A 115,343-nucleotide genomic window follows, 5' to 3' on the forward strand; every position below is an offset into this window, starting at 1 on the left:
GCTGGTTCTTGCGAACGGCACCCTTGGCAACAAGATCCTCGACCGTGATCTGTCCACCCTCGGGGAACAAGCGGGCGATGTCACCTACGTTGACGACCTGGTACTCGGTGCGGAACGGGTTGGTGAACCCCTTGAGCTTGGGCAGACGCATGTGCAGCGGCATCTGTCCACCCTCGAAGCCGGCCGGCACGTTCTTGCGGGCCTTGGTGCCCTTTGTGCCGCGACCCGCGGTCTTACCCTTGGAACCTTCACCACGGCCGACACGAGTCTTCTCGGTCTTGGCTCCCGGCGCGGGGCGCAGGTGATGCAGTTTGATGGTCATGGTTAGACCTCCTCAACTGTGACGAGGTGGCGCACCACGTTGATCAGACCACGGTTCTGCGAATTGTCCTCACGGACAACCGTCTGACGGATGCCCTTCAAGCCGAGGGTGCGCAGAGAATTCCGCTGGTTCTGCTTGGTACCGATGGTGCTCTTGATCTGAGTGACCTTGAGTTCGGCCATTACTTCACGCTCCCAGCCTGTGCGCGCGCACGCAGCATGCCTGCGGGAGCAACGTCCTCGAGCGCGAGGCCGCGACGAGCCGCGACCTCCTCTGGGCGCTGCAGGCCCTTGAGCGCAGCGACGGTCGCATGCACGACGTTGATGGCGTTGTCGCTACCGAGCGACTTCGACAGAATGTCGTTGATGCCGGCGCACTCCAACACAGCGCGCACCGCGCCACCGGCGATTACACCGGTACCGGGGCTTGCCGGGCGCAGCATGACAACGCCGGCCGCGGCCTCACCCTGAATCGGGTGCGTGATGGTGCTACCGATCATCGGAACTCGGAAAAAGCTCTTGCGAGCCTCCTCGACGCCCTTCTGGATCGCCGCAGGAACTTCCTTGGCCTTGCCGTAGCCGACGCCGACCAATCCGTTGCCGTCCCCTACTATCACCAGTGCGGTGAAGCTGAAGCGACGACCACCCTTGACGACCTTTGACACACGGTTGATCGTGACGACACGTTCGATGTGGTTCGACTTCTCGGCCGACTGTCCGCCGCGACGATCGTCGCGACCGCCACCACGACGGTCGCCGCCGCCACGGTTGTCCCCGGTGTTGGGGCCATTCTGTCCGGCGGGTCCGCTTCCGCCGTCACGCCTTTGACGTCCCGGCATCAGGCTGTCCTTCCGTTCACGCAGGCCGAGCCTGCCATGTACTCAGTGATGGTCATCAGAACTTCAACCCGCCTTCGCGAGCCGCGTCCGCCAGGGCCGCGATGCGACCGTGGTAGCCGTGTCCGCCGTGGTCGAAGACTATGCTCTCGACGCCGGCAGCCTTCGCACGCTCGGCGATCAATTGACCGACCTTCGCGCTGAGGGCCTTCTTGTCGCCGTCCGCAGCCCGCACGTCGGCTTCTGTGGTCGACGCCGCAGCCAAGGTGTGGCCTGCGACGTCGTCCACCAGCTGGACGTGGATGTGACGCGAAGACCGGTTGACGACCAAGCGGGGACGCTCGGGCGTACCGGAAACCTTCTTGCGGAGACGGAAGTGACGACGCACCTTCGACAGGCGACGCTTGGTGGACGCATCCTTGCCCAGCGGAACTCGCTTGGCTTTCTGGTTTGCAGTCTGGCTCATATCACTTACCCGTCTTTCCGACCTTGCGGCGGATCTGCTCACCCTCGTAACGCACGCCCTTGCCCTTGTACGGGTCGGGACGACGGAGACGACGGATGTTGGCCGAGATCTGCCCGACCTTCTGCTTGTCGATGCCCGACACCGAGAACTTGGTGGGCGACTCGACCGCGAAGGTGATGCCCTCCGGGGCCTCGATCGGAACCGAGTGGCTGTAGCCGAGCGAGAACTCGAGGTCTTTGCCCTTGAGAGCGACGCGATAACCGACGCCGTGAATCTCCATCTTGGTGGTGTAGCCGTCGGTGACACCGGTGACGAGGTTCTGCACGAGCGTGCGAGACAGACCGTGCAACGCGCGGCTGCGACGTTCGTCGTCGGGACGGGTCACGCTGAGCGCGCCGTCCTCGTTCTTCGCAACCGCAATCGGCTCGGCGATCGAAAGGGCGAGCGTGCCCTTGGGTCCCTTGACCGTGACATCCTGGCCGTCGATCGAGACGTCGACGCCACCGGGGACAGGGACGGGAATCTTTCCAATACGCGACATTGTGGTGGCCTCCCTTACCAGACGTAGGCGAGGACTTCCCCGCCCACTCCTTGATTGGCCGCCTGGCGATCGGTGAGCAGGCCGGTTGACGTGGAAATGATCGCCACGCCGAGGCCGCCCAGAACCTTGGGCAGGTTGGTGGACTTCGCGTACACACGCAGACCGGGCTTTGAGACACGACGCACGCCGGCAAGGCTGCGCTCACGGCTCGGTCCGTACTTCAGATCGACGATGAGGGTCTTGCCCACCTCGGCGTCTTCGGTGCGGTAGGCGGCGATGTAACCCTCACGCTTGAGGATCTCAGCGATGTTCGCCTTGATCTTCGAATGGGGCAACTTCACCTCATCGTGGTACGCCGTGTTGGCGTTGCGCAGACGGGTCAAGAAGTCTGCGATGGGGTCAGTCATGGTCATGAGGTTGACCTCTACCTTTCTCACAACGGTTCCCTCTGCCGTTTCGGGCGCAGGCCTATCGCGAAGTAGGTCTTACGTTTCCCGGCCCGAGGTTACGAACCGGAAGTCTGTGGTGGGCGACGTCGTCACCGGAGGGGCGGCGACGTCACCGGGTCACCAGGAGCTCTTGTGCACGCCGGGCAGCTCGCCGGCGTGAGCCATCTCGCGAACGCAGATCCGGCACAGGCCGAACTTGCGGAACACCGAGTGTGGACGGCCGCAGCGCTGGCAGCGAGTGTAGGCACGCACCGCGAACTTGGGCTTCTTGTTGGCCTTGTTGACCAATGCCTTCTTAGCCATTAGCTCAGTTCTCCTTGAACGGGAAGCCGAGCTGCTTGAGCAGGGCACGGCCTTCTTCGTTGTTGGTCGCGGTGGTCACCACGGTGATGTCCATGCCGCGCGGGCGGTCGATCTTGTCCACGTCGATCTCGTGGAACATCGACTGCTCGTTCAGGCCGAACGTGTAGTTGCCGTTACCGTCGAACTGGTTGCCCGACAGACCACGGAAGTCCCTGATGCGGGGAAGAGCGACGGACACGAGACGGTCCAGGAACTCCCACATGCGGTCGCCACGCAGCGTGACGCGGGCACCGATGGGCATCCCCTCACGCAGCTTGAACTGCGCGATGGACTTGCGCGCCTTGCGGATCTCGGGCTTCTGACCGGTGATCAGAGCGAGGTCGTTGACGGCACCATTGATCAGCTTGGCGTCGCGGGCAGCGTCACCGACGCCCATGTTGACGACAACCTTGACGACGCCGGGGATCTGCATCACGTTGGCGTAGTCGAACTCGGTGTTCAGTGCAGCCTTGACCTCTTCGCGGTAGCGGGTCTTCAGGCGCGGCTGGATCTTGTTCTCGGTGGAGGTCATGTCAGATGTCCTTCCCGTTCTTCCGGGAAACCCGAACGCGCTTGCCGGACTCTTCATCGGTCCGGTAGCCCACGCGAGTGGGATTGCCGTCCGAGTCGACGACTGCGACGTTGGATACGTGGATCGGGGCTTCCTGCGTCACGATGCCGCCGGAGGAAGCTCCGCGCTCGTTCGCGGAGACCGCGGTGTGCTTCTTGATACGGTTCACGCCTTCGACGAGGATCTTGCTGGTCGCGGGGTAGGCCTGAATGACCTTGCCCTTCGCGCCCTTGTCCTTGCCGGCGATGACCAACACGGTGTCACCCTTGTGCACCTTCATCACAGCACCTCCGGGGCGAGCGAGACGATCTTCATGAACCTCTTGTCGCGCAACTCACGGCCGACGGGGCCGAAGATGCGAGTGCCACGGGGATCGTTGTCCGGCTTGATGAGGACGGCGGCGTTCTCGTCGAACTTGATGTACGACCCGTCTGGACGGCGACGTTCCTTGGTGGTGCGGACGATGACGGCCTTGACGACCTCGCCCTTCTTGATGTTTCCACCCGGGATGGCGTCCTTGACGGTGGCGACGATGATGTCACCGATCCCGGCGTAGCGGCGAGACGAACCACCGAGAACGCGGATACAGAGAATCTCCTTGGCACCCGTGTTGTCGGCGACGCGCAGCCGCGACTCCTGCTGAATCACTTACTTCTCCTTGACCTGGCTGTTTCCGACTCGAGCGATTGCCAAGCAATCACTCCGTCATGCACGGCAGATTTCCGACCCGACGTGCGCGGTCTGCATCCCTACCCTCGATGGGCCACCCTGGCGGGCGGCACAAAGCGTGAGGGCCACCCTGGCGGGCGGCACAATGGTGGGGTCACCACGCGTCTACCGCAAGGCAACCCCACCATCATACTGGACACATTGTTCGGTTTCTTACTTGGCCTTCTCGAGAACTTCGACGAGACGCCAGTGCTTCGTGGCGGACAGCGGACGGGTCTCCATCAGCTGTACACGGTCACCGATGCCGGCGACGCCGTTCTCGTCGTGCGCGTTGACCTTGCTGGTGCGCCGGATGATCTTGCCGTAGAGCGGGTGCCTGACCCGGTCCTCGAGCTCGACCACGATCGTCTTCTCCATCTTGTCGGAGACGACATACCCGACGCGGACCTTCCGGCTGTTGCGCTCTTCAGTGCTCACTGCTTTTTCCTCACTCATGCCGCGTCACCTGCGTCCGGACCGACGGCCAGCCCGAGCTCGCGCTCACGCAGAACGGTGTAAACACGCGCGATCTCGTGACGAACGGTGCGAAGTCGGCGGTTGTTGTCCATCTGGCCGGTGGCCATCTGGAAACGAAGGTTGAACAGCTCTTCCTTCGACTCACGAAGCCGGGTGACCAGCTCTTCTTCGGTGAGCTCGCGGAGCTCTGCGGCTGGGGTTCCAGTAGCCATCAGAACTGCTCCTCCCTTGTCACGATCCGGCACTTGCACGGGAGCTTGTGCATCGCGCGGCGCAGGGCCTCACGAGCAGTCTCCTCATTGGGGTAGCTCATCTCGAACATCACGCGACCAGGCTTGACGTTCGCGACCCACCACTCGGGCGAACCCTTACCGGAACCCATGCGGGTTTCGGCCGGCTTCTTGGTGAGGGGGCGATCCGGGAAGATGTTGATCCAGATCTTGCCGCCACGCTTGATGTGCCGGGTCATGGCAATACGAGCGGACTCGATCTGCCGGTTGGTGATGTAGGCGGGCTCGAGAGCCTGAATGCCGTAGTCGCCGAAGGTCACCTGGGTTCCACCCTTGGCGGCACCCGAACGGCTCGGATGGTGCTGCTTGCGGTGCTTGACCCGCCGTGGGATCAACATGCGTCAGCCCTCCTTCTGTTCAGTCGTAGCGGGTGCATCGGCGGTGGCGGTCGCTGCACGGCCTGCCTCGGTGCTGGTCGCGGTGGTGCCGGTGGCACCGGAACGACGCGGGCGGCTCGGACGCTCACGACGCGGGCGGTCGCCTGCAGGAGCAGCCACGTTGGCGGCCAGCTCACGCCTGCCACCCACGATGTCACCCTTGTAGATCCAGACCTTCACGCCGATGCGGCCAAAGGTTGTCTTGGCTTCGTAGAGGCCGTAGTCGATGTCCGCACGAAGCGTGTGCAGCGGCACACGACCTTCGCGGTAGAACTCCGACCGGGACATCTCGGCGCCGCCGAGACGACCGGAACACTGAACGCGGATTCCCTTGACGTTGGGCTGACGCATGGCCGACTGGATGGCCTTGCGCATGGCGCGACGGAAGGCGACACGGTTCGAGAGTTGCTCGGCCACACCCTGTGCGACGAGCTGGGCCTCGGACTCGGCGTTCTTGACCTCGAGGATGTTCAGCTGGACCTGCTTGCCGGTCATCTTCTCGAGCTCGGAACGGATGCGGTCAGCCTCGGCGCCGCGGCGACCGATGACGATGCCCGGGCGAGCGGTGTGGATGTCCACACGCACACGGTCACGGGTGCGCTCGATCTCGACCTTCGCGATGCCCGCGCGCTCCATGCCGGTGGCGAGGAGCTTACGGATCGCGACGTCTTCCTTGACGTACTCCGCGTACTGCTTGTCTGCGTACCAGCGAGACTTCCAGTCGGTAGTGATACCCAAGCGAAAGCCGTGCGGGTTGATTTTCTGGCCCACTACTGAGCCCCTCCCTTGGAGTTGGCCGAGCCCTTCCGGCGATTACGGGTCGATGTTCCGCTCTTCGGCAGGCTCTCCACGATCACGGTGATGTGACTGCTGCGCTTGCGAATACGGAACGCACGTCCCTGTGCACGCGGCTGGAACCGCTTGAGGGTCGCGCCCTCGTCCACGAACGCCGTGGCAACGACAAGCGTGCTCGGGTCGAGGTCGAGGTTGTTTTCGGCGTTGGCTGCTGCGGAGGCGATCACCTTGGCGACCGGCTCGCTCGCTGCCTGCGGTGCGAACTTCAGAATGTTCAGGGCGTCTTCAACCGAACGCCCGCGGACCAAGTCCACAACACGACGCGCCTTCATCGGCGTGACGCGAACGTGGCGCGCTACCGCCTTGGCGGTCGGGTTGGCGGTATCGGTGTTGCTCATCGCCTCTTCGCCTTCCGATCGTCCTTGATGTGACCCTTGAACGTGCGGGTCGGTGCAAACTCTCCGAGCTTGTGTCCGACCATCGAGTCGGAAACGAAGACGGGGACGTGCTTGCGGCCGTCGTGAACCGCAAACGTGTGGCCGATGAAGTCCGGGATGATCGTGGAACGACGGGACCAGGTCTTGATGACCTGCTTGGTTCCCTTCTCGTTCTGCACATCCACCTTCGCAAGGAGGTGGTCATCGACGAACGGGCCCTTCTTGAGGCTGCGTGGCATCCTTCACTCCCTCCTAGCGCTTGTTCTTGCCGGTACGGCGACGACGGACAATGAGCTTGTCACTCGCCTTGTTCTTGCGGGTGCGGCCCTCGGGCTTACCCCACGGGCTGACCGGGTGGCGACCACCGGAGGTCTTACCCTCACCACCACCGTGCGGGTGGTCGACCGGGTTCATCACGACGCCACGGACGGTCGGGCGCCTGCCCTTCCAACGCATGCGGCCGGCCTTGCCCCAGTTGATGTTCGACTGCTCGGCGTTGCCGACCTCACCGATCGAGGCTCGGCAGCGAACGTCGACACGACGAATCTCGCCGGACGGCATACGCAGCGTGGCGTAGGGGCCTTCCTTACCGAGCAACTGAATGCTGGATCCAGCCGAGCGGGCCATCTTCGCGCCGCCACCCGGTCGGAGTTCCACCGCGTGGATGGTGGTACCCGTCGGAATGTTGCGCAGGGGCAGGTTGTTGCCGGGCTTGATATCGGCTCCAGCACCGGACTCGACCGGTGCACCCTGGACCAGACCCTTGGGGGCGATGATGTAGCGCTTCTCACCGTCTGCGTAGTGCAGCAGTGCGATGCGCGCAGTGCGGTTGGGGTCGTACTCGATGTGAGCGACCTTGGCCGGCACACCGTCCTTGTCGTTGCGACGGAAATCGATCAGCCGGTAGGCACGCTTGTGTCCGCCACCCTTGTGCCGGGTGGTGATACGACCGTGCGCGTTACGTCCACCGCGACCGTGGAGCGGGCGAACCAGCGACTTCTCAGGGGTCGACCGAGTGATCTCGGCGAAGTCCGAGACACTCGAGCCACGACGGCCCGGGGTAGTCGGCTTGTACTTACGGATTGCCATGAGTCTTCTCGTCCTCTATGTCTCGTCAAGTCCCGGCGCTTACGCGACCGGTCCTCCGAAGATCTCGATGGGCTTGCTGCCGGCCGAGAGGGTCACGAGCGCGCGCTTGGTGTCCTTACGCTTGCCGTAGCCGAATCGGGTCCGCTTGCGCTTGCCCTGACGGTTGGCGGTGTTGACGCTGGTCACGGTTACGCCGAAAATCTTCTCGACGGCAATCTTGATCTGCGTTTTATTCGAGTCCGGGTGCACCAGGAAGGTGTAGGTGCCTTCCTCGATCAGTCCGTAGGACTTCTCGGAGATGACCGGAGCGAGCAGGATGTCGCGGGGATCGGCGATGGTGCTCACTTGCCCTCCTCCTTGTTCTCGTCCTGAGCTGATTTGTCGCTGCGCAGGCTCTGCTCCTGGGCTGCCTCGGCGGGTCCGTGGATGAACGCGCCCAGCGCTTCGACGCTGAACACGACGTCATCGCTGTTGAGCACGTCGTAGGTGTTGAGCTGGTCGGGTGCAATGGGATGCACGCCGTCCAGGTTCTGCACGCTCTTCCAGGCGGCGATGTCCTCACGCCCGACGACGAGCAGGACCTTCTTGCGGTCCGAGATCTCACCGAGGAAGGTGCGTGCAGACTTCGTGGACGGAGTCTGACCGGCAACCAGTTCGGTGATCACGTGGATGCGCTCGTTGCGGGCCCGGTCAGAGAGGGCTCCGCGCAGGGCGGCTGCCTTCATCTTCTTGGGGGTTCGCTGGCTGTAGTCGCGCGGCTGCGGGCCGTGGACGATGCCACCGCCGGCGAACTGCGGTGCACGGGTCGAGCCCTGACGAGCACGGCCAGTGCCCTTCTGGCGGTACGGCTTCTTGCCACCGCCGCGAACCTCGCCGCGGGTCTTGGTGGAATGGGTTCCCTGACGTGCAGCAGCGAGCTGCGCAACGACAACCTGGTGGAGAAGCGCGATATTGGCAGGCGCGTCGAAGATCTCCGCGGGGAGGTCGACGGTGCCGTTGGTCTTGCCGCCGCCGACCTTGACGTCCAACGTCAGCTTGGTCGTCGATGTCTCGGTGCTGGTCATGCTCGTGCACCACCCTTCACTGCGCTCTTGACGATCACAAGGCCACCCTTGCGGCCGGGGATCGCACCCTTGATCAGCAGCAGGCCGTTCTCGGCGTCCACCTTGTGGACGGAGAGGTTCTGCGTCGTGATGCGGTCGCTACCCATGCGGCCGGACATGCGCATGCCCTTGAACACGCGGCCCGGAGTGGCGCAACCACCGATGGAACCGGGGCGACGGTGAACAGCCTGTGCACCGTGCGAGGCACCCTGGCCGGCGAAGCCGTGGCGCTTCATGGTTCCGGCGAAGCCCTTACCCTTGCTGGTTCCGGTGACGTCGACGTAAGCGCCGTCTGCGAAGACCTCGGCGGTAAGTTCCTGGCCGACCTCGTACTCCGAGGTGTCGGCGACGCGGAGCTCCACAACGTGGCGGCGCGGGGTGACGCCGGCCTTGGCGAACTGGCCCGACGTCGGCTTGTTCACCTTGCGCGGGTCGATGGCGCCGAACGCGAGCTGCACGGCGCTGTAGCCGTCACGCTCTTCGGTACGGATCTGGGTCACGACGTTCGGTCCGGCCTTCACGACGGTGACCGGAACGACCCGGTTGTTCTCGTCGAAGACCTGGGTCATGCCGAGCTTGGTGCCCAGGATTCCCTTGATCTTGGTATCAGTCATTGTTTTTGTCTCCGCCGCGCTCACTGAATGTTGACGTCGACGCTGGCCGGAAGGTCGATACGCATGAGCGCGTCAACCGTCTTGGGCGTCGGGTCGAGGATGTCGATAAGCCGCTTGTGAGTACGCATCTCGAAGTGCTCGCGCGAGTCCTTGTACTTGTGCGGCGAGCGGATGACGCAGTACACGTTCTTTTCGGTCGGCAACGGCACGGGTCCAACGACGCGGGCCCCGGTACGGGTCACCGTCTCGACGATCTTGCGCGCTGACGCGTCAATCGCCTCATGGTCGTAGGCCTTGAGCCTGATGCGGATCTTCTGTCCCGCCACGCTTAGTGTCCTTTTCTTGCCGCGTTTCGTAGTACCACCCGAGTCGGGCCGAACTACCTCGTTTGCACAGTCCGTTACCTGGGCCGCAACTGTCCGAACGCTAGGCGACCGGGACGCACCCGATCCGCTGCCGCTGTTCATCTGTCATGGTTCTCCGGTACACGCGGTCGGGCGTGTCGCCCTCCCGCTAACCTTCCGACCCAAAACTTCTCAGCTACTTGGGCCGGAATGCGCACCGGACGCACTCGAATTCGAGTGCCAGTAAGATACTGCTTCCGTCTTGCATGCGCCGCGAGCAGGTCGGTTCGATCCACATCGCGGCTTCTCACCTCATCTGTTTCTGGGACGCAAACAATCGCGTCCCAGACAAGGCAACCCGACCAGTATGCCGTACCGATCCGGAGACCACAAACCAAGGCCCGGTTCGCCGCGAAATTGCCCTAGTAGTCGACAACCACATGGCGACGTAGTCGACAACGACATGGCGGCGTGGGTCACACACCGATAGGTGCACCGGACTGTGGGCCGAGCGAACCTGCGAAGGTCGGCCAAGACCGCTGGAACGGTCCCGTCGGTACCCCCGAACGACTCCCCACAGGCTCCAGATCGATGCCCGGATTCATCGTGCGGTTCAGGCGGACCCGAATTACCCTGTGACACTTCTGCGGAACCGGACCGTCCTGGCGCCTCGCGGACTCCGAGACCGGCCGGATTCATTCCTTCGTGGTCGCCGCGGACGCCGTGGTGCAGGCATCCTGCGTTTGTTATCCCCCGGTCTCGCGGGTTTCGGACGTAGTATCTCATCCCGCGCATCAGGGGTGAGGGTGTCCCTCAGTCGGCCTTGACCACACTCCTCGCATGCCATACTCGAGGACATGCCTGTAACTGACACCGCCGTTCTCGTCGAGGGGATCGAGAAGTCCTTCGGTGACGTAGCAGCGCTGAGGGGCGTGAGCTTCGAGGTACCGCGCGGCACTGTCCTGGGCATTCTAGGCCCAAACGGCGCGGGGAAGACCACCACCGTCAATGTTCTGTCAACTCTGCTCCGACCCGATGCAGGTCGCGCCTATGTTGCCGGCCACGATGTGGTCGAAGATCCGGCGAGCGTCCGTCGCAGCATCATGATGACGGGTCAGTACGCAGCCCTCGATGAGTCGTTGACCGGACGAGAGAACATGGTGTTGTTCGGCCGACTGATGGGCCTGTCGAAAAGGTCCGCGAAATCGCGGGCCCAGGAATTGTTGACACAGTTCGATCTGTTGAACGCCAGCGACCGCAGAGTGTCCGGTTATTCCGGCGGCATGCGGAGGCGCGTCGACATTGCTTGCGGACTGGTGATCCGCCCCCAGGTCGTGTTCCTCGACGAGCCGACCACGGGCCTCGACCCCCGCAGTCGCCAGGGCGTGTGGACGCTCGTGTCCGCGTTGAAGGAGCAGGGCATCACGGTCCTGCTCACGACGCAGTACCTCGAGGAGGCCGACCTCCTCAGCGACAACATCGTAGTGATCGACAAGGGCACCGTGATCGCCGACGGCACGGCCGACGAACTGAAAGCCCGCACCGGCGGCAGTTATTGCGAGGTCGTCCCGGTCAGCCTCGACGACCTCCCGCGCATCCGGGAGATCCTCACGAGCTTGTGCCCATCGGGACGCGTCATCGAGGAAGGTACCGACAGAGTGTCGATTCCTGCAGAATTCGGCGCCCAAACCCTCACCGAGGTGCTGCGCCGCCTCGACATCGCCGGGATCACCCTCGCAGACATCGCCCTGCGGCGTCCTTCGCTCGACGACGTGTTCCTCTCACTGACCGGTCAAGTCAGCGTCGACGAGAGCGTGCTCTCGTGACAGCACCCACACTGGTCGAATTCAATCGCGCATCTGAAGGAAGACATCGGCGACCTCAACCGATGCGCAGCCAACAGTGGATCGCCCTGTCCAAGCGGAACCTGCACACGATGTGGGAGACGGGTCAATTCTTCATTGCGGTACTCGCCCCACTGGTCTTCACCGTCGGCTTCTATCTCCCATTGCGCCTGGTCATGCAGTTTCAGGGCATCAACTACGCTCAGTTCGTCATGCCGATCATCGTCCTACAGGCCATGGCATTCACCGCGATCTCAGCGGCCCACCGCGCGGCCACCGAGGCATCCAACGGCATGAACGCCCGGTTCCAGACGATGCCGGTCGGGGCCGCGGTCCCGCTGACCGCACGAATGACCGCGTGCTTGGTGCACTCGTCGATCTCACTCATCGCAGCGATCGGCTTCGGATATGTGATCGGCTTCCGTTTCGACGGCGGATTCGGGATGACCGCCGCGTTCTGCGCGCTGGCGATGCTGATCGGATTCACCCTTACGACCGGTGCCGACGCCCTCGGCACACTGACCAGGAGCCCTGAGGTCACGAGCCAGGCGCTGACACTCCCGCAGTTGATCCTCGGCATGTTCTCCACCGGATTCGTTCCGGCATCGCAGTTTCCCGAATGGGCACAGGGCTTCGTGCGAAATCAGCCGATCTCGCAGTTCGCCACGTCCATGCGCGCCATGACGGACGGCACGATCACCCTCCACCTACTGACACCCACTTTGTTGTGGTGCGGCGGACTGGCACTGATCTTCGTTCCGTTGTCGATCTGGTCGAATGTGAGGCGCGGATGACCACCGAATATCGATCCGACACACCGACGAGTGTGACATTTCCCGAGGTGGTCGAACCGCACCCGGAAAATTCCCTCGCCGCCCTCTACTCACACAGCTTGCTACAGACCAGACGACTGCTGCTGCGCTGGATCCGGGATCCATTCACCATGATTCAAGCGATCGTGTACCCATCGTTGATGTTGGTGATGTTCTGGGCCGTGCTCGGAATCTCCATCACCAGCGCGACCGGGGTCAACAGCATATTCGGGACCGTTCCGATGATCACGCTCGTCGGCGCGATGTTCGGGTCCATCGCGGGTGGATTGTCTTTGAAGAAGGAATGGAAGGACGGACTCCTGAGCCGGTTCTGGGTTCTGCCGGTCCACCGAGCATCAGGTCTCCTCAGCCGCCTGATGGCCGAGTCCGTGCGGATTGCGCTCACTACAGTGCTCATCATCACCGTCGGTTTCGCGCTCGGGTTCCGGTTCGACCAGGGCATCCTCGCCGGCGTCGCCCTGATGCTAATTCCTCTGCTGTTCGGGGTCAGTTTTGCGACGATGGTGACCGCACTCGCCGTCAATTCCGCCAAGGCCCCCCTCGTCGAACTCCTCTCGATACTGTCCACCCTTCTGTTGTTCTTCAACTCTGGGTTCGTCCCGACCGGGGCCTACCCCACATGGCTGCAGCCGTTCGTGGAGAATCAGCCGATGTCCTGTGCCATCGACGCGATGAAGGGCCTGTCGATGGGCGGGCCCGTCGCGGAACCCCTACTCAAGACCTTCGCATGGTCAGCCGCCGGATTCTTGATCTTCGCCTATCCGGCAATTCGCGGGTATCGCCGAGCCGCCGGTACCCCGGCGTAGCAGCTGGCCCTCACCGTCGCAGTCTTGTGAACAAACGGGTTCAGCACGCGAACCAGCTGTGGAAGTTCCGGGGGGCGCTTCGCCAGCATCGCGGAGACTCCCACGATGAAGTCCAGCGCCCGCACCAATTCGGTCTGCCCGACGCTGAGAACGTCGACCGCTACCTCAGTCGATTTCGGCCGCCCGTCAGGTTCACCGCACCCCAGCCACTGCCCTCATGTTCCAGCTACCTCCGATAGTTCGAGAGCTGATCTTCGAGGGACGCGACACGAATGTGACTCCGACGTAGCGAATTTCGATTTACTTAATTCGGTTTGTTTCAGCGGTGTCAATACCTCACGGCTGACATTTCGCAGTTCACGCCGCCCTACCGGCCTCTTCCGAAACCTCTGGATGTGCGCCGAGAACATGTTCAGGACGGACCGGATCCCATGGCTCGGTTAAGATGGGCGGCAAATGAATCGGCAGGCGACAGCCGACCACCGGAGGTGACCATGGCCCTGACCGGCGCGGCGGCTGAGAGACCGATCCGTCGTCGTCCGAAGAATCGCAAGGCGCAGATTGCGCGCGTCGCGGCCGAAGCCTTCAGCGAACGTGGCTATCACGCCGTCGGTGTCGACGAGATCGCCGCAACCATAGGGATTTCGGGTCCCGCCCTCTACAGGCACTACCCCAGCAAGTACGCGCTGCTGGTGCATGCGGCCAACACCGCGGCGGACGCGCTGCAGGCTTCCGCCGATGGTGCGCTGACGGGCGTGACGGGCAACGCCCCTCAGGATCGACTCGATCATCTGATCGCCGCACTCGTCGCGAACTCCATCGAGAACCGCAAGGTCGCCGGACTCTACCGGTGGGAGAGCCGGTACCTCGAGGCCAAGGATCGCACGCGCATCCGCGACATCTTCGCACACGTAACCCAGTCTGTGGCCGCTCCGTTGCGTGAACTCCGCCCGGAGCTCCCTACCGTCGATGCGACGACGCTGAGTGCTTCGGCGCTGAGCGTGATGGGCAGCATCAGCGCCCATCACACGACCCTCTCGATGCGTCGACTCGACACCCTACTGAAAGCGGCGTCCGAATCGATCCTGCGCACGATCCTTCCTCCTGCGGTCCCAAACGACCCCGAGAACGCCGCAGTCGGAGCACCCGACGCGCACAGATTCGCAGTGACGTCCAAACGAGAGTTGCTGATCAACGCGGCCGAGAAGATCTTCGACCGGCGCGGGTACCACGACTCGAGCATCGAAGAAATCGGTGCTGCCGCCTGCATCAACGCCTCCAGCGTGTATCGATATTTCCCCAGTAAGGCAGACCTTCTGGCGGCAGTGTTCTACCGCGCAGGCGACCGACTGGCAGTCGCGACCGCGGCCGCACTTGCCGCTACCGGACCCGAGCATGCTCTCCGCACCCTTGCGGAGTCCTATCTCGAACTGTCGTTCCGGAACCCGGAAGTGCTGACGGTCTATTTCGCCGAGATCGGAAACCTCGCGAAGAACGAACGCGCCAATCTGCGGCACGTCCAGCGTCGGCATATCGAGGAGTGGGTGAACCTCCTGACCGCGGTACGGCCTGAACTTTCGGCACCGGAAGCACGGTTCCTCGTTCATGCGGCGATGGGTCTGGTCTTGGACATCGGTCGCCTGATGCGCTTCGACACCCGCGCGGAGTCTCGCGCCCGCCTCCACACCCTGATGATGGCGGTGCTGCTGGGTAACTGACCTCGGCCGGCGACACCGAGTCCCACCTCGGACAACCATTACCGAAGGGAGTGAAACAGTGCCCCACCAGCCAAAGGCAGCCGAAGACCAGACCTGAAATCAGGACTATCGGATGATAACCATCAGGTTAGTATCCGGCAGATTCGCAACAGACCACCCTGCCATCCGGAATAATCGTGGAACGAACCATGAACAACACACGTTGGTCGGTATGGGAAAGCTACTGCCAATCGAGTGAGCGAGGCGACCATGCACTTCTCCCTTGGAGAGCGGAACGGCAACGATTCCGGAGAGGGTCCCGAATCTTCGCCGCAACACGCGCTCGACTCTCTGCGGACAGAACTCGACACCGTCGACGCGGCTCTACTCGAAGCGGTTCGCCAACGCCTGGAAGTGTGCCTGCGCATCGGCAAACTGAAGCGCCGCGAACAGATCCCGATGATTCAGCCCGGCCGCATGCACGTCGTCCACGAGCGGGCGCGTGAATACGCCGACCTCCACTCTCTGTCCCGGGAGTTCTTCGATTCTCTCTATGATGTCCTCATCGCCGAGACGTGCCGACTCGAGGATTTGGTGATCAATGCCGAGTCATCGAATCCGGACGCGAGCGCCGGGCCAGTCCATGACGACAACACCCCCCGCAGTCACAGCGCGGAGTCTTCCGCGAATGCCGAGTCGTGATGAGTACGCGGACGCTACTGGTCGACAACTACGACTCCTTCACCTATAACCTGTTCACCTTGCTGGCAGAGGTGAACGGCGAGCCACCTATAGTCGTGCACAATGACGTGGAGTGGGATTCGATCCCCTGGTCCGAATTCGACAATATTGTCATCTCGCCCGGGCCGGGGCGCCCGGAGCGCCAGCGCGATTTCGGCATCAGTGCACGCATCATCGCTGAGACCGAACTCCCTATACTCGGGGTGTGTCTCGGCCACCAGGGGCTCTGCCAGCTATTCGGGGGCAGGGTCCTTCTTGCGCCCGAACCGATGCACGGCCGGGTGTCACTCGTCGACCATGACGGTTCCGAACTCTTCGCCGGAATTCCGTCACCATTTCCCGCCGTCCGTTATCACTCGCTGATCGTCCGGGATCTCCCGGAGGACCTCGACGCCACAGCCTGGACCACCGACGGACTATTGATGAGCATCCGCCATCGCACCCGACCTCTGTTCGGCGTGCAGTTCCACCCCGAATCGATCAGTACCGCCTTCGGGCATGAATTGCTCGCAAACTTCCGCGACCTGACACCGACGCATTCCGGCACGCCTCAGCGCAGCACGATGCGCAAGATCCCGATTCCGCGCGCACCGTATATGATTCAGGAAGTCAGGGTCGACCACGAGGTCGACCCCCGCACCACCTTCGAGGATCTCTTCGCGGACGGGCCCAACGCGTTCTGGCTCGACGGGACGTCGGCGACCGAACCAGCCTCCCGATTCACCATCATGGGTAACTGCGCAGGCCCCCGCGCCGAGTACATCACCTACGACGTCAGCGAGTCGATCGTCCGGATCGCGCGGGAGGGGTTGCCGGTCGAACAGGTGCACGCACCCTTCTTCGACTATCTCGAGCGGCAATTGCAGGCCCGCTCGGTGCCCGGCCTTCCGGGCGTGCCGTTCGGCCTCGGCTATGTGGGATACCTCGGATATGAACTCAAGGCCGAAACTGGCGGAGTAGCAGCACACAAGTCGTCCACCCCCGACGCCGCCCTGGTATTCGCCGACCGCGCCGTCGTCATCGACCATTCGGCCCAGCGCACTTTCGCACTGTGTCTGAGCGATCACCAGGACGACCCCGAATTGCGCCGATGGCTCGACGAAATGGAGACGGCGCTGCACAGATTGGCCGAGCCGAGCCATTCGACGAGCACAGTGTCACCGATCAGGAAACCCGAGTCCGCCGAGCTTTCGCTGCGCCACGAACACGACGATTACCTCGAACACATCGCCACTTCGCTCGACGAGATCATGGCTGGCGAGTCCTACGAGGTCTGCCTGACCAACATGGCCACAGTGGACCAATCGATCGATCCTCTGCACACGTTCGAATTGCTGCGGTCCATCAGCCCCACTCCATACAGCGCGTATCTCCAGTTCGCCGGACTGTCAGTGCTCAGTGCCTCTCCTGAGCGGTTCCTCAGAGTCGGTGCGGACCGATCGGTGGAGTCCAAACCCATCAAGGGGACGCGGCCGCGCGGCGTCACCCCCGCGAAAGACGCAGCGCTGCGGCAGGATCTGCTCGACAGCGAGAAGGATCGCGCCGAGAACCTGATGATCGTCGACCTGACGCGCAACGATCTTGCCCGGGTCTGCATTCCCGGTTCTGTGCACGTGCCCAAACTCTTCGACGTCGAAACGTACGCGGCTGTTCATCAACTCGTGTCGACCGTTCGCGGAACTCTCAGTGCAGACGCGTCCGTCGTCGAGTGCGTCCGCGCCGCCTTTCCCGGGGGCTCGATGATCGGCGCCCCGAAGATCCGAACCATGGAGATCATCGACCGACTCGAGTTAGGGTCACGAGGTGTGTATTCGGGTTCGATCGGCTATTTCTCACTGACCGGTACCGCCGATCTGTCGATCGTGATCCGCACGATCGTTGCCACTGACTCGGAGGTGACTTTCGGCATTGGCGGCGCGATCACGGCATTATCCGATCCGGAATCGGAATTCGACGAGACGATGGTCAAGGCCGCCACGATGCTGCGAGCATTGACCGTAACCGCGGACAGGCCGAACGAGATCGGGCAGTGAACGTTCCGGCCGGACCTACTCGAACCGTCGCACTGATCGGCGGCTCCGGGGACGTCGGCCGAATGCTGGCGACCCGGCTGCGCGGCGATCGGCACACGGTCCGCACCGTCGACCTCCGGTTCACCGACCCGTCGGACGCAGACCAGGTGAAGGGTGATGTCACAGACCCTTCGCCGGAGGTTCGATCGGTCGTGGCGCGGGCGGACGCCGTGATCCTGGCGATTCCCGAAGGCGTGGCCCTGGAAGCAATCCCGACCCTCGTCGGCCTGCTGGCGGAAGGCGCTCTGCTGGTCGACACGCTGTCGGTGAAATCGCGGTTCGATGCGGCGCTGCGCGCGAGCGCACTGCCCAACAGCGCGGTCGGCATCAACCCGATGTTCGCGCCCTCGCTCGATCCCTCGGGTCGCCCGATCGCGGCGGTGACCTATCGTGACCAGGGCGACGTCGACTGGTTCCTTTCGATACTGTCCGGCTGGGGGTCGTCGGTCGTGCGTCTGGACGCCGAACACCACGACCGGCTCACATCCGTCACGCAAGCGTTGACCCATGCCGGGGTTCTCGCATTCGGCCTCGCCCTCGCGGAACTCGGCGTCGACGGTGCCGAACTCACCGCCGTGGGTACCCCGCCCCATCTCGTGTCTCTCGCACTCCTCGCACGCGTTGGCGGAGGGGTGCCGGAGGTGTACCGAGACATCCAGGTGGGCAATCCCTTCGCTGGCGAGGCCCGGCGCGCACTCGTCGCCGCACTGACAGCCCTCATCGACACCGTGGAGTACGGCTCGGAGGAGGACTTCGCCTCGCTTATGTCGCGGTCGACGTCGACCCTCGGCGACCAGGGCGAACCCCTTGCCGGACTGTGCGCCGATCTCTTCACCGATCAACTTCTACGCCGCGGAGCGCCTCGACCGTGGGACAGGAAAGGAGACTCGCCATGACTCCCCAGCACTCACTTCCAGAGCACGACCCGACCGACCGGGTCGAGAGCGCCGTCGTCGCCCGGCTCGCCCGAAACTGGGGGCAGCGGGCCACGGTAAAAAACCCGGAACCCGACCTCGACGAACTGTTCGATCGCGACAAGCTGGACTACCCGAACGAGTTGCTGCCGTTTGCAGATCACGACCGATTCCTCGGACTGACCGACGACCAGCAGAACCAGCTACGGGCGTGGGCGTGGATCGCCTTCAACAAGAACGTCATGGATATCGAGCAGTACGTGGTGAATCCTGGATTCGATCTCGTCGCCCACGACGCCCTGGACACCGGACTCGGCGAAACGTTCGCCCTCGCCGTGCATCAGGCAATGGTGGATGAGCAGTACCACACGCTCATGCATCTGAATGCGAGTGCGGTCACCCGCAGGCAGCGAGGGTGGGCCATGCCGAATAGTGCCCTACCCGATGTCCTGACTTTGCGCCGTCAACGCACGGTTGCAGCGGACGCCCCCGATCCCAGGCGGCGAGCGATCTCCATCTTCGCCTTCATGACGGTGGCCGAGGTCTCGATCAGCTCGTACCTCGACTTGATCTCGGAGAACGACGTCATACAACCGGTCAACCGGGCGACGGTACGGCTACACAATCGAGACGAGTACTGCCATGCGTCGATCGCCGACGACATCGCCGGCGTCGTCTACGACACCCTGGGACCCGGTGACCGCCGCCATTTCCTGGACGGACTTGTCGACGCAATGAATGCATTCAGCAGCAACGACTACTCCACATGGCACACGATCGTCGAACTCTTGGAACTCGAGGGCGGCCAGGCGATGATCGACGACGCCGAGCACGACACGCGCCGTTCCACGCTGGTGCAGGATTTCGGCGGTATTCACAAGCTGTGCAGGAACCTCGGAGTGGCAGAAAAGATGTCGTTCGAGTGGACCTGACCGCACCGCGGCCGATACGGCACGGGTGATTCGCCAGCCTCGCCTTAGTGGTCCTCGTCGGAAGTTCGTCGGGGGTTGTGCCGCCTGCGACACGGTTGGTGGGTCGGTGTCGACGAAGCAGTCGAGGCGTGCCAGGTGGTCGACGAAGGTCGGCGGTGGTGTATCTCCAGTTGAAGGGTGTGGCGGTGGCGCTGTGGCGCTCCGCGAATCGAGCCAAGCGGTCCTTGACGGCTTCGATGTCTGGGAAATCGTTGGGGGCAGCACTTTCCGGTGAGCGATGGAAAAGAAGATCTCGGCCTGGTTCAGCCAGGACGCGTGCACCGGGGTGTGAACCATCACCGCGTTCGGGGTACCGCTGCGCCAGTCTGTCGATTGCGGCCTGGCCGCGGTGGGAGGATCCGTTGTCGACGATCCAGAACACGCGTGTCGCCGAGGCGTACGGTTCGACGCTCATGACCTGAGCTACGAGCCTAATGAACGGTCCGATGCCGGTAGAGGCTTCGCAGCGGCCGAACACCTTCGCGTGGTGCACATCGTAGGCCGCCAGGTACGCCACCGCGCCACCACGACGGTAGTCGTGATTGACCCGGACCGGCTGTCGGGGACCGGGTGGGGTGGGAGCGGTGGCGGGCCTGGATCGATGGCTTTTCGTCGGCGGTGTCGAAGACACCACCGGACTCGACGAAGGACTCACTGAGACTGCGGTTGTTCGACCATGCCCGAGCCCGATGGCCCCAGGTGTGTGACCTCGACACCCGGTTCCGGGGCGGGTTCGCCTACATCGATGTCACCCTCACCGACGGGACCGTGCTACCACTGGTGCGGCTACGCTACCCGGGTTCAGCCGCACCTGGGGATTCGCGATCACCTCGCCAGCAGCGGCAAGTACCAGGAATCGGTCCTACCGAGCGGTGTCCCCAGCGGAAGCCCCGAAGAGGCCCTCGACTGCGCATGCGGCCTCTACCTCGCCGACCCCACTGCCTGGCAACGACCCCCGACGAACTTCTGACGAGGACCACTTAGCCTCGGGCTTTCATGCCGGTGATTAGTCGCGGCGTTCAAGTTAGAAAAATGGTGCTCTGACCTGGGAGAATTCGACTTACCACAGTTGAAAAACGACCCATATCGAGGAGCACCATTCCGGTGAGGAAGTCTACGTCGCCCTACCCGACTCTGTCTGTCGATGCCACGGAACCGGTGTCGTGTCGCACGCCGGAGCAGTCACATTGCTGCGGACCGCGGAGGTCACCGGACTGACCACAGCCGTACCGGTGCAGCTGGCGCCGTGGCGGAAACCGTTGGCGCGCTTCGATCTCGGCAAGATCGTTGTGGACCTGGCGGTGTCGTTGACACTCGGTGGGGACTGCCTTGCCGACATCGCCACCCTGCGAGAACACGCCTCCGTCTTCGGGGCGGTGCCCTCGGACCCGACCGTCTCCCGCATGGTCGCAGCGCTGGCCGCCGATGCACCTACGGTTCTGTCCGCGATCGACACCGCCCGCGCTACCGCGCGCAACAGCCTGGGCGCACGCCGGTGAGCACGCCCCGACCACGGCATCACCGCCGAGAATCCGATCGTCATCGACCTCGACGCGACACTGGTCACCGCCCACTCAGAGAAGGATATTTCTGCTCCGACGCACAAACGCGGGTTTGGATTTCACCCGTTGCTGGCGTTCGTCGACCACGGACAATCAGGGACCGGCGAACCGCTCGCGGCACTGCCCCGACCGGGAAACGCAGGCTCCAACATCGCCGCCGATCACATCGAGGTGACCAGGAAAGCGTTGGCGCAGTTACCGTTCACCACCGGGACTCGGCCCGGGAGGAAGGTGCTGGTGCGCACCGATGGCGCCGGCGCCAGCCATGCGTACCTGACCTGGCTGCACAAGCAACGCGTGTCCTATTCGATCGGGTTCGGTCTCACCGACGCCATGGTCACCGCCCTCCCCGATGTTTCGGTATCAGCGTGGTCCATTGCCGTCGACGCCGAGGAAGAAGTCCGCGACGGTGCGTGGGTCATCGACGCCACCGGCATCCTCGACCTCACCACGTGGCCACCCGGGATGCGGGTGATCATCAGGAAAGAGCGACCGCACCCCCGAACGTAGCTACGGTTCACCGACGCCGACGGTTTGCGGTTGACCGCCTTCGCCACCAATACCGTCCGAGGGCAGGTCCAAGACCTGGGACTTCGGCATCGCCGGCGTGCCCGCTACGAAGACCGTATTCGCAACTCGAAAGATTTGGGCCTCAAGAACTTCCCGCTGTACGGGTTCGATAAGAACCGCATCCGGCTCGCGATCGTCGAACTCACCACATGGACAGAAGATGCTCGGCTTCACCGATCACGATGCGCGACGGTGGGAACCGAAACGGATACGTCTACGGATCTTTTCGGTTGCAGGGCGTATCGCCACCCATGCCCGCCGCACCTACCTACGCCTGTCGAAGAACGCCTCGTGGTCGACGCTCATCGTCACCACTCTGACCCGGTTGGCGGCGCTACCCGCACCCGCCTGAACACCGATCTCCGCCCAACCGGCACGAAAGACACGTTCTCGGATAGTGGACCCGAGCGAGTAGCCGAGCGACATCGGCGGACCACGCACGCTCATCGACCACGAGGATGGTCGAAAACCGCAATCTCGAACCGATCAGGCCGACACATCAGCCCCGTGCAAGATCGAGGTTAGCGCCTACACTGAACGGACCAGTCCCCCGATCTGTGATCGTGATCCAGTCGCCGTGGCGCCTCACACCGGGGATGAAGTCGAAAGCGGCTTCGCGGTAACGCTTTCCGTCCGGATCATTCCGAGGCGACACCGGCATGGACGGAATCGGTGCAGCGATGACGAGTTCGCCGACCTCGCCTCGAACGGACTTCCCCGACTCGTCGAATGCGTCGACCGCGACTCCGAGGCATGGCACCGACAACTCGCCCGGCCAGACCGGGACATTCCCCGCACCTCCGATGAAAGCCGATACCACGTCGGTCCCGCCCGTGATGCACATGACCGGGACCGAGCGACCGACATTCTCGGGCAGCCACAGTCTTGGCGTATGCGTACGCCGGACTGGTCCCGACGACCGTCACGCGAAGTCGTGACACCAAGGACCACAACGCATCCGGGCGCGGATACGATGGACTTCCGTCGTAGCGGCACCCGCGCGACCAGCAGAGGTCTACCGCAAAGCAACGATCCTCAGAGCAATAACCCTCTGGCTTGACCGGCTATGAGACACCCTAGCTGCGACGACTCGTGCCTGGGCACAGACGGGAGGCCGGCGAAGATGCCAGTTGGTCGCACTCTGGAAGGCCCGTCCGGCCCTGGCAAGGAGTGGCTCGTCGAGGTGGCGCGCCACGAGTTGAAGCCCGATCGGCACGCCGGACCCGTCGAAGCCGCCCGGCAGGGTGATCATCGGGTTGCCAGAGAAGTTGAACGGGGCGGTGAACCGGAACGTGTTCGGCAGTTCGTCGGAATCGTACAGCAGCCGTGTGAAGCGATCGAGTGTCGCGTCAGCCACGGGCAAGACAGAAAGAACAACTAGGTCAAGGTCCTCGAAGTGTGCCGCGAGCATCCCGACGAAGACTCGCCTCTCGTTTTCGATACGGGAGATATCTATACCCGACACCGCGTACCCAGAGCCCAGGAGCTGCCGCATGAACAGACCGTACTCCGCGAATCGGGACGGAAACGTCTCGGCGTACACAACTGCCGCCTCAGCCCCCGCGTAGGCGCCCCACGCGGCTGCCAGCCCCATCGTCGACGGCAGCGACACCTCGCGAATGTCCGCGCCTAGGCCCTCGAACGCGCCCAGAGCGTCGCGAACAACCTGCGCCACCTCGGGCTCGACCGCGTCGAGCGTGCCCTCGGGATCGAACCCGATCCGCGTTCCTTTCACTTCCGGCGGACCCACGGCGTAGTCGGGCACCGCGGCCCTGACAGCGGTCGGATCGTTCACATCGGGACCGGCGATGGCTTGCATCACGTGGTAGGCATCCTCGCCGCTTCGCGCCATCGGTCCGATAGAGTCCAGCGACGGCGCCATGACGAACGCACCGTGGACACTGACCCGTCCCCATGTCGGCTTTAGGCCGGTGACTGCGTTCACCGTGCACGGGGTGCGGATCGAGCCGCCGGTGTCGGTACCGAGACTGGCCGTGCTCAGCCCGGCCGCGGTGGCGACGGCCGAGCCGGTGGAGGACGCTCCGGCCCAGTGATTCGGGCTCCACGGGTTCACAACCACCGGAAGGTCGGGGTGCTACTCGCCGCCCGCAGCCTCGCACAGATTCAGCCTCCCAGCAGCACCGCTCCGGCGCGACGCAAGCGAGAAGCCACCGTTGCGTCGAAGGTGGGTACGAAGTTCCGGTAGATCGCCATACCTGCGGTGGCCGGAATGCCCTCGGTGTAGAACAGGTTCTTCACGGCAATCGGAACGCCGTGAAGGGGCCCGCGGTGCTCGCCACGGGAGATCTCCTCCTTGGCTCGCCTCGCGTCCGCGAGCGCACTCTCCGCCAAGACCGTCGCATGGGCCTTGAGAATGGGGTTGAGCCGGTCGATGCGATCCACGTGTGCTCGGGTCACCTCCACCGGCGACAGCGCCCCGCTGCCAAAGTCCCGGGACATCGGAGAGCGAGGCATAGCAGAGATCCACTTCCCCCATTGTCTTCCCCCATTCCCCCACTGTCTTTCCTCCTTTCCCACTATCACGCATCGCCACGATCCAAGCAATACCCCGACAAGCTCGCGGGGTGTTAGGGGCGATCTCGACTAGTGCTCGCGGCCGGCCCAGGACAAACAAGGAGATATTGTCAGAGATTTCAGGTAAAGCGGCTTTGTTGGGGTGACTTGCGTCGTCCGATTGGGCTAGCCTTGGTGCGTGACAGTTGTTGTCCTGCAGTAAATCGTAGCGAGTCGCTGATGTGCGGAGATTGTCGTCGTCAAACACGGCAGGATCAGCCGTGAAGTCCTGCAAGACTTGCACCGAAAGTGCCTTCCCGAACTGCGCCGACGGTCGTCCGGAAACTCCAACTATCCAGGCTCAGGAGGCACTTCCGCACGTTTACACGCCCCCATCACCAATCGATCGGCGGATCGAGGCTTAGTTTGACTCGGCGGAAGAAGGTCTGCTTGTGGCTGGCAGAGCGCGTGACACCGCTCCACCTTGACGACGAAATTGGGGTGAACTGCACGAAACTCAGCCCTCCTTACTGCCCGAACTCACGCGTTGGGAACGCAGCCATACATTTCCATGATTTGTCCGCGCGCCTCATGGGCACGTCTCGAGTGGACGTGACCGCCCCGCGGCTGACGCGACACGGGTGATTCGACGACCTCCACCCTCAGCGCCTACACCGAACGAACCAGTCGAGCAGATCCGGATTGTCGACGGCGGCGCGATCCACCGTGCGATGCGCGTCGGCGCCCTGAAGAATCCTCTTGAGGGGCACCTCCAGCTTCTTGCCGGTCCGAGTATGCGGTATGCCGGGCGCAACGATGATGTCGTCGGGCACGTGCCGGGGAGACACTTGCTCGCGAATCGTTAGACGAATCCGGCCTCTCAGATCTTCGTCGACTTCTGCGCCGATCACGGGGACCACGAAGAGGGGCATCCAGTATCTGCCGTCCGCGAGATCCACGCCGACGACCAACGCCTCAGCGATCTCCGGAATCTTCTCCACGACTTGGTAGATATCGGCGCTTCCCATTCGAATTCCATTGCGGTTCAAGGTGGAATCAGACCTCCCATGCATCAAGACGGTACCCCTGTCGGTGATCGTGATCCAGTCGCCGTGGCGCCAGACACCGGGTATCAAGTCAAAATAGGCTTCGCGGTAACGCTTTCCGTCCGGGTCATTCCAGAACGACACCGGCATGGACGAGGTCGGCGCAGTGATGACGAGTTCGCCGACCTCGTCTCGAACGGACTTCCCCGACTCGTCGAATGCGTCGACCGCGACTCCGAGGCATGGCGCGGACAACTCGCCCGGCCAGACCGGGACGTTCCGCGCACCTCCGATGAATGCCGACACCACGTCAGTCCCACCCGTGATACACATGACCGGGACGGAGCGACCGACATTCTCGGACAACCACAGTGACGATTCCGCCGGAAGTGTCGACCCAGTGATGCCGACGGCGCGGAGCGAACTGAGATCATGTTCTCCCACGGGCACCACTCCGGCCTTAGTGCATGCGAGGACGTAGGCCGGGCTGGTCCCGACCACCGTCACGCGAAGTCGTGACACCAAGGACCACAACGTATCCGGGCGCGGATACGAGGGACTTCCGTCGTAGCAGACAATGGTGGAACCCACCAGCAGACCCGCCGTCTGGAAGTTCCACATCATCCAACTAGGACTGGTGTACCAGAACAGGGTGTCCTCACGCCCGATGTCCAACTGCAGCGCCATTGACTTCACGTGCTCGAGAAGCACGCCGCCGTGACCGTGCACGATGCCTTTGGGCGGGCCGGTGGTCCCCGAGGAGAACACCACCCACAGGGGATGTTCGAACGGGACGGCGACGGACTCGAGAGCCTCGTCGCGGTCGGTCGCCTGCGCCCAGGAGACGACGTTGTCGACCGTTGCCACACTGTCGACGACGCTGTCGACCGTTGCCACGCTGTCGACGACGCTGTCGACCGCTGCCACACTGTCGACGGCGACGCCGGCCGCTGTCGGCTTCCCGAGATTCGGTACGACCACGGTGAGAGCGAGGCAGGGCAACCCATCACGCAGGTGTGACACGGCTTCGAGCCGATCGTGCTCCTTGCCGCCGAACCGATAGCCGTCCGCGGCGATCAGCGCCTTGGGTTCGAGTTGACCGAGCCGATCGAGGGCGGCGGGCGCGGAGTAGTCCTGTCCGCATGCCGCCCACACCGCCCCGAGCGAGGCTGTTGCAAGGAACGCGATGACCGCCTCGGGAATGTTGGGAAGATATCCGACGACGCGATCGCCGACCCCGATACCGTTCTCACGCAATGTTGCCGCGAGGGCGGAGACCCGTGTCCGCAACTCGTCCCAGCCGATAATCCTGTCGGGCACTCCCTCACCCGCGTACACAATGGCCGGCCTGTCAGCGCGGGCATTGCGGAAGACCTGGTCGACGTAGTTGAGGGTGGCTCCGGGAAACCAGACGGCGCCCGGCATGGAGTCGTCCGCAAGGGCGGGCCCCGGCTCCGTCGCCGACTGGAAGCCGAAGTAGTCCCAAATGTCCTGCCAGAACGCTGACGGATCGGACACCGACCAGCGCCATAGCGTCCGGTAGTCGTCGACCGGGAGGCCGTGGCGCTGTGCGACGAACGCGGAGAAATCAGTGATCGTCGCGGCACGCACGTCGGCTTCAGTGGGCATCCATTGCGGATCGGTCGCCATGTGCATCGTCCTTCCCGAGAGCGCCTGCTACTCCGCGCTCAATTGTCCACTATCTCTTGGGAACCCGCACGATCAAGGCGTCGCCCTGACCGCCACCACCACACAGCGCCGCCACTCCGACGCCCCCACCTCGACGCTGCAACTCCAACGCCGCATGCAATGTGATCCGCGCCCCCGACATCCCCAACGGATGCCCAACCGCGATCGCCCCACCATTGACGTTCACCCGCGCCGGATCCACACCCAACTCCCGCGTCGACGCAATCCCCACCGCCGCGAACGCCTCGTTGATCTCTACCAAATCCAAGTCCCGCGGATCAATCCCCTCCCTAGCGCACGCTCTCTCGATCGCCCGCGCGGGCTGCAACTGCAACGACGAATCAGGACCCGCCACCACGCCGTGCGGCCCAATCTCCGCCAACCACTCCAACCCCAACTCCTCAGCCTTCGCCCGGCTCATTACCACCACCGCTGCCGCGCCATCGGAAATCTGCGACGCACTGCCCGCCGTCACCGTCCCATCCTTCGAGAATGCCGGACGCAACTTCGCCAACGACTCCACCGACGTATCCGGCCGCACTCCCTCATCGGAAGACACGATCACCGGCTCGCCCCGACGCTGCGGAACCGACACCGACACCACCTCACCGGCGAACAAACCGTCCTTCCACGCCCGCGCCGCATTCCGATGCGACGCCGCCGCGAACGCATCCTGCTCTTCCCTGGAAATCCCCTGCCCCGACCCCTGATTCTTCGACTCGGTCAAAGCCCCCATCGCCTGATCGGTGAATATGTCATACAGCCCGTCGAAGGCCATATGGTCCCGCAAAGTCACATCCCCGTACTTGAAGCCTTCCCGCGACCTCTCCAGCATGTGCGGCGCCTGCGACATCGACTCCTGGCCTCCGGCGACGACCACTTCGAACTCCCCCGCCCGGATCATCTGATCCGCCAATGCGATCGCTGAGATGCCCGACAGACACACCTTGTTGATCGTCAACGCCGGCACTCCCATCGGGATCCCCGCGGCCACCGCCGCCTGGCGCGACGGAATCTGACCCGCCCCTGCGGTGAGCACCTGACCCATGATCACGTAGTCCACCTGATCCGGGCCGACCCCCGACTTCTCCAACGCGCCACGGATCGCGACCCCACCCAGATCCGACCCAGACAGATCCTTCAACGAACCCAGCAAACGCCCCATCGGGGTACGGGCTCCAGCAACAATCACAGACGTCGTCTTGTCAGACATGTTTTCTCCCGATCGAATCGACTCTTGATGTAATTCTCTAATGCAGACGGTCGACGACTGCCCGCAGGGGGTGAACGCCTAGACCCGGCTCATCTGTTTCTGCCCGTCTTGCGGCGCAGAATCGCCTCGGCGTGACGGAGCACCGGGGCATCTACCATCTTTCCCTCGAACGCGAAGACTCCCCGATGATCGGCGACCGCGGCAAGAACCCGGTTCGCCCAATCAACGTCCTTCTCGGAGGGCGCGTACGCCCCGCGGATCACCTCGACCTGGCTGGGATGGATGCCCACCTTGACGTCGAAACCAACCGCGACGGCGTCGAGTGCCTCGCTGCGAAGCCCGTCCAGATCCTTGATGTCGAGGTAGACCGAGTCCAGAGCGAGTCGGTGATACGCCTTGGCTGCCAGCAACATCGACGACCGCACCTCAGTCGCAGCGTCCCGGTAGCTGCCGTCTTCGCGGCGGCTGGAATTGCCGCCCATTGCGGCCACAAGATCTTCCGCACCCCACATCACTCCGATGGTGCCGGCCGCCAGAGCAATCTCACCGACCGAGAGCGCCCCGAGGGGCGACTCGACGAGGGCAATCACCTCCCGCGGCGCAAGCGAGAGCACCTGATCAGCCGACTCGCACTTGGCCAACATCAACCGGGTGTACTGGGTGCGGTCGAGGGCCAGCAGGTCGAGATCGTGCTCGCCGGTGCCGACCGGATTGACCCGCACGACCGTGCGGTCGGGGTCCAGCGGTGTGTCGATGAGCGCCACCCGCGCCGCTTCCTTGTCAGCGGGGGCCACTCCGTCCTCGAGGTCGATGATGACGACGTCCGCGGCCGCGGCCGCCTTCGCGTATCGCTCGGGCCGGTCGGCCGGGCAGAACAGCCACGCCGGCCCCGGCAGTTCCCAGCTCACGACGGCCTCTTCTGGACGAGGGTCTTGCGCGTTGCGGTGGCGACAACCTCGCCGTTCTGGTTGCGGCCCGTGTGCTCAAGCGTGACGATGCCCTCTCCCTGCCGACTCTTCGACTCCCGCTTGTCCGCGATCCGCGTCTCCGCGTACAACGTGTCGCCATGGAACAGCGGCTTCGGGAAGCTGATCTCCGAGAACCCCAGGTTCGCGACGATCGTGCCCTGCGTCAACTGCGCCACCGACAAACCCACGAGCGTCGACAATGTGAACATCGAATTGACAAGGCGCTCACCGAATTGGGTGCCCGCGCTGTATGCGGCGTCGAGGTGCAGCGCCTGAGTGTTCATCGTCTGGGTCGTGAACAGGACGTTGTCGGCCTCGGTGATCGTGCGCCCGGGGCGGTGCTCGTATACCGTGCCCAGCTCGAACTCCTCGAACCACAATCCGCGCTGCACGATCCGATTGGGCTCGGTGTTCGTCGTGGACGTCACAGGCCGACCTCCCGCGCGATGAGCATGAGCTGTACCTCGGTGGTCCCCTCGCCGATCTCGAGGATCTTGCTGTCGCGGTAGTGCCGGGCGACGGTGTACTCGTTCATGAACCCGTAGCCGCCGTGGATCTGCGTCGCGTCACGGGCGTTGTCCATCGCGGCCTCGGACGCGACGAGCTTCGCGATCGCGGCGTGCTTCTTGAACGGCTTACCCGACAGCATCAGTGCGGCGGCGTCGTAGTAAGCGGTGCGGGCCGTGTGGGCGCGAGCTTCCATGCGCGCGATCTTGAAGGCGATGGCCTGGTTCTGCCCGATCGGGCGGCCGAACGCCTCGCGCTCCTTGGCGTACTTGACCGACTCGTCGACACAACCCTGCGCGGCACCGACGCTCAGCGCCGCGATGGCAATGCGCCCCTCGTCGAGTATGCGCAGGAAATTCGCGTACCCGCGTCCACGCTCGCCGAGCAGGTTCTCCTCAGGGACCCGGACATCGGTGAACGTGAGCGGATGCGTGTCTGAGGCGTTCCAGCCCACCTTGTTGTACGCGGGCTCGGCGGTGAAGCCCGGCGTCGACGCCGGGACCAGGATGGTGGAGATCTCCTTCTTGCCACCGTCCGTCACTCCGGTCACCGCGGTGACGGTGACGAGCTTGGTGATGTCGGTGCCGGAGTTGGTGATGAATTGCTTGTTGCCGTTGATGATCCACTCACCGCCCGATCCACCCCCCGTCGCTTCGCTCGCCCCGGTCACATCCCCCGTCGCTTCGCTCGCCCCGGTCACATCCCCCGTCGCTTCGCTCGCCCCGACTAGCTTGGCGGTGGTCCTGGTGCCGCCGGCATCGCTTCCCGCGCCGGGTTCGGTGAGGCCGAACGCCGCGAGCGCCCTACCGCTGGTCAGCTGCGGCAACCACTCCTGCTTCTGCAGCTCGTTGCCGAAGCGGTAGATCGGCATCGCACCCAGCGACACGCCGGCCTCGAGCGTGATGGCCACGCTCTGGTCCACCTTGCCGAGTTCCTCGAGCGCGAGGCAGAGGGCGAAGTAGTCACCGCCCATTCCGCCGTACTCCTCGGGGAATGGCAGACCGAACAGGCCCATCTCCGCCATGCCTGCCACCACCTCGTACGGGAAGGTGTGGTTCGCGTCGTGCTCGGCGGCGACGGGGGCCACCACGTTCTTCGCGAAGTCCGCGACAGTCTTCGCCAGCTGCTGGTACTCGTCGGGAAGCTGCCCGGTTGCGAAAAATTCGGTCATGACGGGTCTTCTTTCGTGTCGGTGTGCGGGGTGACTAGTGCGAGCAGTTGGTCGACCATCACCTGATCTCCGGCGGCCACCCGAATGTCGACGACGCCGTCGACGGGAGCGGTGAGCGAGTGTTCCATCTTCATGGCCTCGACCACGACGAGTGACTGACCTGCGGTGACGTATGCTCCGGATTCGGTGCCCACGGCGATGACGGTGCCGGGCATGGGGCTGGTGATCTCGGCTTCTCCTGCGTGGACCTCCCCGGTGCGCACGCTCAGTTCCTCGACTTCGCGCAGCATGACAGTGCCGTCCGAACCGGCGAGCCAGAGGTGCCCGTCGGTGTGCGCCACCGTGTAGATCTCCCGGCGGCCCGCGATGATCACAGACAGCGTGGTGCCGTCGAGTGTGGCTGTGAGGGAAACGGTCTCACCGTCTTCCACCCACGCGGTGGCGTCGGCGGGAGTACCGGTGATCCGAACGTGATCGGTCCGCGTCGGAGACGCGAGACGGATACTCGTCGGCGCCGGCGTGCCGCCGCGCCAGCCGTTCGGGATGTCCCACGGATCGACGTTCCCGCTCTCAGGTGCCGGCCAACCCTGCAGCCAACGGAAGGCGGCGGCGGCGATCAGCGCGGCGTCGGTGGCCTGCGCGGCCACGAAGTCCTCGAGCCGACGGTCGAGCAAACCGGTGTCGAGGTTGCCTTCGGCCACGTCCGGGTCGGCGAGTAGGAACCGGGCGAACTCGATGTTGGTGACCACACCGAGCACGCCGGTCCCGGCGAGGGCGCGGTCCAGCTTCCGGAGCGCACCCGCACGGTCGTCCGCATGGGCGATCACTTTCGCGAGCATGGGATCGTAGTTGCTGCCGACGACGGTGCCCGGCTTCAGGCCGGAGTCGACGCGGATCCCGGGGCCTTCCGGTTCGACGACGTCGGCGACGAGACCGCCGGTGGGAAGGAATCCGCGGCTCGGGTCTTCCGCATAGACGCGGGCCTCGATCGCGTGACCGCTGAGAGTGATGTCGTCCTGGGTGAAGCCGAGCGGCTCACCGGTTGCAACCCGAACCTGCCACTCGACGAGGTCGAGGCCGGTGACCAGTTCGGTCACGGGGTGCTCGACCTGCAGGCGGGTGTTCATCTCCATGAAGAAGAACTCATCCGGCGTGTCGGCGGAGACGATGAACTCGACGGTACCGGCTCCGGAATAGTCGACGCTGCGGGCGGTGTTGCAGGCAGCCTCGCCGATGCGGGCACGGGTGACTGCGTCGAGCAGCGGCGACGGCGCCTCCTCGATCACCTTCTGGTGCCGACGCTGCAGACTGCACTCGCGTTCGCCGAGATGCACGACGTTGCCGTGTAGGTCGGCCAGGATCTGCACCTCGATATGTCGGGGCCGCAAAACGAACCGTTCGAGGAACAGGGTGTCGTCGCCGAACGCCGACGCCGCCTCCCGTCGCGCGCTGCGGAGCGCCTCGGGCAGCATGCCGGGTTGCTCGACCAGTCGCATGCCCTTGCCGCCGCCGCCCGCCGACGGTTTGACGAGCACCGGATATCCGATGTCCTCGGCGGCGGCGGTCAGTTCGTCGTCGGACAGTCCGGGGCGGGCGATCCCCGGGACGACGGGGACGTCGAACTTCGCAACCGCATTCTTCGCGGTGATCTTGTCGCCCATCACCTCGATGGCGTGAGCGGACGGGCCGAGGAACGCGATGCTCGCATCGGCGCACGCGCCGGCGAACTTCGCATTCTCCGACAGAAAGCCATAACCGGGATGAATTGCCTGCGCGCCGGTGTTCTGCGCGGCTGCGATCACCTTCTCGATCACGAGGTAGCTCTCCCGCGCCGCGGCGGGGCCGAGCAGGACCGCGGTGTCGGCCTCGCGGACGTGCCGCGCATCGCGGTCCGCCTCGCTGAACACGGCGACGGAACGGATACCCATCGCCCGCAGCGTGCGGATCACGCGCACCGCGATCTCGCCGCGGTTGGCCACCAGGACGGTGTCGATTCGAGTCGTGTCAGTCATGTCCACTCACATCCGGAAAACGCCGTAGGAGACGGGCTCGAGCGGTGCATTCGCACACACCGAGAGCGCCAGTCCGAGAACAGTTCTGGTGTCCGCGGGGTCGATGATACCGTCGTCCCATAACCGGGCCGTCGAATAATACGGATTGCCCTGCGCCTCGTACTGGTCGCGGATCGGGGCTTTGAACGCCTCCTCATCCTCCGCCGACCAAGGATTGCCCGCACTGTCCAGCTGTTCGCTGCGCACCGTCGACAGCACCGAGGCTGCCTGCTCGCCACCCATCACCGAGATCCGGGCGTTCGGCCACATCCACAGGAATCGGGGCGAGTACGCCCGCCCACACATCGAGTAGTTGCCCGCGCCGTACGAACCGCCGATTACGACAGTCAGTTTGGGCACTCGGGCGCACGCCACGGCCGTCACCATCTTGGCACCGTGCTTGGCGATGCCTCCGGCCTCATAGTCGCGGCCGACCATGAATCCCGCAATGTTCTGCAGGAAGACCAGCGGGATACTGCGCTTGTCGCACAGTTCGATGAAGTGCGCTCCCTTCATCGCGGACTCGGCGAAGAGCACCCCGTTGTTCGCGATGATGCCAACAGGGTGTCCGTGAATATGCGCGAACCCGGTGATGAGGGTCTTCCCGTAGTCCGCCTTGAACTCCTGGAAATTGCCTCCGTCGACGATGCGGGTGACAACCTCGTGCACGTCGTAGGGGCTGCGTGGGTCGGTGGGAACCACGTCGTAGAGCTCGTCCTGTGGTGCCGTCGCCGGCACCGCAGGCAACACGTCCCACGGGCGCGGCGCCCGCGGACCGAGGGTGGAGACGATGTTCCGAACGATGCGTAGCGCGTCCTGGTCGTCCTCCGCCAGGTGGTCGGTGACACCGGAGACCTTGGAGTGCAGGTCACCGCCGCCGAGTTCCTCGGCCGTGACGACCTCGCCGGTGGCGGCCTTCACCAGCGGCGGGCCGCCGAGGAAGATCGTCCCCTGGTTGCGGACGATGACCGCCTCGTCGCTCATCGCAGGCACGTAGGCCCCACCCGCAGTACACGATCCCAGGACCGCGGCGATCTGCGGGATGCCCGCGGCGCTCATGGTCGCCTGGTTGTAGAAGATCCGCCCGAAGTGCTCGCGGTCGGGAAACACCTCATCCTGCCGCGGCAGGAACGCGCCGCCGGAATCCACGAGGTAGATGCACGGAAGCTGGTTCTGCAGCGCGACCTCCTGGGCGCGCAGATGCTTCTTCACCGTCATCGGGTAGTAGGTGCCGCCCTTGACCGTGGCGTCGTTGGCGACAACGACGCATTCACGTCCCGACACCCGGCCGATGCCGGCGATGATGCCCGCACCCGGACTCTCGTCGTCGTACAGGCCATTGGCTGCCAGAGGTGCGATCTCCAGGAAGGGACTGCCCGGGTCGAGCAGGGTGTCGACTCGATCGCGGGGCAGGAGCTTGCCTCGGCTGACGTGCCGCTCGCGCGACTTCTCGCTGCCGCCGAGCGCGGCAACCGCCAGCCGCGACCGGAGCTCGTCCACCAATTCCGTGTGCGCGACCCGATTGGACTCTCGCATCGCGGTTCCACCCACTGTCATCCTGCCGCCTTCTCGTGTTGACGTCCGTAGTCGGTGACGTACTCTCCGTCCAACGCCCGCCCAATGAGTTAATCTCCACTAACCGATTCTAAGATAACTGTGATTAACTGAGTTGTCCAGACCACACTCCAGGGGAGGCGAGACGATGACCACGACCGCCGACAGCACAGACTCCAGCGCTACCGCCGAAGCGACCGACGCTCCGAGCACCCACCGCGGGCAGATGAAAGCGGATCGTCGTCGCCAGCTACTCGACGCCGCGGCTCGACTTATCGCCGAACGCGGCTTCCTCGGCGTCAGGCTCGAAGACCTCGGCTCGGCTGCAGGTATCAGTGGCCCCGCGGTCTACCGGCACTTCCCCAACAAGGACGCGGTCCTCGTGGAACTGCTGGTGGGAATCAGTACACGACTGCTCGAGGGCGGCTCGGGCGTCGTCGCGAAGGCCCCGACCCCGGAGGATGCACTCGAGGGTTTGATCGACTTCCATCTCGACTTCGCACTCGGCGAACCCGACCTGATTCGCATCCAGGACCGCGACCTCGAGAGCCTTCCCATCGTGTCTCGGCGGGAGGTACGGCAGACGCAGCGAAAGTACGTGGAGGTGTGGGTGAAAGTGCTTCTGCAGGTGAATCCTTCACTGGACGAGACGGATGCACGCACCAAGGCGCACGCCACGTTCGGGCTCATCAACTCAACCCCACACAGCGCCGACCCGGCAACCCCTTCGCGGACACGGAAGGTATTGCGTAACATGGTCATTGCATGCCTGAACCCCGAGAATGCTTCTTGGCTCAGGTCGGCGAAGAAGCACTCACGGGCTGCGGAGTCACACCCGCTAGGAGCGGCTCTTACGGGACATCGAGGTGTACGCAAGGACGAGGACAGCCGCAGCGCCGATGCTGATGAGCCATCGGATCCAGTCGACTCCACTGGTGTCACCCTGGCCGAGAAGCCCGTCCCATACCCAGTATCCGATGAGAGCTCCCGCGACACCGAGGGCGACGGTGATGACCCACCCCATCGCCTGCTTTCCGGGGATCACCAGGCGCGCGAGCACACCGATGACCGCACCGAAGATGATCGTGCCGATGATGTTCCAGAACATGGACCTCTCCTCTCAACACGCAATTCCCGATCGCGCGACCGGAAGAGCACCACCGGCCCCTTCGAACATAACTAGTTGAGCCAGTTGTTCGGCACCAGTCGAGAAAATCGTTGCCGAATGGATCGCCGACGTCCCCCTACCGCGACGGATCAGGCCTGCCTGATGAGCGCGAGGGACTTCTGACGCATCTCGACCTTGCGCACCTTTCCCGTCACGGTCATCGGAAACTCGTCGACGACGTGCACGTACTTCGGGATCTTGTAATGCGCGAGCTTGCCGGTGCAGAACTCGCGCACCTTCGCCGCGTCCAGTGGTTCGGCACCGTCCTTCATCCGCACCCACACCATCAGCTCCTCGCCGTACTTGGCGTCGGGCACCCCGATGACCTGAGCGTCGAGGATGTCGGGGTGGGTGTAGAGGAACTCCTCGATCTCACGGGGGTACACGTTCTCACCGCCGCGGATGACCATGTCCTTGATCCGCCCGGTGATCGCGACGTAGCTCTCGGAATCCATCACCCCGATGTCACCGGTGTGCATCCACCGTCCCGCATCGATCGCTTCCGCGGTCTTCTCAGGGTTGCTCCAATACCCCAGCATCACCGAGTACCCACGCGTGCAGAGCTCCCCCGGCGTACCTCGTGGAACGGTCGATCCCGTTGCCGGATGAACGATCTTGACCTCGAGATGCGGACCCACCCGCCCAACGGTCGACACACGCTGATCAATCGTGTCGTCCGACCGCGTCTGCAGCGACACCGGAGACGTCTCGGTCATGCCGTAGCAGATCGAGATTTCCCCCATGCCCATCTGTTCGATGACCTGCTTCATCACTTCCACCGGACACGGCGACCCGGCCATGATTCCGGTACGCAGGCTCGACAGATCAAACTGCGCGAAGTCCGGTTCGGCGAGTTCCGCGATGAACATCGTCGGCACGCCGTACAGCGACGTACACTTCTCCGCTTCGACAGCCTCGAGCGTCGATTTCGCATCGAAGGACGGCCCCGGAATGACCATGGTCGCACCGTGACTCGTACAGGCCAAGTTCCCCATCACCATGCCGAAGCAGTGGTAGAACGGCACCGGGATGCACACCCGGTCGTTCTCGGTGTAGTGGCACAGCTCTCCGACGAAGAATCCGTTGTTCAGGATGTTGTGGTGGCTCAATGTCGCGCCCTTCGGGAAACCTGTTGTTCCCGAGGTGTACTGGATGTTGATCGGATCGTCCGACGACAGCGCTCGCTGCGCGGCCGCGAGCATTGATGGATCTGACACGTGCGCGGCCACCCCGTCAGCGCTCAGCTGGTTCCAGTCGTCACTGCCCAGCAGCACCACCATCTGGAGGTCCGGACAGTTGGGCCGGACCGTCTCGATCATCGCCGCGTAGTCGGACGACTTGAACTCCGGTGCCGATACGAGCAGGCGAATCCCCGACTGCTCGAGGACGTACAGCAATTCGTGGGCCCGGTAGGCGGGGTTGATGTTGACGAGGATCGCACCAATCTTCGCGGTCGCATACTGGATCAACGTCCACTCGGGGCAGTTCGGTGCCCAGATTCCCACCCTGTCGCCCTTGGCGATGCCCCGCTTCAACAGCCCCACCGCCACAGCGTCGACGTCCCGCGCGAGTTCGGCGTACGTCCACCGGCGGCCCGAGGGTCGGTCGACGAGAGCGTCACGGCCCGCGTGAGCTTCCACCGTCAAGTCGAAGTCGTCTCCGATGGTATCGCCCAGCATCGGGGCATCCCACACGCCGGAGGTGTAGCTGGGGAGCGGCGTTGTCATCGCTGATTCCTCTCCAGGCGCCCCAGTTGACGCCTACGAAAAGCCGGTCGGCCGACCCTTTCCGCGGTCGAACTTACTCCTGGTTGAACTGTTCTACGGGCATACTTCGCGGCGAGGGGCGCCGGTCACCATGCGAGAACCGGATGGCCACTCAGTAGACGGAGTCGACCTGGTCCTCGATCACCGAACCGTCGACCCGGTGAACCGGCCCTTTGGTTCCGGCCGCGTCGACGAAGGCCGTGGACGAGCACGGGTACGGCTGCGACGCCTGTGCCTTCGGCTGCAGGAACATCGGGTTGATCAACCATTTTCCGTCACTGTTGTCGTAGGCATTGCACATCAGCTCGGGGTTGTTCCGATTGAGGACCAGCCGGGCCCCGGTCGCGTCACTGAGGAACGTCACATCGGTGCCCGTATCGCCGGCGGCGAACACCTGGCGCTCCTCGGAGGGCAGCGCTGCGAACGCGTCCGCACCGGTCACACCGAACACCACCTGGTTGACCTGGCACCGCTTTCCATCGACGTAGGGAACCACACCGTCATCACCGTCGGGTACATCGCCACACCCCACCAGGTGCCGGGTGATGATCCCGTTGTCGACGAGGGGGCGCACCCCCATCACCCGGTCCGGCTCGAATCCGAGTTCCTGAGCCCACACCCGCACGACCTGCTCGGTCGACGCGGAGATGATCCGGACATCGAAACCGTTGGCGCGGAGGGTGTCGATGAGATCCACCATCTGCGGGTAGTAGCGCACGGAAGCGTCCACCTGGTGAGTGCCGACCGTCTGCTCGGCGCCCTCCGGTGCCGCGAGGTTCTCGGCTCGCGCCGCCCGCGCGAAATCGGTGATGTCCTGCACCGAATGACCGCCCATGAGTTGCGCGAACCACGCGTATGAAGGGTCGTTGCGCCGGTGGTCGTAGCCGGCGAACGCGGGCTCCCCCGCGGTGGTCTCCCCGTCGAGGACGGCCAGAATCTCGTCCGCGCAATCGAGGTCGGAACCGGTCGGGAGTGGTTGCCCCGGTTCCACTTCCCCGCCGCACGCGGCGGCGAGCGCGGAGGCTGCCTGGGCCGTCATGTTCCGGTTCGTGGCCGTCCAGTCCCGATCCGGGGGTTGGAGGACCTTGTCGTTCTTGATCATCCAGTACGCGGTCGCGTAGCCGACGTCATTCTTGACCACGGTGTTGTCCCAGTCGAACAACGCCAGCGGGGCACCATCCGCCACATCGCCGCCACCCCCGCATTCGCCGGCGCGGGCGATCAGTTGATCAAGTTCCTGCCGGTTGTCTCCGTACCATTCGAGGGTCGAATCCAACGATCGGCAGGAACTGATCTCTCCGGCCCGCGACCCTGCCGCTTCCCCGCTGCCCGACGTGCATGCGGCGGCCAGCAATGTGAGCGAGAGCGAGAGTGAACCCATCCACATGGATCGGGCACGTAACGACTTCATGACTAACCTCATCTCCGTACGCGCTGCCCACTTCACAGCGCGTTGACTTGGATTGGACCGAACAGAGGGTGCGAGAGGGTCGAGGGGCTCACTCCAGGCTCACAACCTCGCCGGGGGGCAACTGGTTCGAGCGGGAAGTGTCCTTCAGGTCGACGCCTGACCGGCCCAGTCTCCGCGCTCCGGCAATGAGGCCCGCCACCACGCGGGCTGCATGCTGGTAGCCGAGCCCCTCGGGGGGATGGATGTTGGAGACGCAGTTCCTGTCCGCGTCAGTGCGTCCGGGCCGGGGTAGATGCGTGAGATAGACGCCGACGCTGTCCGCTACCGACAGCCCCGGCCGCTCCCCGACCAGCAGGACGAGCGTCTGCACCCCCATCGCGTGCGCGATGTGGTCTCCGAGCGCGACCCTGGCTTGGGTTGCGATCACAGGTGCGGCCAGCGTGTAGGTTCCGTCGAACTCCGTGACCAGGGCGGAAAGGAGCGAAACCCCGTGATCGTCGAGTGCCCTCGGCGACAGACCGTCGGCGAGAACGAAACCCACCTCGGCGTTCCCTGCTTGCACCGCCGACAGATCGGCGGGTGTGCGGCCCAGGTCCGGTCGCCGTAGGTACTCCCCTCGATCCGACGCCTTACTGGTGACCACCACGGGCCGGCCCAGGCCGACCGCCTCGACATGGTCCACCAACACCTCAGAGTCCAGCGGTTGATGTACGGCATCACGGGCCGCGGCGTGCGCCGAACGCAACTCGAGCACACGCTCGGTCGGAAGTGCGTCGCCCGCCCGGCCGAGTCCGATGCGCGCCTGCGTCGTGGCGCGCAGTTCATCCCAGAAGTCTTGCCGAGCAGGATCACTCATGGCGCCCCGTCAGGACCCGGAGTGGCGAGGCTGCCGCATCGACCGGGAGAACCCTGCCTACGTCATCGACCATGCCGAGGCGACGCATCCAATCCTCGAACTCCGGAGCGGCCCGAAGTCCGAGCACCTGACGCGCATAGAGGGAGTCGTGGAAAGACAGGCTCTGGTATCCGAGCATCACGTCGTCGGCGCCGGGCACCGTGATGACGAAGGCGGTACCGGCCACTCCTAGCAGAGTGAGCAGCGTGTCCATATCGTCCTGGTCCGCTTCCGCATGATTGGTGTAGCAAACATCGACGCCCATCGGCAGACCCAGCAGCTTCCCACAGAAGTGATCTTCGAGTCCCGCCCGGATGATCTGTTTGCCGTCGTAGAGGTATTCCGGACCGATGAACCCCACGACCGTGTTGATCAACAGCGGTTCCAGGTCACGGGCCACCGCGTACGCCCTCGCCTCGAGGGTTTGCTGGTCGACGGCGCGGCCACTGATGCCGAGATGCGCTCCCGCGCTGAGCGCCGAACCCTGACCGGTTTCGAGATACATCACGTTGTCCCCGACGGTTCCCCGCTTCAGCGAACGGCCGGCCGCGTTGGCCTCGCGGAGCAACGAGATATTCACGCCGAACCCGGAATTGGCGCCCTGCGTACCGGCGATGGACTGAAAGACGAGATCTACCGGTGCACCCTCGGCGATCAGGCCCATCGTGGTGGTGACGTGCGACAGAACGCACGACTGCGCGGGAATGTCGAAGCGTTGCCGGATGTCGTCGAGCAGGCGGAGCAATTCTGCGGTCGCATGGGGCGAGTCGGTGGCCGGGTTGATTCCGATCACGGCGTCACCGCAGCCGAGCAGCAGACCATCGAGAGTGGCGGCCGCGATTCCGCGCGGGTCATCGGTCGGATGATTCGGCTGCAAACGCGTTGCGAGGCGCCCGGGTACACCGAGCGTCGTCCGGAACCCGGCCGTCACCGTCACGGCCCGCGCAACCGCGATGAGATCCTGGTTGCGCATAATCTTGCTGACCGCCGCCACCATCTCCGGGGTGAAACCGGGGGCGACGCGGCGGAACGTCTCCGCCGCGTCCTCCCTCGCCGCGACATCGAGCAACCAGTCGCGGAGTCCACCGACCGTCAGATGCGAGATCTCAGCGAACGCGACCCGGTCGTGCGAATCGATGATGAGTCTCGTGACCTCGTCATCCTCGTACGGCACGACAAGCTCGTTCAGGAAGGTGCCGAGAGTGACGTCAGCAAGAGCCCACTGCGCCGCAGCGCGTTCGGCGTCCGACGATGCGGCGCACCCTGCGAGTTCGTCCCCGCTGCGGAGCGGTGTCGCCTTCGCCAGCAGGTCGACGAGTCCGTCGAACGTGTATCCGACTCCTGCTACCCCGTGGCTGTAGATGGTCATTCCAATTCTTCCTCCGCCTCTGCAAGAACAGCAAACTCCTCATCGGGCGAATTGGCAACGAGGTGATGCCGGCTGTATAAGCCGAAGTAAGCCATGAACGCGACGAATGCGATAAACGTCCACAGTGCCGCGACGGGATCGACGAGGAAGGTGGCGATCACCGCGGCAGCCGCGATCACAAGCGCGAACGACGTGGTGGCGATGCCACCCGGCGTGCGGTACGGGCGATTCATCTGCGGCTCGCGCTTGCGCAGGACGATGTGGCTGACCATCATCAGGACGTAACTGACGGCTGCTCCGAACACCGCCATGTTCAGCAGCATCGCGCCTGCACCGGTGAGCGAGAGCACGAATCCGATGACACCCGGCACGATCAATGCGAGTGTGGGTGCCTTGCGGGAGTTGGTGATCGACAGGTTCCTCGGCAGGTAGCCGGCACGCGAAAGAGCGAACGTCTGCCGCGAGTACGCGTACATGATCGAGAAGAAGCTCGCGACCAGACCGGCTAGGCCGATGTAGTTGACCACCTTCGCGGCGGTTCCATCACCGAGGGCCTCGACCAGCGGGTTGCCGGAGTCCGCCAGGCCAGCGGCTCCCATCGCGCCCGTCGCCAGGAACAGCACGACAGCGCCCGTGACGATGAGGATCAGCATGCTCATGATGATTCCGCGCGGAACGTTCTTCTCCGGCTCACGCGCCTCCTCCGCGGCGAGCGGGACGCCTTCGACGGCGAGGAAGAACCAGATGGCGAACGGAACGGCAGCCCAGATCCCGAACAGGCCGAAGGGCAGAAAGGTAGATGCGCCCACCGCATCGGTCGGGGCGATGTCCGTCAGATTGCTCACATCGAACATGCCGATCGCCGCGACCGCGAAGATCACAAGACCGACCAGCGCTATCGCCGTGATGACGAACATGGCCTTGAGAGCCTCACCCGCACCCGTCAGATGAATTCCGATGAAGATGGCGTAGACCGCCAGGTACACCCACCAGCCGTCGGTGATGCCGAACAGGTTCAGCGATTCGACGTAGCTGCCGATGAAGGTGGCGATCGCCGCGGGTGCGATCGCGTACTCGATGAGAATGGCTGTGCCGGTGGCGAATCCACCCCAGGGACCGAGCGCGCGTCTCGCGAAGGTGTAACCGCCGCCAGCGGCGGGCAGTGCGGAGGACATCTCGGCCATCCCCAGGACCATTGCCAGATACATGCCCGCGATGACGACGGCGGCAATCAGCAGGCCGCCGAATCCCCCCTCGGCAAGCCCGTTGTTCCATCCAGCGAAGTCACCGGAGATCACGTAGCTGACACCGAGACCGGCGAGCAAGACCCAGCCCGCCGAGCCCTTTCTCAGAGTGCGCTTCTCCAGATAACTGCTGTCTTCCGAGTGGAAGTCGGCGGCATCGTGATGTTGGACCGCTCCGGAATTCTTGGATACTTCTACTCGTGACATTCCGTCCCCCGTGTCGGCCGTTTCGCTGCGGCGCGGTCGCGCCGCAGCGAACCCTAGGTGCGATGCGTACACGCCGTGTCAACGGATCGTGACGACGACGTAAACCCCAGAAATGATTCCCTACAAGGTGTTACAAATTGACGCGCGAACCCGGAACCGGACACGCGTCGACTGCTTCGGCGACCACTTGCGGTTCGAGTGATGGCGCAGGCCGCCAACCCTGCTCCCATCTCTCGCCGACGATGACATCCTCGGCGGAAAGTTGCTCGTTCTCGTCGGGAGAGAAGGCGCGAGCACGGCTGAGAAACCTCATGCCTTCTGGACTTTCGAGGCTGAACCCGGAACCGCGACCCGGCACGACGTCGAGCACCAACTGAGTGTGCTTCCATACCTCGAACTGCGAACCGGAAATCCACACCGGCACAGCATCGGCGCCTTCGGGCCGGGTGGACGGCATCTCTCCGGCACCGAGACGCAGATCGAGGACACCGAGCAGCACGTCCCGGTCGCCGACGATGAACTCGCCGTCGGGGTAGCACATGGGCGCGGAGCCGTCGCAGCACCCACCCGACTGATGCATCATCAGTGGCCCATGGATACCGCCGAGGCGGCGGAGAAGTTCCACCGCCCCGGCAGTTGCCTTCAGGCGACCAGGCGCCCGGGCCTTGTCCATCAGAAGAAGCCCTGGGCCTTCTGCGCGTAGCTGACCAGTAGGTTCTTCGTCTGCTGGTAATGCTCGAGCATCATCAGATGGTTCTCACGGCCGATACCGGACTGCTTGTAGCCACCGAACGCTGCGTGCGCGGGGTACTGGTGGTAGGTGTTGGTCCACACCCGACCCGCCTGGATGTCGCGGCCCGCCCGGTAGGCGACGCCGCCATCCCGCGACCAGACGCCGGCACCTAGGCCGTACAGAGTGTCGTTGGCGATCTCGATGGCCTGGTCGTAGTCCTTGAACGAGGTAACGGAGACGACGGGGCCGAAGATCTCCTCCTGGAAGATACGCATCTTGTTCTGTCCGGTGAAGATCGTCGGCTGCACGTAGTAGCCGCCGGACAAATCGCCGCCGAGCTCGGCACGCTCACCGCCCGTGATGACCTTGGCGCCCTCACCCTTGCCGATCTCGATGTAGGAGAGGATCTTCTCGAGCTGGTCGTTGGATGCCTGGGCACCGATCATGGTGTCGGTATCGAGGGGGTTGCCCTGACGCACGGCCTTGGTGCGGATCGCTGCCATCGCCAGGAACTCGTCGAAGATGTCCTCCTGGATCAACGAACGCGATGGGCAGGTGCACACCTCACCCTGGTTGAGGGCGAACATCGTGAAGCCCTCGAGCGCCTTGTCCTGGAAGTCGTCATTGGAGGAAAGCACGTCGGAGAAGAAAATGTTGGGACTCTTGCCACCGAGCTCGAGAGTAACCGGGATCAGGTTCTGCGACGCGTATTGCATGATGAGGCGACCGGTGGTGGTCTCACCGGTGAACGCGATCTTCTTGATCCGCGGGCTCGACGCCAGCGGCTTGCCCGCCTCGACACCGAATCCGTTGACAATGTTCAACACACCCGCCGGCAGCAGATCGCCGATGATCGAGATCAGGTGCAGGATCGACGCCGGGGTCTGCTCGGCCGGCTTGAGGACGACGGCATTGCCCGCCGCGAGCGCCGGAGCAAGCTTCCACACCGCCATGAGGATGGGGAAGTTCCACGGAATGATCTGGCCGACGACGCCCAGCGGCTCGTGGAAGTGGTAGGCCACGGTGTCGGAGTCGATCTCCGAGAGGGCGCCTTCCTGTGCTCGGATCGCGCCTGCGAAGTACCGGAAGTGGTCGATGGCCAACGGAATGTCGGCGTTCAGGGTCTCCCTGATCGGCTTACCGTTGTCCCAGGACTCGGCCAGCGCAATGGACTCGAGGTTCTCCTCGATGCGGTCGGCGATCTTGTTGAGAATGATCGCGCGCTCGGCGACCGACGTCTTGCCCCAGGCCGGAGCGGCAGCGTGCGCTGCGTCGAGGGCCAGTTCGATGTCCTCCGATGTCGAACGTGCGACCTCGCAGAACGACTGCCCCGTGACGGGGGTCGGATTCTCGAAGTACTGGCCCTTGACTGGCGCGATCCACTGGCCGCCGATCCAGTTGTCGTAGCGCGATTGAAAGGACATGATGGCGTCAGGTGAACCCGGGCGGGTATACACGGTCATGGGTGACTCCCTGGTGTAGTGAATTTTTTGGGTGTGACTCACAACACTACTGGCCGTACCGTTGCAACTACGTTGCGTACTGCCGATCGAACAGATCGATTCGCGACTTGACCTGCACATGAAGGGGTGAATGCGGGTCGAGGCCTGCCAGGTACGCCTCCCACGCCACAACGTCCCGCCTGCCGTGGACGGATGTCGTCCACTGGGCCAGGAGCTGCTGATCGCCCTCACGCAGCATCGCCGCCTGCACCCGTGCCCACAACTCCTCGCGAAGGTCCTCCACTCCCGGCGCCTCCGATCCGGGGAGTACCGGACCGGAGTAGACGTCGAGGGCCGAGGCCAGTTCGCCGCGGTCCAGAGCGCCGCGCACCTGTCGCACGTCCGATCCCAACTCGGTAAGTAGTCGATAGGGCCGTGAACCGAGATTCGAGGGACCGAAAACCTTACGCAGACGAGACATCTCAGCGCGAATGGTGACAGCATCGAGTTCGCTCTCGTCGAGGAGGACTGCAAGACGATCCGAACTCAGCCCCTCCGGATGCTCGGCCAGGAGCAGGAGAATCTCGGCGTGCCTTTGTGACAGCGGAATGCGTTCACCGTCGCGCAGCAGGCTCGGACGTCCCAATCCGAGCACCTCCAACCGCAACACGGTGTCGGCCAGCGCACTCCGCGAATGCAGCAGATGCAACCGCAACTCTGCCTCGGCGGCCGCGACAGTTGCCCTGATCAACGACAGAACCTCGGGCACAGCCACCCGCGGCCCACCGGTGATGTCGATGGCACCGACGATTATTCCCGTGGCCGGGTCGTGAACGGGGGCCGCCGTACAGCTCCAGTCGTGTGCCTGGCGGATGAAATGCTCCGCCCCGAATATCTGCACGCAGTGATCGAGTGCCAGCGCAGTTCCCGGCGCGTTGGTACCGACAGTGTCCTCACTCCAGTCGGAACCTTCGACAAAGTTCATCTGCAGCGCGCGGTCCTTGGCCGAGGAATCACCTTCGACCCAGAGCAAGTGACCCTTCTCGTCCGCGATGGCCACCAGCAGACCGGTGTCGGCGGCGTCCTCGACGAGAAGTTTGCGCACTACCGGCCGAATGATCGACATCGGATGCGCCGCCCGGTATGAGGCCAGATCTACGCCCGACCGATCGACGGACCGCGCCGACCCGTCCGGATTCACTCCCTTTTGTGCGCTGCGGATCCACGAGTCCAGGACGACGGATCGGACGGACTTCCCATCCTGGTTGTCATCGACAGGCCTGTGATGGTCGACGAACAACCGATGCGCCGAGGACACTCGGCGTGCACGCAGAGCGACGTCGTCCCCTGGGCGCAACGCGACCCACGGATTGCCCCGCTTGGGCGGTTGATTCTCCATCGAAATCCTCCACGGCGTGTCTGAATACTGTAACTCGGGTCACACTGGGCTGGGTCATCCCCTCCGTCATTCCGCCAGGAAGATGCTGATGCGCTCGGCGACCATGACCGCTGTGGCGTGCGGGCCGCGGCTGGGAACCACAGGGAGCACCGAGGTGTCGGCGATGGTCAGTCCTTCCACACCCCGCACGTTGCCGCGTTCGTCCACGACTGCGGTCGCATCGTCACTCCCCCCCATCCTGCAACTTCCGCACAGGTGGTGTGACGTCCCAAGATGGGCGAGCGCCGAACGGTCGGACACCTCCTCGTACAGCGGCACGACAAGCCGACTCATGGCCGGCGACTGGAGAAGATCCAATCCGATTGCCTGCCCTTCGCGCATCGCCCGCCGGTCGGATACCGACTGCGCGTAGCGGTATTCGATGTACGGACGGTCGCTGCGATCGTCTGACGTCAGCCGAATGTCACCCCGGCTCTCGGTGACCATCAGACCGACCCCGAGAACCTGATCTCGCTGCCCAGATCCCGGGACAAGGACGTCGAACGGAGCCGTATAGGGACGGATCTCGATGTCGCCGGTGTTCAGGACCGTCTCGACCACCGGACTTGTGTCATCACGATGCAATGAACCACGGACACGATACGGAAGGGCCACTTCCGGATGATCACTGAAATCGCTGCCCACCCCTGGCGCGTCGAGAATGACGGAAATATCATTGTCCCTCAAATGATCAGCCATACCAATTCCGGAAAGCATCAACAGGATCGGAGTTTCGATGGGCCCGGCCGCGAGGACGACTCGCCGGGAGTGAATCCTCCGCCGCACTCCTTCGGTCTCGACCTCGACACCGATTACCTTGTTGCCGGAGAAGAGAATCCGCACGACATCGGTGTTCGACTCGACCGTCAGGTTGGGTCGATTCCACGCAGGCAGCAGATACGCCATCGCGGTACTGACTCGAACACCACCGTCGACGTTGAGTGGCACCGGACCGACACCACCGCCGCCGGTGCCGGTGCCGTTCTTGTCGGGCTCCTCCGGATACCCCCTCTCCAGCGCGGCGTCCCGAAACGCTTCGCTGATCTCGCTCCACCGCTCCGCGGGCTGCCTGCGCACCGGCATCGGCCCCGTCTTGCCATGCCACGGCCCGTCGTAATCGATGTCGCGCTCGAGTGCCCGGAACGTGGGCAGTACGTTCTCGTACGACCACGACCCAGGCCAGAGATCGAAGTCCGTGCTCGTTCCTCGAATGAAGTACGCACCGTTGACAGCTCCTGACCCGCCCAGGACTCGGCCGCGCACCGTCGTCGAGCGCACACTCGACGCCAACTCGACACCGTAGATCTGTGCATAGGCACTGCCCGCACCCATCGGCACGACTCGATAATCCCGTACGGGACAGTCGAGCATCGACCGATACCCGGGTCCGGACTCGAGCAGGAGAACCGATCGATCGGGATTCTCGCTGAGTCGCGCCGCCACGACACATCCGCTCGAACCTCCACCGACGACCACGACGTCTGCGACACGAATCGGATCGACCACTACCGCTTCAACCGCGGCTTCAATGCGTCGAGGTCGCGGGCGACCAGCGCACCTTTCCAGAGCCCGGCACCGTAGGCGATGTCATCCATCCGCTTGAACACCGTGTGCCGCAGCGGCCCCAGTCCCCCGGGCTCACGGTGCGTGGCCCAGTCGGCAACCCCTTCGGCGACCGCGACGGCCAGAGCGATGCGACGAATCCGTCTCGAGACCAACACAGCCAGGATTGTGATCGGCCAATAGTGGCGACACAGCGCGGACGCCAACTGCCACGCGCCTCCGACGAAGCCCTGCGCGGCAAGGATGGCGGCGATGCGGGTGGGCTGGTCGATCGCCGTGAACATCCGGCGCAGACGCAGCAACATCATGGCGAGGGTGGCGACGGCTCCCAGAAGACCCAGCCGAGTACAACTGGCAGCGGCGACGCATGCAAAGAAGGTCCACGGCGACATCGACAGAGGAGCGACCTTGCCGACGTGCCTTGCCGCGAGGGGCGCCGCACCGGTTCCGTAGAACATCTTGCGGTCGAACCATTTTCCGAACGACACCCGGTGGTCGTGTGCAACGTGGGCCACCGGTTCGTAGCGCAACCGCCAACCGGATTCCTGCAGTCGCCAGCACAAGTCGACGTCCTCGGCGACGTGCATGGACTCGTCGAAACCGCCGAACTCTTCGAGAACCTCGCGTCGGGCGATCACGGCGGCGCTCGGAACGTAGGACACCGCGCTACCGGACTGGACCGCTGACTCCCGACGTCCCAGGTCGAGTGAGGAACGGGCATGCTCATACCGTGCGAGGGTGCTCGACTCGGGTTCGAGAGCCACTATCCTCGGCGCCACGAGAGCGACCGCCGGATCACTGAAGTGGCCGAGCATGACCTCGATCCAGCCCGTGCGGGGTAGGACGTCGGAGTCCAGGAACGCCACGAACGGGGTCGCAGCGTGACGCAGACCGGTATTCCGTGCTGCGGCTGGGCCTTTCGCGGTCTCATGTCGCAGGACGGTGACACGACCACCGCACCTGTTCTCCAGCGCGGGGACCACGATCGGGACGTCGGACCCGTCGTCGACGACGATCACCTCAATACTGCGGAGCGACGCCAGGACCCGGTGCAGACCGGACACGTTGTTCTTCACCGGAATGACGACCGTGACATCTCGGGGTGAGGGCGTGCTCATGGGTCGGGGGTTCGCGACGCCCGAGTCGAGGAGTCGGCGCGCGACCACCGCGGACACCGAGTCGACGACCTCGAGGTAGCCGTCGCCGATCATGGCCGCGGCGGTGGGTGCAAGCTTCAACATCCGAGTCGGCGAACCTCCGATGAGAACTCGACCTCCGGAATATGCGCGAACCTTGGGGTCGATTCGGATCCCGAATCCATCGGGAAGTCGAGCTTGGCGCATCAGAGGATGGTATGCGGATCGGAGATTGCTGGCAGGGCATGCCGAAAATTGATTGGCACGGCACTCCGGAAATTGGTGGTCAGGGGGTGCAGAAAATTCGTCCTCGGCAACTCGAAGACGCCCGTACACATCATGTGAGCCTCCCGTCAAGGTCCGGTTCCCACCGGAGCCTTCCATCTGGGCCCGGCTCCCACCGGGCTAGTGCCTTGGTGACGCGTTCGACAAGTGCGCTGAAGAACTGTTCCCCCTCCGCGGCCGTGGCGCCTGTCGGGTCACCGAGCACGCCGTTGGCGGACACGGTGACCATACCGCCTTCACGCAGTCGGGGGAGCAAGCTTGCGATAGGTTCTTTGTTCCCGGGCTCGGCTCTGGACATCCGCACGCGACCGGGTGAAAGGTGCAGCAACAAAGACGTTTCCGTCCGACCTGCGTGCGCGTCGGCGCCTGGCACTGCACACGGCACCCAGGCAACGTCGCGGGCCTCGAAGCGTAGCAAGGTGACAGCCTTGACCAGCGCGGGTCCGTTTCCGCCGTGGCCGTTGATGAACAGGACCCTCCCTGCCCACCTGCACGCCGACCTACCGTACTCGACGAGAACCGATTCCAAGGCCTGCGAGCCCAGCGACACGGTTCCCGGAAACTCCTCATGCTCGCCGCTCGCGCCATATGCGATAGCCGGCGCGATGAGTACGTCGGAGAGGGCGCGCCCCACCGCCGACGCGATCGCGGTATCGGTGTCGAGGGGAAGATGCGGGCCGTGCTGTTCGAGCGAGCCGACAGGGACGACCACCGTCGACGCGCCCCGCCCCATCTCGGGCCACACGGCGTCAGCAAGTTCTCCGGAGTCAGGCACCCGTCGATGGTAGGTGACAGGTGGTGACTACCAGCCCGTGTTCAAGATCGAACCGCGATTCCGGAAGTAGTCATCGCCGTCATCGCCTTCTTCCGATTCGAGACGCCCGGCGGCTGAGCGAGTGGCCTCGTACTCCGCATCGATCTGACGACGCCCCTCCGCCGCCAGCGCTTCCTTCTCGTCCTCCGTCATTTGCGCAGCTTCGTCGACCGCAGCCTCGGCGTACGGCCGGAACACCTCCGGGAAATTCGTCGTCGTCACGACATCGCGCAGGCTCTTCTGGCCGCCGAGAACCTCGAGTAACAATCCGCGCATCGCAGGGTCGGGCGACTTGTCGGCCAGCATCTGAACCGACTTCCGCAACTGGGCGGCCAACGCTGGGTCGTCACGCAACACTCCCAACAGCGGTTCCTGGTTCGGTTGCACGTCACGCACCCCCGAATTGATAGGAGGACGTCGGAAGCGCAGGCAGCGGAGTGTCTTTAACCGTGCCCAGGTAACCCGCCATCAAACCTACGGTCGCCTGTGCGCCAGCCCAGGCACGTCCCAACCACTTGTGAATCATGCCGACGAAATCCCACGCCCTCTTCGCCATCAGTAGTGCCGATGCGAGGAAGGCAAGGGCTGCGGGAGCGCCTAACCCTGACGACGCTGCAACTACCGAGGCGGCAGCGCTGACAGTAACTCCGATCAGCGAGTCGATAAGCATGCCTATCAAGTCCTTGATCGACTCCGATGCTTCGTACACACCCATCGAGGTCTGGTCAAGCTGCTTGGCCATGCTGCGAATCGCGCTGCTCTGACGCCCGACTACCTCACTCAACTCAGAGAAGTAACGCTCGGCCTCGGCGGCCGCTTCGCCCTTCCACGACTCCCTGGCAGTCGACGTCGCGGACGAGAGTTCCTTAGCCATCAGGGTGTTGAACTCCGCAAGGCCTTCGAGAGATTTCCCCGCGGTTTGCACGGCCTGCCAGTCACCGGCCAACTGGTCGGATACGATCGCCCACGGGTCGTTCGTTCCGACCATGTCGCAGAAGACCATGGCCTCTCCGACTAGGTATGACGGGCCGGTCAGTGAACCGTCCAGTGCGTTCTCGAGGAGATTTGGTACCGGGTCCTCCGCAACAGGCGTCGTCAGTGCCGAGGTGGGTTCGGTCATGACAACCCGTTCCCGACCGCGGCGAGCCTGGCGGCGTTTGCCGGTTCCTGCTCACGATAACTTGACGCCGCATCGGCAAGATTCTGCGCCGACCCTTCGGTCAACCGTCGAAGGGAATCAAGGTTCGCGACGAGTACATCGCGCATGTCGTTCACCTGCGACAGAACCGGCTGGAAGATCACACCAACATCAGAAGCATCGAGCGTCAACCACTGCTCCACATGATCGGCAGCCCTCATGCATTGGCCCGACAAGTCCTCTGTTCGGCGCGCAAAACTAGTCAGTTCTTCGGGATCTACTTTCAGAGTCATTTCGCCCCCTCCTCGAGGACCGGATGAAGGTACCAGTCCGGCGATGCTGCGAGCATGGCACCTCCATGTCACCGGATTTGGAGAGGTGACAGTCGATATCGCATCATCAACCTCGTGCCCGAACCGTCCGTTTCATTCCCGCTGCGCCACGTCTCCACCCCCAACCCCACCGAGCTGGGACGCAAGCACTGGCGGGAACTCGATGTCGAACTACCGTCGGTCTGCGTGCGACACGGCGCACCCGGAACGTGGACATTCAAGGCGCACTTGATGTCACGGCCACACCTTCCCTACGACGATCTCTCGTGGCCGCGCAAGCTCCTCCACGGTTTCCTCCGACCGATGGCGCAGTGGAAGCGCAAAGAAAAGCGACGCTCTCGCAGAATCTGGGTGAAGAAGACGCAGTGGGCAGCTTGCCTGTCATGTCGGCAGTACCGCTCGAGGCGACGGGTCGTGAGCCTCGCCTTGATCGTCCCCGCAGCTCTCACCATCACCGGACCCCTCTTGCCACTGACCGATCGGATGCCGGAGGGTTCTCAGCCCTTACTGCTCTTTCCCGGGCTTGTACTGGCTATAGCTGCAGTCAAGAGCATGTCCACCATCTGGGAGCTCACCGGAGCCAGAATTCCCGAGGCGGGCACCGAAGTGGTGGTTCGGAACCCGCATCCCGGCTTCGCGCGGGAGGCAATCACCTTGGGGGCAAGACAGCTTCCAGAAAGGGTCGATCCGGTGCGGTGGTGGGTGAGGCGCGAGGCGCTGTAGCTGTCTGGGGCGTGTTCCTCCCGAGTGCGCAAAACTGCGGGGAAAGTGCAGGCCGTGTCCTGCACAAGTGCGCAGGCACCAATGAGGACCCGGCCCACAACTACCCCGACTCAATACCGAAGGTCACTCCTTCCGTCTAGCGGACAAGCGCGATTCCTATGCTGGGTCCGTCATCTTGGAGCTGGACAAGCGGACTGTTCAGCCACGTTTGTGGCGTCGTGTGGTACGTCAACCGCGCAAAGGGTTGGGGCCAAGGGGTCTCGAGCCGGCGCATGTTGACCACAATGTCGCTCTGGTTGTGTCTGTCGACGACGTAGAAGTTGTCCGGTGCGGTAGCGCCGACCGTGACGAACTTCGTTGTCGGCGAAGTCAGGGCGTCGACCTCGTATACGCGCCGGTATTCGGTGGCGTAGATCGCGCCCATCTTCGTTGCTGAGACAACCACGATTTGACCGGCCTCGTAGATTGGGAATCCCGCGTTGCGGGCGGCGATGAGGGCGTCGACGGGCAGCGTCGTCGATGCGGTGCTACCGCCGTCCGAGACACTCGCCACGGCCGCGGTGATCGGCGCCAATGGATTCGCGCTCGGCGCGGCGGATGCGGGTACCGCCGCACCTGCGGCTACTACCGCGGAAAAAGCTGTCGCAGCGAGCAGTTGCTTCAACCTACGTGTGTTCATGATGATCCCCCATTTTTCTCGTCAGCTCTGGACCGGATTCAAGATCCAGAGTTGTGGGACGTCGGCATTGAGCGATGCCGGATCGTATTGATATCGGATCTTCTGCAACGGGCGTCCTCGGCGCTGAGCCTTCGGTCAAACGCTATATGGATCAAGGTTCGCCACGAGGGCTTCGTGCATGCCGCTCACCCGCCACAGAACCGGCAGGAAGAGTGCACCCACATCGGACATATAGAGCGATAGTCAGTGCTCCATATGATCGACATCTGTTTCCAGCGTCATTTCGCCCCCTGCTTGATGATTCAAGTGAAAGTACCATCTCGACGAAATCACGGGCTGCGTATCTCCCCTGCCAGCCGGTTTGCCAAGGTGATCGCCGATATCGGAGTGTCTTCAGCGTGCCGGATCCGTCCGTTCCTTTCCGAGAGCGCAGACCTGCAGGGGACGTGCGGGTAGCGTCCTGCGGAAGTGCGCACTCACCGAACCCTCCCTACAGCGACAACGCGACCTGCTCGCCCTCGATGATGGCGGAGTGCGCGCGTCGGGGCGCCAGGACGTCGCCGACGCGATGTGTCTCGATACCGCTGCCGGACAGCGCCTTCCAGAGCTCGTCCTCCGGCCGCTGATGCGCGGAGGACACCACCCAGTCGGCGACGAACCGCGTCGACCGTCCGGTCGGATGGTGCAGGAGTGTGACCGCGAGCCTGTCCCCGGCAACCGCCACGCAACCGGTCGGCACCACGTCGGTCATCTGGGTGATGCCCTTGCGGTGCGCCCGCCGGTTCCAGCCCTCGAAGTCCAGTGTGATATCGAGATCCTGCCCGACGATCATCCCCGGTGTGCAGATGGTGACCACGCACCCGGCGTCAGCGGCGAACTCCGCCATGGACGTTCCCTGATGGAAGCCCAGTTCGTCGACCACCAGCACGGTCCCGGACGGATGCGCGCGTCCTTCCAGAACATCGCGGACATCCACGACCCGACCCGGCGTGCCCGCCCATCTCGGATGCTGCGGACGCGCACCAGTCGCGAGCACGACGACGTCGGGACAGCCCTGCGCCACGAATTCGGCGGACGCCTCGGTGCCGGTGCGCACGTCCACCCCGTGCCGAATGCACTCCGCTTCCAGATCGAGAACGAGATCGAGCAACTCACGCCTGCCCGGCACGACCGCCGCCGTGCGTACCTGTCCGCCGACGGCGTTCGCGCGCTCGAACAGAGTCACGCGGTGACCGCGCTGCGCGGCGGTTGCTGCGGCCTTCAATCCGGCCGGTCCGCCGCCAACCACGAACACGCGCCTGCCGCGAATCGTCGGTTCGGGCAGAGGCGTCGACTCCTTGCCTGCGCGGGGGTTGACAACGCAACCCAGCCACCGTCCGAGGCCGACGCGACCGACGCATTCCTGGTTGCACGCCAAGCACGTTCGGATTGCGGCTTCTTCGCCGGCCAGCGCCTTCACGGCGAAGTCCGGGTCGGCGATCTGGCCGCGCACCACCCCGATCAGGTCGCAGTGCCCCTCGGCAAGGGCCCGGTCGGCCTCATGCGGATCCTTGAAGCGCCCGACGCCCACAACAGGAAGGGAAACCCGCTGCCGGATGGCGTTCGGGATGAACAACGCATACCCGCGGGGGACGGCCATGGATGCCTCGATCATGTGCAGCGTCTCGGTGGCCATGCCGATGGATGTGTTGATGTAGTCGACCCGGCCGTCCGCCTCGACGAGCGCGGCTACCTCCACCGCCTCGTCGAGTCGTACCCCGCCGTCGAACAGGTCCTCCCCCGCGAGTCTGACCCCGAGTGCGCGTTCCGGGCCGATCGCTTCACGCACGACCGCGACAACCTCGAGGAGGAACCGGGCACGGTTGCCGAGCGATCCCCCGTATCCATCGGTGCGCAGATTCGTGGCGGGCGCGAGGAAGCTTCGCACCAATGAGGAGTGGGAGCACTGCAGTTCGATTCCGTCGAACCCGCCCCACACACAGTGTTCGGCGACCCGCGCGTACCCGTCGACGAGCGTACGGATCTCCCGCTGGTCGAGCGCCTTGGGGACTTCGCGGAACAGCGGGTCGGGGACGGCACTCGGCGCCCACAACGGACGCCGGGAGTACATACTCGAACCCTGCCCGCCATTGTGGTTGATCTGCGCCAGGATCGGGACGTCGTGCGTGTGCACGGCGTCAGTGATGTACCGGTATCCCGCAACCACCTCCGGCCGGTACCCCGCAATCACCTTCTCGTACGGCCAGTCACCCGGATGAACGGCGTGTTCCTCGGAGATGATCAGGCCCGCACCACCCTTCGCTCGCGCCGCGTAATAGGCGGCATGCTGCTCGGTGGGCAGGCCCTCGACGGCGTAGCCCGTGAGATGCGCAGAGAAGACCACCCGGTTGCGCAGGGTCAGAGGACCCACACGCAACCGGGTGAACAGGTGGCTGTATGCCGGGGCACTCACACCTTGGTGGCGCCCATGTCCACGGCAACCTGACTGCCGGTCACCGTCCGCGAACCGTCACCGGCCAGCCACACCACCGCGTCCGTGATGTCACCGGTCTCGGCCAACGGGTGGTCGGTGAGGATCGATCCGAAGCTCGACATGTAGTGGGGATGCTTCTCGAGTATCGCGAGGCCACCCTGATCGTTGCCCATCAGTGTCTTCACGCCGTATGGGTGAATCGAATTGACCCGAATCCCGTATTCGCCCAACTCCTTCGCCGCAGCCTGGGTCAGGCCTACGAGACCGAACTTGGAGGCAGCATAATTCGCCTGTCCGGGAAGAGGCTTGATACCGGCGACGGAACTGATCACGATAATCGAGCCCCCGCGACCGCCCTCGATCATCGGCGGGACCGCGGCCTTCAGCGTCTTCCACGTGCCCGTGAGATTCACGTCGATCAGCGTCTCCCACTGCTCGTCGGGCATCTCCCAGAATCGGTTCCAGTTGCAGATCCCGGCGTTCGCGATCACGATGTCGAGTCCGCCGAACTGCTCGACCCCCCGATCCACGACGGCCTTCAGTTGCGTACTGTTGCGCACGTCGGCCTGCTCGGCCAGAATCTTGCCGCCCTCTGATTCGACCAGGCGCACCGTCTCGGCCAGATCGTCCTCGGTCGCCGAATCGTAGGTGTTGTACTCCGACACCGGACCGCAGATGTCGACGGCGATGATCGTCGCACCCTCCCGAGCCAATCGCACCGCGTGAGACCGCCCCTGGCCTCGGGCGGCACCGGTGATGAGCGCGATTTTGCCTTCGAACTGCCCCATGAAATAATCCTATCTCTCGTTGACGAGGGTGTACGGATTGTGATTCAACTCGGACCGCCTACCGCCTACCGCCTGTGCGCGGTCGCGTTCAGCGCCGCTAGGCGGCCCTCCCGGATCGATTCGAGGAGTGTTCGCGGAGCCACGCAGTCGCCTATTCGCACTGCATCCGGACGCGAGACGCCGAGCATGTCCTCGGGGAGACGATGCGAGCAGTCGACCAGCACACTGCACGCCGCTACCGCTTCAGCACCGGTATAGCGGTTCCGGATCCGTACACCTGCGCCGTCGATCGAAACGATCCGGCTGTCGAGACGGCGCGTGACCCCAGCCCGCTGCAATCGGGTGTTGGCGTCGGCCAGATCACCGGTCATCCCGAGCCTCGAACCTACGACGGAGTCCTGTGTAACGATGCTCACTTCGCGCCCGCGCGCCGCGAGCCATTTGGCGAATGCCACGCCGGCGGGTCCGCCGACCGGGTCGAAGACGACCACGGGCCCCTCCCGTAGCGCCGCTCCGTCCAGCACTTCGGCGGCGCCGAGGCACTGAGCATGCCCCTCGAAGGGGAACGGGAGCGGGCGTGGTTTGCTTCCGGTGGCCAGCACCACTGTTGCACCCTCACGTTCCGCGGCGTCGAGGTCGGCCTCGGATACCGTCGACCCGAAACGGAATTCAACTCCGAGCCTTCGGCATTCGGAGTGAAGCCAGTCGGTCAGCGCCTCGAGGTGGGGCGCAGCGGCAGCGGTGACCCGCACCAGTCCGCCGAGGCGATCGGACGACTCGGCCACAGCTACGTGGTGACCCAGGAGCGCGAGGACGCGGGCCGCCTCGAGACCCGCCGGTCCCCCTCCCACAACGAGCACCGCACCCGCGTCGACGTCCGGAACCTCCTCGTCCGGATCGATGGTCTCGTACCCGGCCGTCGGATTCGAAACGCAAGTGATGACGGGATTGCGGAGGTCGAGCACCTGGCATGTCTGGTTGCACAGGACACACGGCCGCGGCGTCTGGCCGCGCCGGATCTTGGCGACGAGGTCGGGGTCCGCGATCTGGGCCCGTGTCATCTCGACGAGATCGGCCACCCCCTCGTCGAGCGCGTACTGGGCGGCGGACGACTCGACCACGCTGCCTTGGAGGACGACCGGCACCGCTCCGTCGACGGCCGTGCGAATGTCTCGGCAGAGCGCCGTGTTGAATGATGCCGGGCGGTGAAAGTCGGGGCGGTACGCGCTTGCCGACATCGGCCCGCCCCTCACAGCGACGAGCAGGTCGAGTTCCTCGGCCAGTTCCCGGGCGTATCCGGCGGCGACCGCGGGCGTGATTCCCGCCCACGGCGCAATCTCGTCGCAACTGAGCCGCAGCGACAGCACGCGGCCCGATCCCAATTCTTCTCGGACAGCAGCGACCACCTCATGCACGAGCCGCACCGGGTCGGCCCCGTACTCGTCTTCGCGCAAGTTGGTCAGCCCCGACAAGAATTGTCGCAACAAACCTCTCGGCCCGGCATCGAGTTCCACGCCGTCCACGTCCGCGGAGACCGCGGCAGCGGCCCCGACACGGAAGGCTTGCACGAGGCTGACGATCTCGGACTGCTCCATCTGCATCGGCAACTCGCGGGAGATCACGTCGGCAACCCGCGACGGCCCCCACAAGACCGCCTGCGAATAGGCGCTCGATCCCTGCAACCCCGTGTGACCCAGTCCTGCCAGCACCAGAGTGCCGTACGGGCGGCAGGCCGCGACCACGTCCCGCCAGCCTCCGGCACACTCGGACGCGAGTGGTGCCCGCTCGTAGGGCCAGTCGGAGTCGTGCACCGACGCCACCTCGGTCACCACGATGCCGGCGCCACCGCGCGCCCGACGCCCGTAGTACGCGACGTGACGCGGCGAAAACCTTCTTCCCACACCTAGATTGGTGGGGTGCGGACCCAGAAGCACCCTGGACGGGGCCCGGCGCCCGGCCAGGGTGATCGGGTCTGTCAACTGCGCAGACATCTACGGCGTGCGCGCGTCAGGATTCCGCGCCCAGGACACGCGCGAACCCGGGCGGGATCACCACGTCGGTGGGGCGCAGATCGTGGATGGACGAATGACCCAGACCCAGCAGGGCCGAGTCGATACCGCCGCGCAGAATGTCGAGGACGTTCTCGACTCCCGCCTGACCGTTCGCCGACAGTCCCCACAGGTAGGCCCGTCCGATCATGACCGCCCGCGCACCGAGTGCGAGCGCCTTCACGACGTCGCTGCCGCGACGGACTCCGCCGTCGAGTAGAACCTCGACCTGGTCGCCGACGGCGTCCGCGATGGCCGGGAGCGCCCGGATCGGCGCCGGAGTGCCGTCGAGGTTGTTGCCTCCGTGGTTCGACACCGAGATCGCCGTGGCCCCGGCATCGACGGCGCGTTTGGCGTCGTCGACCCGCATCACACCCTTGAGCATGAACGGCCCACCCCATTGCTCCCGCAGCCACGCGATGTCGTCCCAGGTGGGCAATGGTGTCTGCATCCACTCCCCGTAGGCGCCGAAGAATGTCGGCGGTTCCTCCCCGGACTTGGCCAGATTCGGGGTGGTCAAGTCTGGGATCCTGCGGGTCTTCGCGAACTCGTAGAGCCACTTCGGACGGGTGACGCCCTCCGGAGCGTGCTGAATCATCGCCTTGAAATCCATCTTCTCCGGGATGGCCGGGCTGCCCCAGTCACGCCCGTACGAGAAGGACCAGTCGGTGGTCACTATCAACCCGGTGACTCCTGCCGCCCGCGCGCGTTCCATCCGCTGCACCAGCACCTCGCGACTGCCGACCCAGTACATCTGGAAGAATGTCTGCGGATTGGCGGCCGTCACCTCCTCGACGGACTTGCTCGCGAACGAACTCAGACCGATCACCGTCCCCCGGGCCGCCGCCGCGCGGGCAACGGCGACCTCGCCGTCGGGGTGCACGGCCTGCACGCCGGTCGGGGAGATCACAACCGGCATCGAAATCGGCTGTCCCAGCACGGTCGTGGCCATCTCACGCTTGTCCGAGAGCCCTACGACATGGGGCGCGAACCCCAACTCGCCGAACGCCGCCATGTTGTCGTCGACCGTCAGGCCCTGTTCGGAACCGGCGATCAGCGCCGCATAAACCGACTTCGGCAGTCGCTTCTTCGCGCGGCGCTGAGCCTCGGCCACCGTCTCGAAATACGGATTCCTACCCATCGAGCACCCCTCGTATCCGGTAGATGACGCTATGCCTGTTCCATGCCCGCAAGCGGGTTTTCGTCACAAATCTTGGTCGGCGGACGCGTCATCAGCGTCAACGGAACCGGCGCCCGCGGCGTCCTCCGCTGCCCGGTGCGAGAGTGGTCGACACTGGATCTCGGGATCTCCCCCACCTCAGCCAATGCCCGTTCGCCGTTGCCGATCACGCATTCGGGGTCCGGGCCGTCCATCGGCAACCCGGTGAAGAACTTCGCAGCCATACAGCCGCCACGGCAGGAGTCGTAGTGGTCGCACTTGCTGCACGCGCCACCGGTCTGCGGGGAACGTAATTCCCGGAATAGTTCCGAATGCTGCCAGACATGCTGGAAGCCGCCGTCCGCCAAAATATTTCCTGCAAGGAACTGCTCGTGGATCGCGAATGGGCAGGCGTAGACGTCACCGATCGGATCGATCAGGCACACCACACGCCCGGCGCCGCACAGGTTCAGCCCCGGCAACGCATCGCCATAGGCGGAGAGGTGGAAGAAGGAGTCGCCGGTCAGCACGCCCTCACCGTTGGCGACCAGCCAGTCGTACAACTCGCGCTGCTGAGGTTGGGTGGGGTGCAGTTCATCCCACACGTCCGCACCGCGACCAGACGGGCGCAACCGGGTGATACGCAGGGTGGCACCATACTTGTCGGCGAGCGCCTTGAAATCGTCGAGTTGGGACACGTTGTGGCGGGTGACGACAACCGAGATCTTTGCGTCCCTGAACCCGGCCTCGGACAGGTTCTCGAGCGCCCGCACTGCCATCGCAAAGGACCCCGGCCCGCGAACCGCGTCATTGACCTCGGCCGTCGCGCCATCGAGGGAGATCTGCACGTCGACGTAGTCACTATCCGCGAGGCGCTCGGCCACCTTCTTGTCGATCTTCACACCGTTGGTGGAGAACTTGACGCCGACCCGGTGCGCGGTCGCGTAATCGACGAGTTCCCAGAAGTCCGGGCGGACGGTCGGCTCACCGCCGCCGATGTTCACGTAAAACACCTGCATGCGCTGCAGTTCGTCGATGATCGACTTGCACTGCTCGGTGGTCAGCTCATTCGGGTCGCGCCGTCCTGATGAGGACAGGCAGTGCACACACGACAGGTTGCACGCGTAGGTCAACTCCCAGGTGAGGCAGATCGGGGCGTCGAGGCCGAGTTCGAACTGGTCGACGAGGCGGCCCACCGGCGCGGACGGGGAGGGCCTGTCGAGCATGGAGGTCATGGGGTTCGTCCTTCCGGACGGATGAAGATGGACTGGTCAGATCGGAACGATCATGTGCGACTCGGCCAGGGTGCCGAGTGCGCGCGCGTACTTCGGCGCGGCATCGTCGCCGATACCCTCCGCTCGCAACGCAGACCGAGCGTCGGCATGCAATGGAAGAGCTTCGACCACCGCGACGATCGTGCGGTTCTTCAGGAACGAAAGCTTGCGGGTCCCGAAGTGGTAGAGCAACGCCCCGAAAGGTTCAGGGCGCAACGCCACCTGAGGATGGAGTTTCCAGCCCACGTCGAGATCGATAGCGGCATGACCGGTGTTTGAAGCGGGCGCCGGAGCGGACATGTTCAGTACACGCCGCACATGCCGTCGATCGAGACCTCTTCCACCAGGGATTCCTCGATCAAGTCGGTTTCCAGCGCCTCATTGTCGCGATCCGACATGATTTCCTCCTACTGTTCGAGTGATAGGGCAGCGAGTCGATCGAGTGTTCCCAGCCACGGAAGACCCGTTCTGTGATTCGCCTCACCAATATAATGGCATCGAGTGCAGAAAGACAGACCGAAAGGGCCGAAAGTTGAAAGATTGCCGAGGGCCATCCAGCCGGACAGGCCGGCGCCCGGCCACGACACAGGACCGGATCAGCACGGTCGGAATCGAGTTGTTCACGCAACAGGGATTCGACGAGACCAGCGTCGACCAGGTAGCGGAGGCATGTGGCATCGCCCGACGCACACTGTTCCGCTATTTCCCATCCAAGAACGCGATCCCGTGGGGTGACTTCGATGCTCACCTCGCCGAGATGCGCACCCAACTCGCGGCGCAACCAGCAGACATCTCGATCGCCGACGCCCTGACCGCGGCTCTACTGCAGTTCAACGCGCTTCCGGCCAGTGAGAAGGCGAACCACCACAAGCGCATGAGCCTGATTCTTCGAGTGCCGGCGCTGCAGGCATATTCGGTGGTGATGTACGAGGGGTGGCGCACTGTCATCGCGGAGTACGTCGCAGGCAGGCTCGGAACTTCCCCAACCGACCACGTTCCGCGTACGGTCGGCTATCTTCTACTCGGCATTGCGATGTCGGCGTACGAGCAGTGGCTGGAAGACGATTCGCTCGAACTTTCGCAACTACTCGCCGCCGGAATGCACTGGCTCTACGATGGGTTGAGCCCTCTCGGCGAACAGGATGCGCAGCAGTGATCACTCACAAATCTCCTCCTCCACAAGGTCGTATCGCATGACGGGCGCCCCCGACCTCCCGCCCTTCGATTCGCTCGCCGTCTGCGAGCCGGGTTCGTGGTCGCACGGTCACGTGACCGTCGAGAGGGCGAGTGACGGCCCCCTTACCCTCACCCGCGAGGGCAGTCTTCTGCGGGTCACGCACGCACTGACCCCGGACGATCTGAGCGAACGACTTGTCGCCGAGGTCACCACTTCGATCGCGGACGCCGACTTCGGCCGGGTCGAGTTCGAGTCGACTATGGTCGGCTTGGTCCGCTCGACCGTCGACGGCGCACTCGACGCGTGGTCCGTGTACTACCGCAACTCCCTTGACGAATTGCTGGACGGAACCGCCGCATTCGCCCCGATTCACGAGAAGGCCGAAGACCTCGTCCGGGGTTCGGTCCTCGACCTCGGATCGTGCTTCGGATTCCTCCCGCTGCGACTTGCCCGCGCCGGACGGTCCGTCACCGCCACCGACATCCATCCCGGAACCATCGCACTACTCGACGCCGTGGCACCGAAACTCGGAGTCGACCTGCAGACCATTGTGTGCGACGCCGCGCACGTGCCAGTTCCTGACGCCGGCGTGGACACCGTCACCGCTATCCACCTCCTCGAGCACGTCGACGAGACTTCCAGTGACACAGTGATATCCGAGGCCCTGCGCGTCGCGCGCGACCGCGTGGTCGTCGCGGTCCCGTATGAGGACGAGGCGACGGCCTGCCACGGACACATTCGCACCTTCGACACCCCTGCGTTGCGCAGGCTCGGTGAATCGACGGGGCGTCCGTTCGAGGTGTTCGAGCACCACGGCGGATGGCTCGTCCTCGACGCGTCAACGTAGACAGCTACATGACCAGATCGCGCCGCCGGAACAACGCGGCGCCCGTCGCCGCCAGTGCGACGGCGATCGCCGCCAACCACATCAGCGGTGCGGCCGTCACGGCAGCGGCGGGAAGCGGCGGAACATGACTGAACGGCGACAGGTCGCGTATGAAATCCGGCAACCCGAGCAGTGGACCGAGCAACCCGAACAACAGGCACAGCGCGAGTGTGGCCCAGGAGAGCCCCGAGGCCCACAACGGGAGGCCACCGAAGAGTAGAACGGCAATGGCCGCCACGACCAGGATTGCCGGGACGAAGACCAACGCCGCCACGCTCAGGTCCGCCACATTGCCCGGCACGTCCGCTGTGACCAGACCGTACGCGAGTCCCATTGCGGCACCGGTCAGTAGCTGCAACGCGACGACACCGGCCGCCACCACCACGACGTGGGATGACAGCCAGCGAGGACGCCCCACGGCTGTGGCGAGGACGGGCTCGAGCCGTCCCGCCACCTCCTCCGCGCGCATCCGCAACAGCGCCTGAACCGCATAGGCGGCCACCGCAATCGCCATCGTGCCGAAGATGGTCGCGAAGTAGGCGTCCACCATGTCGGACGTGCCCCCGCCAAGTTTCTCCATCGCCTCTGCTACCTGATCACCCTCGCCGAGGAAATCGTCGATCTGGTCGCCGACCGCGCCGTAAACGAGTGCGATGAATCCGATCCCCACTCCCCACCAGAACAGTATCCCCCGCTGGATGCGCCACGCCGCTCCGAGTGGTGTCGGCAGGGAACGCGATGCGCGAGCAGGCCCCCGCCTGGTTGCGACGAGCCCGGCGCCGAAATCTCGTCGTTCGGTGAGAAGAAAGGCGAGAGCGACTGTCACGAGTGTGAACACGGCCGGCAAGCCGAGCACCCACCAGGCATTGTCGTCGTACGGGCGAATCTGCTCCGCCCATCCAATCGGCGACAGCCACGAGGCAAAGCCACTGATTACGCGCGTGCCACCCTCGACGACGGTTCCGGACATGTCGCCCACGGCGCGCAACACAAAAGCCGCCGCCAGGGCCGCGCCGGCGAGCCCGTTGGCCGTCCGCGCTCCGTCCGTTACCTGTGAGGTGACTGCCGCGATGCCCGCGAAAGAAATACCCACGCTGGCAATCCCGAGTCCAATCGCCAACGACCCACCCGGAGGAAGCCCCTGTGCCATCAGGACCACCACACTGGATATCGCCAGAACCGCGTTCGCCGCCACCGCAACGATCAAGGCGGCGGTAAGCAACGCCTTCCGACCCACCACCGCGGCCTCGACAAGCTCCGCCCTACCCGTCTCCTCATTCTGCCGGGTGTGGCGGACCACGAGCAACGAACTCATCAACGCGGCCCCCAGTGAGAGCGGCATGACGATTTGGCTCGCAAGCACTGCGCCGGCACTGTATCCGGAGATGAGCCCATTGGTGGCCAACGCAACCGGCGACTGCGCAGTGGCGATGGCGATGCTGAGGAGATCCTCGTCCGTCGGGTAGAGCCCCAGGACGCTCGAGGCCGCGATTGCCTGCAGGGCAATGAGGGCGAGCAGCCAAACCGGAAGTTGGATCCGGTCGCGCCGTAGCGCCAGCCTCACCAGCCGAATGGTTCCGGTGAATTGCGTTGCCATCAGAGATCCCTGGACTCGGCGCGGCTGTGGTTCTCGACTTCGCGTTCGAGTTCGTCGCCGTAGTGCCGAAGAAACAGTTCCTCGAGGGTCGGCGGCGTCGAAGTGAGGGACGTGATCCCGAATGTCAGCAGGTGGCGCAGCACACCACTGAGTTCGCTGGTCTCCACCTCGCAGCGCGCGTGCAGACCGTCCACCCGCGCGTCGAATACACCGGCAACCGAATCGAGCCGTGTCACAGGCTTCTCGGTCTCCGCGGTGACCGAGGTTCGGGTGAGGTGGCGCAGTTCGGCCAACGTGCCCGACTCGACCGTCCGTCCTTCCCGAATGATGCTCACACGATCGCACAACGCCTCGACCTCGGCGAGAATGTGGCTCGACAGTAGAACGGTCTTTCCCGCCTCCGACACCTCGGCGATGCAGTCCCGAAAAATCGATTCCTTCAGCGGATCGAGGCCCGACGTCGGTTCGTCCAGCACATAGAGGTCGACGTTCGATGCGAATGCGGCCACGAGCGCCACCTTCTGCCGATTACCTTTCGAGTAGGTGCGGGCCTTCTTCGTCGGATCGAGTTCGAATCGTTCGAGGAGGTCACTGCGTCGGGACTCGTCGAGTCCGCCCCGTAGACCCGCCAGAAGGTCGATCGCCTCGCCCCCGGTGAGGTTGGGCCAGAGATTCACGTCTCCAGGGACGTAGGCGAGTCGACGATGAAGCGAGACGGCGTCCTTCCACGGATCACCGCCCAGTAACCCGGTGCGACCGGAGTCCGCCCGCAACAGACCCAGCAGCACCCTGATGGTCGTCGATTTTCCGGAGCCGTTGGGGCCGAGGAATCCGTGCACCTCACCCGTGCTCACTTCGAGGTCCAATCCGTCGAGAGCCCGTGTGGCCCCGAAGGTCTTGACCAGCTTCTCCACCGAGATCGCAGCAGTCATGGATGGGACGGTACCCCGATAAGCGGCTCGGCCCCCGCTACTTCGTCATCGAGGACGAAAAGCGGTCGAGTACGACGCAGCGACGGTGTGGGCCGGTATCTTCTGTCTCCCAACCGTATTTGAGGACTTCCATCGCGACTTCAGCGCGGCGACTACAACGAACGAAGGCGGCGAACACGGTCGGCGAGAGCCCGCCGGGACACGCCAGCACTGGGTGCCAATCGTTCGAAGGCGTGCGGGCACCCCGGATGCAGATGTAGCTCCGTCGGTATTCCAGCGTCCGCTAGACGGCGCCCGTACGTGATGTCCTCATCCCGGAAGATATCGAGTTCACCGACGTCGATGTAGGTGGGAGGAAGACCGGAAAGGTCCACGGCCCTGGTCGGCGCGGCATATTGCGAGGCCTCGCCCCTACCGTCCCTGTCGCCCAGCAGCGCGGCCCAGCTGGTGACGTTGTCGTCGTAGGTCCATGTCAAGGGCCACGTCAAGAACGGAAGCAACTGAGGGTCGGGTACCGCCGTCCGATCGTCGCCGCATCAGATAGATCAAGAGCTGCTGAGCGATCGCCGGACCACCTCGGTCCCGGGCCAGCAGGCACACCCCCGCGGCAAGTCCGCCGCCACAACTGTCTCCCATCACCGCCAGCCGTGAAGGGTCGGCCCCCAACTCGCTCGCGTGCGCGGCCAGCCATTCGAGCGCCGCGTAACAGTCTTCCACCGGGACCGGATGGGCATATTCGGGCGCAATCCGATAGTCGACGACCAGCATGGGCACACTGGATGCCTCAACATATCCGCGCACAGTCGCGTCGTAGAGATCACCGACTTCATCGAGGCCCAGAATCATCCCCCCGCCACGGATGTATAGCACCGCACTGCCGGGCGCGGCGGAGCCTGCTCGGCGATACCAACTGAGCCCGAGCGTCGCGCCGTCACCGGTGGTCAGCGAGTATCGTTCGACGTCGATCCCCACGTCGATTTCCACAGCGGAGCCACGCGACGCCATCAATTGGTCGACCATGCGGCGAGTGTCGAGACGGCGCGTTGCGACATCCCCGACCGCGGGCTGCTTCATGTCGGCCGCGGCGGCCAACTGCGGTGCAAGCTCTTGCAGTATTTGCGGGTCGAATTGCAAGCTCATGGATTCCACTTCAGTGATGGAACGCAGCAAACCTGGCACGTTGTCTGCAGCCTCGGTCGTCATGACATGCACGAATGGTTTGTTGTCGGCTGTATCGAGCGGTGGGCCAGGTGCCAGGCGCAACGCTACCACCGGAGCTCTGTCGCACCGTGGATCCACCGCGATGCCGACACAGCACCAGCAGACCTGCCAGTCCCGACTGTTCGGAGCGAAGCCCGAAGCGGCCCGTCCGCCCGTCGGCCGGAAATCGCACGGGACTCTATAAGCTGAACGCTCCCCGCAGCGACCACCGCTGGGCAAGAACTAGAACGTGTTCTATATTCGAGTCAGGCGTTCGAGTGTTCCGGCGCCGCGAACCAGGAGAGGACGAACCCCACGATGCCGACTGTCGACGTGCCGCACAGCTCACGATCGGTGGTACTCACCGTGTCGGGCGTAGTCGAGGAGACCCCCGATTCCCGGTCGCTGATCTTCGACGTCCCGGCAGATCTCGCCGACAAGTTCACCTACAAGCCCGGACAGTTCCTCACCTTGCGCATACCCAGTGACCGCACCGGTTCCGTCGCCCGGTGCTACTCGCTGGCCAGTTCGCCGTTCACCGACGACGCACCCAAGGTGACGGTCAAGCGGACCGCCGAGGGCTACGGCTCCAACTGGCTCTGTGACAGCATCGCCGTCGGCGACACCCTCGAAGTCCTGCCCCCGTCGGGCGTGTTCACCCCCAAGTCGCTGGACCGCGACTTCCTGCTGTTCGCGGCGGGAAGCGGAATCACTCCAGTGGTCTCGATCCTCAAGTCCGCCCTCACCGAGGGGTCCGGCAAGGTAGTGCTCTTCTACGCCAACCGCGACGAGAAATCGGTCATCTTCGCCGAAGAATTGCGCACTCTCGCAAGCCGATACCCGTCGCGACTGGTGACCATCCATTGGCTCGAGACGGTCCAGGGCTTGCCCGGCGTGGATCAACTCGCGTCCGCGGTCGCCCCCTACCTCGAGTGCGAAGCGTTCATGTGCGGCCCGGCCCCGTTCATGGACACTATCCACAAGGCCCTCGCCGACGCCGGGATGCCCCGCAGCAAGGTACATGCCGAGGTGTTCAATTCGCTCGCCGGCGACCCGTTTCGCGACGCCGACGTCGTGGAGGTCACAGCGGACGAGGCCGCCCAGGCCGCCACCGTGGAAGTGGAACTCGACGGCGAGATCCACAATCTGAACTGGCCACGCAAGCAGACACTCGTCGACATCATGCTGGCTGAGGGAATCGACGTGCCCTACTCCTGCCAGGAAGGTGAGTGCGGATCCTGCGCCTGCACCGTGCTCGAAGGGAAGGTCGAGATGGAAAACAGTGAGATCCTCGACCCGGAGGATATCGAGAGCGGCTACATTCTGGGATGCCAGGCCCGGCCGGTCACCGACCATCTCAAGATCGAGTTCTAGCGGCACCGCACTGTGCGAAACGAGTCCGACCAAGGTCACGAAACATGACTTGACCTGGTGTTCGTGTTATTCGAATGCAACGGTCCAGGCATTGATCGGTCGGTCAATCAGGCGTGTACTTGAAGTGGACACAATCCCGTTTCAAGGAGGCTGGACATGAGATCGTGGAGTCGTATGCAAGATTTTGCGGCGATCGTGATCGGTGCCTTCGCGGCACTCTCGCCGCTGTGGCTCGACACCAACAACGCTGCGGTGTGGTCACTCGTGGTACTCGGTGTACTCGTGGCACTCTCCGGCCTCGTCCATATGTTCCGGCCGGCGATGACTGTGGCCGAGTATGCGATGGGCGTCTTCGGCGTGCTGTTGTTCGTCTCCCCGTGGGTGATGAGCTTCAATGAGTTCGGGGGCGCGGCGTGGACTGCATGGGTCACCGGCGTACTGACGGTCGTCGTGGCCGTCACAGGGTTGCCGGTGATGAGTTCCCGGATGCACGGACACGGAGGGGTGGCTACCCATCACTGATCTGTGAACCCATCAGCACCGAGAACATCGATTCGGGCGGGGCGCAGGCTTACGGCCTGGGTCCCGCCGTTCAGGTCCGGAAAAGCCCATGCCCGCACCCCATCTCGGTAGGCCCGCAAATAACCGACCGCAGAAGAATCCGCGGCGGCGCAACGCGAAGATCGACGGCGACGCCCGGGCACTGATTCTCGATGCCGCCGAAACCCTGATTGCCGTAAACGGATTCGACGCTACGTCCACGGCGTCGATCGCTTCTGCCGCGCACGTCCCGAAAGGGCTGGTGTTCTACTACTTTCCCTCCAAGACCGACATCCTTTTGGCGCTGCTCTCCGAGAGACTGCCGACCGAACCGCTGGCCGATGTGGGCACCTTGGTCACACCTGGTGACCCTGCAGCCAGCCTGGTCAATCTCGACAGTGCACTGAATCTGCGCGATCAGCACTCGTCGGTGATGCGGGTGATCATCTGGCGTGAGGCCGAGACCCACCCGGATGTCCGCGCCCACCTGAGACGGTTCCGCGACTACCTCAGCGACATCACCGAACGGCTGCTTCAGGCCAGTTCGCCGTATCCCGTGCAACCCGGAACGATCCGGGCGTGTGCGTCGGCGTGGGTAGCCGCCATGTTCTCCTTGGCGGGCACCGACCGCCTGCACGACCTCGACGACCTGCCGCGAAGGCACCGCGAGGAACTCGACAATGTGGCGCGCGTCGTGGCCGCCGGGATGGTTCAACTCGGCTGAGCATGTCCCGCGGACAGCAACCTGCCGGCGGGGAAGACCTCGGCGCTCACAGGCAGGCGTCCAAGCCTGCCACTGAGGAAGACCTCGACGGTGCCCCTCCCCGTGCTCGGACGGTTCAGCGCATCGATGCGGCGGAGGGTTTGTGCCGCCACCGCCTCCGCGCTGTCGAACAATCGCACCCCGGTTGGGAGCATAGCCGCGATCTCGTCGGCCATCAGCGGGTAGTGAGTACACCCCAGCACCACCCCACCCACGTCCTCGGGTGTGCGTGCCACGGCCGAGGCGATCGCCGCGGTGGCTGCTTCCCGCTCACCGAAATCGATCGCATCGGCGAGGCCGTGGCACGCAACAGCCACCACGGAACTTCCGTTGCCGAAGCGCTCTATCAGATCTGCCTGATACCGACTCGCGGTCGTGGCCTCGGTTGCCCACACGGCCACCGACTCACACGCCGCTGCAGCCGGCTTGATCGCGGGAACGGTACCGACAACCGGAATCTGCGGTCCCACGAATTCTCGGACGTGCTCGAGTGCGGTGACACTCGCCGTGTTGCACGGCAGCACGATCGCCTCCGCACCGCGGTCGAGTGTCCGTTGCACGGTCGCGAGGACGCGATCGATCACCCACTGTTCCGATTTCGGACCCCACGGAGCACCATCCGGGTCCAGAGCGAGAATCAGATCCAGGTCGGGTCTGCGCATACGAAGCCGCGCCGACGTCGGCAGCATGCCGAGACCCGAGTCGATGAGCGCAACAATCACCCAACGAATCTATCGCGCCGACGCCTGCCCCTCTACGGCGACGCGGCTTCGAGAACCTCATCGATCGGAGTTCCGGCCGCGATCTTTCCGCGCATCTTCATGACCCCGCCCGCCATACCACCGCCGACAACACCTACCAGCATCCCGTCCCGCTCGTAGTATGCAAGGAACTTGCGACCGTCGTCCTTGATCACGTGCACCTCGTCGGTAGCCGCCACCGTGCCGAGCGCCTGAATCTTGATGTCGTACTGGTCACTCCAGAAGTACGGCACCTGTGCCATACGATTCTCGTCACCGGTACGGGTCAGCGCTCCGGCCAGGATCTTGGCCTGTTCACCGGCGTTGCTCCAGTGCTCGACGCGCTTGCGGCCGCCCACCTCCAACTGCCACGCCGCCACGTCACCGATCGCCCAGATGTGCTCGGCCGTCGTCCGCCCGACACCGTCGCACACCACACCGTTGTCGACTTCGACGCCCGAACCTTCCAGCCACTCGGTGACCGGCACCGAACCGACGCCGATCGCCACGACATCGACCTTGACCTCACTACCGTCGCCGAGGACAGCCCCGGCGACTCGGCCGACCCCGAGCAGCGACGTGAGTCCCACACCGGCGCGAAGGTCGACGCCCTCCCCGATGTGCAACCGGGCGACCAGGCCGCCGATCTTCTCACCGAGCACGGACGCCAGCGGTGTCGGCTGGGGTTCCACCAGCACCACGTCGAGTCCGCCGGCCCGCATGCTCGCCGCCAGTTCGCAACCGATGAAGCCCGCACCGACGATCAACGCGCGCTTGCCCTCTGCCAGATCGGCACGCAACGCCAGGCTTTCGTCGATGGAGCGCAGGACGTGGACCCCGCCCAGATCCGGCAGTCCCGGGATCCGGCGCGGCACGAGACCCGTCGCGACGACCAGTTCGTCGTAGCCGAGTTCGGTGCCGTCGGCGAGGCTCAGGATGCGAAGTCGGGCATCGACGGACACGGCCCCGGCACCGAGACGCAGTTCGATGTTTTTCTCGTCGAAGAACTCACGCGGCCTAAGCGTGGTCTCGCTCCTCTCGCCGCGCATCACCTCTTTCGACAGGGGCGGGCGGTCGTAGGGCAGATGCGGCTCACCGCCGACAAGAACCAATTGGCCGTCATATCCGGCCTGCCGCAGCTCCTCAGCCGCGCGCAAACCAGCCAGGCCCGCACCCACGATCACAATTCTCTGCACTGTTCGCACCCGCCCGATAGTCACATTTGCTGCACCAGTCATACCAAACCGACCGCGACTCCGCCGAGCCCGGCCCGTCCATCGCCACAGGGCAGGGATCGGCAGGGGTCAGAGATCCGCGATGGCCTCGAGGGGTCTGGTGCGGGCAGCGCGACTCGCCGGCCACAGCGCGGCGAGTACACCCACCACACCGGATCCGAGGAGCATCGCAATTACCTGCCCCCACGGCACCGTCACCTGGTCCAGACCCTGTTCCTTCAGTGTGCTGACGAAACCCCATCCGAACGCGATACCGAGTACCACCCCGACGGCCGCACCGAACACCGCGATGAGCATCGACTCCAAATAGATCGTGCGACGCATCTGCGCCCGCTGCATACCGACCGCGCGCAGCATGCCGATCTCGCGCCGCCGCTCCACCACCGACAATGCGAGCGTGTTGACGATACCGAGAATCGCGATCACGACGGCGAGCGCGAGCAGCCCGTACAGGATCCCGAGGAGGGTGTCGATCTGCTGCCCCTGAGCGCCCTTGAACTCCTCTCGGTCCTGCACCTGGACGACGACGAACTGCTTGGTCGCCGACTCGAGCTCGCCGCGCAGCTGCGCGAGATCGGTTCCGGGCTTCGCGTCGATCAGGACTGCTAGATCGGGAATGGTCGCCGCCGGCATCACCTCGCGGTACACCTCGTCCGACACCAGCCAGTCTCCGACCAACTGGTTGTCCTCGAAAACGCCTGTCACCTGAGTATCGACGACTTTCCCGTCATCGCTTTCCATCGGAATCGTCTTCCCGAGCGTCCAGCCCTTCTCGGTGGCCGCCGTCTGGGACACGATGAGGTGGTTGCCTGTCAGATCGGCTCCGCCTTGAACGAGCCTGTAGTCGATGACGCCGTCGAGCGGACCGTTCACAGAGGCACCGCCCTCCCTCTCGCCGTCGACCGTCACGGACACCGGATGCAGTGCGGTCGCACTCTGGACGTCGGGGAGATTGCGTACCGCCCTTGCCGCGCCGCTCGGCACGCCGATCTGGTTGGGTCCGGTGAGGACGTAATCGGCGGACACACCCGAGTCCACCAGTTGGTTGATGCTGGCCTTGGCGGACGCACCGAACACGCCGATCACGGACACGAGCATCAACCCAAGCGTCAGCGCGAACGCGGTGGCAGCCGTCCGGCGCGGGTTCCGCACCGCATTGGTGCGAGCGAGGTGCCCCACCGGACCGAACGGCTTCGCCAGCACGGCGCCGAGCGCCCCGACCACCGGTCGAGACAGCGCAGGGGCCGCGAACAGCACTGCCAGAATCAGGCCGAGCGCCCCGAAGCCGACGACGACGGCGGCACCGGCGCCCGAACCCCGGGAACCGATGACGAGTCCGACGGCACCGAGGGCGCCCAGCACGGCACCGGCAATCGTGCGGACGTGCAGTGAATCTCCCGTGGAGGCGAACTCCTCCCGCATCGCCGCGACCGGCGGAACCCTGGATGCGCGCTGGGCCGGTACGTACGCGCTGATCGTCGTCACCACCACACCGACCATGAGGCCGATGAGAATCGTGCGTGGTCCGACCTGCAATGGGCCATCTGGCAAGCCGACGTCGAATGAGTTCAACAGAGCGCGCAGACCGTACGCGAGGCCGATTCCCGCGGCGATACCGAGCGCACTGCCGATGACACCGACGACGAGCGCTTCGAAGACCACCGACCGTCCCACCTGCTTACGACCGGCGCCGATGGCGCGGAGGAGCGCCAGCTCGCGCAACCGTTGCGCGACGATCATCGAGAACGTGTTGTAAATGATGAATGTGCCGACGAGTAGAGCGATCGCACCGAACGCGAGCAGGAAGTAGTTGAGGAAACTCAGCGCTTGCGTCACCTGCGCCTTGGTCTCCTCTCGCACCTCGTCCCCGGTCTGTACCTTCGCGTCGGGAAGTGCCGCGGCGATCTCGTCGCGCAGCTGAGTCGGCGACATTCCGGCACCTGCGACGTCGATGTATTCGACGTGCTCGCCGTCGGTGAACAGTTCACGTGCCTGCGAATCAACGAACGCGGCCCCGACGAATCCACCCGAGTCGGTGCCGGTGTCGTAGATGCCGGAAACGGTGAAGTCGAGCACGCCTCGTGCCGGCACCAGAACCTTGGTGGTGTCGCCAACCGTCAAATGCGCTCGTTCGGCGGCACCGGCGTTGACGGCGATCTGTCCGACCTGAGCGGGAGGGGACCCCTGGACGTAGTCGTCGGACTCCCCGAGTGCCTGATCCGGCGGCAGGTAGGACCTGCCGATACTGGGGGCGCCGCCCGTCTGGACCGCGACACCGTCGGAGTCGATCAGAACGATCTGCCCGCTGACAGCCGGTGCCACCGTGCCGACGCCTGGAAGCGTGGTGATGGTGTCGACATCGGTCAGGGGAACCCCGCTGGAGTGGTGCTCGTCGGTCGAGACTCGGACGTCGACGCCCTGCGCGGTGTTCTCGAAGATCGAATCGAACGTCTTCTGGAGCGTGTCGGTGAAGACGAAGGAACCGGCGACGAAGGCGGTGCCGAGGACGACGGACAGCACCGTCAGCGCCAGCCGGACCTTGTGCGCCGCTAGATTCCGCAGGGACACCTTGCGCATGGGAGCGCTCGATGTTGACGCCATGCGCTCAGACCGCCGAGTCCGACGAGAGGGCATGTGCCCCTACTGATCCCGGCGCACGCTTGTCGAGTCCGGATTCGAGTCCGGACTCGTCGAGTCGTTTCATGGTGTCGAGAACCGAGTCGGCCGTGGGCTCGAGGAGTTCGTCCACGATCTTGCCGTCGCCGAGGAAGACCACCCGGTCGGCGTACGCCGCCGCCCGAGGGTCATGGGTGACGATGACGACGGTCTGGTCGAACTCGTCGACCGCCGCCCTCAGGATGGACAACACCTCCCCGGAGGACTTCGAATCAAGATTGCCGGTGGGCTCGTCGCCGAAGATGATCTCCGGTTGGCCCGCCAAAGCGCGAGCGCACGCCACCCGCTGCTGCTGCCCCCCGGACAACTCTCCCGGACGATGATCGAGGCGGTCCTTCAGCCCGAGCCTGCCCAGCACGCTGTCGAGCCACGCGGCGTCGGGTTTGCGACCGGCAATGTCGAGCGGCAGCGTGATGTTCTCGAGTGCGGTCAGGGTCGGAACCAGGTTGAACGCCTGAAACACGAAGCCGATACGGTCCCGACGCAGTTGCGTCATCTCCTTGTCCGTCAGCGCTGTCAATTCGGTGCCGCCGATGAGCACCGAACCCGAGCCAGCCGAGTCGAGTCCTGCCAAGCAATGCATCAGTGTCGATTTGCCTGAACCTGAAGGACCCATGATCGCGGTGAATTCACCCCGGGAGAAGTCCACCGATACAGCGCTGAGCGCGTGGACCTGGGTGTCGCCGGTGCCGTACGACTTCGATAATTCGACAGCACGGGCAGCGACAGCGGGGGAATGCTTGCTCATAATCGCCTTTCGTCATTCCATCATGGCGGTCCGGCCCCGCAGTCACGGTCGGGGCTGGTGCACGCGTGGCGCACTCCTCTATCTTGGCTGCACCCCCCGCCGAACCGCCATCAGGGGCCACCCTGACGGCGGTTCCACGGGCCTGAGATAGGCGCGGGTCTCAGAGATCGCCGATGGCCTCGAGCGGCCTGGTGCGGGCCGCACGGCCCGCCGGCCACAGCGCGGCGAGTACACCCACCACACCGGATCCGAGAAGCATCGCCACTACCTGCCCCCACGGCACCGCCATCTGATCGAGTCCCTGTTCCTTCAGAGTGCCGACGAAGCCCCATCCGAATGCGACGCCCAGTACCACCCCGACGACCGCACCGAACACAGCGATGAGCATCGACTCCAGATAGATCGTGCGCCGCATCTGCGCCCGCTGCATACCGACCGCGCGCAGCATGCCGATCTCGCGGCGTCGTTCCACCACCGACAATGCCAGCGTATTGACGATACCGAGAATCGCGATCACGACGGCGAGCGCGAGGAGCCCGTAGAGGATCCCGAGAATGGTGTCGATCTCCTGCACCTGGGCGCCCTTGAACTCCTCCCGGTCCTGCACCTGGACGACGACGAACTGCTTGGTCGCCGATTCGAGTTCGCCGCGCAGCTGCGCGAGATCGGTTCCTGGCTTCGCATCGATCATTACCGCGAGATCCGGAAGCGTCGCCGCCGGCATCACCTCTCGGTACACCTCGTTCGATATCAGCCAGTCCCCGAGAAGCTGGTTGTCCTCGTAGACTCCGGTCACCTCGGTGCCCACGACCTGACCGTCCGCGCCGGTCATCGGCACGGTCGTGCCCACCGTCCAGCCCTTCTCGTCCGCCGTCGTCTGGGACACGAGCAGGTGGTTGCCGGTGAGATCGGCGGACCCTTCGACGAGTCGGTAGTCGACCACGCCGTCCAGCGGGCCGTCGAACGACTCACCCTTCACCTCCTCGCCGTCGACTGTCACACGCGGTGAGACGCTGAGCGCGACCGCTTTCTCGACGCCGGGGAGGTTCCGCGCCGCCGCGGCTACGCCACTCGGAACCCCGATCTGGTCGGGTGCCGTCAAGACGTAGTCGGCGGTCACACCGACGTCCACCAGTTTGTTCATGCTGGCCTTCGCGGAGGATCCGAACACGCCGATGAGGGAAACAAGCATCAGCCCGAGGGTCAGCGCAAACGCCGTCGCGGCGGTGCGGCGCGGGTTGCGCACTGCGTTCGTGCGGGCCAAGCGGCCCACCGCGCCGAAGGGCTTCACGAACAGCATGCCGAGCGCGCCGACCACCGGTCGAGACAGGGCGGGGGCAGCGAACAGCACGGCCAGGATCAGCCCCATCGCGCCCACCCCGACGATCGCCGCAGCGCCGCCTCCGGAACCCCGCGAGCCGATGACTATGCCCACCACACCGAGGACCGCGAGCACCGCTCCGATAACGGTCCGCACGTGCAGGGAATCCCCGGTGGAGGCGAACTCCTCACGCATCGCGGCCACCGGTGGAATCTTCGACGCCCGCCGGGCCGGTGCGTAGGCGCTGATCGTCGTCACCAGGACCCCCAGGACGAGTGTGACCACGATCGTCCGGGGCTCGAGCTGCAATGGGCCCTCAGGCAGACCGACGTCGAACGAGTTCAGCAGGGCCCGAAGACCGTAGGCGAGACCGATGCCCGCGACGAGGCCGATCACACTCCCGATCACGCCGACGACGAGAGCTTCGAAGACCACCGACCGACCCACCTGCCTACGGCTGGCCCCGATAGCGCGGAGCAGTGCCAGCTCGCGCAACCGCTGCGCCACGATCATCGAGAACGTGTTGTAGATGATGAACGTGCCCACCAGCAGTGCGATTGCCCCGAACGCGAGCAGAAAGTAGTTGACGAATCTGAGGTCTTCCGTCACTACTGCCCTAGCCTCCTCGCGGACTTCGTCGCCGGTCTGCACCTTCACGCCGGGTAGTACCTGCGCGATCTCGTCCCGCAACTCGGACTCGGACAGCCCGGCGCCGGCGACGTCGATGTACTCGACGTGCTTACCGTCGGTGAATAATTCGCGTGCCTGCGAGTCGACGAACGCCGCACCGATGAACCCACCGTCATTGTTGTTGCCGGTCTCATAGATACCTGAGACGGTGACGTCGACCATCCCCCGCGCGGGCACCAGCACCTTGGTGGTGTCGCCGATTGCCAGATGCGCCCGTTCGGCGGCACCAGTGTTGATGGAGATCTGCCCGGGAGTGGTGGGCGGGGCTCCGGCTATGTACTCGGCGGACTCCCCGAGCGCCTGACCCGGTGGCAGATACGACTGGCCGATACTCGGTGCCCCGGTCTGGATTGCGGCGCCATCCGAACCGATGAGAACGATCTGCCCGCTCACGGCGGGAGCGACGGCCCGCACGCCCTCCACCCGGGTGATGGTGTCGAGGTCGGTCAGAGGCACGCCGCTCGAGTGACGCTCCGAGGTCGAAACCCGAACGTCGACGCCCTGGGCGGTGTTCTCGAAGATCGAATCGAAGGTTTTCTGGAGGGTGTCGGTGAAGACGAAGGAACCCGCGACGAACGCCGTCCCGAGCACCACCGACAACACTGTCAACGCGAGCCGGACCTTGTGTGCCGCTAGATTCCGCAGCGATACCTCGCGCATCGGAGCGCTGGATGTGGTCGCCACGGCGATCAGACCGTCACGGCGGCGGTCGCGGGGGTGTCAAGCTGCTTCATCCGGTCGAGCACCGAATCGGCGGTCGGCTCGCGCAGCTCGTCGACGATCTTGCCGTCGGCGAGGAAGACCACGCGGTCGGCGTACGCCGCAGCCCGCGGATCGTGGGTGACGATGACGACGGTCTGGTTGAACTCGTCGACCGCGGCCCGAAGGATGGATAGCACCTCGCCCGACGAGTGGGAGTCGAGGTTTCCGGTGGGCTCGTCGCCGAAGATGATCTCCGGCTGGCCGGCGAGGGCGCGAGCGCACGCCACCCGCTGCTGCTGCCCACCGGACAACTCACCGGGACGGTGATCGAGGCGGTCCTTCAGACCGAGCCTGGTAAGCACGCTGTCGAGCCACGCGGCGTCCGGTTTGCGGCCCGCGATGTCGAGCGGCAGCGTGATGTTCTCGAGCGCGGTCAGAGTCGGAACCAGGTTGAACGCCTGGAACACGAATCCGATCCGGTCGCGGCGCAGTTGCGTCATCTGCTTGTCCGAGAGGGTGGTCAGCTCCGTGTCACCGATGAGGACGGAGCCCGAACTGACGGAGTCCAGCCCCGCGAGGCAGTGCATCAACGTCGATTTCCCCGACCCGGACGGACCCATGATGGCGGTGAACTCCCCCCGAGCGAACCTGACAGAGACCGCGGCCAACGCGTGGACTCGGGTGTCATCCGTGCCGTAGGTCTTCGACAGCCCGACCGCGCGGGCAGCAGTGGCATGCGTGCTCATGATCGCCTTTCGTCTTCTCTCGTATTCTGTTGCGGTGCACGCAAGGCGCACTCATCTCACCTTGTCGTCGCCGCTCACGAGCCGCCATCGGGAACCACCCTGATCTTTACCCTGGCCTGACCCCCACTCCTGCCGCGCGATACTTCCGGAAGGAACGTGACGAACCGATCTGACGGTACAAGTTTCTGAGAGGAAAACGACTCGGATCGCCTTCTCTCGCACTAGCCTCGTGTGACTGAGTTCATACGGAAAGGTAAGTACATGCCAGACGCCGACACCATCATCTTCGACCGCATCGCGCATTGGGCGCGGGTCCGGCCGGATGACATCGCAGTCCAGTTCCAGAACGTCGAATACACGTGGGCGCAGTGGCACAGCCGGATCCTGCGAATCGCTGGTGGCCTGACGACAGTCGGAATCGGCCCCGGTGACACCGTCGCGTTCGTCGACAAGAACCACCTGTCTTGCCTCGAAGTCACCTACGCGGCCTCACTTCTGGGCGCTGCAAACGCGGTTCCGAACTGGCGCCTGGCCGGTGACGAACTCGTGTACGTGATCAACGATTCCCGGGCGCGAATACTGTTTGTGGGCCACGAATTCCTTCAGGATGTCACGCCGCTACGCGATCAACTCACCTATGTCGAGCGGATCATTGTCGTCGGTGGAGAGCACGACGAGTTCGAGAAGTGGATGCAGGAGCAGGCACCGTTCGAGGCTGCGCCGACCGTGACTGCAGACTCGACAGCGCTGATCCTGTACAGCTCCGGAACTACGGGCAGACCCAAAGGTGTACAGCTGACGCACCGCAACCTGATCGCCCACAGCGTCGCCATTCTCGAGATTCTGCCCGCGTGGCACGAGGACTGCCTCCTCGTCGCGATGCCGCTGTTCCATGCCGGCGGAACCTGCTTCGCAATCATGGGAATTCACGCCGGTACCCGAAGCCACTTCACCCGGGAGACAGACGCGCCGGCCCTGTTCTCCGCTCTCGCAGCAGGGGCGAATATGGCATTCCTCGTCCCGCCAGTGATCGCCGGCGTCCTCGCTGCGGGAGAGCAGGCTATCGCCGCGTTCGGCGCGCTCGATCGCATCATCTACGGCGCCGCACCGATGCCACTTCCGCAACTGCGCAGCGCTCTCGACGCCTGGCCGAAGACGGAATTCGTTCAGGTCTACGGGATGACCGAGTTGGCGGGCGTCGTCACCGCTCTGTCACCCGAGGCGCATCGCGACAAGACACATGAATCGAGGATGGCGTCGGCAGGACGCCCACTTCCCGGCGTCGAGTTGCGCATCGTCGACCCTGCAACCCTCGAAGACGCCTCCCCAGGCGAGGCGGGGGAACTGTGGTGGCGAACAGAACAACGCACCCCCGGCTACCTCGGCAGGCCCGAGGCGACCGCCGAAGCCCTCACGGCTGACGGGTGGCTACGTAGCGGCGACATAGGCCGCGCCGACCACGAAGGTTTCGTGTTCATCGAGGACCGCCTCAAGGACATGATCATCACGGGCGGTGAGAACGTCTACTCCCCAGAGATCGAGCGCGTGCTCGCCGAGCATCCGGCGGTGGCTGAGGTGGCGGTGATCGGGGTACCCGACGACCACTGGGGCGAGACCGTGAAGGCTATAATCGTGCCGGTGGACGGGGCTCGAATCGAGCCGGACGAGCTAATCGTCTACACCCGTCAATACCTGGCAAAGTTCAAGTGCCCGACTACCATCGACGTCGTCGAACTCCTGCCACGCAACCCCACCGGCAAAATCCTCAAGCGCGAACTTCGCGCGTCCTACTGGGAGGACCGCAGCCGCAACCTTGTGTGAACTCCGTCCATACTGGGACGGTGATTGTTCGATGCCCCTGCCTGCTCGGTGAGTCATACGACGACTGTTGCGGGAGATATCACCGTGGAGAGGCGAAGGCGCCCACCGCCGAGCGACTGATGCGCTCGCGGTTCAGCGCCTTCGCCGTCTTCGACGCCACCTACCTCTCGAGGACGTGGCATCCGAACACACGGCCCCAAGAGCTCGACCTCGATCCCGGGCGGCGCTGGACCCTCCTCGACATTTGGGGGGCCAGCGGTGGCGGGCTGTTCGACACCACCGGCACCGTCGAGTTCCGCGCACATTACGTAGAGGGCGGACGCCGCGAATCGCTCCACGAGAACAGCCGATTCGTTCGCGAGGACGGCGACTGGCTATACGTCGGCGCAATCGCCACGCCACACCCGGGGCTCCCCCGTCTCTGATCGTCCCCGGTTTAGCATCACACCCATGATCAACCACCGGATCGGCCCCTTCGCCGTGTTCGCCGCCTGCACATTGGCCCTGCCCCTCACCGGATGCTCGGAGTCGAACTCCGCGAGCAGAGTCGCCGCCACGTCGCCGATTGAAGTGACAAGCACGGGCAGCGCCTCGGAACCCGGGGAGTCGGCGATCCCGGTGGACGCCTTGGCCAAATCGTCTCCGGCCTCCGATTCGGCGCGTCTGACGGTCACCGACGTGAGCGTGGGACACCACGAGGGATTCGACCGCGTGGTGTACGAACTCGGCGGCATGGGCACCCCCGGATGGCGAGTCGACTATGTCGACACCGCCGTACAGAACGGAAGTGGCACACCGATCCCGATGTCAGGCAAGGCCATCCTGCAGGTTCAGATCGATGGCTCGGCCTACCCGTTCGACAGCGGTGTCGAGGGATATTCAGGTCCGGACCCGGTTCCTGGAATTCCGGGCGGCTCGGTGACCGAGGTCAGGGGTGCGCTCGTGTTCGAAGGCGTCACCCAGTCGTTCATCGGGGTCGCGGAGCCCGACCGCCCCTTCACGGTCTCGGCCTTGTCCGGGCCGCCCCGGGTGGTCGTCGACATCGCGAACTAGCACTTCCCCGCCTCGCCCGAGTCCCGCGGGAACCACGGGAACTATCAGTGCGGGTTGTGCCTGCCGTCGCGGTCGCGTTGAAACTTACCGCCCCCGCGATCGTCGCGGCCACCGCGGCCCGGCCGACCCGACGGCGGACCCGAATCGGGCTGCAGTTGGATTAGAACACCGGAGATGCGGGTGCGACGGAGTGCCTCGAGCGTCTCGCGGGACAGGTCGGCCGGCAACTCCACAAGGCTGTGATCGGGTCGGATGCTGATGTGCCCGAAGTCGCTACGCCGCAGGCCGCCCTCGTTGGCAATGGCGCCGACGATTGCACCGGGTACCACACGGTGTCGCTTGCCGACCGCGATCCGGTAGGTGGCGAGTTCCTGCCCCTCCGATCCGTGGGACCGCCCCTCCGATCCGTGGGACCGCCCCTCCGATCCGTGGGACCGCCCCTCCGATCCGTGGGACCGCCCTTCCGGTCCGCGGGACCGCGCCGGTGGGCCGTCGTCGAAGCGCCGCGCAGGCCGCTCACGCGGTTCACGCTCACGCCGCGGTGCGGGCGGCGGTTCCGGCGTCATGAGGAACGCCTCGCCGTCGCGGGACTGCACTGCCAGTGCCGCGGCGATGTCGGCGAGTGGTACGTCGTGTTCCTGCTCGTAGTCCTCGATCATCTTGCGGAACAGCGCCAGATTGTCGGATGTGAGGCTCTCGGTGATCGAATCGCCGAACTTGGCCACGCGCTGCGCATTGACGTCGTCGACGCTCGGCAACTGCATCTCGGCCAGGGGCTGACGGGTAGCCCTTTCAATCGCCTTGAGCAGGTGCCGCTCGCGCGGCGCCACGAACAACAACGCCTCGCCCGCACGTCCGGCTCGACCGGTCCGGCCGATCCGGTGCACATACGACTCGGTGTCGTGCGGGATGTCGTAGTTGACGACGTGGGAGATGCGGTCAACGTCCAGACCACGGGCAGCGACGTCGGTGGCCACCAAGATGTCGATCGCGCCGCTCTTGAGCTGGCCGATGGTCCGCTCACGCTGGGCCTGCACGATGTCACCGTTGATCGCCGCCGCAGAGAACCCCCGTGACCGCAATCGTTCGGCGAGATCCTCGGTGGCCTGCTTGGTGCGCACGAAGATGATCATGGACTCGAAGTCCTCGACCTCGAGAACGCGCGTGAGTGCGTCGAGCTTGCGCTGGTGCGCTACCTGGACGTACCGCTGCGAAATATTGGATGCCGTCGACGTCTTGGACTTCACCGTAATCTCGACGGGGTCGTGCAAGTACTGCTTCGAGATCTTGCGGATGGCCCCCGGCATGGTCGCCGAGAAAAGAGCGACCTGCTTGTGCTCGGGTGTGTCGGAGAGGATGCGCTCGACGTCCTCCTGGAAGCCCATCTTCAGCATCTCGTCGGCCTCGTCGAGGACGAGGTACGTGAGCTTGGACAGATCAAGCGTGCCCTTCTCCAGGTGGTCGATCACGCGACCGGGCGTACCCACCACGATGTGGACGCCGCGCCGCAGTCCGGACAACTGGACGCCGTAACTCTGACCTCCGTAGATGGGCAGGATGTGGACGCCGGGGATGTGGGTCGCGTACTTGCCGAACGCCTCCGCGACCTGGAGAGCCAGCTCGCGCGTCGGTGCGAGGACCAGAGCCTGCGGCGACTTTTGGGCGAGGTCGATCCTGGAGAGGATCGGCACCGCGAACGCGGCCGTCTTGCCGGTGCCGGTCTGTGCCAGCCCGACGACGTCGCTTCCCGCCAGCAACGGCGGAATGGTGGCAGCCTGGATCGGCGAGGGCGACTCGTAGCCCACATCAGACAGTGCCTTCAAGACCCGATCATCGATGTCGAGGTCGGCAAAAGTTGGGGGTTCGGGGTCACGCTCAATATCACTCATTGACCAGCAGTTTAGTCCACGAGTCCATGGGGCCATACCGCGCGGCGCAAATGGGCTTCCACCGGGACGGGAACCGGCCCCCGCATCGTCGCATAGCGTGGACGGCATGGTCGATGTCGCCGTCATTCAATTCGCTCCCAGTCAGGACAAGCGGGAGAACCTGCGCACCATGCGCACTCTCGTCACCGAGGCCGCCTCAAGCGGAGCGAAGGTGGTGGTGGCGCCCGAGTATGCGATGTTCACGGCGCCGAGAACGGACCAGAGGATCGTCGAATCGGCAGAGGGCCTGGATGGAGAATTCGTCTCCGGCCTGAGGGCGATCGCCTCCGAAGTCGGCGTCCACCTGGTGGCAGGAATCAACGAAGACCTGCCCGGGGACGATCGGATTTCCAACACTCTCGTCGCGTTCGGACCTGACGGCGACCTCGTCGCCACGTACCGAAAGCTCCACCTGTACGACGCCTTCGGTTACAAGGAATCCGACGTCATCCGCGCAGGCGACATCAGCGCGCCCGAGACGTTTGGCGTCGATGGCCTGACCTTCGGACTCCAGACCTGCTATGACCTACGATTCCCCGAGGTCACCCGCCGCATCGTCGACGCGGGCGCCGACGTGCTGCTCCTGCCCGCACAATGGGTTCCCGGTCCGCTGAAGGAGGACCACTGGTCCACTCTCGTCCGGGCGCGTGCCATCGAGAACACGATCTACGTGGCCGCCGCCGACCAGAGCGCCAGAACCGGGGCGGGCGCCAGCATGATCGTCGATCCGATGGGAGTGATCCTCGCGTCGCTCGGTGAACGGGTGGGCACAGCGGTCGCCACCGTCTGCACGGAACGGATCGTCGAGGTCCGTGAGAAGAACCCCGCCCTCGAACTGCGTCGATTCACCGTCACAGAGAGGTGAGCCGCCCGTACTCGACACATACCGGACTCGGCACATGCGGGAGTAGCGTCGAAGGCGAACCGTCCTCCCCGATCACGGAGCGTTCGATGCACTACACCAGTCGTGCCGATGCCGGCCGCAGACTGGCCGGTGCGTTGGACTATCTGCGCGCTACCGACCCGGTCGTGCTGGGCTTGCCGCGTGGAGGCGTCCCCGTCGCGTTCGAGATAGCCGCCGCTCTGTCGGCCCCACTCGACGTCGTGCTCGTCCGCAAGCTTGGTGTCCCCTGGCAACCGGAACTTGCCATGGGCGCCATCGGCGAGGGCAACGCCCGGGTGATCAATGACGACGTCCTCCGCCTTACCCAAACCAGCAAGGCCGCGCTCGCGAAGGTCGAGGCAGCAGAACGCCTCGAACTTCAGCGCCGCACATTACGTCTCCGAGGCAGCAGGAATCGGACACCGTTGAACGGCCGCACGGTCGTGCTCGTCGACGACGGCATGGCCACCGGCGCGACCATGGCCGTGGCCTGTCAATCGGTGCGGAAACTCGGCGCAGCGAGGGTGGTGGTCGCTGTTCCGGTGGCTGCGCCAGAGGCCATCTGCCGCGTGCGCGTGACCGCCGACGAAGTGATCTGCCCGCACACCCCGGTTGATCTCGGAGGAGTCGGCAACGCCTACGACGACTTCCATCAGCTCACGGACAGCGAGGTCACGGAATTGCTGCGCATCCGCTGAAGGACCACTTTCTGACGAATCTTCAGTTCAGGTGCAACGTTTCCGCAGTCCGTGCCGATACGTCGGGCAGAGCACAGAACAGCCTACCTTTGGAGGATCTCGTGACCGTCTCTGCCGATGCCCTCGAAACCGTCGTAACCGCCTGCCGCGACCGATTGGGCGACCCGTCCGGTTGGGTCACATCCGTTGCCTATCGGCGCAGCCTCGCCCTCTGCATTATCGAATCGGTCCAGTCGAGGGCCGGGCACAGTGAGGCCGCCGTCGTCGATCGCTATCTGGCGTACCGCCGGGCACGCCTCGATCAGCCCGTCACCGACGGCGCCCGCGACCTGCTCCGCACGTTCGAGGAGGCGGGAAGCTCCGACCAGTGGGCAGGCAAGGTCGGATCCTACAAACGGCGCTATTGCGCTACCGGCGTGCAGATCGAGGCGCGGCACATTCAGCAGGCCGCCGAGCGACTACACCAACTACGCATCAACAGCATCGACGACCTCCTCGAAGCAGCACACGACGAGGCCGCCTTGGAGCAGATCCACGACGCGTGGGTCGAGGTCTGCGGCGAGAGCAGCGACGTCACCTGGGCGCACTTCCTCATGCTGGCAGGGATACCGGGGGTCCGGCCGAATCGGGTGGCAGACATTTTCGTCAGCGGGGCGCTCGGCATTTCCGGCACCGCCGACGCCAGCCACGCAGAGGAGATTCTCGAGGCCACGGCGGCCGAACTCGGAGTCGATCCGGACCAGTTGGACTATGCGATCCGTCGCTGGCTCTCGGCCAATTCGCGGCGCGTCGACGAGGCCGCCTAAGTTGCGGGTTCAGACCGAGCTACAATAATCCCCGCTGGTCAGAGTGAACATGCGCGTAGCGGACAAGGCCCATGCTGCGAATCTGGGACAGATGTGATCAAATGCACATTCGTTATGTTATTTCAGTGGAGGGGTCACAGTGCGCGAATTTTCGGTACCGCAGTCGTTCTCAATTCCAGAGGGCGCGTCCATGGCCGACACGGTCTTCCGTCACGCCGAGGAGGACCCGAAGTTCATTCCTTTCAAGAGGCCCCGTAACGGTGGTTGGGTAGACGTCACCGCCGCCGAATTCGCGGCGCAGGTCTCCGCCGTCGCAAAGGGACTCATCGCCTCGGGTATCGAACTCGGTGACCGCGTCGCGATCCTCTCGGCGACCCGGTACGAATGGGTCGTCATCGATTTCGCGATCTGGACTGCCGGCGGCTGCACCGTTGCCATCTACGAGACGTCCGCACCCGATCAGTCGAAGTGGATCCTCGAAGACTCCGGCACGTCACTTCTGGTCGTCGAGAACGCCGAGCAGGCCGCAGCCTTGCAGGTCGTCACCGACGAGGCGCCGGACCTGCGTGAGGTCTTCCAGATCGACGGCGGCGCGATCGAGGAGCTGACCAAGCTTGGCCAGGACGTCACCGACGAGCAGATGCACCAGCGTCGCCACGAGGTGAACGCTTCCTCCGCCGCGACCCTCATCTACACGTCTGGCACCACTGGTCGCCCCAAGGGCGTGCAATTGACGCACTCCAACTTCTACGCGGAGTCGGCGGCCGTGAATCTGGCGCTCGCGGAATCGATGTACCCGGGCAGGCGCACACTGATGTTCCTCCCGCTCGCGCACGTCTTCGCGCGCGCCATCTCGTTCGGCGCGTTCGACGCCAAGGTCACCGTCGCGCACACGTCCGACCTTTCGACGCTGCTCGACCAGTTCGCCGCATTCAAACCGCACTTCATCCTGTCCGTACCACGCGTGTTCGAGAAGGTCTACAACTCTGCCAAGCAGAAGGCGTACGACGGCGGCAAGGGCAGCATCTTCGAGAAGGCGTCCGCCACGGCCATCGCGTTCAGCGAAGCGCAGGAAAACGGTGGGGCCGGACTGGTTCTCAAGCTCAAGCACCTCGTGTTCGACAAGCTCGTCTACTCGAAGCTGCGAACCGCACTCGGTGGCGAATGCGATACCGCGGTTTCCGGTGGCGCCGCACTCGGCGCGCGACTGGGCCACTTCTTCCGCGGTATCGGCGTACCAGTCTACGAAGGCTACGGCCTCACCGAGACCAGCGCTGCAATCTCGGTGAACACGCCCCGCGACCAGAAAGTCGGCACCGTCGGCAAACCAATCGACGGTCACGCCGCCAAGATCGCCGAGGACGGCGAACTCCTCCTCGAGGGTCCAGTCGTGTTCAGCGGGTACTGGCACAACGCTCAGGCGACCGCTGATTCAATCCATGACGGCTGGTTCCATACCGGTGACCTCGGCTCGATCGACGAAGAGGGCTACATCTCGATCACCGGCCGCAAGAAGGAAATCATTGTCACCGCCGGTGGCAAGAACGTGGCACCGGCGGTCCTCGAGGACGCTCTGCGCGCTCACCCACTTATCAGCCAGTGCCTGGTGGTCGGTGACGGCAAGCCCTTCATCGGCGCGCTCGTCACCTTGGATGCCGAAACCCTGCCGGGCTGGAAGGAACGCCACGGGTTGCCCGCAGACGTTGCGGTGTCCGAACTGATCAAGAATCCGGACCTGATCGCCGAGATCGACGAGGCCGTGGCCGAGGGCAACAAGAAGGTCTCCAACCCCGAGCAGATCAAGAAGTACAAGGTACTCGAGGTCGACTTCACACAGGAGACCGGCGAACTCACGCCCACGCTGAAGCTCAAGAGGAACGTCATCCACAAGGAGCACGGCGCGGCCATCGAGGCCATCTACGCCTAGAAAGCGACTCCGGGCACGTGCGCCTTCCCAGTAGCTCCCGCTACTGGGAAGGCGCACGAGTCCACAGCCCCTACAGGTCGGCGACGATGCGTTCGGCCAGTGGCCGCGACGACGCCGGGTTCTGGCCCGTGTAGAGCTTGCGGTCGACCACCACGTGCGGAGCCCAGGCATCTACCGCATCGAATGTCGCACCCTGTCCACGCAAACGGTCTTCGAGAAGCCAGGGGGCCTTCTCCGCGAGACCCGCCTGTGTCTCCTCCTCGTTAGTGAACCCGGTTAGCTCGTAACCGTCGAAAAGCCATGAACCGTCCGCCTTCTTGGCCGGCAACAATGCCGCAGGCGCGTGACAGACGGCGGAGATCAGTTTCCCGGCGTCGTGGAACTCGACGAGCAGATCGCCGAACGATTCGGACACCGCCAGATCCTCCATCGGACCGTGGCCACCCGGCACGAACACCAGGTCGAAGTCCTTCACGTCGGAGTCCTCGAGGACTGCCGGTGAGTCGAGCCGCGGCTTCAGTCGGGCGAGGTAGTCCTTCAACTCCGCGGCACGTTCCTCACCGCCGTTCAGCTCGGCTGCCAGGCTCGTCTGATCGACAACCGGCGCCTTACCTCCCGGGGTCGTGATCACGACGTCGTATCCCGCCTCCTCGAATACACGGTGGGACTCGACGAGTTCCTCCGCCCAGTACCCGGTCGGATGGGCCGTCCCGTCGGCCAACGTCCAATGGTCGGCGGCGGTGACAACGAACAACACACGTGTCATGAAGGATCCTTAATTCGACTATGCGGACTCGTGGTGCAACACGAGAGAGTCAGCGATATTCCCACGGCGCTGTGCGCCAGAACGACCCGGCGCTGTGCGCCAGAACGACCCAGCGGCGTGCGTCACCCTGCGGTTGGGTCGAGGACGAAGTCGCGAACTACTTCCGTCACCGTGTGGTGGATCTTCTCGTGGAGCAGGTCGTGCCCGGCATGCTCGAACTCACGGAGTTCGAGGTTGACGATCTCCGCCGCCCACACCCGGACGGGATCGATCGGTGCGATCCGGTCGTCCACGCCGTGGACCGCGAGCAGTGGCATCTTCAGTGCCCGCAATGCATCCGCCGTCTGCGGAACTGCCGCGTCCTTCGGGGTCCCGCACAGAACGGCGGACCGGAACCCGAGCCCATGCCGAAGGAGGAGTTCCATCGCGACCGCAGCGCCGAGGGAATGCCCCATGAGCACGAGTGGAACGTCCCGCGCGGGCTCCGCGGCAAGCTGTGTCAGCAGTGCCGCGTCCTCAGCCAGATCAGCCACGGGCCCGGGGTGATCCCCCTCCGAAAGACCGTGTCCCGCCTGATCGAGTCCCCACACCCCGATTCGTGCCGCGTTCGCCCCACGCGCAAACCGATGATAGTGACCTGTGTGCTGCCCCAGTCCGTGGAGAAACACCAACTGTGCGACCGGTTGCCCTACTGCTGTCCAGTGCCGGTAGTGGACTCGCCCCGAATGGCCGTCGAAGAATGGCATAGCTGCCATTCTCGACCTGTCGGACTGTGATGGCACAATCCCCCTGTGTTCCTCCTCGATGGCACCATCGTCTACAGCGCCAGCGACATCGCCGCCGCCGCCACCTGCGAGTTCGCTTTGCTACGCAAGCTGGACGCGGTGCTCGGACCAGCCGGGGCCGAGGCATCCGGTGACTCCACCGATCCGATGTTGAGGCGCGCGTCCGATCTCGGTGACGCCCATGAACGTCGCCGACTCGAACGGTTCCGCGCAGAGTACGGCGACGGCGTGGTCACCTTCGACCGCCCCGGGCGCACCTGGCGCGACCTGTTCGACGCGAACCTCGCCACGGTCGAGGCAATCCGAGGCGGCGCCGACGTCGTCTATCAAGGCACATTCTTCGACGGCCGCTTTCTCGGTTTCTGCGACTTCGTGGTCCGCGACGGCGACACGTGGGCCGTGTACGACACCAAACTGTCGCGCCACGCCAGGGTCTCGGCACTGCTCCAACTCGCCGCGTACGCGGAAGCATTGGCCAAGAACGGAGTACCCACATCGCCATCGGTTCATCTCCTACTGGGCGATGACAGCGACTCTGTACACCCGCTCGGCGACATCTTGCCGGTGTACTCGGCGCGGCGGTCCGAACTCGAACGAATCCTCGACGAGCACCGCGGCGAGGAGGCAATCACCGAGTGGGGAGACCCCCGGTACACGGCGTGCGGCCGGTGCGACACCTGCGAACCGGAGGTCGAGAGCCACCGCGACCTCCTACTCGTGGCCGGAATGCGCTCGACCCAGCGGAGTCGACTGATAGCGGCCGGAATCGGCACCCTCGATGCGCTCGCGGCACACACCGGCAGCGTCGACGGTGTGGCCGAGAACACCCTCGCATCCCTTCGCGCGCAGGCGGCAATGCAGATTCGCCAAGAGTCTTCGGATCGCCCGGAGTTCGAGGTACACAGGGCGAAAGCACTGGGCGGGCTCCCGAAACCCGATGCCGGAGACATCTTCTTCGACTTCGAGGGGGACCCACTGTGGGCCGAGAACGGTTCCACGGACTGGGGTCTGGAATATCTCTTCGGTGTCGTCGAGGGCTCTGCCGACCACTCGGTGTTCCGGCCGTTGTGGGCCCACGACCGCGCCGAGGAACGGCGGGCTCTCGTCGACTTCCTCGGCTACGTCACCGAACGCCGCCGGCAGTACCCGAACATGCACATCTACCACTACGCCGCGTACGAGAAGTCGGCGCTGTTGCGACTGGCGGGACGACACGGGGTCAGCGAGGAGACCGTCGATTCCCTACTCCGCGAGAACGTTCTCGTCGATCTGTATCCGGTGGTGCGGGCGAGCCTGCGGATAGGTGCACGTTCCTACAGCATCAAGAAGCTCGAGCCCTTGTATATGCCCGAGCAACCGCGCGACGGCGACGTCACCAACGCCGCGGCGTCCCTTGTCGCCTACGCCGACTACTGCGAACACCGCGACAACGGCCGGAATGACGAGGCGCGCGCGCTACTGCGGGGTATCGCCGACTACAACAAGGACGACTGCGATTCCACGATGAAACTGCGCGACTGGCTGGTCGAACAGGCCGAGACACACGAGATCGGATTCCGTCCGCCGGGCGAGGCGCCGACCCTGGTGCCGGACGAATCGACCCCGGCCGAAACGGCGCTGCGCGAATTCGCCGGACCCGGCCCGAGTGAGTTCCGTGGGCACGACCAGCAAGCAGCAGCCCTCATGGCGGCGGCGGTCGGCTATCATCGACGCGAGCGGAAGCCGTTCTGGTGGGCACACTTCGATCGGCTCGGCGCGTCGCACGACGACCTTTCGGACGTCCGAGACGTCCTGCTGGTGTCCTCGGCCGTCGTCGAGGAGGACTGGCACAAGAGCACTCCACGCCAGCGTAAGCTTCGCCGACGCCTTGAGTTGACCGGTCGTTTCGGGACCGGCAGCACGGTCGGGCCCAAGACCACGATGTATGCGTTGTACGACGACCCCGTCCCCGAAGCAGCGGCGAGCGACGACCCGCAAGAACGCGGAACCTGCACGGTCAACGTTCTTGCGGTGGGAAAGGACAGCCGTCGCCGCGACGTCGTGACTGTCGAAGAACTCCTCAGCGGAGAGGAGTACGGACAGCTCCCGATGGCGATCACCCCCGGACCGCCGATCACCACCGATCGCATCGAATCCTCCATCGCGGCAGCGGCAACCGACATGTGTTCGGCGCTGCCGGAACTCCCACGCTGCTCGTCGGTTGACATCCTCCGCAGATCCGACCCGCGGACGAGGAGCGGCAATCCTCTACCCCCAGTCGACGGCACCGACTATGCGGGAGCGATTACTGCGGCACTGCTCGACCTCGACGACTCCTACGTCGCCGTGCAGGGACCGCCCGGTACCGGTAAGACCTACACCGGCGCTAGGGTGATCAAGGCGCTGGTCGAGAATCACCACTGGCGGATCGGCGTCGTCGCGCAGTCTCATTCGGTGATCGAGAACATGCTCGGCGGCGTCGTCAAAGCTGGACTACCTGCCGAACTCGTGGCGAAGAAGGATGGGCGGCATGGCGCCGCGACATGGACCGACATCAGCGCCAACGACTACGCCGGGTTCATCGACCGGACCGGGGGCACGGGGTGCGTGCTCGGCGGGACGGCCTGGGACTTCGCGAACACCGACCGCGTACCGCCGGGCAGTCTCGACCTCCTCGTCATCGACGAGGCAGGGCAATTCGCTCTGGCCAATACCATTGCAGTCGGCAGCGCGGCGCGCAATCTACTTCTCCTCGGCGATCCTCAACAACTCCCTCAGGTCAGCCAGGGCACCCACCCCGAACAGGTGGATGCGTCGGCTCTCGGTTGGCTGGCCGAGGGCCATGGGGCGCTGCCCGCGGGCCGCGGGTACTTCCTCGAACGCACCTGGCGGATGCATCCGCAGCTGTGCGAGCCTGTGTCGACTCTGTCGTACGAGGGAAGGCTCAGTTCACAGGACTCCACCACCGCTGCAAGAAGACTCGACGGCGTGGCCGCGGGCGTGCATACAGCCTTCGTCGACCACCAGGGCAACGCAACCCAATCCTCCGAGGAATCTCGGGAAGTGGTCAACCGGATCACGAAACTGCTCGGCTTCCGTTGGGCCGACCCCAGCGAATTCGAGGGAACCCGCCCCCTCGACGAGTCGGACATCTTGGTGGTGGCGCCCTACAACGCGCAGGTGAGACTGATCGAAGGCGACCTCGCCACGGCCGGATTCGAGAAGGTCGAGGTCGGGACCGTCGACAAGTTCCAGGGACGGGAAGCTGCCGTCGCGATCGTCTCGATGACAGCTTCCGCAATCGAGGATGTGCCGCGCGGCATGTCGTTCCTGCTCTCCCGCAACCGGATAAACGTTGCCATCTCACGCGGCAAGTGGGCTGCGATCATCGTCCGTTCGGAATCGCTGACGCAGTACACGCCGACCACTCCCGAGGGATTGATCGAACTGGGGGCCTTCATGCGGCTTACCGGTCAACCGAAGCACTGACCTTCGCCGCGATAGGTGGGCACCGCGGTGCGGGATCCGTCCGCATCCACTACGTGTACCTCGGCGAACCGTTCGCACAGTTCGCCCGCCTTCGCGTGCCGAAACCACACACGGTCGCCGATACCGAGAGTTGCTGCTGCCCTTCCGGTGACGGGGGTCTGCACTTCCCCCGCACCCTCGTTGCGCAGAAGCTTCAGCCTGGACGGCCGCATCGGCCTGGGCACACGACTGCCGCTCGCGGGACCGGAGGCGATGTAGCCGCCGCCGAACAAGGTCGCGATGTTCGGCGCAGGCCGCCGTGCCGTCGCCAGCGCGAAATAGAGGGCAGGATGCGGACGAAACGCTCGATAGTCGTCGAAGAGCGTCGGGACGTACAGACCCGAACCGGCCGTAACCTCGGTGACGACGGGGTCCGCGGAACTCACCTCGAGTGAACCGGTGCCACCGCTGTTTACGATCTCGAGTACCCCCACCTCGGACTGCACGGCGTTTACCACAGCACTGCGCCGGGTCGCGAGTTCCTTCGCCGACGCCCTCTTCATCCAACCGATCGGCGGGCTGGTGTCCGGCAGCCCCGCGATCTGCGCCTCGTAGAACATGACGCCGACGACGGCGAACCCCCTCTTGTCGGCCCGCTTGCCGAATGCCGCGACTGCCGCCGGTTCGCGCAGCGGCGATCGGCGGACACCGATGTGAACGGGACCGAGGCGCAGTGACGCGTCGACGTCGATGCACAACCGGGCACGCAGGGATGTGGTGCCGGCAGCATCGAGTATGAAGTCGAGTTGGTCTTCGCTGTCGACCATCAGTGTGATCCGGTCCAACAGTTCGGGATCGGAGGATAGTTCCGCGAGTGCTCCGCGGTCGGAGGTCGGGTAGCCCATCAGAATGTCGTTCGCGCCGTGTCGCGCGAGCCACATCGCCTCGCGCAACGAGTACGCCATGATCCCGCGGAAGCCGTCTGCGCCCGTCAGCTTCTCACCCAGGGCAACCTGCAGGACGGCGCGGCACCGGACGGACTTGCTGGCGACCCGGACGGGAGTACCGCCCGCACGCCGCACAAGATCGGCGGCATTGCCGCGCAACGTGGGAAGGTCGAGCGCCGCCAACGGCGGGTCCACCTCCGTCGTCGAGGCGATAAGACGGTCGAGCGTGGGAGTCACAGTTCTTCCAATCGTTTTCAATCCGTCGCGTCAGTCAACCATCAAGTTGGACGCTTGTATAGATCAATTATGGCCGGTCGGCGATCACGACTGTTCGACAGCCTTCGCCGCGATAGCGTGCACCGTCTCGTCCAGTGCCTCGATCATCGCCTCGCTATCCCTGTCGACCAGCCACCGCAGCACTACACCGTCCACGCAGGCCAACCCGAAACGCGCGATCTGCTCGACGGGAGGCCCCCAGTGCACTCCGGCAATGTTCGCACACGCCGAGAGGAAGTCGACGGCTTCCGCATCCATCTTTCTATACTGCTGACCTGCAATGTCTGCGGAACCCTCGGCCACAAATGCACGCTGCCGCAACGCTTGGGCCGTGATCTCGTACGTCAGTAGCTGGCGACCCGGCGTGGCCTCGATCATCGGCAGCATTCCACTGATCCCGATGTGGAGGAGTTCACGCAGCCCGGCGATTCCACGCAGATTCGGAGCATGCCGCACCTCACCGAACGCCAGGCGCGTCGACTCGCTCAACTGCGAAACCAGGCTCTCGCCCATCGCGGCGAGGAGTTCCTCCTTGCTTTCGAAGCAGTAGTGCACAACACCGAGGGAGACACCCGCCTCCTCCGCCACCGCACGCACGGTGACCGACGCGACGCCGCGCTGCTCCGCGATGGTCAACGCCGACTCGACGAGTTGGGCACGACGCTCATCCGCAGGAAGTCTCTTCAGCATTCTTCGATCGTAGAACCTGCCCGGTGTCCGAGTCGTCAACAACACGGAGCCCCGATGGGCTACCCCACAATTTTGCTTGGACAGGCGTCCATGTTCTCATGAACATATGACACAGGACACATGGCGCAACTGGGCGGGCACCGAGACGGCGAATCCGAAACGCTTCGCAACTCCGCGTTCAGTCCAGGAGTTGAGCGCTCTTGTTTCCGGCGCCGCGCGGCAGGGACAGCATGTCAAGGCCGTGGGGGCCGGACATTCGTTCACCGGAGTCGCCGTCACCGACGGGATCCTCGTGAGCCTCGACGCAATAACCGGGGTCGACTCCGTGACACCCGACGAGGCAGGCGGCGCCCTCGTCACCGTATTTGCCGGCACCCGACTTCGCGATCTCAACGAACAACTCTGGCAACACGGCCTCGCCATGACCAATCTGGGCGACATCGACGTGCAGTCGATCGCGGGCGCACTCTCCACCGGAACCCACGGCACCGGAGCTCGATTCGGAGGTCTCGCCACCCAGGTCCGCGCCCTGCAGATCGTACTGGCAGACGGTTCGGTGGCCGACTGTTCTCCCACGCAGAACCCCGAACTGTTCGAGGCGGCCCGACTGGGACTCGGCGCGATCGGGATCATGTCGAAGGTCACGATCCGGTGTGTTCCCAGATACGTGATGCACGCCGTCGAGGCGCCCGAGTCATTGGACGCCACACTGGATCGGCTCGACCACGACCGCAGCACCGTCGACCATTTCGAGTTCTACTGGTTCCCTCACACCCGCCGCGTGCTGACGAAACGCAACACCCGACTGTCCGGTGACACTCCGACGTCGCCAATTCACCCAATACGCTCCTACATCGACGACGAACTGCTCTCCAATGTCGTGTTCGAGGGCGTCAACCGGCTCGCCACCCGCATGCCTTCGGCGATCCCCAAGATCAATCGCCTCTCCTCCCGCGTCTTGAGCGCGCGCGAGTTCACCGATCGCAGCTATCGGGTCTTCGCATCGGAGCGGCGTGTGAAGTTCCGGGAGATGGAGTACGCCATTCCTGCCGAGGCACTTCCCGAGACGCTCGCGGCGATCGACCAGTGGGTGGAGAAGTCGGACTTCACAGTGGCATTCCCCGTCGAGGTCCGGTTCGCCGCCGCCGATGACGTGTGGCTCTCGACGGCGAACGGGCGCGAAACCGCGTACATCGCGGTCCACCAGTACCACCGCCGCGACCATGAGCGGTATTTCTCCGCGGTCGAGGCCATCGCCCGCGACGTGGACGGCCGGCCGCATTGGGGAAAGATGCACGGCCGCACCGCCGACGACTTGCGGCCTGCCTACCCGAACTTCGACGAGTTCGTGGCCGTGCGCGACAAGTACGACCCGCAACGCATGTTCGACAATGCATACCTACAGCAGGTCCTCGGTCGGTGACCTCGACTGACCGGATCGTCAGCCGCGTAGGAGTTCCGCCTTACGTGCGTCACTCGCGAACGAGGCCTTGATCGAGTTGCGTGCCAAGGTTTCCCGCTCGTCATCGGTCAAACCGATCTGGTGCCTCAGTGCGGAGAAATTGTCGTCCACATATCCGCCGAAATACGCGGGGTCGTCGGAATTGACTGTCACCAGCAGTCCGGCCTCCATCATGGTCCTCAGCGGGTGATCGGCCAGGGAGTCGACGACGCACAACCTCACGTTCGACAACGGGCACACGGTCAGCGGCACTTCCTCATCCACTAGCCGGGCTACCAGAGCCGGGTCTTCGAGAGCCCGAACCCCGTGGTCGATGCGCTCGGCGCCGAGGAGATCGAGCGCCTGCCAGATATAGTCCGGCGGGCCCTCCTCTCCCGCATGGGCCACTACATGCAACCCCTCGGCGCGCGCGCGAGCGAACACGTCCTCGAACAACGATGGGGGGTTGCCTACCTCGGCCGAGTCCAGGCCCAGCCCGACTATCGGAGTCTGCAATCGGATGATCTCCGAGAACACTTCTTCCGCCTCTCGCACCGGACGGTCCCGCAAAATAGCGGCGATGGCAGCACTACTCAGCCCGAACTCCCGTTCACTGGCCGCCACCGCGTCCATGATCCCGTCGAGTACCTCATGCAGCGGAACACCGCGATTGACGTGAGCTTGCGGATTGAAGAAGAACTCTACGTGGGCGACCCCGGCGGAAGATGCCCTCGCGAAGTACGCGCGCGTGAGGTCGGCGAAATCCTGGGCCGTCCGCAGAACCTGCATGTTGGCGAAGTAGAGGTCTAGGAAAGACTGCAGATCGGTGAACTCATATCGCGAGCGGAGATCATCTAGGTCCGCGTAGGGCAACCGCACGGAATTTCGTTCGGCCATCTCGAAGATCAGCTCGGGTTCGAGGGATCCCTCGATATGCATGTGCAACTCGGCGACGGGAGAACTCACGGGGTAATACCTGCCTTTCGCACCGCCTTGGCAGCGATGTCGCCATCGACGATACGGACGAATCCGTCGCCGTCGATAGTCGCGGTGTCGCCGGTGTGGAACCAGTCACCTGTGAAACTTTCCGCCGTGACCTCCGGGCTGTTCCAGTACCCGCGCATCACTCCCGGCCCACGACAGAGCAATTCGCCGAATCCACGGGCGGCGTCGGGACCGAACAGAGCCACTTCCATACCGCCGAAGGCAATTCCCACACTCCCCGCGTGCGAGAGGGCACATTCGTCAGGCAGCGCCAGACCTGTGCCGCAGGTCTCGGTCATTCCCCAGCAGAGAATGTGCTTCGCATCCGGGAACATCCTGCGCAGCAACCGCGCCTGTTCGGCGGGCAGACCGGCCCCGCTGTAGTCGATCCAGCGCACTGCGCGGCGGCCGAAGCTCGTCACCCGTGAGTTCTCCACTGCCCCCAGAAGAACGGCGGGTGACGCGGTGAGCACGTCGGCTCCAGTTCCACGCCACGACGCTGCATCGCTGCTCGCGGTCAACAGGACCGTCCCGCCGATTACCAGTGTCGACAGCAGTTCAACGAGCGATCCGACCGTATGCAGTTCAGGATCGACCAGCAGATTACGCAGCCCCTCGGAGCTGAAGCCGCGCGCATAAATCACGGATTCGATGGTCGACAGGAGATTCTCGTTGCTCAACTCCACACCCCTCGGGAAGTCCGAGGTGCCGGGAGCGTACGACAGCAGCACCAACTCTTCGGGGCCGGCACCGTCGTCGATGTACGAGACACCCTCCGGCAGTTCACCGTCGAGGGTCAGCACCGACGCGCTGTCGGCGATCACCATTCCGGTCTGCGTGTCGTCAAGCGCCGGACTGACTCCAACAGGCACACCACCGGCGAGCAGCACTCCGAGGAAGGCCTCCACCCAGCGCACTGCCACAGGCTGGCGAACGGCGACCCGGTCGCCGATCTCGACGCCTCTCTCCTTCAACCCGCCTGCCACCCGCGACGCCGACTTCCACAATTGCGAGAAGGTGACCGACCGACCGCCGTCTTCCTCAACGGCTACGCGGCCCGCGTAGCGGTGCACGGCAACGTCGAGCAGTTCTGTGAGCGACGGATTGAGTCCGCCATACCGGAGGATGCCGTCGTGAGCACGGACCACCCTGTCGTCGTGGAAGAAAGGGCCATTGCACGAGTACTCGACGAGAGATGACGGCATCTGTACCTCCGCTGATGACACTGGTGCGCGATCGGAACGGTGCCACAACTATATGAGACGTCGGTCACAAGGTGTGGGGAGTGCGCAGAAGAGGTCTAGCGGCCCTGGTACGTCGCCTTACCCGGTCCGACGTCGAGGAAACTGCGCACCGCACCGCGGAGGTCGTCGGTCGCGAACAACGCACCAGACACGTCGGGCGTGATCGAGTCGGCGTGCGCGACTCCACCCGACCGCCACGCGGAAATGATCTGCTTCGTGGCGTCGTGTGCGCGCGTCGGTCCGTCTGCGAGTCGTGCGGTGAGCGCACGTGCCGCGGAGTCGACGTCCTCGTGGACAGCGTTGACCACACCCCAACTCTGCAGTGTTGTGGCGTCGTAGAGGTCACCGGTCATGACTAACTCGCGGGCGCGGCTGGATCCCGCACGCTCGGCCAGGCGCTGCGGACCACCCATCGACGGTGTGAGGCCCACGACGGCCTCGACGAGGCCGAACTTCGCCCGCGGGGCGGCGAGGATGATGTCGCAGGCGAGCGCGATCTCGAAGGCTGCGGTCAGCGTCAATCCATGCGCTGCGTACACAACGGGGCACGGCAATACCTCGAGAGGATGACAGATCGCGGCGAACAACTCCTGCCACAGGTCGGCCGCCGACTCCGCAGTGAGCCCGGCGAAGAGTTTCACGTCCACCCCAGCCGAGACCACTTTCCCCTCGGCACGCAACAGCACCGCGCGCGGCGGACTCTCGGTGAGAGCCGCGACATCCGCCCGCAAAGCGTCGAACATCGACTGGTCGAAGAGGTTGAGCGGTCCGTGGGCGAAAGTCAGGATCGCCATCTCGGCGCCGGCGTCGGTGCGGACACGGTCGAGTCGGGTGGGATTCGCGGCTGCAGGCTCAGTCATCCCGCCAGACTGCCACATTAATCGCGCCTACGATCGGGTTGTGGACTCGCTGCGCTCGGCGCTGGCCGATGCCGTCGGAGAACGGTTCTTGACCTCCGACCGCGACGTGCTGGCCAGCCGCGCCACCGACCACACGGGTCGCTACAGTGGGAGGGCGAGCGCACTCGTCCGGCCCGCCGATACCGCGGAAGTCTCGGCGGTCCTGGGTATCTGCCGTCGGGCTGGGGTCAAGGTCACCGTGCAGGGTGGCCGCACCGGCCTCGAGGCGGGCACGGTCCCGGAACACGACGACGTGCTGCTGTCCACCGAGCGACTGACCTCGATCGGCGACGTCGACCGCGAGGAGTTGCGGGTCACCGTCGGGGCCGGTGTCACGCTGTCTGCTCTGCAGAGGACCGTAGCCGCGGCAGAACTTCTGTTCGGTGTCGACATCGCCTCCCGAGACTCCGCGACGATCGGAGGGATGGTGTCGACCGACGCGGGCGGGTTGCACACCGTGCGGTTCGGGCACATGGCTGCCCAGATGCTGGGTCTGGAGGTGGTGCTTCCCGACAGCGAGATCGTCCGGCGCCGTAGGCGTGTGAGTGCCGAGAACTGCGGATACGACTTGCCCGCATTGTTTGCGGGCAGCGAGGGCACGCTCGGCGTGATCACCGCCGCCGATCTCGCCCTCCACCCCGTCCCGGCGCATCGCGTAGCCGCTCTAGCCGGCTTCGCGCACCTGTCCCAGCTGATCGAGGCGGTGCGAGTTCTCCGCCGTCTCGACGGTGTGGATGCGGTGGAGATGCTCGACGGACGGGGCCTCGAATTGGCCTCCTCCCGCCTGGGATTCGCGGTTCCCACCAAACTGCCGTGGTATCTGCTGGTGGAACTGGCGGGAGCGTGGGACCGCACCGAGGAGTTGGCCGGGGCTCTGGAACGGTGCGATCCCGACGACGAACCCGCCGTCGGGATCGATTCCGCCGGCCGCGCCCGGGTGTGGGCGGCACGCGAGGCCTTCGCCGAGGTAGTCGGATTGTTCGGCGCCCCGGTCAAGTTCGACGCCGCACTCCCCCTCGACACCCTCGCTGCCTTCGTCGAGAACGCCGTCGCGCTGGTGTCGAATCGAGTACAAGGCGCCATTCCGGTGCTGTTCGGGCACGTTGCCGACGGCAACGTACACCTCAACGTGCTCCGCTGCCCCGACGAGTCCGTGCTCTACCACCCGGTGGCCGAGTTGGTCCGCGATCACGGGGGTGTGATCGCCTCCGAGCACGGTGTCGGTACCCACAAACGGAACTATCTCGACTTCGCGCGCAGCCGTGAGGACATCGCCGCAATGTGGGCGATCAAGCGCGCCTTCGATCCCGACGACTACCTCAACCCTGCAGTGATGTTTCCCGACTGGGTACGGCAGCCGAGCTGACCTCGGTCTCGCTCCGGCGCACCGGCCGCGCGAAGCACACCGAGGCGACGAATCCGACGAGCAGGATGGCCGCCGGCAGCCATACCGACTGTGACATGGCGGTGCTGAACGGCTCCTTCACAAACGCGGGCAGTTCGCCCACACCCCCCTCAGAACTTCCACCGCTCAACCCCTGGGCGGACAGGCGGGCGGTAATGAGAGCACCGATCGCGGCACTACCGAGCACCGCACCGACCTGACGTGTGGTGTTGTAGACGCCGGCGCCGGCACCTGCCTGATGTTGCGGAAGGTTATGGGTTGCGGTGGCAGCCAGCGGCGACCAGATGCACGCGTTGGCCAGGCCAATCAGCCCGATGGGCAGCATCAATTCCCAGATCGCGGCGTCGGGCGTCATGACCAGGGCCAACCATCCCAGTGCGACGGCGAACAGCAGGAAACCCGTGCCGGCGATGTACCGCGGATGCGTCCGGTCCACAAGTTTGCCAACGAAAGGCGCGAACACCCCGGTGAGGACGGCCATCGGCACCAACAACAGCGCCGACGCGGTCGGTGACAGTCCACGCACCGCCTGGGTATAGAACATCAGCGGCAGCACCATCGCGGTGATCGCGAAACCCATCGAGGTGATGGCCACGTTGGCGAGGGAGAAGTTTCGGTCGCGAAACAGCCCCAACGGCAGCAGCGGCTCCTTCTTGTTCCACGACTGATACCAGACGAAGACACCGAGGAGGATCAGTCCGGCGGCGATCGATGCCAGCACGGTCGACGACCAGTCCTGGGTGCTGCCTTCCTGGATTCCGAACACGAGAAAGAACATGCCGAGCGCGCTGAGGACGACGCCCGGAATATCGAACTTGTGCTTGTGGGTCTCGAGCGACGGAACCAGACGCCACGCCAGCACGAAGGCGATCACACCGATCGGCACGTTGACGATGAAGATCCACTCCCAGCCGAGGTTGTCGACGAGCACCCCGCCCGCAAGCGGTCCCACCAATGTGGCTACGCCTGCGACCGCGCCCCACAGACCCATCGCCGTGCCACGGCGGTCGGGCGGGAACGTGCGAGTGATGACGGCCATCGTCTGCGGCGTCATCAGCGCGGCGCCGAGTCCCTGGAACACCCGTGCCACGATGAGTGTGGTGACAGTGTCGGACAGACCGCACCACAGCGATGCCGCCGTGAACAGAATGAGCCCGATCATGTAAATGTTCTTCGGGCCGAACCGATCACCCAGGCGGCCGGTCACCAGAAGGGGAACCGCGAACGCCAGCAGGTAGGCACTGGTGACCCAGACGACGCTGTTGATGTCGGTATTCAGCGCGCTCATGATCGCGGGGTTCGCCACCGCCACGATGGTGCTGTCGACGAGGATCATGAAGAACCCGATGACCAGGGCCCACAGGGCCGGCCACGGATTTCGATGCTCGGGTGGTGAGGCATCGGGTGCGGTGCGCTCGGTATCCATTGTCAGTCCCTTTCCGAACCGGAACGAGGCCGGCGTGAGTTTGTCAGGCGGTCGAGGAGTTCCGGTGTGAGCCATGGCAGGTCACCGCAGTCGATTTCCGTCACCAACGCGCTGAGCCATTGGTGCTCGGCGCGGGCGAGGGTGAGGAGATACTCGTCGCCCAAGACGAAGATCCTGGGTGTCTCGACGGAATGGGCGACCGCGGTAGTGGTCTCGAGATTGCTGATCGCCTGTTCGAGGTGAACGAGGCGTTCGCGAAGCAGTTCCACCACCGTGCCGGCGTCGACATTGTGAGCCTCCGCCAGAGCCAGAGGGAACTGCGGGAACTCGTTTCCCAATGTCGCGAGCATGTCACTGACTCGATCCACCAGCGCCTTCCGGCCCGTTTCCGTGATCTCGTACATGGTGCGCTCAGGACGATTCCCCGTCCGATCGGTGCCGGTGGTGCGCACCAGTCCGTCACATTCGAGCCTGCCCACGGTGTGGTAGAGCGACCCCGGCCGGATCTTCACAAGACACCCCCGCCGGGCCGTGGCAAGTTGATACATCTCGTACGGGTGCATCGTCCGTTCACACAGCAAGCCGAGGATTGTGACGCCGAGCGGAGTGAGTGCCACGACCACCACCTCCTTCAATAGTCCGTGTCGAGTACTCCGTGCCGAATACACTGAGCCGAATACTCCGTGCCGAATACTCAATGTGGAACATATAGCACGGGCAGGGAAGGAACAAACGGCTACCGTGGGCGAGTGGACTCTCATCATCTCGACATCATCGAGCTCGCCTGGTCCCGCGAACTGGGGCTCCCAGACGACGCACTGTCCTCCCACCCGGATGCGGGCGGCCGCGCGATCCGGGTGGACGACGAGGCGGACAACATCCGATTCCTCCGTCTCGGTGAGGCATCGGCACTGGTAGGCCCCCGATGGGCGATCGAGCGTGCCGACGACCACACGCCGGATGAGCTGACGGAACCCGCGATTTTGCTCGCGCTCACCCATGACCGATCGGGACGCTGCGCGGGCCCGCTGGTCCTCTCCTTCGGCACCGAATACCAGGAACCGGTGACCGGCCGGCCACCCCTCGTCTCGTACGAACGAGACCACGTCCGGCAGGTCGAGGCAGCGTGCCCACCCGACGACGTGGCTGAGGCGCACCTCGGTGGCCGCGACCGGCGGTTCACGATCCTCGACGACGCAGAGCACCCGATGGCCTCCGCCTGCTACGCCGAGTTCCAGGGTTTCCTCGCCGACGTCGGGGCGCTGACGGCACCCGCGTTCCGGCGCCGCGGTCTCGGAGCACAGATCGCAGGCATCGCTACCGACGATGCCCTCGACAGCGGGTTGATCGCCCAATACCGTTCACCGCGAAACAATCTGGCCGCACGCACACTCGCCACACACGTGGGATACCGGGAACTCGGAACCTACGCCATGGTCACGATTTCGCGAAGTACGCTGTAAGAACACATCGAGCTGTGGGAACGAGTCGACCATGACAGAACAAACTGAAGATCGGACCGCCGAAGACGGCACCTACGTGGAAGCCGACGCCGAGTTCACCCGTGACACCCGCTACATCCCTACCCGCATCACGGTGGACGGCCGCGACGGCTATCGCGTCGAATCCGGTCGCTACCGCCTGGTGGTCGCTCGCGCCTGTCCGTGGGCCAACCGCGCGATCATAGTCCGCCGACTCCTCGGCCTCGAGGACGCGCTCTCGATGGGTCTGTGCGGACCCACCCATGACAAGCGCAGTTGGACCTTCGATCTCGACCCGGGCGGTATCGACCCCGTGCTGAAGATCCCACGCTTGCAGGACGCCTTTCTCGCACGCTTCCCTGACTATGCGCGCGGCATCACCGTTCCATCGATCGTCGATGTGCCCACCGGGCAGGTGGTGACCAACGATTATCCCCAAATAACCCTCGACCTGTCGTCGGAGTGGACGCAGTACCACCGCAACGGCGCGCCCGATCTCTACCCCGACAATCTCCGGGACGAGATCGACGAGGTGGCCGACCTCGTGTTCCACGATGTGAACAACGGCGTCTACCGGTGTGGTTTCGCCGGATCCCAGGAAGCGTACGAGTCCGCCTACTACAGCCTGTTCGCGCGGCTGGACTGGCTCGAGGATCGGCTCACGGATCGCCGGTTCCTCGTCGGCGACACGATCACTGAGGCGGACGTACGCCTGTTCACCACACTGGCGCGTTTCGACGCTGTGTATCACGGTCATTTCAAGTGCAATCGGAACAAGCTGAACGAGATGCCGGCTCTGTGGAACTACGCGCGGGACCTCTTCCAGACGCCCGGGTTCGGAGACACGATCGACTTCACTCAGATCAAGCAGCACTACTACATGGTCCACACCGACATCAACCCCACCCGCATCGTGCCGGTGGGGCCAGACCTGTCTGGTTGGCTCGCGCCGCACGGTCGCGAGCAACTCGGCGGCCGACCGTTCGGGGATGGCACGCCACCACCTCCACCGAAGCCGACCGAGGTCGTACCCGCAGGCCACGGCACATAATCAGACCTGCCTACGCGACGGTCAGGTGGTTGCGGTGACCAACCTGGCGGCGGTACGCGGGCCGTGCTCGTGCAGTGCCTGTTTGGCGGCGCAGTACGCGACATGCAACGTGGTACTGGTGACGAGGTCACCGAAGATGGTGGAGTTCCCGAGGAACGCGCCCGGTCGGTCACGGTCATGACGGGCGAATTCGAGCAACTGGTCACCGCGGCCGTCTATCAGGGGTACATCCAAGTCTTCGCTATCGATGACGGTGCACCATGCAGCGAGGACGAGAGCGATGTGATCGATCGATCCGCCGCGTTCGAGTTGCTCGCAGGCAACCGGTAACAGGAACTTCGGAATTCGGTCCGAGGCGTTGACAATCTGACGAGCAAGAGTGTCGCGAATGCTGTTGCTGGCGAATCGCTCCCGAAGTTGGGTGCGATATCGAGCGAGGTCGACTCCGGGAACGGGTCGCAACGTCGGGGTAGCCTCCCTGCGCATATACGACATAACGAACGCGTCCAGATCGGAGTCGTCGAAGACTTCGTGAACGTAGGTGTGCCCGGCCAGGATTCCGAGGTAGCTCATGACCTGATGCGATGCGTTGAGCAACCGCAGCTTCATCAGTTCGTAGGGTTCCACGTCGTCGACGATTTGCACACCGACCTGCTCGAAGGGTGGCCGGCCAAGAGTGAAGTGATCTTCGAGCACCCACTGCTCGAACGACTCGGATTGAACAGGCCACTGGTCTTCGACGCCGAAGGTCGCGGCGACGGTGCCGATGGTCTCGGTCGTGGTAACCGGAGTGATCCGGTCAACCATCGAACTGGGGAACGCCACGGTATCGCGGATCCAGGCTGCGAGCGCGGGATCCTTGCGCTCGGCAAACGCCGTTACGGCGGTGCGGGCGACCGACCCGTTGTGCTCGATGTTGTCGCACGACATGACCGTGAACGGGAAAATACCCAGGCTGCGGCGGCGAGCCAGCGCTGCGGTGATGAATCCGAGCACGCTACGCGGCAACTCGCCGCCACAAGTGAGATCGTGGAGGGTGTCGGGATCACTAGGGTCGAACCGACCGGTCGCATCATTGATGCTGTACCCGCCCTCGGTGATGGTGAGAGAAACGATGCGCGTGGTGGATGCAGCGAGTTGGTCCAGCACTGCTTGCGGATCGTCCGGGGCATAGAGGAAATCGGCGATAGAGCCGATGACGCGGGCATGGGTAGTGCCGTCGGTGTCTCGGGTGACGAGGGTGTACAGGTAGTCCTGACTCTCCAGGACATCGCGCATACGGGTGTCCCCGGCCATTACACCAACTCCGCAAATTCCCCAATCGGTATGGCCGGCGGCTAGTATCCGATCGACGTACATCGCTTCGTGCGATCGGTGGAACCCTCCGACACCGAAATGCACAATTCCGATCTGCACGTCATCCCGATAGGTCGGCGTCTCAACAGAAACGGGAAGCGTAGCGAGAGCACGCCGACTGAGACAGGTCATGACAGTCCTTGGTTGTTCATGAAACTTGCTGGTGCGGAGACTTTTTGCCGGCGAGGCAAGAGAGTGGTGGCGCCCCCGCCTCGCTGCAATTCTCAAAGCAGGATGGAGACACCACCATCGCTACAGGTCAACAAGACGACTTGTACACCCACTCGGCGCCGTCGGTGTCAAGATTTTCTGCGGTGATCACCTGGAAGCCGGTCTGGATGCTGGCGGTAACCGGCCTGCCGTCGAGTGCGGCCACGGCCTGTTCGACACCGTCCTTGCCGATCGTGGCGGGCTCCTGGGCTATGAGCGCCTGCACCGTGCCCTCCCTCAGTTGGTCGACCTGCGCCGGACCTGCATCAAAGCCGACGAGCTTGACCTGATCCTGCATGTTGGCCTGGCGTAGACCGGTGGCGGTGCCTTCTGAGGCGAAGAGGTTGGTAGCGAAGACACCGACGATGTCGGGATCCCGGGACAGTGCAGCGGTCATCAGCCTGGCCGCCTCGGCCGGATCGTTGTGGCTGTACTGCACGCCGAGATAGTCGAATGACGGATCCTGCGCGACCGCCTGCTCAAAGCCCTCCGCTCGTGCGTTGGTGGTGGAAACACCTGGGTAGAGGTCCATCGCGAGAACCTTTCCACCGTCCGGATTCATCTGCTGGATCGCGTGGAATGCCTCGGCGCCACCACCTATATTGTCCGATGCGACCTGGGACACGGCAAAGGACGGATCGTCGACGGTAGCGTCGACGAGCACAACCTCGATACCTTCCCTTGCCGCCGCGGCGAGGGGTGCCTGCATAGCCGTGGCATCGGTAGGCGCGATGAGAATGGCGTCGGGACGGGAAGCAATCACCGAATCGAGCACCGTCCTCTGCAAGGTCGGGTCGAACTGGGTAGGTCCCTGAGTGTTGACGGTGAACCCTTCGGCCGCGGCCTCTTGTTCAATGCTGCATTGCATGCTGATGTAGAACTCATCGCCAGCGACACCCTGGATGAAGGCGATCTCCTTGGTGTCGCTTCCCCCTGCGCCGGAGCACGCGGACAACACCAGCGCACCCGCGCCGCCGAGAGCGAATATCGTGGCGACCCTGCGTGACTTCTTCGTCATTGTTGACACACTCCTGTTTGGATGTAGGTGAGAGTTGGTGCATCCGTGCACATGTCGGGACTCACTACGGACCTCGGGACCATAGTTTGCGCAGGGCAGAGAGTTTCGACGACTCCGATCGTCCGCGTGAAGCGGCGGAACGGCGACGTTGGTCTATGTAGACCGCGATGATCAGTACTGCGCCGACGGCGACCTGCTGCCAGAACGGCTGCACACCGATGATCACGAATCCGTTCTGCAGAACCGCGGGAATGAAGAGTCCCACTATCGTCCCGAAGATTGTACCGATACCACCGAAGAGGCTGGTGCCACCGATCACGACAGCGGCGATCACGTTCAGGTTGGTCTGAGACTGCCCTGCGATTGCCGTGGTGCTGTACTGCGCCAGGGACAAGATGCCGGCGACGCCGGCAAGAGTACCCGACAATGCGTAGACCTTGATCAGATGCCGGTCGACCTTGACACCCACACGTCGTGCGGATTCTTCCTTCGACCCGATCGCGTAGGTATAGAGGCCGAACTTTGTGCGGTGCAGGATGATAGAGAACGAGACGATGAACACCAGTGCGATCACCGAGAGGAGCGGGATGGAGGTGGCGGGTAGGTTTCCGTAGCCGATAGTGTCGACCAGGACCGGTGGGACGTCACGAATGTCGACGCCGCCGGTTATCACCTGCGCCAGACCGAGTGCGCCGCCTAGGGTTCCGAGCGTGACAATCAGCGGTGGAACCTTCGCCTTGGCAACCAGGAATCCGTTGAGGGCGCCCCATGCCATACCAGACAGGACCGCGGCGATGATCCCGACGATGGCCGTGCCCCAGCCTTCTCCGCCGATCGCTTGCATTGTCTTGGCGGCGACGACGCCGGAGAAGACGAGGACAGATCCGATCGAAAGGTCGATCCCGCTGGTCACAATCACGAAGGTCATACCGACACCGAGGATCGCCAAGATCGACACGTTCTGGATAATCAACCGAATGTTGCCCCACGCGAGGAATGTGTCAGGCGCCATTGCACCGAACACCGCACAGATCAGCAACAGCACCAACAGGATCTGGAAGATCGGTATACGCAGCAGTTTGCCGGGGGTCCATCTGACACCGGCTGATTCCGCTGCGTCCGGATCACCGGTCGGCAGCGAGGCGGGAGGGGTCGCAGTTTGATTGGACATCGTTATGCCGCTCCGGTGATTGCGCCGGTCATCGCACCGACAAGTTCTTCCATTGAAGTGTTCTTCGCTTCGTAGGTAGCCACACGCCGCCCCAGACGCAGCACCTGGACCCGGTCTGCCACCTCGATCACGTGAGGCATGGAGTGACTGATGAAGACCACCGCCACGCCTGTGCTACTGATTCGCTGGATCGTTTCGAGGACGTTCTTGGTCTGTACGACGCCGAGCGCTGCAGTGGGTTCGTCGAGAAAGACCACCCCCTTGGCCCATGCCACGGCGCGCGCGATCGCTATCGCCTGCTGTTGACCGCCCGACATCGCGCCGACCGGATCGGTCAGGGTTCGTACGGTTGCCCCGAGATCGTCGAGGGCTTTGCGAGACTGCTCTCGCATGGTCTTGGTATCAAGGAAGCCGAGGCGGCCGAGCAATCCCTCCGCAGGCAGTTCACGACCGAGGAACATATTTTGCGCGGCATTGAGGTGTGGTGCGAGCGCAAGGTCCTGATATACGGTCTCAATTCCCATTTCGCTTGCCACACTGGGGCTGTTGAGGTCGACCGGCATGCCTGAGAACAGAATCTGCCCGGAATCGAGACTCAGGTTTCCCGACAACGCCTTTACGAGCGTCGACTTGCCGGCGCCGTTGTCACCGATCAGAGCAACGACCTCGCCGGAATAGATCTCGAAATCGGCGCCGTCCAGTGCTCGAACGTTCCCGAAACTGCGGGACAGCCCTCGCCCTTCCAGGATCGGCGTCGCAGTGGGCGCAACATTCGTCATGGGTACTCCTTGGGTGTGTACTTCAGTCGCGACTGCGCCGGTGCTTCTGTCCGGCAGGGATGCTGCGGTCACCACGGACTGTCCTCGAGGGCAAGGTCGTCAAGTACTTCGACCATCAGATCAGCGCGCGTACGCATCGCTTCGACGAGATCTGCGTTGCGCAGATCCACCTCGCGAGTCCATTCCCGGGCCTGAGCGAAGGTCTTCCCGAATGCCCGGTGCCGCTCGATCAACCGGCCTTCCCGCACATGGCGGGGGGCGTCGAGATACCAGACCTCGTCCAATGTGGGGCGCACATATTCCCAGCCGTCGCTGCCCATCAGTAGGTAGTTGCCCTCTGTCACGATCAAGGGAACATCCCTGCTGACCGGAACTGCGCTTCCGATGGGCTCCTCGAGTCCACGATCGAATGCGGGGGCATACACCACTGGGGACTCCTGATCGCGCAACCGTTTCAGCATTGCGATGTATCCGTCGACATCGAAAGTGTCGGGAGCCCCCTTGCGGTCCCTGCGTCCCAAACGGACCAACTCATCGTTGGCCAGGTGGAATCCGTCCATCCCGACCAGTGTGGCCTGATTCCCGAGTGCTCCCACGAGGGCCGCGCACAGTGTCGACTTTCCGGCGCCAGGCGAACCAGTGATACCGAGCAGTAGCCGTTCTCCACCCGCAATCATGGTGCGGGCGCGATCGGCGAGTTCGTCCACGGTCGTGGCGAGAATCATCGGGTCACGCTCATATTTGCCAGCCGTCGTACTCACGGCAGGGACCACAGCATCGTTGCATCCTTCGGCGCCTTCTCGAAATCGGGCGCTTGAAGCTTGCTGAAACATAACCGGCGGTCCTGTCGCTGACACCTCGTGGAGATCAATCGCCTCTAGTGTGACCCACGCAACTCCCGTTGTCACTACCTGCGGGCAAACTCGTGTCATCGGTGACATGACAAGCCTGCACAGGGTCGTGACATCGATGACATGACGGCTATGATGGGGCCATCCAGGGGCGGCCAGACGTCACGAATTCGATAGTCGCCGCTCCGTGAACCTGAAAGAGAGTGATCCTGGTGGCTGACTTCAGCGGCAGATCCATCCTGGTAACCGGCGCGAGCGGGGGCATCGGGGCAGCGACGGTGCGCCTGCTGACATCCCAGGGCGCCCAGGTTTTCGCCTCCGGTAGGTCCGCCGAGACCCTCGCGACGCTCCGGCAAGAAACCGGGGCGCAGCCGCTGCCGTTCGACCTCACCTCCGAGGACAGCATTCGCGACGCTCTCTCCGGGCTCGAACTGTGGGGCGTGGTCAACTGCGGCGGTTTCGGCGGCGAGATAGCTACCCCACAGGACACCGATATCGAGGTCTTCGACAAGGTAATCACCATCAACGCTCGGGGCGCGCTGCTGGTCATCAAGTACGCGGCACCCTCGATGGTGGCGAAGGGCAAGGGTGGCGCGATCGTCAATGTCTCGAGCCAAGCAAGCCTCGTTGCCCTCCCCGGCCACATTTCCTATGGCTCATCGAAGGCCGCACTCGACAACATCACCCGAGTCTCCGCCCTGGAACTGGGCAAGTACAACATCCGCGTCAACAGCGTCAACCCCACCGTGGTGATGACGGAAATGTCCGCCTCCTATTGGGGATGCCCCGAAATCGAGAAGCCGTTTCTCGAGCAGATGCCTCTAGGGCGCTGGGCTACCGAGGACGAGATCGCAGCCCCGATCAGCTTCCTACTCAGCGACGCCGCTTCCATGGTCTCCGGTGTCTGTCTCCCGATCGACGGCGGCTACACCTGCCGCTGATCTGAGGTGGCAAGTCGGTATGGTATGCCGCGCGAGCGGCCCACATCTGGCAGGATCGTTTGACTGGCAATGACTTACCGGCTGCGCACGTGACTGCGCTCCAGGCGAAGACCCCGAACTAGGCGAAAGCACGATGATGACCACGATGCAAGATGTTGCGGCGCTGGCGAACGTCAGCGCGAAGACGGTCTCCCGTGTCTACAACGACGATCCTCACGTGGATCCGGACACGCGAGCGCGCGTCGTGGCAGCACTCGAATCGCTGAACTACGTCCCGAACACGATGGCCACTACCTTCCGCACCGGTCGCCCCGCCGTGATCGGACTCGCCGTTCCCGATATCGCCGACCCCTTCTTCGCTGCGATCGCACACGCCGTAGAGAACCGTGCACACGAGCGGGATATGGCGGTAATCATGACGAGTATGGGAGACGACCGAGCGCAAGAACGCCCCATTGTCGAATCGCTGCTACGCCGCCGACTGAGCGGGCTCATATTGGCCCCGATCGGATCGGATCACAGCTACCTCAAACGATGGACCAGCCACTTTCCGACCATTTTCGTCGACCGGGCGGCGAAAGGGATCGCTGCCGACAGTTTCGTCCACGACGATCACGACGGAGGTGTCAAGGCCACCGAGCATCTCCTGAACTTGGGGCACCACCGGGTCGCCTTCATCGGCGATACCGCGGTGATTCCGACCACCGGGAACCGGTTGCTGGGGTACCGGCACGCCCTCGCCGCCAGGAACGTCCCCCCGGACGAGAACTTGATCGTGATGGGGGCGGGGACCCGAACCGGCGCCAGAGAAGTCCTCACGATGCTGATGGCCCTCGACCCCCCACCGACCGCCCTATTCTTGTCGAATGCCCGAATTTCGATGGTGGGTATCCCCGCGCTACAGCAACTGAACTTGCGCGACCTCTCTGTCGTCGGATTCGGTGATTTCCCCATGGCCGATGCGCTGCGCCCACCGCTTACAGTCATCGACCAGAGCCCATCCGAACTGGGCCGCCAGGCAATGGATCGGATCCTCGACCGCATCGACCATCCACGTCGCCGCTACCGCCGGAGCAATGTCTTTGCTGTACGACTCATCGAGCGAGGATCATGCTTTCCTGCAGTGCATTCAGAATGAGTGTGTTTGCGATGCCCCAGCTTCGGGGTTGACGCCGACTCTCCACACGCCCGCAGGGGCCCCGCAGATACCGGTCGCCACGTTCGCTCACCTACAGTTACTCCCAGCACACTGGAAGTACACAGCACACCGGAAGTACACAGCACACCTCAAGTACACAGGGGAGGGGAGCAGGCGATGATTGGCGATGGTGGATCGGTGGAGAAGGCACTGGCCTCGGTCCTCGACAATGGAAGTCGCCTGCAGGCTCCCGCGGTGGCCAAGTACGTCGAATGGGTCCGCCGCTCACATCCGGACGAATCACCGGCGCAGATCGTCGAGCGCATGGAGAAAATGTTCCTGCTTGCCGTGACGGGCAGCGGCAGCGCCGTCGGTGCCGCCGCCGCCATTCCGGGGGTCGGCACGGTCGCGTCCATCGCGGCGGTGGGTGCGGAATCGACGTTTTTCCTGGAGGCAGCCGCTCTACTGACCCTCGCTGTAGCGTCAGTGCACGGGGTCGACGCCGCCGACCATCAGCAGCGGCGCGCACTCGTTCTCTCGGTAGCCCTTGGCGAATCGGGTATGGAGATCGTCCAGAAGGCGACAGGTGTGACGGCGAAGAACTGGGCGACCGCCATCACCAACCGCGTTCCCGGCTCCACGATGATCGGCATGAACAACACCTTGGTGCGCAAGTTCATCACCAGGTACGCCGCCCGCCGCAGCGCACTGATCCTCGGCAAACTCGTGCCCGCCGGCATCGGTGCCGCCATCGGAGGCGCGGGCAACCGGGCCATCGGCCGGGGCCTCGTAGACAACGCACGCGAAGCCTTCGGCCCCGCCCCCGCCCACTGGCCGGACCAGCTACCCGCACTGGAGAGCTGATCGTCCATCAGGACGGCCTGCCCCCACGGTGTTCCCGGTCAGCGAGTAGCGGTCTGTGAGGTCAGCTCGGCGATCAGGGCCTCTACCTTGACCTTTATCTGGTCGCGGATCGGACGGACCGCGTCGATTCCCTGGCCGGCAGGATCGTCGAGGACCCAATCGCGGTAGCTCTTTCCTGGGAAGACCGGGCAGCTGTCGCCGCAACCCATGGTGATCACCACGTCGGAGGCCAGCACCGCGTCGACGGTAAGGATCTTCGGGCTCTCAGCGGAGATGTCGATACCGATCTCACCCATCGCCTCGATCGCGGCCGGGTTCACTTGACCGGCCGGCGAGGAGCCGGCCGAACGCACCTCGATCCGATCTCCGGCGAGCGCGGCAAGGAACCCGGCGGCCATCTGGGAGCGACCTGCGTTGTGGACGCAGACGAACAGCACCTTCGGCGTGGTGGACATGCACGGCCCTGCCAAGGCGTTCAGTCGGTGGTGGGGACGAGTTGGCCGAGCAGCTCGCGCACCCTGGAGTCGATGTCATCGCGGATCCGGCGAACGTCCTCGATCGGCTGTCCATCCGGGTCGTCGAGAGTCCAATCCAGGTAGCGCTTGCCGGGGTAAACCGGGCACGCTTCCCCGCAGCCCATCGACACCACGACGTCGGCAGCTGCGACGACGTCGTCGGTGAGCGGCTTGGGGAACTCGGAGCCGAGGTCGATCCCGAACTCACCCATCGCTTCGATGACGATCGGCGCGATGGCGTCGATCGGTGCCGAGCCGGCGGAACGGGAGTGGACCCGCCCGAGGCCGTGATGGGCGAGCAGCGCGGCGGCCATCTGGGAGCGGCCGGAGTTGTGCACGCAGATGAACAGCACCTCGGGCACGGTCTTCGGTACCGCCCCCTGCGATTGGGCGAGCGCGGTGAGCCGATCGGCTGCGAACCGCCCCGCCAGCGTCGGCAGGTGGGTGTGTACTTTCGCATGCAGCCTCAGCGCGGTGTAGGACTCGAAGACGTACCGCTCGACGGTTTGCGGCGAGAACACCCCGGCGTACTTGGAGGCCAGATCCGCGGCGGTGCGGGACAGGACTGCTTCTGGCATCAACAGTTCGGGCTGGTCCCGGCGATCATGGGTGCGCAGTTCCTCGTTGACATCGGACATCAGAACTCCTTGGACGACCCGCGGCGGCGGGTGAACGCGAGGGTAGAGGTGCGCTCGTACCCCAGCCGTGTGAAAAGGCCGAGTAAGTAGCCGCCACCCCACACTAGCGCGAAGTACACCGGCGGCGGGATCGTGATGCGAGCAGGCACGCCCCGCTGCCCCTCGAGGCGGGTCCTCACCCAGCACGTCGCACTGGATCAGGGCGCCGCTCATGTGCCCGTTCCCGGGCGGTAGCCGGCAGGATCGAGCGGGTTCGCAACAGGGTGGGCCTGCTGAGTGCCGTCGGCGACCCAGTAGCTCACCGCGTGCCCAACCGTGGCATGCGGGTTCATCGGATCGTTGATGTAGAACCAGTCCATTTGCGCCCCTTGTTCGTTCACCTCGAACACGCCGTAACCGTGGGAGTCGGGTTCGACGTACCGTATATGGTGGTTGGTCGATTTGATCGCCTGCTCGACGGCGACGGTCGCAGTGCGTGGAGGAACGCCGAGAATGTCGTCGATGTTGACAGAGGTCAACGACGACACCACCAACTCGGTGCCGACCGTGCCCGCGCCCGGATAGTCCGCTGCATTCACCGGCAGATCGCACGCCCACGAGGTGTGGATGTCGCCGGTGAGGAATACCGTGTTGTTTACCCCGTTTGCTGCGATCGCGTCGAAGAGTCTGCGACGGTCGGCGCTGTAGCCGTCCCACTGGTCGGTGTTGTAGGGGATGCCGGCGTCGGGCAATCCGACCGTCTCGGTGATCGCCCGCATCGTGCGGTGGTCGAGCGGCGGGAACACGACCGGCGAGATCATCACCGGGTTGCCGACGATCTTCCACTGCGCCGACGAGGTGACGATGCCGCTGGTCAGCCAATCCATCTGCGCGCGACCCGTGATCGACCGGTCAGAGGAGTCGATCTTGCGCCACCCGGCGCCTGTGGATGCCTGCTCGTCGCGGTAGGTACGCAGGTCGAGCATGGAGAGCTCGGCGAGATTGCCGAACTGGAACCGCCGGTAGACCGCTGCGTCCTTCCCTGTGCCGTCGCCCCGCACCGCCGCGGATCTGGCCTCCAAGTACGCCGGGTCGGTCTCGCCAAATCGGCCGATCGGGATATCGTGCAGGACAGACGAGATTTACCAGCATGCGCACCGGAGGATTCGATGAGCCCCGAACGCCCCTCAGGACCGGCCGAGCCCCGCACGGTCGAAGCCACACACGTCGACGTCCTCATCGTCGGGGCTGGACTGTCCGGGATCGGGGTCGCGGCACGCCTGCGCCGGGAACACTCTGAGCGGACGTTGCTGATCCTCGAGTCCCGCGCGGCTTCCGGCGGCACCTGGGATCTGTTCCGGTACCCGGGTATCCGCTCCGACTCCGATGTGCAGACCTACGGGTACGACTTCAAGCCGTGGAAGGGCCGCAAGGCCCTCGCACCGGCAGCCGACATCCTCGGCTACATCCGCGAGACGGCTCGCGAGTACGACATCGAAAACCGTATTCGCTACCACCACAGAGTGATTCACGCCGACTGGTCATCAGCCGACGCACGCTGGACGATCGCCGCCCGCGTGGGCGACAGCGACGAGACGGTGACGTTCACGGCGAGTTGGTTCTTCTGCGCCACCGGCTACTACAACTACGACAGCGGCTACACCCCCGAGTTCCCGGGCGCGGATCGGTTCACCGGACGGATCGTGCATCCCCAGCACTGGCCCGAGGACCTGGACTACGCCGGTAAACAGGTCGTCGTCATCGGGTCCGGGTCGACCGCCGTCACGCTGATCCCGGCGATGGCCGATGCGGCCGAACACGTCACGATGCTTCAGCGTTCGCCCACGTACATCATTCCGCTGCCCACCGAAGATGCACTCCACGGCGTGTTCCGTCGCCTCCTCGGCGACGAACGCGGGTACCGGCTCACCCGGAAGAAGAACATCGCGCAGAACGTCTGGATCTACAAACTGTGCCGCCGCTTCCCTCGGCAGGCGCGGGCCGTCATCCGATGGCTCAACAAGCGAATG

At 64.4% G+C, this 115,343-nt stretch carries 113 protein-coding genes and 4 pseudogenes (2 of these 117 running past the window's edge); 33 read left to right on the forward strand and 84 right to left on the reverse strand.

Features of this window, described 5'->3' with window-relative positions; all coding sequences use genetic code 11:
- The 21 genes from rplO to rpsJ all read right to left on the reverse strand — a co-directional run.
- Positions 1-322, reverse strand: the 5' portion of a protein-coding gene (gene rplO, locus RM2_RS02980) for a 50S ribosomal protein L15 (protein WP_072687351.1). 119 nt of this gene lie to the left of the window's left edge; the window shows 322 of its 441 coding nt (coding positions 1-322); its start codon is at positions 320-322; its stop codon lies off the left edge, out of view.
- Positions 323-324: 2 nt separating this feature from the next.
- Entirely contained in the window at positions 325-504 is a 180-nt protein-coding gene (gene rpmD, locus RM2_RS02985; RefSeq protein WP_072687352.1) for a 50S ribosomal protein L30, read from the reverse strand.
- Positions 504-1,160, reverse strand: coding sequence for a 30S ribosomal protein S5 (gene rpsE / locus RM2_RS02990; RefSeq protein WP_072687353.1), 657 nt, complete (start codon positions 1,158-1,160; stop codon positions 504-506). The genes rpmD and rpsE overlap by 1 nt, the downstream gene beginning before the upstream one ends.
- A 55-nt stretch (positions 1,161-1,215) precedes the next feature.
- Positions 1,216-1,623, reverse strand: coding sequence for a 50S ribosomal protein L18 (rplR, locus tag RM2_RS02995; protein WP_072687354.1), 408 nt, complete (start codon positions 1,621-1,623; stop codon positions 1,216-1,218).
- A 1-nt stretch (position 1,624) separates the two neighbouring features.
- A complete protein-coding gene (gene rplF / locus RM2_RS03000; RefSeq protein ID WP_072687355.1) occupies positions 1,625-2,164 on the reverse strand; it encodes a 50S ribosomal protein L6 in 540 nt (179 codons plus the stop codon).
- Between the two features lie 14 nt (positions 2,165-2,178).
- Positions 2,179-2,577 (reverse strand): 30S ribosomal protein S8, encoded by a 399-nt coding sequence (gene rpsH / locus RM2_RS03005; RefSeq protein WP_072687479.1) that lies wholly within the window; start codon positions 2,575-2,577, stop codon positions 2,179-2,181.
- A gap of 153 nt (positions 2,578-2,730) precedes the next feature.
- Positions 2,731-2,916, reverse strand: coding sequence for a type Z 30S ribosomal protein S14 (locus RM2_RS03010; protein WP_005239644.1), 186 nt, complete (start codon positions 2,914-2,916; stop codon positions 2,731-2,733).
- 4 nt (positions 2,917-2,920) lie between these two features.
- Positions 2,921-3,487 (reverse strand): 50S ribosomal protein L5, encoded by a 567-nt coding sequence (gene rplE / locus RM2_RS03015; protein ID WP_072687356.1) that lies wholly within the window; start codon positions 3,485-3,487, stop codon positions 2,921-2,923.
- Position 3,488: 1 nt separating this feature from the next.
- Positions 3,489-3,806, reverse strand: a complete 318-nt coding sequence (gene rplX / locus RM2_RS03020) for a 50S ribosomal protein L24 (RefSeq protein ID WP_072687357.1) — start codon at positions 3,804-3,806, stop codon at positions 3,489-3,491.
- Positions 3,806-4,174 (reverse strand): 50S ribosomal protein L14, encoded by a 369-nt coding sequence (gene rplN / locus RM2_RS03025; protein ID WP_072687358.1) that lies wholly within the window; start codon positions 4,172-4,174, stop codon positions 3,806-3,808. Before rplN ends, rplX begins: the two co-directional genes overlap by 1 nt.
- A 234-nt stretch (positions 4,175-4,408) precedes the next feature.
- Positions 4,409-4,690, reverse strand: a complete 282-nt coding sequence (rpsQ, locus tag RM2_RS03030; protein ID WP_072687359.1) for a 30S ribosomal protein S17 — start codon at positions 4,688-4,690, stop codon at positions 4,409-4,411.
- Positions 4,687-4,923: a 50S ribosomal protein L29 gene (gene rpmC / locus RM2_RS03035; RefSeq protein WP_070377841.1), complete on the reverse strand. Its 237-nt coding sequence runs from the start codon at positions 4,921-4,923 to the stop codon at positions 4,687-4,689. Before rpmC ends, rpsQ begins: the two co-directional genes overlap by 4 nt.
- Positions 4,923-5,339 carry a 50S ribosomal protein L16 gene (gene rplP / locus RM2_RS03040; protein WP_072687360.1) on the reverse strand — a complete coding sequence of 139 codons (417 nt, stop codon included), beginning with the start codon at positions 5,337-5,339 and terminating at the stop codon, positions 4,923-4,925. The genes rpmC and rplP overlap by 1 nt, the downstream gene beginning before the upstream one ends.
- Before the next feature lie 3 nt (positions 5,340-5,342).
- On the reverse strand, positions 5,343-6,149 hold the full coding sequence (gene rpsC, locus RM2_RS03045) for a 30S ribosomal protein S3 (protein ID WP_072687361.1): 807 nt from the start codon (positions 6,147-6,149) through the stop codon (positions 5,343-5,345).
- On the reverse strand, positions 6,149-6,571 hold the full coding sequence (rplV, locus tag RM2_RS03050; RefSeq protein WP_072687362.1) for a 50S ribosomal protein L22: 423 nt from the start codon (positions 6,569-6,571) through the stop codon (positions 6,149-6,151). Before rplV ends, rpsC begins: the two co-directional genes overlap by 1 nt.
- Positions 6,568-6,849, reverse strand: coding sequence for a 30S ribosomal protein S19 (gene rpsS / locus RM2_RS03055; protein WP_003940820.1), 282 nt, complete (start codon positions 6,847-6,849; stop codon positions 6,568-6,570). The genes rplV and rpsS overlap by 4 nt, the downstream gene beginning before the upstream one ends.
- A 13-nt stretch (positions 6,850-6,862) precedes the next feature.
- Entirely contained in the window at positions 6,863-7,699 is an 837-nt protein-coding gene (gene rplB, locus RM2_RS03060; protein WP_072687363.1) for a 50S ribosomal protein L2, read from the reverse strand.
- Positions 7,700-7,738: 39 nt separating this feature from the next.
- Positions 7,739-8,044 carry a 50S ribosomal protein L23 gene (gene rplW / locus RM2_RS03065; RefSeq protein WP_072687364.1) on the reverse strand — a complete coding sequence of 102 codons (306 nt, stop codon included), beginning with the start codon at positions 8,042-8,044 and terminating at the stop codon, positions 7,739-7,741.
- A complete protein-coding gene (gene rplD / locus RM2_RS03070) occupies positions 8,041-8,763 on the reverse strand; it encodes a 50S ribosomal protein L4 (RefSeq protein ID WP_072687365.1) in 723 nt (240 codons plus the stop codon). Before rplD ends, rplW begins: the two co-directional genes overlap by 4 nt.
- The gene (gene rplC, locus RM2_RS03075) at positions 8,760-9,416 is read right to left on the reverse strand and encodes a 50S ribosomal protein L3 (protein WP_072687366.1); all 657 of its coding nucleotides are present in this window, start codon (positions 9,414-9,416) and stop codon (positions 8,760-8,762) included. Before rplC ends, rplD begins: the two co-directional genes overlap by 4 nt.
- Before the next feature lie 20 nt (positions 9,417-9,436).
- Positions 9,437-9,742 carry a 30S ribosomal protein S10 gene (gene rpsJ, locus RM2_RS03080; RefSeq protein WP_003938093.1) on the reverse strand — a complete coding sequence of 102 codons (306 nt, stop codon included), beginning with the start codon at positions 9,740-9,742 and terminating at the stop codon, positions 9,437-9,439.
- 875 nt (positions 9,743-10,617) lie between these two features.
- On the opposite strand from rpsJ, the gene RM2_RS03085 reads away from it, so the two are divergent.
- The 10 genes and pseudogenes from RM2_RS03085 (at position 10,618) to RM2_RS25835 (ending at position 22,122) form a co-directional block, all read left to right on the forward strand.
- A complete protein-coding gene (locus RM2_RS03085) occupies positions 10,618-11,586 on the forward strand; it encodes an ATP-binding cassette domain-containing protein (protein ID WP_072687367.1) in 969 nt (322 codons plus the stop codon).
- 62 nt (positions 11,587-11,648) lie between these two features.
- Positions 11,649-12,398, forward strand: a complete 750-nt coding sequence (locus tag RM2_RS03090; RefSeq protein WP_373863278.1) for an ABC transporter permease — start codon at positions 11,649-11,651, stop codon at positions 12,396-12,398.
- Entirely contained in the window at positions 12,395-13,243 is an 849-nt protein-coding gene (locus RM2_RS03095) for an ABC transporter permease (RefSeq protein WP_072687369.1), read from the forward strand. The genes RM2_RS03090 and RM2_RS03095 overlap by 4 nt, the downstream gene beginning before the upstream one ends.
- 494 nt (positions 13,244-13,737) lie before the next feature.
- Positions 13,738-14,961 carry a TetR/AcrR family transcriptional regulator gene (locus tag RM2_RS03100; RefSeq protein WP_072687480.1) on the forward strand — a complete coding sequence of 408 codons (1,224 nt, stop codon included), beginning with the start codon at positions 13,738-13,740 and terminating at the stop codon, positions 14,959-14,961.
- Positions 14,962-15,195: 234 nt separating this feature from the next.
- Positions 15,196-15,642, forward strand: coding sequence for a chorismate mutase family protein (locus tag RM2_RS03105; RefSeq protein WP_245813711.1), 447 nt, complete (start codon positions 15,196-15,198; stop codon positions 15,640-15,642).
- The gene (gene pabB, locus RM2_RS03110) at positions 15,642-17,714 is read left to right on the forward strand and encodes an aminodeoxychorismate synthase component I (protein WP_072687371.1); all 2,073 of its coding nucleotides are present in this window, start codon (positions 15,642-15,644) and stop codon (positions 17,712-17,714) included. Before RM2_RS03105 ends, pabB begins: the two co-directional genes overlap by 1 nt.
- Positions 17,711-18,649: a prephenate dehydrogenase gene (locus RM2_RS03115; protein WP_072687372.1), complete on the forward strand. Its 939-nt coding sequence runs from the start codon at positions 17,711-17,713 to the stop codon at positions 18,647-18,649. The genes pabB and RM2_RS03115 overlap by 4 nt, the downstream gene beginning before the upstream one ends.
- A complete protein-coding gene (locus RM2_RS03120) occupies positions 18,646-19,599 on the forward strand; it encodes a diiron oxygenase (protein ID WP_072687373.1) in 954 nt (317 codons plus the stop codon). Before RM2_RS03115 ends, RM2_RS03120 begins: the two co-directional genes overlap by 4 nt.
- Before the next feature lie 1,202 nt (positions 19,600-20,801).
- Positions 20,802-21,710: pseudogene (locus tag RM2_RS03135) on the forward strand (transposase).
- Between the two features lie 220 nt (positions 21,711-21,930).
- Entirely contained in the window at positions 21,931-22,122 is a 192-nt protein-coding gene (locus RM2_RS25835) for a transposase (protein ID WP_373863279.1), read from the forward strand.
- On the opposite strand, the gene RM2_RS24385 is transcribed toward RM2_RS25835, so the two are convergent.
- From RM2_RS24385 to RM2_RS03185, 11 genes and pseudogenes are all read right to left on the reverse strand, one after another.
- Positions 22,035-22,217, reverse strand: coding sequence for a hypothetical protein (locus RM2_RS24385; protein WP_169846669.1), 183 nt, complete (start codon positions 22,215-22,217; stop codon positions 22,035-22,037). The two genes, RM2_RS25835 and RM2_RS24385, sit on opposite strands and share 88 nt — an antisense overlap.
- A gap of 97 nt (positions 22,218-22,314) precedes the next feature.
- Positions 22,315-22,759: pseudogene (locus RM2_RS03140) on the reverse strand (acetoacetate--CoA ligase); the annotation flags it as partial.
- Between the two features lie 26 nt (positions 22,760-22,785).
- Positions 22,786-23,850 carry an amidase gene (locus RM2_RS03145; RefSeq protein WP_072687375.1) on the reverse strand — a complete coding sequence of 355 codons (1,065 nt, stop codon included), beginning with the start codon at positions 23,848-23,850 and terminating at the stop codon, positions 22,786-22,788.
- Between the two features lie 44 nt (positions 23,851-23,894).
- The gene (locus RM2_RS25590; RefSeq protein WP_281250394.1) at positions 23,895-24,245 is read right to left on the reverse strand and encodes an amidase family protein; all 351 of its coding nucleotides are present in this window, start codon (positions 24,243-24,245) and stop codon (positions 23,895-23,897) included.
- A gap of 701 nt (positions 24,246-24,946) precedes the next feature.
- Positions 24,947-26,980, reverse strand: a complete 2,034-nt coding sequence (locus tag RM2_RS03155) for an acetoacetate--CoA ligase (RefSeq protein WP_072687377.1) — start codon at positions 26,978-26,980, stop codon at positions 24,947-24,949.
- Positions 26,981-27,029: 49 nt separating this feature from the next.
- Positions 27,030-28,232 carry an acetyl-CoA C-acetyltransferase gene (locus tag RM2_RS03160; protein ID WP_072687378.1) on the reverse strand — a complete coding sequence of 401 codons (1,203 nt, stop codon included), beginning with the start codon at positions 28,230-28,232 and terminating at the stop codon, positions 27,030-27,032.
- An 89-nt stretch (positions 28,233-28,321) separates the two neighbouring features.
- The gene (locus RM2_RS03165) at positions 28,322-29,140 is read right to left on the reverse strand and encodes an HpcH/HpaI aldolase/citrate lyase family protein (protein WP_072687379.1); all 819 of its coding nucleotides are present in this window, start codon (positions 29,138-29,140) and stop codon (positions 28,322-28,324) included.
- Positions 29,137-29,628 (reverse strand): MaoC family dehydratase, encoded by a 492-nt coding sequence (locus RM2_RS03170; RefSeq protein ID WP_072687380.1) that lies wholly within the window; start codon positions 29,626-29,628, stop codon positions 29,137-29,139. The genes RM2_RS03165 and RM2_RS03170 overlap by 4 nt, the downstream gene beginning before the upstream one ends.
- Positions 29,625-30,878, reverse strand: a complete 1,254-nt coding sequence (locus tag RM2_RS03175; protein ID WP_072687381.1) for an acyl-CoA dehydrogenase family protein — start codon at positions 30,876-30,878, stop codon at positions 29,625-29,627. Before RM2_RS03175 ends, RM2_RS03170 begins: the two co-directional genes overlap by 4 nt.
- On the reverse strand, positions 30,875-32,890 hold the full coding sequence (locus tag RM2_RS03180) for an acetyl/propionyl/methylcrotonyl-CoA carboxylase subunit alpha (RefSeq protein ID WP_072687481.1): 2,016 nt from the start codon (positions 32,888-32,890) through the stop codon (positions 30,875-30,877). The genes RM2_RS03175 and RM2_RS03180 overlap by 4 nt, the downstream gene beginning before the upstream one ends.
- A 6-nt stretch (positions 32,891-32,896) precedes the next feature.
- On the reverse strand, positions 32,897-34,486 hold the full coding sequence (locus RM2_RS03185; RefSeq protein ID WP_072687382.1) for a carboxyl transferase domain-containing protein: 1,590 nt from the start codon (positions 34,484-34,486) through the stop codon (positions 32,897-32,899).
- A gap of 223 nt (positions 34,487-34,709) precedes the next feature.
- Here RM2_RS03185 and RM2_RS03190 point away from each other — a divergent pair.
- Positions 34,710-35,261, forward strand: a pseudogene (locus RM2_RS03190) (SACE_7040 family transcriptional regulator); the annotation flags it as partial.
- 60 nt (positions 35,262-35,321) lie between these two features.
- Here RM2_RS03190 and RM2_RS25045 read toward each other — a convergent pair.
- The 15 genes from RM2_RS25045 to RM2_RS03265 form a co-directional block, all read right to left on the reverse strand.
- Complete coding sequence (locus RM2_RS25045) at positions 35,322-35,591, reverse strand: GlsB/YeaQ/YmgE family stress response membrane protein (protein WP_072687482.1); 270 nt, start codon at positions 35,589-35,591, stop codon at positions 35,322-35,324.
- A 149-nt stretch (positions 35,592-35,740) separates the two neighbouring features.
- A complete protein-coding gene (locus RM2_RS03200) occupies positions 35,741-37,378 on the reverse strand; it encodes an AMP-binding protein (protein WP_072687383.1) in 1,638 nt (545 codons plus the stop codon).
- A 151-nt stretch (positions 37,379-37,529) separates the two neighbouring features.
- On the reverse strand, positions 37,530-38,828 hold the full coding sequence (locus RM2_RS03205) for an HAD family hydrolase (protein WP_245813713.1): 1,299 nt from the start codon (positions 38,826-38,828) through the stop codon (positions 37,530-37,532).
- A gap of 88 nt (positions 38,829-38,916) precedes the next feature.
- On the reverse strand, positions 38,917-39,684 hold the full coding sequence (gene eutC, locus RM2_RS03210; RefSeq protein WP_072687384.1) for an ethanolamine ammonia-lyase subunit EutC: 768 nt from the start codon (positions 39,682-39,684) through the stop codon (positions 38,917-38,919).
- Positions 39,677-41,092 (reverse strand): ethanolamine ammonia-lyase subunit EutB, encoded by a 1,416-nt coding sequence (locus tag RM2_RS03215; RefSeq protein WP_072687385.1) that lies wholly within the window; start codon positions 41,090-41,092, stop codon positions 39,677-39,679. The genes eutC and RM2_RS03215 overlap by 8 nt, the downstream gene beginning before the upstream one ends.
- Positions 41,089-42,543, reverse strand: a complete 1,455-nt coding sequence (gene eat, locus RM2_RS03220) for an ethanolamine permease (protein ID WP_072687484.1) — start codon at positions 42,541-42,543, stop codon at positions 41,089-41,091. Before eat ends, RM2_RS03215 begins: the two co-directional genes overlap by 4 nt.
- Positions 42,544-42,673: 130 nt before the next feature.
- The gene (locus tag RM2_RS03225; protein WP_072687386.1) at positions 42,674-43,216 is read right to left on the reverse strand and encodes a DUF779 domain-containing protein; all 543 of its coding nucleotides are present in this window, start codon (positions 43,214-43,216) and stop codon (positions 42,674-42,676) included.
- A complete protein-coding gene (adh, locus tag RM2_RS03230) occupies positions 43,216-44,739 on the reverse strand; it encodes an aldehyde dehydrogenase (protein ID WP_072687387.1) in 1,524 nt (507 codons plus the stop codon). The genes RM2_RS03225 and adh overlap by 1 nt, the downstream gene beginning before the upstream one ends.
- 67 nt (positions 44,740-44,806) lie before the next feature.
- Positions 44,807-46,117 (reverse strand): transcriptional regulator, encoded by a 1,311-nt coding sequence (locus RM2_RS03235; protein ID WP_072687388.1) that lies wholly within the window; start codon positions 46,115-46,117, stop codon positions 44,807-44,809.
- Between the two features lie 66 nt (positions 46,118-46,183).
- Positions 46,184-47,662 (reverse strand): mycofactocin dehydrogenase MftG, encoded by a 1,479-nt coding sequence (gene mftG, locus RM2_RS03240; protein WP_072687389.1) that lies wholly within the window; start codon positions 47,660-47,662, stop codon positions 46,184-46,186.
- Positions 47,662-49,062, reverse strand: coding sequence for a mycofactocin biosynthesis glycosyltransferase MftF (gene mftF, locus RM2_RS03245; protein ID WP_072687390.1), 1,401 nt, complete (start codon positions 49,060-49,062; stop codon positions 47,662-47,664). Before mftF ends, mftG begins: the two co-directional genes overlap by 1 nt.
- Positions 49,063-49,192: 130 nt before the next feature.
- Positions 49,193-49,915, reverse strand: a complete 723-nt coding sequence (mftE, locus tag RM2_RS03250) for a mycofactocin biosynthesis peptidyl-dipeptidase MftE (RefSeq protein ID WP_072687391.1) — start codon at positions 49,913-49,915, stop codon at positions 49,193-49,195.
- A 27-nt stretch (positions 49,916-49,942) separates the two neighbouring features.
- The gene (locus RM2_RS03255; RefSeq protein WP_072687392.1) at positions 49,943-50,350 is read right to left on the reverse strand and encodes a hypothetical protein; all 408 of its coding nucleotides are present in this window, start codon (positions 50,348-50,350) and stop codon (positions 49,943-49,945) included.
- Positions 50,343-51,074 (reverse strand): WXG100 family type VII secretion target, encoded by a 732-nt coding sequence (locus tag RM2_RS03260; RefSeq protein ID WP_072687393.1) that lies wholly within the window; start codon positions 51,072-51,074, stop codon positions 50,343-50,345. Before RM2_RS03260 ends, RM2_RS03255 begins: the two co-directional genes overlap by 8 nt.
- Positions 51,071-51,385, reverse strand: a complete 315-nt coding sequence (locus RM2_RS03265; protein ID WP_072687394.1) for a type VII secretion target — start codon at positions 51,383-51,385, stop codon at positions 51,071-51,073. Before RM2_RS03265 ends, RM2_RS03260 begins: the two co-directional genes overlap by 4 nt.
- 114 nt (positions 51,386-51,499) lie before the next feature.
- Between RM2_RS03265 and RM2_RS03270 the strand changes: the two genes are divergently transcribed.
- Positions 51,500-52,147, forward strand: coding sequence for a hypothetical protein (locus tag RM2_RS03270; RefSeq protein ID WP_072687395.1), 648 nt, complete (start codon positions 51,500-51,502; stop codon positions 52,145-52,147).
- 136 nt (positions 52,148-52,283) lie between these two features.
- Here the strand turns inward: RM2_RS03270 and RM2_RS03275 are convergent, their stop codons facing one another.
- The 8 genes from RM2_RS03275 to mftA all read right to left on the reverse strand — a co-directional run bounded on the left by RM2_RS03275 (position 52,284) and on the right by mftA (position 60,966).
- Positions 52,284-52,826, reverse strand: a complete 543-nt coding sequence (locus RM2_RS03275) for a hypothetical protein (RefSeq protein ID WP_072687396.1) — start codon at positions 52,824-52,826, stop codon at positions 52,284-52,286.
- A 490-nt stretch (positions 52,827-53,316) separates the two neighbouring features.
- A complete protein-coding gene (locus tag RM2_RS03280) occupies positions 53,317-55,278 on the reverse strand; it encodes a mycofactocin system FadH/OYE family oxidoreductase 2 (RefSeq protein WP_072687397.1) in 1,962 nt (653 codons plus the stop codon).
- Positions 55,275-56,087, reverse strand: a complete 813-nt coding sequence (locus tag RM2_RS03285; RefSeq protein ID WP_072687398.1) for a mycofactocin-coupled SDR family oxidoreductase — start codon at positions 56,085-56,087, stop codon at positions 55,275-55,277. The genes RM2_RS03280 and RM2_RS03285 overlap by 4 nt, the downstream gene beginning before the upstream one ends.
- A gap of 65 nt (positions 56,088-56,152) precedes the next feature.
- Positions 56,153-58,078 (reverse strand): mycofactocin system FadH/OYE family oxidoreductase 1, encoded by a 1,926-nt coding sequence (locus RM2_RS03290; protein WP_072687399.1) that lies wholly within the window; start codon positions 58,076-58,078, stop codon positions 56,153-56,155.
- 16 nt (positions 58,079-58,094) lie between these two features.
- Entirely contained in the window at positions 58,095-59,276 is a 1,182-nt protein-coding gene (mftD, locus tag RM2_RS03295; RefSeq protein ID WP_072687400.1) for a pre-mycofactocin synthase MftD, read from the reverse strand.
- Between the two features lie 29 nt (positions 59,277-59,305).
- Complete coding sequence (gene mftC, locus RM2_RS03300) at positions 59,306-60,529, reverse strand: mycofactocin radical SAM maturase (RefSeq protein WP_072687401.1); 1,224 nt, start codon at positions 60,527-60,529, stop codon at positions 59,306-59,308.
- 36 nt (positions 60,530-60,565) lie between these two features.
- The gene (gene mftB / locus RM2_RS03305) at positions 60,566-60,868 is read right to left on the reverse strand and encodes a mycofactocin biosynthesis chaperone MftB (protein ID WP_084721613.1); all 303 of its coding nucleotides are present in this window, start codon (positions 60,866-60,868) and stop codon (positions 60,566-60,568) included.
- A gap of 2 nt (positions 60,869-60,870) precedes the next feature.
- Positions 60,871-60,966 (reverse strand): mycofactocin precursor MftA, encoded by a 96-nt coding sequence (gene mftA / locus RM2_RS03310; RefSeq protein ID WP_072687403.1) that lies wholly within the window; start codon positions 60,964-60,966, stop codon positions 60,871-60,873.
- Between the two features lie 134 nt (positions 60,967-61,100).
- Between mftA and mftR the strand changes: the two genes are divergently transcribed.
- Positions 61,101-61,724: a mycofactocin system transcriptional regulator MftR gene (gene mftR / locus RM2_RS03315; RefSeq protein ID WP_072687404.1), complete on the forward strand. Its 624-nt coding sequence runs from the start codon at positions 61,101-61,103 to the stop codon at positions 61,722-61,724.
- A 37-nt stretch (positions 61,725-61,761) separates the two neighbouring features.
- A complete protein-coding gene (mftM, locus tag RM2_RS03320) occupies positions 61,762-62,592 on the forward strand; it encodes a mycofactocin oligosaccharide methyltransferase MftM (RefSeq protein WP_072687405.1) in 831 nt (276 codons plus the stop codon).
- Between the two features lie 4 nt (positions 62,593-62,596).
- On the opposite strand, the gene RM2_RS03325 is transcribed toward mftM, so the two are convergent.
- The 4 genes from RM2_RS03325 to RM2_RS03335 all read right to left on the reverse strand — a co-directional run bounded on the left by RM2_RS03325 (position 62,597) and on the right by RM2_RS03335 (position 66,363).
- Positions 62,597-64,228 (reverse strand): ABC transporter permease, encoded by a 1,632-nt coding sequence (locus tag RM2_RS03325; protein ID WP_072687406.1) that lies wholly within the window; start codon positions 64,226-64,228, stop codon positions 62,597-62,599.
- On the reverse strand, positions 64,228-65,160 hold the full coding sequence (locus tag RM2_RS03330; protein WP_072687407.1) for an ABC transporter ATP-binding protein: 933 nt from the start codon (positions 65,158-65,160) through the stop codon (positions 64,228-64,230). Before RM2_RS03330 ends, RM2_RS03325 begins: the two co-directional genes overlap by 1 nt.
- A 152-nt stretch (positions 65,161-65,312) precedes the next feature.
- Positions 65,313-65,660: an alpha/beta hydrolase fold domain-containing protein gene (locus RM2_RS25725; protein WP_307718080.1), complete on the reverse strand. Its 348-nt coding sequence runs from the start codon at positions 65,658-65,660 to the stop codon at positions 65,313-65,315.
- On the reverse strand, positions 65,572-66,363 hold the full coding sequence (locus RM2_RS03335) for an alpha/beta hydrolase (protein ID WP_307718081.1): 792 nt from the start codon (positions 66,361-66,363) through the stop codon (positions 65,572-65,574). Before RM2_RS03335 ends, RM2_RS25725 begins: the two co-directional genes overlap by 89 nt.
- 315 nt (positions 66,364-66,678) lie before the next feature.
- Between RM2_RS03335 and RM2_RS03340 the strand changes: the two genes are divergently transcribed.
- From RM2_RS03340 to RM2_RS03350, 3 genes are all read left to right on the forward strand, one after another.
- Complete coding sequence (locus RM2_RS03340) at positions 66,679-67,734, forward strand: ferredoxin--NADP reductase (protein WP_072687408.1); 1,056 nt, start codon at positions 66,679-66,681, stop codon at positions 67,732-67,734.
- A 156-nt stretch (positions 67,735-67,890) separates the two neighbouring features.
- Positions 67,891-68,256 (forward strand): SPW repeat protein, encoded by a 366-nt coding sequence (locus RM2_RS03345; protein WP_072687409.1) that lies wholly within the window; start codon positions 67,891-67,893, stop codon positions 68,254-68,256.
- 88 nt (positions 68,257-68,344) lie between these two features.
- Positions 68,345-68,998, forward strand: coding sequence for a TetR/AcrR family transcriptional regulator (locus RM2_RS03350; protein ID WP_072687410.1), 654 nt, complete (start codon positions 68,345-68,347; stop codon positions 68,996-68,998).
- Here RM2_RS03350 and RM2_RS03355 read toward each other — a convergent pair.
- From RM2_RS03355 to RM2_RS03380, 6 genes are all read right to left on the reverse strand, one after another.
- Complete coding sequence (locus RM2_RS03355) at positions 68,986-69,759, reverse strand: glutamate racemase (protein ID WP_072687411.1); 774 nt, start codon at positions 69,757-69,759, stop codon at positions 68,986-68,988. The genes RM2_RS03350 and RM2_RS03355 overlap by 13 nt on opposite strands.
- 32 nt (positions 69,760-69,791) lie before the next feature.
- Positions 69,792-71,015: an NAD(P)/FAD-dependent oxidoreductase gene (locus tag RM2_RS03360; protein ID WP_174553815.1), complete on the reverse strand. Its 1,224-nt coding sequence runs from the start codon at positions 71,013-71,015 to the stop codon at positions 69,792-69,794.
- Positions 71,016-71,081: 66 nt separating this feature from the next.
- A complete protein-coding gene (locus RM2_RS03365; protein ID WP_072687412.1) occupies positions 71,082-73,613 on the reverse strand; it encodes an ABC transporter permease in 2,532 nt (843 codons plus the stop codon).
- Positions 73,614-73,617: 4 nt separating this feature from the next.
- Positions 73,618-74,436 carry an ABC transporter ATP-binding protein gene (locus tag RM2_RS03370; RefSeq protein ID WP_084721615.1) on the reverse strand — a complete coding sequence of 273 codons (819 nt, stop codon included), beginning with the start codon at positions 74,434-74,436 and terminating at the stop codon, positions 73,618-73,620.
- A 160-nt stretch (positions 74,437-74,596) separates the two neighbouring features.
- Positions 74,597-77,107, reverse strand: coding sequence for an ABC transporter permease (locus tag RM2_RS03375; protein ID WP_072687486.1), 2,511 nt, complete (start codon positions 77,105-77,107; stop codon positions 74,597-74,599).
- A 29-nt stretch (positions 77,108-77,136) separates the two neighbouring features.
- Complete coding sequence (locus tag RM2_RS03380; protein ID WP_072687413.1) at positions 77,137-77,895, reverse strand: ABC transporter ATP-binding protein; 759 nt, start codon at positions 77,893-77,895, stop codon at positions 77,137-77,139.
- Positions 77,896-78,156: 261 nt separating this feature from the next.
- On the opposite strand from RM2_RS03380, the gene RM2_RS03385 reads away from it, so the two are divergent.
- From RM2_RS03385 to RM2_RS03395, 3 genes are read left to right on the forward strand one after another with little or no spacing between them, the layout of a single operon-like run.
- Positions 78,157-79,716, forward strand: coding sequence for a long-chain-fatty-acid--CoA ligase (locus RM2_RS03385; RefSeq protein WP_072687414.1), 1,560 nt, complete (start codon positions 78,157-78,159; stop codon positions 79,714-79,716).
- Positions 79,713-80,141 carry a YchJ family protein gene (locus RM2_RS03390; RefSeq protein ID WP_072687415.1) on the forward strand — a complete coding sequence of 143 codons (429 nt, stop codon included), beginning with the start codon at positions 79,713-79,715 and terminating at the stop codon, positions 80,139-80,141. Before RM2_RS03385 ends, RM2_RS03390 begins: the two co-directional genes overlap by 4 nt.
- A 25-nt stretch (positions 80,142-80,166) precedes the next feature.
- Positions 80,167-80,769 (forward strand): AMIN-like domain-containing (lipo)protein, encoded by a 603-nt coding sequence (locus RM2_RS03395; protein ID WP_072687416.1) that lies wholly within the window; start codon positions 80,167-80,169, stop codon positions 80,767-80,769.
- 44 nt (positions 80,770-80,813) lie between these two features.
- Here RM2_RS03395 and RM2_RS03400 read toward each other — a convergent pair whose 3' ends face one another.
- Positions 80,814-82,658, reverse strand: coding sequence for a DEAD/DEAH box helicase (locus RM2_RS03400; RefSeq protein ID WP_072687417.1), 1,845 nt, complete (start codon positions 82,656-82,658; stop codon positions 80,814-80,816).
- Between the two features lie 106 nt (positions 82,659-82,764).
- Here RM2_RS03400 and RM2_RS03405 point away from each other — a divergent pair, with 106 nt between their 5' ends.
- The 4 genes from RM2_RS03405 (at position 82,765) to RM2_RS03420 (ending at position 87,011) form a co-directional block, all read left to right on the forward strand.
- Positions 82,765-83,562 carry a carbon-nitrogen hydrolase family protein gene (locus tag RM2_RS03405; RefSeq protein WP_072687418.1) on the forward strand — a complete coding sequence of 266 codons (798 nt, stop codon included), beginning with the start codon at positions 82,765-82,767 and terminating at the stop codon, positions 83,560-83,562.
- An 86-nt stretch (positions 83,563-83,648) separates the two neighbouring features.
- Positions 83,649-84,278: a phosphoribosyltransferase gene (locus RM2_RS03410; RefSeq protein ID WP_072687487.1), complete on the forward strand. Its 630-nt coding sequence runs from the start codon at positions 83,649-83,651 to the stop codon at positions 84,276-84,278.
- A 101-nt stretch (positions 84,279-84,379) separates the two neighbouring features.
- Entirely contained in the window at positions 84,380-85,084 is a 705-nt protein-coding gene (locus tag RM2_RS03415; protein WP_072687488.1) for a DUF8548 family protein, read from the forward strand.
- A gap of 139 nt (positions 85,085-85,223) precedes the next feature.
- Entirely contained in the window at positions 85,224-87,011 is a 1,788-nt protein-coding gene (locus RM2_RS03420; RefSeq protein ID WP_072687419.1) for an AMP-dependent synthetase/ligase, read from the forward strand.
- Between the two features lie 70 nt (positions 87,012-87,081).
- On the opposite strand, the gene RM2_RS03425 is transcribed toward RM2_RS03420, so the two are convergent.
- Positions 87,082-87,777: a type 1 glutamine amidotransferase domain-containing protein gene (locus RM2_RS03425; protein WP_072687420.1), complete on the reverse strand. Its 696-nt coding sequence runs from the start codon at positions 87,775-87,777 to the stop codon at positions 87,082-87,084.
- Positions 87,778-87,899: 122 nt separating this feature from the next.
- The gene (locus RM2_RS03430; RefSeq protein WP_072687421.1) at positions 87,900-88,523 is read right to left on the reverse strand and encodes an alpha/beta hydrolase; all 624 of its coding nucleotides are present in this window, start codon (positions 88,521-88,523) and stop codon (positions 87,900-87,902) included.
- Positions 88,524-88,568: 45 nt separating this feature from the next.
- On the opposite strand from RM2_RS03430, the gene RM2_RS03435 reads away from it, so the two are divergent.
- The gene (locus RM2_RS03435) at positions 88,569-92,030 is read left to right on the forward strand and encodes a TM0106 family RecB-like putative nuclease (RefSeq protein ID WP_072687422.1); all 3,462 of its coding nucleotides are present in this window, start codon (positions 88,569-88,571) and stop codon (positions 92,028-92,030) included.
- Here the strand turns inward: RM2_RS03435 and RM2_RS03440 are convergent.
- Together RM2_RS03440 and RM2_RS03445 are read right to left on the reverse strand one after the other, a co-directional pair.
- Positions 92,015-93,193 (reverse strand): amino acid deaminase/aldolase, encoded by a 1,179-nt coding sequence (locus tag RM2_RS03440; RefSeq protein WP_072687423.1) that lies wholly within the window; start codon positions 93,191-93,193, stop codon positions 92,015-92,017. The genes RM2_RS03435 and RM2_RS03440 overlap by 16 nt on opposite strands.
- An 84-nt stretch (positions 93,194-93,277) precedes the next feature.
- Positions 93,278-93,922, reverse strand: coding sequence for a TetR/AcrR family transcriptional regulator (locus tag RM2_RS03445; RefSeq protein WP_072687424.1), 645 nt, complete (start codon positions 93,920-93,922; stop codon positions 93,278-93,280).
- 106 nt (positions 93,923-94,028) lie between these two features.
- Between RM2_RS03445 and RM2_RS03450 the strand changes: the two genes are divergently transcribed.
- The gene (locus RM2_RS03450) at positions 94,029-95,345 is read left to right on the forward strand and encodes a D-arabinono-1,4-lactone oxidase (protein ID WP_072687425.1); all 1,317 of its coding nucleotides are present in this window, start codon (positions 94,029-94,031) and stop codon (positions 95,343-95,345) included.
- Between the two features lie 18 nt (positions 95,346-95,363).
- Here RM2_RS03450 and RM2_RS03455 read toward each other — a convergent pair whose 3' ends face one another.
- From RM2_RS03455 to RM2_RS03465, 3 genes are all read right to left on the reverse strand, one after another.
- Entirely contained in the window at positions 95,364-96,329 is a 966-nt protein-coding gene (locus RM2_RS03455; protein ID WP_072687426.1) for an adenosine deaminase, read from the reverse strand.
- Entirely contained in the window at positions 96,326-97,552 is a 1,227-nt protein-coding gene (locus RM2_RS03460) for a class I adenylate-forming enzyme family protein (protein ID WP_072687427.1), read from the reverse strand. Before RM2_RS03460 ends, RM2_RS03455 begins: the two co-directional genes overlap by 4 nt.
- A 95-nt stretch (positions 97,553-97,647) precedes the next feature.
- Entirely contained in the window at positions 97,648-98,451 is an 804-nt protein-coding gene (locus tag RM2_RS03465) for an enoyl-CoA hydratase/isomerase family protein (RefSeq protein ID WP_072687428.1), read from the reverse strand.
- Positions 98,452-98,491: 40 nt separating this feature from the next.
- Between RM2_RS03465 and RM2_RS03470 the strand changes: the two genes are divergently transcribed.
- Positions 98,492-99,856, forward strand: a complete 1,365-nt coding sequence (locus tag RM2_RS03470) for an FAD-binding oxidoreductase (RefSeq protein WP_072687429.1) — start codon at positions 98,492-98,494, stop codon at positions 99,854-99,856.
- On the opposite strand, the gene RM2_RS03475 is transcribed toward RM2_RS03470, so the two are convergent.
- Together RM2_RS03475 and RM2_RS03480 are read right to left on the reverse strand one after the other, a co-directional pair.
- Complete coding sequence (locus RM2_RS03475; protein WP_072687430.1) at positions 99,810-101,321, reverse strand: MFS transporter; 1,512 nt, start codon at positions 101,319-101,321, stop codon at positions 99,810-99,812. The two genes, RM2_RS03470 and RM2_RS03475, sit on opposite strands and share 47 nt — an antisense overlap.
- Positions 101,322-101,323: 2 nt before the next feature.
- A complete protein-coding gene (locus RM2_RS03480; protein ID WP_245813715.1) occupies positions 101,324-101,938 on the reverse strand; it encodes a PadR family transcriptional regulator in 615 nt (204 codons plus the stop codon).
- A gap of 132 nt (positions 101,939-102,070) precedes the next feature.
- On the opposite strand from RM2_RS03480, the gene RM2_RS03485 reads away from it, so the two are divergent.
- Both RM2_RS03485 and RM2_RS03490 read left to right on the forward strand, forming a co-directional pair.
- The gene (locus tag RM2_RS03485; RefSeq protein WP_072687431.1) at positions 102,071-102,784 is read left to right on the forward strand and encodes a GNAT family N-acetyltransferase; all 714 of its coding nucleotides are present in this window, start codon (positions 102,071-102,073) and stop codon (positions 102,782-102,784) included.
- Between the two features lie 31 nt (positions 102,785-102,815).
- Complete coding sequence (locus tag RM2_RS03490; protein WP_072687432.1) at positions 102,816-103,853, forward strand: glutathione S-transferase family protein; 1,038 nt, start codon at positions 102,816-102,818, stop codon at positions 103,851-103,853.
- Positions 103,854-103,874: 21 nt separating this feature from the next.
- On the opposite strand, the gene RM2_RS03495 is transcribed toward RM2_RS03490, so the two are convergent.
- From RM2_RS03495 to RM2_RS03515, 5 genes are all read right to left on the reverse strand, one after another.
- The gene (locus RM2_RS03495; protein WP_072687433.1) at positions 103,875-105,341 is read right to left on the reverse strand and encodes a mannitol dehydrogenase family protein; all 1,467 of its coding nucleotides are present in this window, start codon (positions 105,339-105,341) and stop codon (positions 103,875-103,877) included.
- Positions 105,342-105,468: 127 nt separating this feature from the next.
- Positions 105,469-106,437, reverse strand: a complete 969-nt coding sequence (locus tag RM2_RS03500) for an ABC transporter substrate-binding protein (RefSeq protein WP_072687434.1) — start codon at positions 106,435-106,437, stop codon at positions 105,469-105,471.
- A gap of 64 nt (positions 106,438-106,501) precedes the next feature.
- Positions 106,502-107,608 carry an ABC transporter permease gene (locus RM2_RS03505; protein ID WP_139277655.1) on the reverse strand — a complete coding sequence of 369 codons (1,107 nt, stop codon included), beginning with the start codon at positions 107,606-107,608 and terminating at the stop codon, positions 106,502-106,504.
- Between the two features lie 2 nt (positions 107,609-107,610).
- A complete protein-coding gene (locus RM2_RS03510) occupies positions 107,611-108,387 on the reverse strand; it encodes an ATP-binding cassette domain-containing protein (protein ID WP_072687490.1) in 777 nt (258 codons plus the stop codon).
- 68 nt (positions 108,388-108,455) lie between these two features.
- The gene (locus tag RM2_RS03515; RefSeq protein ID WP_245813716.1) at positions 108,456-109,148 is read right to left on the reverse strand and encodes a nucleoside/nucleotide kinase family protein; all 693 of its coding nucleotides are present in this window, start codon (positions 109,146-109,148) and stop codon (positions 108,456-108,458) included.
- A gap of 302 nt (positions 109,149-109,450) precedes the next feature.
- Here RM2_RS03515 and RM2_RS03520 point away from each other — a divergent pair, with 302 nt between their 5' ends.
- The 3 genes from RM2_RS03520 to RM2_RS03530 all read left to right on the forward strand — a co-directional run bounded on the left by RM2_RS03520 (position 109,451) and on the right by RM2_RS03530 (position 112,181).
- Positions 109,451-110,179 carry an SDR family oxidoreductase gene (locus tag RM2_RS03520; protein WP_072687491.1) on the forward strand — a complete coding sequence of 243 codons (729 nt, stop codon included), beginning with the start codon at positions 109,451-109,453 and terminating at the stop codon, positions 110,177-110,179.
- A gap of 145 nt (positions 110,180-110,324) precedes the next feature.
- A complete protein-coding gene (locus tag RM2_RS03525) occupies positions 110,325-111,317 on the forward strand; it encodes a LacI family DNA-binding transcriptional regulator (protein ID WP_218017208.1) in 993 nt (330 codons plus the stop codon).
- 177 nt (positions 111,318-111,494) lie between these two features.
- Positions 111,495-112,181, forward strand: coding sequence for a hypothetical protein (locus tag RM2_RS03530; RefSeq protein WP_072687437.1), 687 nt, complete (start codon positions 111,495-111,497; stop codon positions 112,179-112,181).
- Between the two features lie 38 nt (positions 112,182-112,219).
- Here the strand turns inward: RM2_RS03530 and RM2_RS03535 are convergent, their stop codons facing one another.
- The 4 genes and pseudogenes from RM2_RS03535 to RM2_RS03550 all read right to left on the reverse strand — a co-directional run bounded on the left by RM2_RS03535 (position 112,220) and on the right by RM2_RS03550 (position 114,395).
- Positions 112,220-112,636: an arsenate reductase ArsC gene (locus RM2_RS03535; RefSeq protein WP_072687438.1), complete on the reverse strand. Its 417-nt coding sequence runs from the start codon at positions 112,634-112,636 to the stop codon at positions 112,220-112,222.
- Between the two features lie 20 nt (positions 112,637-112,656).
- Positions 112,657-113,334 carry an arsenate reductase ArsC gene (locus RM2_RS03540; RefSeq protein ID WP_072687439.1) on the reverse strand — a complete coding sequence of 226 codons (678 nt, stop codon included), beginning with the start codon at positions 113,332-113,334 and terminating at the stop codon, positions 112,657-112,659.
- A 29-nt stretch (positions 113,335-113,363) separates the two neighbouring features.
- A pseudogene (locus RM2_RS03545) lies at positions 113,364-113,477 on the reverse strand (ACR3 family arsenite efflux transporter); the annotation flags it as partial.
- A gap of 66 nt (positions 113,478-113,543) precedes the next feature.
- Positions 113,544-114,395, reverse strand: a complete 852-nt coding sequence (locus RM2_RS03550; protein ID WP_245813717.1) for an alkaline phosphatase D family protein — start codon at positions 114,393-114,395, stop codon at positions 113,544-113,546.
- A gap of 87 nt (positions 114,396-114,482) precedes the next feature.
- On the opposite strand from RM2_RS03550, the gene RM2_RS03555 reads away from it, so the two are divergent.
- Positions 114,483-115,343, forward strand: the 5' portion of a protein-coding gene (locus tag RM2_RS03555; RefSeq protein ID WP_072687441.1) for a flavin-containing monooxygenase. 669 nt of this gene lie beyond the right edge of the window; only the first 861 of its 1,530 coding nucleotides appear in the window; the start codon lies at positions 114,483-114,485; the stop codon falls past the right edge of the window.

This window comes from Rhodococcus marinonascens NBRC 14363, assembly GCF_001894885.1.
GTDB classification, from domain to species: domain Bacteria; phylum Actinomycetota; class Actinomycetes; order Mycobacteriales; family Mycobacteriaceae; genus Rhodococcus_F; species Rhodococcus_F marinonascens.

Excerpts from the sequence above, each read along its gene's own strand:
- RM2_RS03475 (WP_072687430.1), bottom strand. The coding sequence starts at position 101,321 with ATGGATACCGAGCGCACCGCACCCGATGCCTCACCACCCGAGCATCGA.
- rpsE (WP_072687353.1), bottom strand. The coding sequence starts at position 1,160 with ATGCCGGGACGTCAAAGGCGTGACGGCGGAAGCGGACCCGCCGGACAG.
- rplD (WP_072687365.1), bottom strand. The coding sequence starts at position 8,763 with ATGACCAGCACCGAGACATCGACGACCAAGCTGACGTTGGACGTCAAG.
- RM2_RS03340 (WP_072687408.1), top strand. The coding sequence starts at position 66,679 with ATGCCGACTGTCGACGTGCCGCACAGCTCACGATCGGTGGTACTCACC.
- RM2_RS03155 (WP_072687377.1), bottom strand. The coding sequence starts at position 26,980 with ATGGCGACCGATCCGCAATGGATGCCCACTGAAGCCGACGTGCGTGCC.
- RM2_RS03100 (WP_072687480.1), top strand. The coding sequence starts at position 13,738 with ATGGCCCTGACCGGCGCGGCGGCTGAGAGACCGATCCGTCGTCGTCCG.
- RM2_RS03425 (WP_072687420.1), bottom strand. The coding sequence starts at position 87,777 with ATGACACGTGTGTTGTTCGTTGTCACCGCCGCCGACCATTGGACGTTG.
- RM2_RS03495 (WP_072687433.1), bottom strand. The coding sequence starts at position 105,341 with ATGACCTGTCTCAGTCGGCGTGCTCTCGCTACGCTTCCCGTTTCTGTT.
- RM2_RS03375 (WP_072687486.1), bottom strand. The coding sequence starts at position 77,107 with ATGCGCGAGGTATCGCTGCGGAATCTAGCGGCACACAAGGTCCGGCTC.
- RM2_RS03465 (WP_072687428.1), bottom strand. The coding sequence starts at position 98,451 with ATGACTGAGCCTGCAGCCGCGAATCCCACCCGACTCGACCGTGTCCGC.
- RM2_RS03510 (WP_072687490.1), bottom strand. The coding sequence starts at position 108,387 with ATGACGAATGTTGCGCCCACTGCGACGCCGATCCTGGAAGGGCGAGGG.
- rplR (WP_072687354.1), bottom strand. The coding sequence starts at position 1,623 with ATGAGCCAGACTGCAAACCAGAAAGCCAAGCGAGTTCCGCTGGGCAAG.
- mftC (WP_072687401.1), bottom strand. The coding sequence starts at position 60,529 with ATGACCTCCATGCTCGACAGGCCCTCCCCGTCCGCGCCGGTGGGCCGC.
- RM2_RS03385 (WP_072687414.1), top strand. The coding sequence starts at position 78,157 with ATGCCAGACGCCGACACCATCATCTTCGACCGCATCGCGCATTGGGCG.
- mftM (WP_072687405.1), top strand. The coding sequence starts at position 61,762 with ATGACGGGCGCCCCCGACCTCCCGCCCTTCGATTCGCTCGCCGTCTGC.
- RM2_RS03490 (WP_072687432.1), top strand. The coding sequence starts at position 102,816 with ATGACAGAACAAACTGAAGATCGGACCGCCGAAGACGGCACCTACGTG.
- RM2_RS03405 (WP_072687418.1), top strand. The coding sequence starts at position 82,765 with ATGGTCGATGTCGCCGTCATTCAATTCGCTCCCAGTCAGGACAAGCGG.
- RM2_RS03370 (WP_084721615.1), bottom strand. The coding sequence starts at position 74,436 with ATGAGCAAGCATTCCCCCGCTGTCGCTGCCCGTGCTGTCGAATTATCG.
- RM2_RS03530 (WP_072687437.1), top strand. The coding sequence starts at position 111,495 with ATGATTGGCGATGGTGGATCGGTGGAGAAGGCACTGGCCTCGGTCCTC.
- rpmD (WP_072687352.1), bottom strand. The coding sequence starts at position 504 with ATGGCCGAACTCAAGGTCACTCAGATCAAGAGCACCATCGGTACCAAG.
- eat (WP_072687484.1), bottom strand. The coding sequence starts at position 42,543 with ATGTCACGAGTAGAAGTATCCAAGAATTCCGGAGCGGTCCAACATCAC.
- pabB (WP_072687371.1), top strand. The coding sequence starts at position 15,642 with ATGAGTACGCGGACGCTACTGGTCGACAACTACGACTCCTTCACCTAT.
- RM2_RS03290 (WP_072687399.1), bottom strand. The coding sequence starts at position 58,078 with ATGTCTGCGCAGTTGACAGACCCGATCACCCTGGCCGGGCGCCGGGCC.
- RM2_RS03325 (WP_072687406.1), bottom strand. The coding sequence starts at position 64,228 with ATGGCAACGCAATTCACCGGAACCATTCGGCTGGTGAGGCTGGCGCTA.
- RM2_RS03225 (WP_072687386.1), bottom strand. The coding sequence starts at position 43,216 with ATGGACAAGGCCCGGGCGCCTGGTCGCCTGAAGGCAACTGCCGGGGCG.
- rpsQ (WP_072687359.1), bottom strand. The coding sequence starts at position 4,690 with ATGAGTGAGGAAAAAGCAGTGAGCACTGAAGAGCGCAACAGCCGGAAG.
- RM2_RS03365 (WP_072687412.1), bottom strand. The coding sequence starts at position 73,613 with ATGGCGTCAACATCGAGCGCTCCCATGCGCAAGGTGTCCCTGCGGAAT.
- rplF (WP_072687355.1), bottom strand. The coding sequence starts at position 2,164 with ATGTCGCGTATTGGAAAGATTCCCGTCCCTGTCCCCGGTGGCGTCGAC.
- RM2_RS03185 (WP_072687382.1), bottom strand. The coding sequence starts at position 34,486 with ATGACAGTGGGTGGAACCGCGATGCGAGAGTCCAATCGGGTCGCGCAC.
- RM2_RS03410 (WP_072687487.1), top strand. The coding sequence starts at position 83,649 with ATGCACTACACCAGTCGTGCCGATGCCGGCCGCAGACTGGCCGGTGCG.
- RM2_RS03095 (WP_072687369.1), top strand. The coding sequence starts at position 12,395 with ATGACCACCGAATATCGATCCGACACACCGACGAGTGTGACATTTCCC.
- rpsH (WP_072687479.1), bottom strand. The coding sequence starts at position 2,577 with ATGACCATGACTGACCCCATCGCAGACTTCTTGACCCGTCTGCGCAAC.
- RM2_RS03085 (WP_072687367.1), top strand. The coding sequence starts at position 10,618 with ATGCCTGTAACTGACACCGCCGTTCTCGTCGAGGGGATCGAGAAGTCC.
- RM2_RS03215 (WP_072687385.1), bottom strand. The coding sequence starts at position 41,092 with ATGACCATCTACAGCCACGGGGTAGCAGGAGTCGGATACACGTTCGAC.
- RM2_RS03260 (WP_072687393.1), bottom strand. The coding sequence starts at position 51,074 with ATGACCGAACCCACCTCGGCACTGACGACGCCTGTTGCGGAGGACCCG.
- RM2_RS03380 (WP_072687413.1), bottom strand. The coding sequence starts at position 77,895 with ATGAGCACGCATGCCACTGCTGCCCGCGCGGTCGGGCTGTCGAAGACC.
- RM2_RS24385 (WP_169846669.1), bottom strand. The coding sequence starts at position 22,217 with ATGAGCGTGCGTGGTCCGCCGATGTCGCTCGGCTACTCGCTCGGGTCC.
- RM2_RS03265 (WP_072687394.1), bottom strand. The coding sequence starts at position 51,385 with ATGACTCTGAAAGTAGATCCCGAAGAACTGACTAGTTTTGCGCGCCGA.
- adh (WP_072687387.1), bottom strand. The coding sequence starts at position 44,739 with ATGACCGTGTATACCCGCCCGGGTTCACCTGACGCCATCATGTCCTTT.
- RM2_RS03500 (WP_072687434.1), bottom strand. The coding sequence starts at position 106,437 with ATGACGAAGAAGTCACGCAGGGTCGCCACGATATTCGCTCTCGGCGGC.
- RM2_RS25590 (WP_281250394.1), bottom strand. The coding sequence starts at position 24,245 with ATGCCTCGCTCTCCGATGTCCCGGGACTTTGGCAGCGGGGCGCTGTCG.
- RM2_RS03400 (WP_072687417.1), bottom strand. The coding sequence starts at position 82,658 with ATGAGTGATATTGAGCGTGACCCCGAACCCCCAACTTTTGCCGACCTC.
- rplV (WP_072687362.1), bottom strand. The coding sequence starts at position 6,571 with ATGAGCAACACCGATACCGCCAACCCGACCGCCAAGGCGGTAGCGCGC.
- RM2_RS03160 (WP_072687378.1), bottom strand. The coding sequence starts at position 28,232 with ATGTCTGACAAGACGACGTCTGTGATTGTTGCTGGAGCCCGTACCCCG.
- RM2_RS03285 (WP_072687398.1), bottom strand. The coding sequence starts at position 56,087 with ATGGGGCAGTTCGAAGGCAAAATCGCGCTCATCACCGGTGCCGCCCGA.
- RM2_RS03335 (WP_307718081.1), bottom strand. The coding sequence starts at position 66,363 with ATGACGACCGAGGCTGCAGACAACGTGCCAGGTTTGCTGCGTTCCATC.
- RM2_RS03120 (WP_072687373.1), top strand. The coding sequence starts at position 18,646 with ATGACTCCCCAGCACTCACTTCCAGAGCACGACCCGACCGACCGGGTC.
- RM2_RS03330 (WP_072687407.1), bottom strand. The coding sequence starts at position 65,160 with ATGACTGCTGCGATCTCGGTGGAGAAGCTGGTCAAGACCTTCGGGGCC.
- RM2_RS03450 (WP_072687425.1), top strand. The coding sequence starts at position 94,029 with ATGACACAGGACACATGGCGCAACTGGGCGGGCACCGAGACGGCGAAT.
- rplB (WP_072687363.1), bottom strand. The coding sequence starts at position 7,699 with ATGGCAATCCGTAAGTACAAGCCGACTACCCCGGGCCGTCGTGGCTCG.
- rplC (WP_072687366.1), bottom strand. The coding sequence starts at position 9,416 with ATGACTGATACCAAGATCAAGGGAATCCTGGGCACCAAGCTCGGCATG.
- RM2_RS03200 (WP_072687383.1), bottom strand. The coding sequence starts at position 37,378 with ATGACAACGCCGCTCCCCAGCTACACCTCCGGCGTGTGGGATGCCCCG.
- mftF (WP_072687390.1), bottom strand. The coding sequence starts at position 49,062 with ATGCGCCAAGCTCGACTTCCCGATGGATTCGGGATCCGAATCGACCCC.
- RM2_RS03010 (WP_005239644.1), bottom strand. The coding sequence starts at position 2,916 with ATGGCTAAGAAGGCATTGGTCAACAAGGCCAACAAGAAGCCCAAGTTC.
- mftD (WP_072687400.1), bottom strand. The coding sequence starts at position 59,276 with ATGGGTAGGAATCCGTATTTCGAGACGGTGGCCGAGGCTCAGCGCCGC.
- RM2_RS25835 (WP_373863279.1), top strand. The coding sequence starts at position 21,931 with ATGCTCGGCTTCACCGATCACGATGCGCGACGGTGGGAACCGAAACGG.
- RM2_RS03525 (WP_218017208.1), top strand. The coding sequence starts at position 110,325 with ATGCAAGATGTTGCGGCGCTGGCGAACGTCAGCGCGAAGACGGTCTCC.
- RM2_RS03360 (WP_174553815.1), bottom strand. The coding sequence starts at position 71,015 with ATGACTGGTGCAGCAAATGTGACTATCGGGCGGGTGCGAACAGTGCAG.
- RM2_RS03235 (WP_072687388.1), bottom strand. The coding sequence starts at position 46,117 with ATGGAGAATCAACCGCCCAAGCGGGGCAATCCGTGGGTCGCGTTGCGC.
- RM2_RS03180 (WP_072687481.1), bottom strand. The coding sequence starts at position 32,890 with ATGACTGACACGACTCGAATCGACACCGTCCTGGTGGCCAACCGCGGC.
- RM2_RS03395 (WP_072687416.1), top strand. The coding sequence starts at position 80,167 with ATGATCAACCACCGGATCGGCCCCTTCGCCGTGTTCGCCGCCTGCACA.
- RM2_RS03275 (WP_072687396.1), bottom strand. The coding sequence starts at position 52,826 with ATGAACACACGTAGGTTGAAGCAACTGCTCGCTGCGACAGCTTTTTCC.
- RM2_RS03535 (WP_072687438.1), bottom strand. The coding sequence starts at position 112,636 with ATGTCCACCACGCCGAAGGTGCTGTTCGTCTGCGTCCACAACGCAGGT.
- rplP (WP_072687360.1), bottom strand. The coding sequence starts at position 5,339 with ATGTTGATCCCACGGCGGGTCAAGCACCGCAAGCAGCACCATCCGAGC.
- RM2_RS03205 (WP_245813713.1), bottom strand. The coding sequence starts at position 38,828 with ATGAAGTCGTTACGTGCCCGATCCATGTGGATGGGTTCACTCTCGCTC.
- RM2_RS03505 (WP_139277655.1), bottom strand. The coding sequence starts at position 107,608 with ATGTCCAATCAAACTGCGACCCCTCCCGCCTCGCTGCCGACCGGTGAT.
- rplX (WP_072687357.1), bottom strand. The coding sequence starts at position 3,806 with ATGAAGGTGCACAAGGGTGACACCGTGTTGGTCATCGCCGGCAAGGAC.
- RM2_RS03175 (WP_072687381.1), bottom strand. The coding sequence starts at position 30,878 with ATGACCGAATTTTTCGCAACCGGGCAGCTTCCCGACGAGTACCAGCAG.
- mftA (WP_072687403.1), bottom strand. The coding sequence starts at position 60,966 with ATGTCGGATCGCGACAATGAGGCGCTGGAAACCGACTTGATCGAGGAA.
- rplE (WP_072687356.1), bottom strand. The coding sequence starts at position 3,487 with ATGACCTCCACCGAGAACAAGATCCAGCCGCGCCTGAAGACCCGCTAC.
- RM2_RS03445 (WP_072687424.1), bottom strand. The coding sequence starts at position 93,922 with ATGCTGAAGAGACTTCCTGCGGATGAGCGTCGTGCCCAACTCGTCGAG.
- RM2_RS03460 (WP_072687427.1), bottom strand. The coding sequence starts at position 97,552 with ATGCCGTCATCTCTCGTCGAGTACTCGTGCAATGGCCCTTTCTTCCAC.
- mftB (WP_084721613.1), bottom strand. The coding sequence starts at position 60,868 with ATGTCCGCTCCGGCGCCCGCTTCAAACACCGGTCATGCCGCTATCGAT.
- RM2_RS03090 (WP_373863278.1), top strand. The coding sequence starts at position 11,649 with ATGCGCAGCCAACAGTGGATCGCCCTGTCCAAGCGGAACCTGCACACG.
- rpsS (WP_003940820.1), bottom strand. The coding sequence starts at position 6,849 with ATGCCACGCAGCCTCAAGAAGGGCCCGTTCGTCGATGACCACCTCCTT.
- RM2_RS03350 (WP_072687410.1), top strand. The coding sequence starts at position 68,345 with ATGCCCGCACCCCATCTCGGTAGGCCCGCAAATAACCGACCGCAGAAG.
- RM2_RS03540 (WP_072687439.1), bottom strand. The coding sequence starts at position 113,334 with ATGTCCGATGTCAACGAGGAACTGCGCACCCATGATCGCCGGGACCAG.
- eutC (WP_072687384.1), bottom strand. The coding sequence starts at position 39,684 with ATGAGTGATCCTGCTCGGCAAGACTTCTGGGATGAACTGCGCGCCACG.
- rpmC (WP_070377841.1), bottom strand. The coding sequence starts at position 4,923 with ATGGCTACTGGAACCCCAGCCGCAGAGCTCCGCGAGCTCACCGAAGAA.
- RM2_RS25045 (WP_072687482.1), bottom strand. The coding sequence starts at position 35,591 with ATGTTCTGGAACATCATCGGCACGATCATCTTCGGTGCGGTCATCGGT.
- RM2_RS03430 (WP_072687421.1), bottom strand. The coding sequence starts at position 88,523 with ATGCCATTCTTCGACGGCCATTCGGGGCGAGTCCACTACCGGCACTGG.
- RM2_RS03345 (WP_072687409.1), top strand. The coding sequence starts at position 67,891 with ATGAGATCGTGGAGTCGTATGCAAGATTTTGCGGCGATCGTGATCGGT.